The sequence below is a fragment of the Nocardia uniformis NBRC 13702 genome (genome assembly GCF_001613345.1).
Classification (GTDB): Bacteria; Actinomycetota; Actinomycetes; order Mycobacteriales; family Mycobacteriaceae; genus Nocardia; species Nocardia uniformis.
On record NZ_BDCE01000008.1, the window covers coordinates 1 to 115,343 of the forward strand.

Consider the following 115,343-nt stretch of genomic DNA (forward strand, 5'->3'; position numbering starts at 1 on the left):
CCCAGAACAGACAAAGAGGGCATATCGAAGCAGGCCGATCGGTCAGGGGGACATGGTGGCGGGGGGTTACTCGGCCGATGCCGCCACCAGGTCCCCCTGACCGATCGGTCTTTGTCTCTTCGTTGTGAAGTCTCGAGGACGTGACAACGGTCCGTCGCCAGGCTGGAATGGAAGATCACGGCACCAAACCGGGGGACTCAGGTCGGGGACGGCAGGCGACGGCACCACACTGCCTTCGTCTTTTGCTTGACTCGGCCGAACCCCGCTGGAACCGCCACGCCCGCACCTGACTTGGCTACGTAGGGCACGCTGACAGCACTCAGTCCCCACCGGCGCGTCAGACTATTCCCCGCACGTCCCACACCCACACCCCATTGACCTTCTGTCCCTGGAATCCGAGCAGCTGGTTGACGGTATTACGCAGCACCCCACTGTTATCGGTGGGCGGCAGCACCAGCACATCGGCATGCCAGTACCGCAGGTCGGTCAGGGCCTGGGCGCGGGTGGCGTCGTCGATGGCCGGAAACCTGTTCGACTTCTGGGCTTTCATCAGCAGACTGGCCGTGGGGCGAATCTCGGGGCCGTAGCGGCCCTTCTTGTCGGTGCCGGTGGGTCCGACGAAATATCCGCCCGCGAGCGCGAAGCTGAAGTCGGCGTCGGCCTGCCAGAGCAGCGGGCGAGCACCCGCTGGAATGGGTGGGGGGACGATGACCACGGAACCGTTTGAGACGTACTGATGTACGGTCCCGTCGGCGAAGAAGGCGGGGGTGGGCGAGCGCTGCACCACCGGCAGGATCGTCGGAGTGAGGGGTACCAGCGCGAGTACGAGGGCACCGAACCAGGCGAGCGGACGCCAGTCGGAGGCCGATTCACGCCAAAAATCCAGTGCCCGTTGCGAAGCCAGCGTCAAGATGACCGCGATGGCCGGTACGGCGGCCATGGTGAATCGCGATTCCAGTACCGAATTCAGCAGCGGTACGTGCTCGAACCACTTCCACGGCAGCGCGAAACCGGTGTCGCCGCGCCCGAACATGAGCGAGGGCCCCAGCGACAGCAGCGTGAAGGAGACGATCACCGCACACACCGCCCGCACCGCGAGCTCGCGCCACAGCAGCACTGCGGTCACGGTGACCAGCAACAGGAGCGGCCACCCGAAGTAGGAGTTCTCCTCGGTCGGATTGATGGCCACATTCTGGCCGGGCGAAATCATGCCGCCCAATGACTCCGACGGGAATTGCGCCAGGGCTTTGAGATCATTGCCCATGGGTCCGTGGTCGATCATCCGATAGGACTGCGGTCCGAAGAACTGCCACCACAGTGGAACTCCGGTGAGCACCACCGTGATCAGCGCGGCCAGTCCCACGGCCGGGGCGATCCCGCGCAGTACCCGGAGTCCGATGCGCGGCCGGTGCAGGTAGTACACCAGCCCGAACAGTCCGAAGGACAGCGCGAAGATGAGCAGCGGCTCCTCGCCGAGTGCGATTTGCATCGTCACCAGCAGGCCGAGGGTGACCGCGTCCCGAATCCGGCGGCCGAACGGTCGTGGCCCACCCTCGTTTTCGGCGCGTCGCGCCATACGCAGAATCTGCCCCGCGATCAGCGGCAGCAGTAGCAGCACCACGAAATTCGGGTGTGCGTTGGCGTGCGAGATCATGGCGGGCGCGAACCCGCAGAACAGACCACCCACCGCCGCAGCGAGTTTCGATTCCACCAGGTAGCGCGAGAACAGCCAGTACCAGGCGAATGCGGTACCGAACAGGCCGAGGGTGAGCACCAGGACGAAGGTGACCGTCGGCCCGAACAGCAGCGTAATGGGGGTGAGCGGCACACCGACGCCGAACATGGCGGTATTGGCCATCATGTTCACGCCGTCGGGGAAGTTCTGCAGATTGGTGCCGAGCGGGTTCCGCAGGTTCGCGACATTGTGCGCGGTGACCGCGAAGAACCACTCCCACATGGTCTGGTCCTGACCGCTCTTGATCAGGTACCCGTCCCGGGGATGGCGCCACTGCCCGGAGAGTACGAGCACGGCCAGTGCCAGATAGCCGGTAGCGATGGCAAGGTCGGCGCGCGCGAGTCGAATTCTTCGCGCGAACCGCTGGGGGCGAGATAGCCGAGCTCCGGTCGTCTCGGGTGCGGTCCGTTCCAATACTGCGACGGCCGACCCGGTTTGGTCCGTCCGGTCGGTTTCCCACCCCTGGTTCAACTGCATACTCCTCTTACTGGCACAACAGCCGATCACGCTACCGGGTTCGACTGAGATTGCGCTGGGAGTGGGGTAGTTATCCACAGAAAACGGGACTAATCCACAGGTTTCAGACCAAATCTGTGTATAAGTGACCTTTGTCTCGAGCTTTTATGGAGGCTCGGGTTTGCCTCAGGCGCGAGACAACTCAGGCGCTGATCACAACCAGCGTGAACGGTCCGATATCGGTGATTCGAAAGCGCGGATCCTCGAATAGCGCCTTCGCGAACGACACCTGATACCGCTTCACATTTGGGTCGTTCGGATACACATCCTCGGCCAACCGCAGCGTGTAGCCGTCACCCGCCTGCCGGAACAGGAAGGCGTCAGGGGCACGCCACGGGCAGTCCCGCAGGGCCGCCACGAGTTCGTCCGGGGTCTCCAGCGTGCTCCACCGCTTGATCTCCGCCGCCCGCGCCGAGAAGTCCGCGAGCGGATTGGCGTAGTGCGAAGTCAGCGCCTGGAATCCGAAGTACGGGTAGATGGACAGGAAGCTCATATCGGCGGTCAGCACCACCGATTCGGCTCGCGCCCGCCCGGTCTGCTCGAGCAGTTCCGCGTCGATTTCCCGGTAGTAGGACACCGCCGACGGCGGGCGCTTATCGGCGCGTACGCCATCGCCGTCGGTATCGGTGTACGCCGTGGTGATCTCCGGTGCGAGCACGTCGGGAATGTGCTGGCTGAAGGCGACCGCGCCGATGACGGCGACCGCGGCGACTACCGGCTTGAACCGTTGCGGTTCGTTCACGATCTGATAGACCGCTCGTGCACCTTCGACGAATCCGAAGGCCCCGGCCGCCGCCAGCAGCACCCGGAGCACCGGCTCCAGCCGGAACGACAGCAGTGTGCTCCCCGCTGCCGTCACCAGCATGGACAGCAGGCACCACAGGTAGATCGCCAGCACGCCGACCGCCAATGCCTGTGCCCGGCGCGAACTCCCGACCCGCAGCACCAGCCAGATGACACCGATGAGGCAGAAACCGCCGAGCAGCGAGAATTCCATCATCGGCAAGGGCAACCGCGACCCGGCCTCCGGCAGATAGTGCAGCGCGGTGCCCGAACTCGCGGTCTTCCCCTGCAGCGCCTCCAAGAAGTACGGTCCCCACACCGTGAGCGCCAGCACCCCGGCGATTGCCCCGATCATGATCAGCCGCAACATAATCGGCCACACCAGGCGCCAATGGGTCGGTATCTCGGCCTTCGTGCGGCGTTGTACGTGCATTGCCGAGTGCCGGGCACGCAGTGTGAGACCGGCGGCAGCCAGTGCCATCAGGCCCACCGCGAATGCGGCGACCAGGAAGTACAGCGTGTAGAACGTGGCCATGATGCCGAGGAACAGCCCGGTGCCGATCACCGCGCCCCATCCGCCCGCAGTGGTCGGACCACCCGTCGTCGACTCGGCCGGACGGTACAGCGCACCCCACGCCAGTACCAGCACCGGCGGCAACAGCACGACGAGGACCGAGCTGTACGCCTCGGGAGCGGCATAGGCAATGGTCACGGCGGTCGTCGCCGCCGTCACCGCGACAGCCCAATCCGCCCGAATCAGCTTGGACCACAATACCAATGCCACGGCAGCGGCGACGGCGAGCGACACAATGGCCCACGGCTTGAACGCTGCCCACCCATCGAGTCCGAGCAGGTTCGCGAATCGTCCGCCCAACCAGAACCAGCCACCCGGGTAGTACGGCGGCAGGTCGATGTAATTCATATCCCGCAGTGCCGCACCATCGGTCAGCCGCGTCAGATACTGCGTCCGAAACTCCTGGTCCACCGACAGCCCGAACAAATAGAGCTTGGTAGCGGCGAGCGGCATCCCCAACGTCACCGTCACGAATGTCGAAATCCCGGCCCAGGACAGCACTTTCGCCACCCACGGCCACTTGTTCACCCGCAGTAACCAGATCGCCCCCACCAGCATGGCGAGCGCGACCACCTGCCCCACGGTCGTCAGTGACCGAGTCACATTGGAGGAGTTGAACGCCGGCCACTCCACCAGCGCGAACGCGAACAGCCCGATCCCCGCGACAACGACAGCGACGACCGCTGCCAATACCGCGTCCCCGAGCGCGTTTCCGGCCTGCCGTACCAGCACCGTCCCCCGCCCGCTCGAATCCTGCCCGCTCATTCGCATTCCGCCTCCGGGTTCGTGGTCAGCTCACCGCTGCGTAAGCCTAACGAGCAACCCTCGGCGGACACGTATCAGCCGGTATCCGGCCGCGCTGGATTTCAATGCATGACACGAATCGTCGTACCGTCGATACGATCATGAGTAGGATTCACATATGAGGACCACGGAGAAACTCACGGTCACAGTCTCGAAGCCCGTCGCTGGTGCCGCCCGTGCAGAGGCTGAGCGCAGCGGTGAAACGCTGTCCGCGCTGACGAATGCGGCGTTGCGCGAGTATTTGATTCGCCGCGCGATCGCAGATGAGCCGGATACCGACCCGGAATGGCTAGAGGCTGCGGCCCGGACGCTGGTTGAGGACGAGGCTGGCCGGTGAGGCGCGGCCAGCTGTGGCGGGTCTTGGTCCTCGGCCGCGTTGAGCGGACAGTCCTGATTGTCGGGCATGACGCCGTCACCGAGTCCCGCGTTGACATCTTGTGTGTGCAGGTGCAGGACACCGCTGGCAAAGAGTCACTTCTCGCTGTGCGTATGACGGGAGCGATTTCGGGGTTTGCCCGCGCCGTCACAGTGGCACCGATACCGAAGTCGAGCTTCGTGGAGCAGCTCGGTGTGCTCGACACCGCGACCATGGACCAGGTCGACACCGCCCTGCGCGCCACGCTCGATCTGTAGGAGTGGTATGTCTCAACAGCTGCAGGACCGCCTGGATCGTGAGATGTGGGAGCGGTCGAAAGTAGTCGACGCCATGCTCAGCGGTCCAGACGTGCTGACAAAACTGCCGCGCCTTCGAGTAAAGGTGCGGCAGTTCTCGGTTCACGGGGCCGAGTTAACGCCGGAGAACTTCCTCGGATGTGGAAGCGAAATCGGGCGCGGCCTCGACTGAGCCGGTGAAGGAAAGGCTGCGCCCAGTGAACGCCCGCTCGGCCTCCTTGTCGACCAAGTGGCCGTGGCTGGCGACCAAGCGTAGGACGATAGGCCGAAGGTCGCGCTGCTCTTCGTCGGTCAGCAGACCGACGAGTTCGCTCAGGGCCATATTGTCGAACGCAGCCGTCACGGTCCTCAGAATACCGTTCGTAGGCCGGTATACACCGGCCTACGAACCGGTGCACTCAGATGGGCAGCTTGCGGAAGATGGCGCGCGGCACGTGGCGCAGCACCATCATCACGTAGCGCCAGCCCGGCGCCCAGGCGATTTCCTTGCCCTTGGCGGAAGCCGCCACCGCGAGGGCGGCGATATCTTCCTTGTTCACGGTCAGCGGTGCTTCCTTGACGTGTGCGGACATCCGGGTGCGCACCTGGCCGGGGCGAATCACCGTGACGCGCGGGCCGTGCGGGCGCAGTGCCTCGCCGAGACCCAGGTAGAAGCCGTCCAGGCCGGCCTTGGTGGAGCCGTAGACGAAGTTGGAGCGGCGCACGCGCTCACCGGCGACCGAGGACATGGCGATGATCCGGCCGTAGCCCTGCGCCTTCATCTTGTCGCCGACCAGCACGCCCACCGAGACGGCGGCGGTGAAGTTGAGTTCGGCGGCGATCACGGCCTTGCGCTGGTCCTGCCACAGTTCCTCGGGGTCGCCGAGCATGCCGAAGGCGACAATGGCGACATCCACATCGCCGCGCGCCCACGCCTGGTCGATGACCTTGGGGTGGCTGTCCATCTCGAGGGCGTCGAAGTCGATGACCTCCACCTCGGAGGCACCGGCGGCCTTCATCTCCGTCACCGCGCTCTCGCGCAGCGGATCACCCGGAAGGGTCGCCAGGATAATGCGGGCGGGCCCCTTCTTCAGGTACTCCGAGCAGATCGCCAGACCGATCTCGGAGCTGCCGCCCAGCAGCAGAATGGTCTGCGGATTCCCGACCGCATTGATCACTGAAGCTCCAGCCTTCTCGCCATATCGGACATGAAAACGCCTGTGGGATCGACATTTCGACGGACCTTGATCCAGTCGTCGATCCGGGGATACATCTTGTGGAAGGTTTCCGCGGTGGTCCGCGAATCCTTACCGGTGTAGAGCCGTCCGCCGAACTCCAGGACGCGACGGTCGAGATCGGTGACGAACTCGTTGAGCCCCGCCTTGATCGGGAAGTCCACGCAGATGTTCCAGCCCGGCATCGGGAAGCTCAGCGGAGCCTGGTTACCCGCCCCGAACAGCTTGAAAACGTTGAGGAACGAATAGAACCCGGACCGCTGAATATCGACAATGATGCGCTTGAACTCGTCGACCGATTCCGGCGGGACCACGAACTGGTACTGCAGGAAGCCATTGGATCCGTAGCCGCGGTTCCACTCGCCCAGCATGTCGAGCGGGTGGTAGAACTGCGTCAGATTCTGGACCTTGCCCCGGTAGGTGCCCGACTTGCGGTACCAGACCTCACCGATCGGCCCGAAGGTGTACTTGTTGGCCAGCCCGTTCGGGAACACATCCGGCAGCGTGAAGAAGGTCTTGCCGTTGAACCGCAACGGATCCTTCTGCAGCTTGGTCGGCAGCTGATCGAGCTTGGCCAGATTGCCGCGGGAGATGGCGGCGCGACCCAGCTTCGGTTCCGGGCTGATGGCGTCGAACCAGGCCGAGCTGTACTCGTACTTGTCCTCGGACCCGTCGCTGTGGAAGGCGATGGTGTCGTCGAGCGTCGGGGTGACGTCACCGTCGGCAATGAAGTACGCCGTCTCGGTGGGCGTCATCTCGATGGTGGCGCGCAGGATGATGCCGGTCAGACCGCAGCCACCCACGGTCGCCCAGAACAGCTTCGCGTTCTTCCTGGGCGTGATGTGCTGTACGGTGCCGTCGGCGGTGAGCAGCTCCATCGACCGCACATGGTTGCCGAAACTGCCCGCGCTGTGGTGGTTCTTACCGTGGATATCGGAGCCGATGGCTCCGCCGATGGTGACCTGCCGGGTACCCGGCAGCACCGGAACCCACAGCCCGAACGGCAGGGCGGCCTTCATCAGCTGATCCAGATTCACGCCACCGTCGACGTCGACCAGGCGGGTCGCGGCGTCGATGCGGTGAATCTTGTTCAGCGCGGTCATATCTACGACCAGGCCGCCCGCGTTCTGCGCGTTATCGCCGTAGGAGCGACCGAGCCCGCGGGCGATAACGCCGCGGCGCAGGTGTGCCGGTTTGGACTCGTTGTCCTCCGCGACCATGGCGACCGCTTTCGCGATCAACTCCGGATCGCCGGTGGAGAGGACTTCGGAGGTTGTCGCTGCGGTGCGACCCCAACCCGTCAGCCTCCGGGTCTGCGTCGGCAGTGCGGACGCTCCCTCGGTCACCGAGTTCGCCTCGGTATCGGCCGTGGTGGTGGTCTGAGCTTTCGTGGACATCGGCATAGAGGCTACAGGCATAACCGGGCATCGGCTGGTGGCGTTCGCTGTGCGCGGCATTACGCTCGTGCGTTGTGACCGCGGAACCGCACCTGCCCCTGCCGCCCGAGCTGCCCCTGGTCGACGAGCCGGGCGGTACGGATGTCGACCTGAAGACCCAGATCATTCGGTTCGGGCTGACCGGCGGATTCTCCGCCGTGGTCGACTTCGGTATCTATGTCCTGCTCATGGGCGTGCTCGGCGTGCAGCGCGATATCGCCAAGGCGATCAGCTTTATCGCGGGCACCACCACCGCGTACCTGATCAACCGCCGCTGGACCTTCCAGGCTCCGCCGAGCAATAAGCGCTTCGTGGCGGTGCTGGCCCTGTACGCGGTGACCTTCACCGCCCAGGTCGGTATGAACGCCCTGCTGCTCGGGGTATTGCTGCCCAATATGGAGTTCGATGTGTTCGGGCGCACACTCGAAGGTGCCGTGCTGGTGGCCTTCGTGATCGCCCAGGGCATCGCCACGGTGATCAACTTCGTCGTCCAGCGGGTAGTGATCTTCAAGATTCACTGACCGGACGGTTCAGGTCAGAGTTCAGGGCGCTGCCCTGCGAGTGGCCGAAGCCGCGCTTCGTAGTTAGGGGTTCGGGGGCGAAGCCCCTGAGACCCCCGAGAGTCGGGCCAACTCAGTACTCGACGAGCGCCCGGGCTTCCGCTTTGGCGTGGAAGTAGTCCCCGCCCTTGGCGCGGACATTGTCCGTCCCCCACTGCCGGGGTTCGCGCGATGCGGGTATCAGGTGCGGTATGTGCTTGCGGCAGTGGATATACGCCTCTTCGACATCCACGACGACCCAGCGTTCGATGGTGCGTCCACGCTCGTCCTCGGGTAGCTCCTGCGAACAGCGGCGCAGGACGGCGTCGTCGACTATGCGGGCGGTGCCGTTGATATGCAGTCCGATGAGGTCGCGTACGAAGTCGATCATGAGGATGCCGATATGCGGATTCTCGAGGATATTCCCGAGGCTTGCCATCACGCCGTTCCCGCGCAGTTCGGGGTAGGCGAGAGTGTGCTCGTCGATAACGTGGAGGAAGCCGGGACGGCCCGCGCGGAAGGTGGAATCGCATTCGCCGTGCTTATCGGAGGTCGCGATGAAGGCCATATCCATCCGGCCGATGAATTCGATCATGTGCGCATTGAGACGCTGCAGAACTTGATCTTCATAGAAGCGTTCTGCTCGGTCCTCGGTACCGTAGCGTTCCTGCAGTTCCCGTTCGCCGTCGCTGCCGTTTCTGATACCGGGCATTATGCGCCCCCTCTGGTAGCTGGAGTCCGGATGGGAGAGGCTCGGCCGCGAACTTCGGCCATCCGAAATCCTATACGGTTTAACTATTTTGGTGTGGCGAATGGATGAACCGGCTCATTGTCCCTGGTGGGGGATTGGTTGACTGATGCCGGTCAAACCTTCCCGTGCGAGGGTCCTCCCAGCTGAAACTTCTGACAAGGGACCTTTGTCGCTTAGCTGTGGGTGTGCTGATCACAGGTGCTGTATGTACCGATGCGAGTTACACTGCGCGCGCAGGGATTTCGCAATCCTGATTTGTCCTTTTTGCATAGTTATGTCCGACTTATTGGGTGTCATCCCCCTTGCATCAGACCGGAAGGTCAGTTTGCTTTGCGTTCCAACGCAATTCGATCGAGCACGATCACCGACCCCCGGCCCAATCGCACCACACCCTGATCCTCGAGTTCGCGGAGCACCTTATTGGCGGTTGCTCGCGTCGTACCCGCCATGGACGCCAGCTCCTCCTGGGTGAGCCGGATATGGGACAGCCGCCCCGCATCGCCGTACACCCGCGCCAAGTGCGCCAGCCGCCGCAGCACCCGCGTTTCCACCGGCAGGTACAGCGCCTCCAGCACCGACGCGGACAGCCGCCGCACCTGCGCCGCCAGCGTGCTGGTGAGGAAGCGTTCCACCTGTGGATGATCTGTGCGGAGTCGCTCCAGCCGATCCCTGCTGAGCGTGAGGGTTTCGGCGTCGGTGACGGCGACAATGGTGGCGGTGCGGCGCGCGTCCGGACTCAGCAGCGCCTGCTCTCCGAATACGTCGCCCGGACCGAGAATGGTCAGGGTGGCGGTATGCCCCAGGGGTGTGGTGACGCGGACGATCAGCCGCCCGCTGGTGATCAGGTACAGACAATCGCCGGGATCGCCCTCGTGGCAGACGATGTCGCGGCGCCGGAATTTGCGTGGGATACAGGCGGCGATCAGCTCCCGCCGTTCACCCGGCGCGAGACCGTCGAGCAGTTCGAATTCCATCTGACCTCATCTGTCCTGTGGCACCGGCGGATCAGCGCAGCGCCTCGAGTTCGTACACGGTGACCGGATCCCGTTTGCCTTTGATATCGAAGGCCCCTCGATCCCGCCCCACGGCCCGATCGCCCAGCCGGGTCCTGGTCAGCGGCCCCACCACCACCGTTCCCGGCTCGGCCAGCGACTCCAGTCGGGCCGCCAGATTCGTGGTGTCGCCAATGGCCGTGAAATTGCGCATCTGGGCCGCACCCACATTGCCGACCACGGCGGGCCCGGTATTCACGCCCACCCGAAACATCGGCCAGTCATCGCGATGCGCGATATCCACCCGATCCCGCACACCCTGGACCGCCCGCTGGAGCGCCAATCCCGCCCGCGCGGCCCGGAGTACATGATCGGGTTGCCGCACAGGCGCATTGAAGATCGCCATGACCGCGTCCCCGACGAACTGCACCACGGTCCCGCCCTGCGCCAGGATCTCCGGCACGATTACCCCGTAGTAGGTGTTCAGCATGCGCATGACCTGCTCCGGCCCCACCCGCTCCGCGAACGGTGTGAACCCCCGCAGATCCGCCATCAGCACACTGACCTCATGAATCTCGCCGCCCAACCCGGCCTGGGAGGGATCGGCAATGAGCGCGGTGGCCACCGCCGGCGACATATAGGACCGGAACAGCCCATCCAACTGCTGGTAGAGCCGGGCATTCTCCAGGACCGTCGAAGTCTGCGCCGCGAACGACCGCGCCACCGCCTCCTCGCCGGCCCCGAGCGCCACCGCAGGTCGGACAGCGGGACCCGGACCGGTAGGCGGCCCCCCGAAACCTGATGCGGTCCCAGGCCTTTCGCCCCCGGCGACACCGAAACCCGGCACCGGGCCGGCTTGCCCGGACACCCCGCCGTGCCCTGACGCACGCGCGGGCGTGCCCGAACCGCTACTGCGGGGCGGCGGCGCTGCCTGGCTCGAGCCCGCTGCTGGACCGGGTGCGGTTGGTGGTTGTGCGCTGGTGGCAGGGGTTGTCGGTGGCGGCACGGTCCGTCCGGCTGCTGGACCGGGTGCGGTTGGTGGTTGTGCGCTGGTGGCAGGGGTTACCGGTGGCGGCACGGTCCGTCCCGCTGCTGGACCTGGCGTGGTCGGCAGGTATGCGCTGGTGGCAGGAGCTATCGGTGGCGGCCCGGTCGGTGGAACGGGCGGTGCCGGTGTGCCGGGGGTGGGTGTGGGTCGCCAGGCGAATCCCATTCGCTCGCGCTGGATCGGGGGGATCGGCTGGGCGAGAGCGAGCGGGGCGGCCGGGAGGCCGGGGTCGGCGGAAGGAGGGGTACTCGGCGGTGCGGGGCTGGGGGAGGGCGGGGAGCTCTGCCGTGCGGGCTCCGGGATGGGGGCGGAAGCTGCTGCGGTGCGGGTGAGTTCGAGGACTCCGGCTCGGAAACCCTTGACCAGCAACGGGAAGGTGACGGCAGCGGGGTTCGGCGGGTGCCCGTCTTCGAAGTGGAGGCGACCCTGGCGGAGGACACCGATGCGGACAATGTCGCGGTCGAAGGCTGCGGCCGCGAGACGTTGGATTTCGGCCAGGAGTTCGCGTTCACCGCGAATGACGCTGGCGCGTTCGCCCACCGCGACGAGCGCGCCGAGGCGGCGGACCTGTTCGCGCTCGTTGCCGAGGGCCTGGGCGCTCTGCTGGAGGACCGCTAGCTGGCGTTCGGTGAGCCCGAAGCGGCGGGCGAGTTCCTGGCCGACGGACCCCAGCGGTTCGGCGGCATCGACGCCGCCGCTGGCGCGCCGGTCCATGGCGGCGACCATTTCCTCGAGGGCGTGGGCATAGTCGCGGTGAATGGCGGCGACGGTGCTGCGCAGCGTGACGCTGTCGAATAGGCCCCGGGTGGAGCCCTCCCGCCGGAAGGAACGGTGCGCGCTGATGGCGATGAGCGCGAAGGCCACGCCCAGCAGCACATGCCACTCCCACCAGGACACCCGCCAGCTGCGTCCGAAGCCCACCGCGAACAGGGCCTCGGCCAGCAGTACGAAGGCGGTCAGCACACTCAGCAGCACTGTCCCGCGCTGGCGGAAATACAGGTAGGCGTACCGCGCGGCAGCCGCCAGATAGCAGGCCGCGCCGACGAAGGTCGCCGCCACCAGCGGCCCCTGCACCTCGGCGGGATCGGGGACGGCGTCGAACGGTGGCACCCGGGTCAGCGAGAGCAGTGCCCAGATCGCCATCAGTGTGATCGGCAGCGCGGCAAGCACTTCCGTATACCGATGGGCGCGCGCGGTCGGTCCGTACTCCACCGCCGAGGCCAGCGCGGCCAGCCCGCCCAGCACCAATCCGACCGGCACCGCGGCCGTGAATCCCACATTCGGGGTGGATAGAATGATGCCGGGCGTGGCCAGCGCGTGCAGTCCCAGGAATCCCGAATTCAGTTGGAATACCAGCGAAACCAGGATGAGTCGCATATCCCGGTGATTGCGGGCGGCGCGCAGCAGCAGTACCGCCAGCGCCAGCGACACCGCGGCCGCACCCAGAATCAGCCAGAAGTGCACCCCGTGATGCTGGAATTCGTGATCCAGCCGCGGCTGGGCGATGAGCACCCACAAACCCGCGATGGGCAGGCTGACATGCGTCAGCCACAGCAGTATGCGAACCGGAGACATGCGCGCACCGGATTCACGCGGGGGTGAGCGTTACCGGTACACCGTTGAACACGGCATTGCCGGAGGGCGCGTCGATCAGTGAATCATCGGTCAGCACATTGGCATTCACTCCGGCATGCTCCTTGGCCACGGTCTGTGTGCTGTCACCGTGCCCCCAGCCGTGCGGCAGGCTCACCACCCCCGGCATGATCTCCTCGGTCGGTTCGAGCGGCACCGTCAGCGATCCGGCCGCCGACTTCACCACCGCGAACCCGTTCAATCCGAGCCGCTCCACATCCTGGGGATGAATGTGCAGCGTGCAGCGATTCGACCCGCCGACCAGCGTGGCCACATTGTGCATCCAGCTGTTGTTCGACCGCAGTTGCCGCCGTCCGATCAACACCATCTCCGGTGCGGCATCGGGCAACCGCCCCCGCAAGCGCTCCACATCGTCGAGCAACTGTTGGGGTGCGAGCTCCACCTTCTTCGACGCGGTGCGCAGTGCCCCGGGCAGTCGGGGCCGTAGCGCGCCCAGGTCGATGCCGTGTGGATTGTCCAGCAGCACTTGCAGGTTCAGGTTGCCGCGCCACTCGGTCGGTGCGCCGGTTGCCTCGGCGACGTCCGCTACCGGTATGGCGGGCCGGTCCGCCGACCCACCGCCGAGCTCTCCGCCGTCGCTGGATTCGGCACCGCCGACCGGGTCTGCGCCGGATGCTTCGGAGTCACTCCGGCCGTGCCCGTTACTGTTCCATTCACCGTAGGGGCCCAGGCGCAGCATCATGTCGATCCGCTGTTCGGTGGTGTCGGCACCGATCAGCTCCAACCGCCGCTCCAGTAGTCCGGCCTTCTGCAGGGTGCCCGTGATTACCAGCTCATCCACCGCCTCGAGGGCGCTGCTGCCCTCCGGTGCCTGCTGTCCGCTGACCGCCATGGCCAGGCGCGCGAGGATTTCCGCCTCCGCGGGGCGGCCGTCCGGTGCGATGAGCGGCGGTGAGTAGCGGGCGTAATTGCGGACCGCGAAGTTGAGGAGCGCGAAATCGTAGTGCGGGGATTGCAGAATGCGCGGCGGCGGCAGGATGACATCCGCGTGCCGGGTGGTCTCGTTGAGGTAGCGGTCCACACTCACCATGAATTCCAGTCCGGCGAACGCGGTATCGAGGCGCGCGCCACTGGGCGCGGACAGCACCGGATTACCGGCCACCGTCACCATGGCGCGAATCTGCCCCGCACCGGGGGTATTGATCTCATCGGCGAGGGTGGCCACCGGGAATTCGCCCATGGCCTCGGGCAGTTCGCGCACCCGACTGCTCCAACGACCGGTGCGGAACGGTCGGGACCGGACGATTCCCAGCGCCGCCCCATTGGCGAACATGGCCCCGCCGGGTGAATCCAGATTTCCGGTGAGCGCGTTGACGACATCCACCAGCCACTGCGTAATGGTGCCGAATTCGGCGGTGCAGGTACCGATTCGGGCGTACACGGCGGCGGTCGGCGCATTCGCCACCTCGCGCGCGAGCCGCACGATGGTCGCCGCGGGCACCCCGGTGCGCCCGGCCACCACGGCAGGCGTGAAATCGGCTGCGGCCGAACGGAGTTCGTCCAGACCCTCGACCGCTACGCGAATATCGGTGAGTTCCTCCGCGAACAGCGTGTGCACAATCCCGAACAGCAGGTAGGGATCACTGCCGGGGCGAATGAACAGATGTTCGTCCGCCAGCTTCGCCGTGCGGGTACGGCGTGGATCCACCACCACGAGTCGCCCGCCGCGCTTACGCAGCGCCTTCAGTCGCCCCGGGAAATCCGGTGCGGTGCACAGCGATCCATTCGATTCCAGTGGATTCGCGCCCAGCATGAGCAGATAGTCGGTGCGATCGAGATCCGGTACCGGCACGGTCAGTGGATCGCCGAACATGAGTCCGCTGGCCACCTGTTTGGGCATCTGGTCGGCGGTGGAGGCCGAGTAGAAGTTGCGAGTCGCCACCGCCCGCAGCAGCACCGGCACATACAGCGCTCCGGCCACCGTGTGCGCGTTGGGATTTCCCAGATACACACCCAGCGACTGATTCCCGTGCGCCTTCGCGATCGCCGGAATCCGTTCCCCGATGAGCGCGAAGGCCGCATCCCAGGTCGCGGTTCGCCACTGCCCGGTCTCGCGGTCGCGAATCATCGGCTCGGTCAACTGATCCGGGTCCTCGTCCAAATGCCCGAGGCTCGCGCCCTTCGGACAGACGAATCCCCGGCTGAACGGATCGGCGTGGTCGCCGCGTACGGCCGTAACGTGGTCGTTCGCATCGAGGCTGATTTCGAGTCCGCACACCGCCTCACAGAGTGGGCAGGTGCGCAGCAGTGTTCGGGCGCTGTCCGTGACGGGGCTCATACCTCATCATCGCCCCCAACACCGCCAGGCGAAAGCTCCCCCGCCTCCCCGAGACTTCAGCGCCCGGCTGAAAGCCGTGGACCGTCGTGTACGCGTGCCTGCGGTTGAGAGCCGAGCCGATTCTGGCCGTACCCGATGAGTTACCCCGATCCTTACGAGATCAGTCGTCGCGTTGGATTCCCTGGAGAGTGGCACCTTGTGTCGGGACGCCGACACTTGGAAGGTGTGCGCGGCGACAGACTCGTGCGCCCATCGCGCTCAGGCTGTTCCCATGCGGTATCTGGAACGAACTCGAGCCCTCGACGCACTGCGCGCCGCCTGCGACGACGTAGCCGCGGGCACCGGGACGGTGGTCGAAGTGACCATCGCGGGTGAAACCGGTCTGTTCGTGCGGACCGCCCCCGACCCCGGCCCCCTCCGCCGCCACACCCTGCGCACCCACCCCGCCGGTCTGACTCCCCGCCAACAGGATGTCCTGGAACTCGTCGGCGCGGGCCTCACCAACCCCGAAATAGCGGCCCACCTGGTCCTCTCCGTCCGCACGGTAGACCACCACGTCTCGTCGATCCTCAACAAACTGGGCGTCCCCAACCGCCGCGCCGCCCGAGCCGCCGCCCTCCACCACCAAACCCCCACCCGAACCACTCCCGAACAACACAGCCCCTACGTAACGCAGCGCGCCCGCCCCACCCTGCAACGCCAACACAGCAACAGCACGCCCCCCGCGCCTGCTTCCTACACCCCGCCTGACCCCCACCCCCAGCACGTCCTGCATCACCGCACGCCCTTTCATCGCTGAAGGGCACTTGCTCGCTTCACCGACAACCCGTGAACAAGGCTCTGATCAGCGCGCAGCGCGTCTGGAATCCAACGCAACGGCTGATCTCGTGAGAATCGGGGTAACTCGCCGGGTACGTCCAAAATAGGCTCGGCACCCAACCGCCGGCACGCGTGCATGACGGCCAACGGCTCTCAGCCGTGCGCTGAAGTCTCGGGGAGGCGGGGGAGTCTCGGGGAGGCGGGGGAGCTTTTCCACACGCGAAAACCGCGGGTGCCGGGGTTGCACCCGCGGTTCGCGGATATTTCAGAGCTGGCTAGAGCCGATTTTTCAGGAGGCGATACGCGCGACCTGGGGCTTGCGACCGGATACGGCGGCGCGGACGGCGGCGGCAATGGCCACCACCGGCGGGGTCCAGCGCGCCTCGTGGGGCGCGATGCTCCAGGCGGCCGCACCGGCCGCGGAGGCCTGGGTCGGCGGCAGCGGGATGCCCGCGCCATCGGTGTGGATGATGGCACCGGTCTCGCGGAGCGCCTCGACGGCCATGGCCGCCTTGCGCATGCCGGTGACCAGGTGAATTTCACGGCGCTCTTCGCCCGGGACCTCTATAACCGGTCCGGACAGATTGTTGGCGCGGAGGAAGCGACGCACGAAGGCGGCGGTCTCTCCGGTTACCTCGATACCCGACAGATTCTCGTCGGTGATGAGGCAGATGCCGTTGGCCGTTTCGGCGACCGTCCAGCCGCGCTGCTTGTATTCCTGCGCAGTGGCGGCCAGTACTTCGGCCGTGACGGAAGACGAAAACGTCGTACGCACTGGATTCTCCATTCCCCGGTAGATCTAGGTCCTGCTCTGTGCGTGGTATCGCCGATCGGTGTCCGAGGCGTTACAGGTTCGATTTCACGGGTCTTCGTTCGTGACTCCAAAAGAGACAGCTTTTCGTTGTAGGTGGCGCCACTGTGTCTGTGTCGTATAAGTGACATTTGTCCGGCGGTGGTGATAACCAGCGAGAACGCCGAAGCCGCTCGCGCAGTGCCCATCTCGCGCTTGATACGTCTTGAAAAGGGAAGTGTCGGAGAACACAGTGCGCCGCACTGTAGCGCCGGTGTGATTGCGGCCAGACTTGCTGGGGCCGGATCTCCGGCTGGGAGCCGGAAGCCCGGTGGGAGAGGAGAGCTTTCGCCCATGACCGATCAACCGGACGGGGACCGACCCGAACCCGACGAGTTCGAGGCCGAATCACGGTGGGTGTCCTTCAAGGATTCGGCGGTGCGGCGCATGTCGAAGCACATCGCCGAAGACGACGCGGATCAGCCGCCGGTCGAACCCTTCACCAGCCCAAGCGCGTTCGGTTCCTGGAGCATCGACGCCGCGCGCAGCCTCGTCGATCTGCAGTTTCGGCGCACCGCCACCCGCACCCTGCTGCCGCTGGCCTATCTATTGGGTCTGGCGGGCGCCGTCGCCATTCCGATCGCCAGTACGGTTCTGCTGTTGCGGTCGTCGCTGTGGATGGGTGTCGTCTTCGCGGTGGTGTTCGCGATACCGCTGGGCCTCACCATTGCGGCCGTGGTGCGCCTGCTGCTGGAATTCCTGGTCAATGCCTCCCGGCTGGCGAGCCGGGTGGAGCACATCGCGGTCCTCGCCGACGATCTTTTCCAGGCGCTGTCGGATGTGGCCGAACCGGTCAACCAGCTCTCGGAGGATATGCGCGCGGTGCAGTTCTGGCGCTTCCGAAAGCGCAACGCCCGCAAGTAGTTTCACGCAGAAAGGCCCCACCTTATCGGTCCGCCGGTCCGCTGCGTCCATGGATTGCCGAGAACAGCTGTGCAACAATGCGACCGCATACTGTTAGGGGGACGGATGGCACTACCACAGGGGATTACCGGTTCGACCATGCCGCGACGGCAGCTCGGACGTCAGTTACGTGACCTGCGCAATCGCGCGCGGATGACGACGCGGGTGGCAGCACAGCGGTTGGAGTGGTCCGAGGCCAAGATCTGGCGCATCGAGACCGGGCAGACATCGCTGCGCAGCCTGGACGTAGAAGCCATGTGTCGCATCTACGGGGCCCCCGAGGACGCCATCGCGCCGCTCACCGCCCTGGCCCGGGAAACCAAGGCACGCGGCTGGTGGACCGAATACAGCGATGTGATCGATGAGGGGTACGAGGTCTACATCGGTCTCGAGGAGGCCGCCGCCCGGCTCACCACCTATGAGAACGAGCTGATACCGGGGCTGCTGCAGACCGAGGACTATATGCGCGCGGTACTCGCGGGGGCGTATCCGGGCATTACCGCCGAGCAGATGGACCGTCGGGTGCGCGTGCGCGCCGCCCGCCAGGAACTGCTGACCCGGCCGAATTCACCGCTACAGCTGGATGTGGTGATCTCCGAGGCGGTGCTGTGGCATCGCATCGGTGGCGACGCCGTCACCGCCGGACAGCTGGATCGGCTGCACCGGTTGAGCGAACTCGCGAATGTGCGCCTGCGCATGGTTCCGGCCGACTGTGGATACCACCACGGCATGGATGCCGGCCGGTTCGTCCTACTCGAATTCCCCGCCACCGCGGATGACATTCCGGAACCTCCGGTGGTGTACGTGGAATCGCTCACCGGCTCGTCCTATCTGGATAAAGACCATGATGTGGAGCGATACCGGGAAGCGTTCAAGGCCGTCACCTCGGTCACCGTCGACGCGCTCCCGATGATCGAGAACATCCGCGCCGTCGTCTGACACCTGTCCACACAGTGTGCGTGTACATGGCGGTATCGGCTATTGCACCGGGCAAGTGACCCGGGTTACATTCGGTGCTAGCAGGGTGCTTGCAACTGCGAGCGGTCTCCCTGCGGAGTGAGCCAGACAAAGGAGTCTGACCATGCCAGGTGCGAGCACCGGTGAATCCCTAGAGGGCATGTCCAGCGGGCAGATGCTCGTGGATGACCGCTTTACCGCGGTCGCCGCGAAGTTCTTCTCGATCTTCCGTCGTCCCAGGGCGGGAGGTGGCGCTCTCGCGGTCTACCTCGACGGCGAGCCGGTGCTCGACATCTGGGCGGGGTGGGCCGATACCGATCGACGGTGGCGGGCCGACACCATGGCGCTGTCGTACTCCACCAGCAAGGGCGTGGCCGCGACGGTCATCAACCGGCTGGCCGATCGCGGTGTCCTGGACTACGACACCCCCGTCGCCGAGTACTGGTCGGAATTCGCCGCCAATGGCAAAGCCGACATCACCTTGCGCGATGTCCTGCGCCACCGCGCCGGATTGCAGCGCATGCGCGATCTGCTCGATGATCCGGAGGATCTGCTCGACCATGACAAGGTCGCGGCGGCCTTGGCTGAAGCGGCTCCAGATCCGATGCGGCACAGGGCCTCCGGCTATCACGGTCTGAACTTCGGCACCCTGGTGGCGGAGATCGCACAGCGCGCGACCGGCCGCTCCTTCACCGATCTGGTCCGCACCGAACTCGCGGAACCGCTCGGCGACAACGACTTCTGGTTCGGTGTGCCCGAAAACCAGCGCTACCGCATCGCGCGCCTGTCCCCACGCCTGAGTGTCGGCAAGGTGCCGTTCGATCGCCTGGTCGGATTCGGATCCCGCTTGCGGGCACTGGATTCGGCGCGCAGCGCCATCTACGACGGCTGGGTCGATATGTCGGTCGGCGATAAGCCCTACGACGCCATGATGCCCGGCTGGAACGGCACCTTCACCGCGCGAGCCCTCGGGAAGATGTACGGCGCACTGGCCAATGACGGCATGCTCGCCAACCGCCGCCTGCTACGCCCCGAAACCACGAACCTCATCGCGCAAATGCCCCCGAACAGCCGCTACGATTATGTCCTCGGCGGCCCACCGCATTTCAATCTGGGGTATCACCGCGCCATAGTAGGAGCCACCCTCACTCGAAAGGCCTTCGGCCACTTCGGCATCGGCGGCTCCGGCGGCATCGCCATCCCAGGCCAGCGCGTCGGTATCGGCTTCGTCACCAATCGCCTCGGCTACCCCGCGATGACCCTGGGCGATACGCGCCTGCCGTTCCTGGCGGCCATGATCCAGCGCGCGGCTCGTGCGGCGCGTGTCGAATCCGCGCCGACGTCGCTGCCCAGGGCGGCAGCGAGCTGAGTTCGGGGTCATCGCTCGTCGCACCGCGTATCGCGGGCTTCGCCCCTCGTCGTCCCGGCATGGTTTTGGCCGGGACCCACCACTGATCAGACGTGCATTCCGGCCGAGGGCACGCCGGAATGACGGGATGAGTGGCCGGATGACGGGCGGCAGCGGTTAGTTCAGTTCTCCCGCTTCAGCTTTCGCCACCCACCCGCGCGATTGTTCGCGATGATCTGTCGGAACATGGCGAGAAGGGCCGGGGCGTTGAGAGTTTCGCCCTCTTCGACCGCCACGGTGCGGGCGGTCTTGTTGTCGTGCCCCGCGGTAATGATGCCCTCTGGGTCGGGGACGATCGCGCCGTCGTATAGGAAGACGTTGACGTGCGTTTTCGCGGCCAAGAGCGCGCAGATATTGCCGTCCAGAACAAAATATGGCTGCACCGTGCGTTTGATCGTCTCGACGACCTCGGGATCGGCCTCGTGCACCAGATCGCGCACCTGATGGCAGATGGCCTGCTGCCATGCGGGCAGGGCGTCGATGTAGGTGTCGACGCGTGGATCCGTCACATACGACATCTGTGCAGCGTATGGCAGATGTCGAGAGATGAACGCGATTCAGCGCAGGGACTGCTCCAGCACTTCACGGTGCGTCGGCGCGGCGGCGCTGTGTAGTTCGCGACCCTTATCGGTGAGGCAGACGAAGATCGCGCGGCGGTCTTCGGTGCACAGGGTGCGATTGACCAGGCCGTCCTTTTCCAGGCGCGCGACGGCGCGGGAGAGGGCGCTCTGGCTCAGATAGATATCGACGGCGAGATCGCTCATCTTGTACTTCTCGGCACCGGCGTCCACGAGCCGGTCGAGGGTTTCGAATTCGCTGAGCCCGATGTGGTGACGACCCTGCAGCTCCTTTTCCAGGGCGCACGAGGTGGTCGCGTGCCGGGTCAGCAGATCGCGCCATTCGCTTACCAGCCCGGTGATTTCGGGCCGGTCGACAGGCGCTGTCGGCTTCGGCATGGGGTCATCTTAGCGGCCGAGTGTAAGCTATGCAAACGCATTTAATGTTTGGACAACTAATGCGTGCGCATGTACTGTCTCCACTCATGACGACAACGGCAACGAAAACGGCTGCGGCACCAGCCGACTCGAGTGGCTGGACGCTCCGGCTCTGGGGAATGTTGATCACCCTGTGTATCGTGCTGTTCCTCGACGGACTCGACGTGTCGATGATCGGCGTCGCGTTGCCGTCCATCGGAACCGAACTGGACCTCGAAACCTCCACCCTGCAGTGGCTGGTCAGTGGTTACGTGCTCGGCTACGGCGGCCTGCTGCTGCTGGGCGGACGCACCGCGGACCTGCTCGGTCGTCGCAAGGTGTTCCTGATCGCGCTGGCCGTCTTCGCACTCGCCTCGTTGGCGGGCGCACTGGTCAGCTCCGGGCCCCTCCTTATTCTTACCCGCTTCATCAAGGGCCTGGCCGCCGCCTTCACCGCGCCGACCGGTCTGTCCATCATCACCACCAATTTCGCGGAAGGCCCGGCCCGTAATAAGGCGCTCTCCATCTACACCGTGTTCGGTGCGGGTGGTTACTCCATGGGTCTGCTGTTCGGCGGCCTCATGACCGGCCTCGGCTGGCGCTGGACCTTCCTACTGCCGGTGCCCGTCGCCATTGCCGCGCTGATCGCCGCCGTTTACCTGCTGCCCAAGGACAAGCCCGCCGAAGAGGGCGGGCACGACATCCTCGGCGCGGTGCTCTCCACCACCGCCATGCTGCTGCTGGTCTACACCGTGGTCACGGCTCCCGAGGTCGGCTGGCTTTCGGTGCGCACCCTCGGCTCATTCGCGGTGGCAATCGCGCTGTTCGTCGGATTCATCGCGGTCGAGAAGAAGATCAGGTACCCGCTGGTCCGCCTCGGCATCCTGAAGAAGCCCACCCTGGTTCGAGCCAGTATCGCGATTATCGCGCTCGGTGGCTCCTACTTCAGCTGGCAGTTCATCACCACCCTGTACCTGCAGGACACCCTGGGTTGGTCACCGCTGAAGCTTTCCATGGCCCTGCTGCCGGTGGGCCTGCTGGTCGTCGCCTCCGCCTTCGTCTCGGACAAGCTGGTCGATCGCTTCGGCACCGGCCCGATCATCACCATCACCATTATCGTGATGGCCATCGGCTACCTGCTGTACCTGCGCATCGACACCGCGCCGGACTACCTGACGGTCCTGCTGCCCGCCGTGCTCCTGATCGGCGTCGGCTGGGTCGGCTTCCCGGCCATCAATATCCAGGCCACCAGCGGTATCGACGATGACGAACAAGGTTTGGCCGCAGGCGTTCTCCAGACCTCCATGCAGGTCGGCGCGGCCATCGTGCTGGCCGTGACCACCGCCATCATCACCTCCGGGGTGCACACCTCCGACGCGAATCCCGCCGAGGTCCTGGACAACTACCGCCCCGGTCTGGAGTTCGCCGCCGGAGTGGCGATCGTCGGAGCCCTGGTCGCCCTCTCGGCCTACCTGCCGAAGCGGCGCAAGGGTCGCGAGGACCGCGAACCCGCCCCGAATGCCGAATTGGAGCTGGTCGGCTAGCCCGACCATCGGTTCGGCAAGGGCATCCCTCACCCGACCCGGGCCGACGAAGCTGGGGCGCACCGCATACACGGTGCGCCCCAGCGCTTTTCGTGTACCCTCCGTCATTCCGGCGTGAGTTCCGCCGAACGCTTGGCGACTCAGCGAGTGCGGTTCAGATCCGCCAACAGTGGCGCGGCCGCGTCCTTGGGGGAGCGGTTGAAGGTCAGCGGCCGACCGTCGCGGCCGACCGTTGGCCACTCGATACCGATGGCCGGATCGAAAGCGTCTATCTCACCGTCGAATTCGGGTGTGTACTCCAGTGAGCAGAGGTAGGTGACGGTGGAACCGTCCTCGAGCGAGAGCAGTGCGTGTCCCAGGCCCTCGGAGAGATAGACCGAGCGGCGGTTCTCGTCGTCGATCACCACGGCGTCCCACCGGCCGAAGGTCGGTGAGGTGGGGCGTAGGTCCACCACGACGTCCAGGAACGCACCGCGTACGCAGGTCACGTATTTGGCCTGGCCGGGCGGGTTCTGGGTGTAGTGGATGCCGCGCAGTACCCCGGCGGCCGAGGTGGAGACGTTCACCTGCCGCAGGTCGAAGGGGCGGCCCACCGCCTTCTCGAACTCCGACGCCTTGAACGACTCGAGGAATACCCCGCGGTCGTCACCGAACTGGCGCGGGGTGAATTCCCACGCGCCGGGTACGGACAGCTCTCTGATCTCCACGCTCACCGATCTTGTTCCATTGCGCCCGGTCCCTGTTCCATCGTGCCCTGCTCCCATTCCCGGCCGTGCTCCAACAGGTTGAGCAGGTAGGTTCCGTAACCCGAGCGCACCAGGGGACGGGCCAGGGCGGAAAGCTGGTCGCCGCTGATGAACCCCTTGCGCCACGCCACCTCTTCCGGGACGCCGATCTTGAGGCCCTGCCGTTCCTCGATGGTCCGCACGTAATTGGCGGCATCGAGCAGCGAATCGAAGGTGCCGGTATCGAGCCAGGCGGTGCCGCGGGTGAGGACCTCCACCCGGAGGCGGCCCTGATCGAGGTAGGTGCGATTGATATCGGTGATCTCGTACTCGCCGCGCGCCGACGGCTTCAGGTCGCGGGCGATCTCGATGACATCGTTGTCGTAGAAGTACAGGCCGGGGATGGCGTAGTTGGAGCGCGGCCGCTCGGGTTTCTCCTCGATGGAAATGGCCTTGCCGTGGGCGAATTCCACCACGCCGTACGCGGTCGGATCGGAGACGCGGTAGGCGAACACCGCACCGCCGTCGAGTCCCTCGAAGCGGTTCAGCCGGGTGCCCAGGCCCTCTCCGTGGAAGATGTTGTCGCCCAGTACCAATGCCACCGAGTCGGTACCGATGTGGTCCGCGCCCAGTATGAATGCCCGGGCCAGCCCATCCGGTTCCGGTTGCACCATATAGGAAATGGACAGTCCGAATTGGCTGCCGTCGCCGAGTAGCCGTGTGAAGGCGTCGCTGTCCTCGGGTGTGGTGATGACCAGGATGTCCCGGATGCCCGCCAGCATGAGGGTGGACAGCGGGTAGTACACCATCGGCTTGTCGTATACCGGGACCAGCTGTTTGCTCACCCCGCGCGTGATCGGGTGCAGCCTCGAACCAGTGCCGCCCGCCAAGATGATTCCGCGCATGTCACAGCAGTCTGCCAGTTCGGTCCCGGACGGGAGCGGGGAGGTTCCGAACCGATGGCGAATCGATCACGCCGCGTTTGCCGGTGATCCATTTCGTGCATAAGTGTTGTGTACGTCACGTTCTCATGGTGTTCTGAAACGACGCTATGTGAGATGTCAGCGCCGACTCTCGCGCGCCGGGTGCCCCGTGTGGTTCAGCTGAGCCGTTCGGCCAACTCCGTCGAACGGCTCGGCGCGCCCGACAATGAGGTAGGTGCGCGATGGCAACGACCGCCAAAGACGTCGCTGGAGTGGTCAATCCGAACGGCAGCAGTGTGCACGCACACGCCCTGGCAGCGGCCTGCCGCACCATGATCCGCCCGCTCGGCGGCCTGGTACCCGTCAATGCCCTGACCATTCCAGTGGCCGCCACCGTGATCAACGGACTGGCCAAGCTGCGCCCGCAGCCACGCGGCGTGGAGCGGGAGCAGGTGCGGCTCAAGGGATTCCGTATGGAGATTGTGCGCCCGGCCGGAGCCCGCAGCGCGCTGCGCGACGGCGTGGTCATGTATATGCACGGCGGCGGCTTCTTCCTCTGCGGTCTCGATACACACCGGCCGGTCGTCGCCAGCCTGGCGCGGCGCACCGGAATGCCGGTGGTGAGCATCGAATACCGGCAGCTGCCCGCCACCGATATCGCCGGATCGGTCGATGACTGCCTCACCGCCTACCGCTGGCTGCTGGACCACGGCGTCGATGCCGCCAAGATTGTCTTCGCCGGTGATTCCGCGGGCGGCTATATGGCCTTCGCGACCGCGTTGCGCGCCCGGGACGTCGGATTACCGGTACCCGCCGGACTGGTCGGCCTGTGTCCGGCACTGGATTTGGATTGCGCCGAGAAGCGCGCCCATCCGAATCTGCACAAGGATCCGCTGATTCCCCTCGCAGCGCTGGAATCGGTGGTGCGCATCGGGGCGGCGGTCAATGGTCGGCTCGATCCACAGCTCTCGCCGGTGAACAACACCCTGGCCGGATTGCCCCCGGCGCTGCTCATCGCCGCCGAGGACGAAGTGCTCCGCCGCGACAGCGAGGTGATGGCGCAGCGGCTGGCCGCGGCGGGCGTCCCGGCCACCCTGGAAATCTGGCGTGGTCAGGTGCATGCCTTCATGGCCATCTTCCCGAGCATGCCGGAGAGCCGGGTGGCACTGGCACACGTGGCCCAATTCGTTCGCGCCCGAGTCGAATCCGAGCAGATCGCGCGCATCGCGTGAGGTAGGCGTCCCACACCGCGTAATGCCCTGGTGCACAGCGAGATGTGGTGAAAAGGTGAACCCCCGCCGGGAGTATCCGGGCGGGGGTTCATCCGTGGTGCCTGTTGCCGATTACTTGGCCGGCGGCACGAACGGGGAGTTGATGATGCCGAAGTAGTTGACGATCTCGACGACGGCCACCGGAGCGGTGATCAGGATGGTGCCGGCGATACCGATGAGGCTCGCACCCGCGGCGGCGCCGAGGAGGCAGCCGATGATCGGACCGGAGCCGCCACCCAGGGCGACGGGAAGAGTGACGGCAGCGCCGGCCACAATGCCGATACCGCAGCCGACAACGCCACCGAGCACGGTGGTGGTCAGACCCGCCAGCGTGGCGGCCATGCCGATATTGTCCTTCATGCGCGAGTAGGCGGCCTTCTCCCGCTCGTACTCGTTCTTGAACGCGGCCTGGTCCTCGAACGGCAGGGCGACCGGCTTGTAGACGGCCTGGTCCATATTGAACTGCGGGGTCAGGGTGGCGGAGTTGCCACTGATGTCCGCGGCGATCGGGAAGACGAAGTCGTCCACCTGGGCCTGCAGCGGCGCGCTGGCCATGGTGGTGCCATCGGTCGTCTTGAACAGGAGGGCATTGCCCTCGACGGCCAGCGAGCCCAGGTCGGAGGTCAGCTTCACGCTCTCCTCGCTGAACTCGTAGGAGATGTTGAGCGGCGCGGGGCCGGCCGGGGCGGCGGGCTCGGCATTGACAGTGCCGGCGGTGACGCCCAGGGCAGCGATCAGCAGCGCCGAAGTGGCGGCGAATTTCCTCATCAGCATTGTGTTCAAACCTCATCAAGAGCTCGGGGGGACAAGGGAATAGAAGTCGCGCCCAGCTAACGAGCGGTGAACCTGCCGTGACCGTTCATTCAATTTCTGTTCACCACAGCGACTTGCGGGTTTGTGGGGATATGGAAACACCCTGGTTATCGCCCCCTTTTTTGATGGTTCCGAGTGGAACCGCCGAGATTGTGCGGTATGTTTGTGGCGAAGGTCACAGCATTCTGTGATGTTTATACGGGAACCGAAGCACGAAATTCTGCGTTGGCGGCAAAATCGCGACATTCCCGGTAGGCGCGTGACAATCATGCAAATCGGCGTTTCCGGCGGGTATCCGATTGCGCGCAGGCAATATCGGCTCGCTGTGCTGATCCGGTTACCTGGCACCCACCTCGCGCGGCTGGGTCGGTAGGGTTGGTTCGTGCGATTGCTCGTAACCGGTGGCGCCGGTTTCATTGGCGCGAACTTCGTTCACCAGACCGTGGCCGTGCGGCCCGACGTGCACGTCACCGTGCTCGACAAACTCACCTATGCGGGGAATCGGGCATCTCTCGACCCGATCGTCGACCGTATCGAGTTCGTGCACGGCGATATCGCCGATACCGCGCTGGTGGATCGGCTCGTCGGCGGTGTGGACGCGGTGGTGCATTTCGCCGCCGAATCCCACAATGACAATTCCCTCGCCGACCCCTGGCCGTTCGTGCAGACCAATATTGTCGGCACCTATTCCCTGCTGCAGGCGGTGCGCCACCACGAAGTGCGCTACCACCACATCTCCACCGACGAGGTGTACGGCGACCTGGACCTCGACGACGGCAGATTCAGCGAGCACACCGCCTACAACCCGTCCAGCCCCTATTCGGCGAGCAAAGCCTCCAGCGACATGCTGGTCCGCGCCTGGGTGCGCTCCTTCGGCGTCCGCGCCACCCTGTCCAACTGCTCCAATAACTACGGCCCCTACCAGCACGTAGAGAAATTCATCCCGCGTCAGATCACCAATCTCATCGACGGCATCCGCCCCCGCCTCTACGGCACCGGACATCAGGTGCGCGACTGGATTCACGTCGACGACCACAACAGCGCGGTATGGAAAATCCTGGAGCGCGGGCGAATCGGGCAGACATATCTGATCGGCGCCGACGGCGAACGCGACAATAAATCGGTTATCGGACTGATCCTGGAATCCTTCGGCCGCCCCGCCGACGACTACGACCACGTCACCGACCGTCCCGGCCACGACCTCCGCTACGCCATCGACTCCACCCTGCTGCGTACCGAACTCGGCTGGGAACCGAAATATCCCGATTTCCGCGAGGGACTCGCGGCGACCATCGGGTGGTACCGCGAGAACGAATCCTGGTGGCGGCCGCAGAAAGCCGCGACGGAGAACGCGTACTCCGCTGCTGGTGAGAAGGTCCTGTAAGTTCCGCTAGCGTTATCAGCGAATGCCGGTCATCCCGGCGTGAGCGGCGCATCCCTGTCATCCCGGAGTGCTCTTGGCCGGGATCTACACCTCTCCAGACGGTATGGATCCCAGCCAAAAGCGTGCCGGAATGACGAGGGGCTCAGCCCCAGACGATGCTGCAGTACTTCGCGGCTGCCGCGATGAGGGCGAAAACCGTTGCCGACACAATCACGATGGCCGGCCCCCGCGACGGCGTGCGTCCCTCGGAATCGGTGAGGCGCAGTGGCATCCAGCGCAGCACCACCGCCATTGCGGCAATCGCGAGCGGTACGAAGTATCGACCCTGCACACCATCGATAATGTAGTAGTCCACCGGCGTGAATGACATGTACAGCGTCACGTAGATCATGGCGACGCTGGCGAGAACCGTCAGCGCCACGACAACGGTACGCAGCGTAAACGCGGCGGGCATCCGGTCCGCGATACCGACGCTCACCGCGAAGGCGAGCAGGCAGGCCAGAATCGTAATGGCCGGAACATCGATATAGGCGAAGCCGAGTTCACCGAAGAACTGCGTGAACCAGCGCTGGTCGCGCAGCCAGACACTGTCGCCGAACACACTCAGGAAATGCAACGGATCGCCGAGGATTCCCTTCAGCTGATCGTCCGGACGCACCTCGCCCCACTGCGCCGGCGGGCGCATCAGGCCCATTCCCTCGGTGGTCGGCGCGGCGATCTTCATCCATACCGCGAACGCACCCGCACCGACCGCCGCGACCACCCACGGGATGGCGCGCAGCGGACCGCGCAAACCATAGCGCTGCGCTGGGATCAGCACGGTCAGCATGGCGAGCAGGACATAGGTCGGCTTGCTCACCGGCAGCAGGACGGTGGCGGTAAGGGCCGCAATGGTTTCCGGGCGGGTCAGTCGATCACCCAGGAACAGGCCCTTCACCAGCAGTGCGGACACCAGGATGGCCAGCGCGTTGGTCATGGTGTCGGCGGTAATGGTTCCGGCCTGGAAGACGGCGATCGGCAGCACCGCCACCGTGAACGCCAGCCACTGCACCCGATGTCCGCGCAGCGCGCGCAGCGCGAAGCCGACAACCGACAGGTAGGCCAGCAGACCCGACAGCCGGGTCACCGTATTCATCGCGCCGACACTGAGATCGAGTGCCTCGGACAGTCGAATGCCCAGCGCCGCGGGTACATACGGGACGGGGGAGTAGGCGGCGGTATTGGTGAACCAGACCTGTCTGGTCGTCTCGGTCATCGGGGCCGCACCGAGCCGCTGGTAGGCGTCACGATCGGCCACCATGGGGTCGGGTTCTTGCGGATTGTGGTTGTAATCGTCGAAGGCGTAGCTCATCAGCGCGTCGACGCTGCTGGGCACGGCGCCGCCGTACGCCACGCCACGGGTATCGGGAATCTGCTCCGGCAGGAACCCGCCGTGCGCCACCTGATAGGCCCGGCCGAACTGGGTGATTTCGTCGTGGCCCCAGAACGGCGGCGTCACCACCGCGAATACCGCGCCGAAGACACCGGCCACCACGACGAAGGCCAAAGCCGCAGCGCCGAAGCGCCGTTCGATGGTTTCGAGTACGCCGCGCACTCCGGTCGGCCCGGGCTCGGAACCGGCGGCCTCGATCTTGGTCGACGTGGCGCGGTCTTCGGTGGAATCGGCCTTGTGGAGCAGGTCGGTCGCCGCCTCGGCGCTCGGTGCCGCCTCATCGGTCGCGGCGGGAGGACGTCTCACTTCATCCCAGATCGGGGTATCGGTAGTCGGCTGGGCGGATTCCACCGCGTCATTCTCCGATGCGGAGGGCTGCTCCCCGGGTGTCGCCGCGCTGTTTATATCTGGTTCGGTGCGCGAGGTCATCGGCTGGTACCGCCGGAACGCTCGTGCTCACGCTCCTCCGCGCCGACCGCCGAGTACCGCAGGTACACCAGCCGTGACGCCTCGTGCCGGGAGCGACGAATACCGTCCAGGATCAAACCCGCTGTCCAAGCGAGTGATCCGAGCAGCAGCAGCGTGAGACCCAGGAACAGCGTGGGGAACCGCGGCACCTCGTGGATCTGATAGAACTCGACAACTATCGGCACGATCAGAATCACCGACAGCAACCAGGCCAGGGTGCCGAACAGGCCGTAGAACGCGACAGGTCGCTCATGCCGGGCCAGGCCGAAAATGAGCCGCAGAATCTTGAAACCGTCGTGGTAGGTGCGCAATTTGGATTCGCTGCCCGCCGGACGATCGCGGAAGCCGACCGGCACCGCCGTCTGCGGTACCCGCAGATGCTGGCAATGCACCGTCAGCTCGGTTTCGATCTCGAATTCCCGCGATACCGCGGGGAAGCTCTTCACGAAGCGCCGCGAGAACACCCGGTAGCCGCTGAGCATGTCCTCGACGTTCTCGCCGAACACCTTTCCGACCACGCCATTGAGCACCCGGTTACCGGTTTCGTGTCCGGCGCGATAGGCGGACTCGCCCTCGATCTCCCGGCGTACCCCAAGCACGTGGTCGTACGGGCCGTCGATCAGCGTCTTGATCATCGTCGGCGCGGCGGACGCGTCGTAGGTGTCGTCGCCGTCGACCATCAAATAGATATCGGCCTCGATATCGGCGAAGGCGCGGCGCACCACATTGCCCTTGCCCTTGCGGTATTCGCTGCGAACGATCGCACCGGCCGCTCGCGCGCACTCCGCGGTCGCATCGGTGCTCAGGTTGTCGTAGACGTATACGACTATGCCCGGCACGGCGGTTTTGAGGTCGGTGACGACCTTCGCCACCGCTGCCTCTTCGTTGTGGCACGGCACGATGGCGGCAATACGAAGCTCGGTGGGGTCCACCCGGTCAATCCTCTGATCGGAAGGCGAATAACGACACGGGGAGGTTACAGGGACCGGGCCCCGACGTGCCCGCTCACCCTCTCATCCCCTGTACATACCCGCATCGCGGTGCCCCATACCCCGCGTGTCGCCTTCGACTCGCCGCAAAATGATCAGCGGTAGGCCCCACCTACCGCCAGCAGATCCATCGTGCTCACCGCGCGATTACGCCCCCCGCCGTCGTCGCCACGTCGCCCCCGCTGTCGCGCCCCGCTCTGGTCACTCCATCGCCCCGCCGTCGTCGCCCTCGCCTTCGTCATTCCGGCGTGCTTTGCCCTCGTCATTCCGGCGTGCTTTGGCCGGAATCCATCACGAGCAGCGGCGCGACCGGCTCGCTGCGGTAGCGTCGGGCCGGTGTCAACGAGTGAGTCCACCGCGGTGACCGAGCCGTCGCCCGATTCCCTGACCGGTAAGGCACTCGGGCTGCTGCGTAAGGGTGGCGCGTTCCTGGCGGTCGGTGCGATCGGATTCCTCGTCGACGCGGGCACCTACAACCTGCTGGTGTTCTGGGGCGGCGAGGGCCCGATGTTCCACGCGCCGCTGGTTGCCAAGATCATCGCCATCTCGGTGGCCACCGTGGTCACCTACTTCGGCAACAAATGGTGGACGTATTCCGATCACGAAGGCGGTGCCGGTGCTCGCCACATTCTCATCTACGCACTTCTCAATGTGGTCGCCATCGGCCTGCAATTGGGCTGTCTCGGCTTCTCCCGGTACGTCCTGGGACTGGACAGTCCGTTGGCGGACAACATCTCCGGAACGCTCATCGGTCAGGCGGTCGCGATGGGCTTCCGATTCTGGGCCTACGGAAAGTTTGTCTTCACCGGCCCGCGCGACGACGCCCGCTGAACCGGGTTCGCGGTGCCGCGGCGTGAACGCATTGATAGTCTCGGCCCCGCCGAGCGCGAGCGTGGCTGTGCCTACTTCAAGAGCGCGTCCACGACAATTGTGTGAGCCGGTGTCTGTGCTTATTCGAGCGATATCGAGGGATTCATGGTGGACCAGTCGGGTGGGCAGGCAGTGACCGAAATCAGTGATCGGGAGAATGCCGCGGCCCCCGCGGCGCTGCGCGCAGAGCACGCCGCGCCCGAGCGTTTGGTGCTGGCGCGCGGACTATTCACCGGCCCGGCGCCGCGGATCAGCGATGAGCTGTATGCCGTGGTGAAGGGCGGCAAGGCGCATCGGGAACGATTCACGCTGCGCCTGGACAAGGGCGCGACCGCGCACACCAATACCTACTTCGGCCGGTTCGCCGCCAGCTACTGGCAGCGCTGGACCACCGTCACCGCGGTCGAGGCCGCGCTGACGCTCGAGGTGTCGGGTAAGACCAATGTGCGATTGGCCGCCTCCGATATCGCCGGGCACCGCCGCGTGGTCGCCACGGCCGTGACCAGCGACAGCGGACGTATTGTGCTGAGCGCGGCCCTGGATATGTTCGTCGACGGCGGCGCGATGTGGCTGGAGGTCGACGCGGTCGGCAGCGAGGTCGTGATCAGCGACCTGGAATGGACCGCGCCCGCACCCGATCAACTGCGTCCGGTCGCCATTGCCATCTGCACCTTCAACCGGGCCCAGGACTGCGCGCACACCGTGGCCGCGCTGGCGTCGGATCCGACCGTACTCGAGACCATCGCCGCCGTGTACGTCGTCGATCAGGGCACCGATCTGGTGCAGGATCAGCCGCTCTTCCAGCAGACCCAGCCAGAGCTGGGCGAGAAGCTGCGCTACATTCGGCAGCCGAATCTCGGTGGGGCGGGCGGTTTCACGCGCGGGCTCTATGAGGTATCGGCCGCCAATGAGCACGCCGACGTCATCCTCATGGACGACGACATCCTGTGCGAGCCGGAAACGGTGCTGCGGCTCAACGCCTTCGCGAATATGACCGTGGAGCCGACGCTGGTCGGCGCGCAGATGCTGTTCCTCTACAACCCCGACTTCCTCAATGTCGGCGCGGAGGAGACCAATCTGGGCATGCTGCGGCACGGCCAGAAGGTGGCGAAGGCGTTGCGCAACACCAGCATGCTGAAGAAGCATCAGGAGCGCCGCGTGGACGCCGGGTACAACGCCTGGTGGACCTGTCTCATCCCCGCCGAGGTGGTGGCCCGCATCGGGCTGCCGGTGCCGATCTTCTTCCAGTGGGATGACGTCGAATACGGTTTGCGCGCACGGGAAAACGGCTTCGTCACTGTCACCCTGCCGAATGCGGCCGTCTGGCACGCCGACTTCTACTGGAAGGACTTCGACGACTGGGCGCGCTACTTCTCCTCGCGGAACTCGCTCATCGTTTCGTCGCTCCACACCGGACTGGATCCGAAAGCCGTTACCCGCCAACTCCTCCGGGAGATCGGCGAATACCTGGTCGGCATGCAGTACGGCCTGGCCCACACCACGTTGCAGGGCGTCGAGGACTTCCTGAAGGGTCCCGAAGGTCTCCGCGACGGCGGCCAGGCGGCTCTCGCCGCCGCCCGCGCCAGTCGCGGTGACTACCCGGAAACGGTGAAGCATCCCGCCGCCACGGCCCCGGTCCCGAACGCGGACATGAGTATCCGCCGCGCCGGCGGCGAACCCAGCCGCCCGCTGCTCATCCTCGCCAAGCGCGCCATTACCCAGTGGACCGGCCGCACCCAGCGCGGCCTGGTCAGTGTCACCCGGGAAGACGCTCACTGGTGGCATATCTCCCTCTTCGACCACGTGGTGGTCACCGACGCCTCCCAATCCGGCGTCCGAATCCGCCAGCGCGACAAGGCCACCGCCCGCCGCCTCCTGCTACGAGCGATCCGAACCCTCCGCCGACTCCGCCGCGAACTGCCAGACCTGCAGCGCCGCTACCGCGCCGCCATGCCGGAACTCACCAGCCGCGAGAACTGGGAACGCCTGTACGGCATCGACTCCAAGTAGTCCCGACCCGAACCACGAAGTGGCCGTGCCTGATCGGGCACGGCCACCTTTGTCTGCCGGAGCATCCCCGTCATTCCGGTCGAAGCACGCCGGGATGACGAGGGGCGTCGTGGCTACAGCGGTGTGGCGAGGAGGGTGCGGGTGGCGGCCGAGAGGTCGGTTTCGAGCCAGGTGGGGAGGGTTTCCTCGTGGGCGTGGCGGCGTAGGGCGGCGTAGGGGAGGTCGACTATGGCGCGGGCTACCGCATCTGTTTCCCGCGGGCCGTCGGCGCCGTAGATGCTGCGGGCCAAGCGTTGCAGATGTTCGATCAGTGGAGCGTTCATGGTGGCGAGGCGGTCGCGGAAGTCGGTGTCGGGCGCGCCGTCCAGGAGGTCGCTCGGGCGGAGGTTGAGGAGCAGGCGCGCGTCGTCGAGGGATTCGCGGCCGAAGGCTATGGACGCTGCGGCCATGGCCACGGCGGCCTCGATGGGGTCCGCTTCGGTGGCTGCCTCGAGGACCCGGGATTGGAAGCGTTCCAGGGCGCGGATCCAGGCTGCGGTCAGTACGCCGTTTCTATTGCCGAAGCGGTGGTAGAGCGTGCCCACGGGCGCGCCGCTGGCCTCGGCGATGGCGGCGACCGAGGCCGCGCGGGGGCCATCGCGCAGGACCAGGGTGCGGGCTGCGTCGAGGATCACGTCGGTCGCGTGCTTCCGGGGAGGGGCCATTAACCAGTACAGTCCTTCTATATGGAGCGTCTGCCCTATATCGATCAGCATTCCAGACTAGTCCCCGCCGATCGCGCACATACCTGGGCGGCCCTGTTGCGATCGCCGAGCGGGAATCCCGACGATCTCAGCACACTGCCGCACGGATTCGAGCTAGACGAGGCCGATCCACCACAACGTTTAGCACTCAGCGGCGAGAATCGTTTCACCCGCTTCGCCGTCACCTTCGTCCTCGACGAGGTGGACGCGCACCACACCCGGCTCACCGCCGACAGCAGTGCCGAATTCCACGGGCTGGTGGGAAAGATCTACCGCGCCTTGGTCATCGGCAGCGGGGGGCACGGACTCGCCGTGCGCTACATGCTGCGCCGCATCGCGGCGGAAGCAGTCAGGAGAGCGGCATGACTCCCGGACAGGTATGGGGCGCGACACCGGCCGAACTGGACGCGCAACTGCCTTGTGACAGTATGCTTTCCGGCACCGTCACGGTATGCGACCGGTCGATCGCGGTGCAGGCCGAACCGTGGCTGGTATTCGCCTGGCTGTGTCAGCTGCGCGCCACTCCGTACAGCTACGACCGCATCCGAAATCTCGGCCGCCCGAGCCCGAGCGACCGAGATCCCGCGCTCTCCGAACTGGCTGTGGGACAAGAGTTCATGGGCGCGTTCGAACTCGTCGATTTCACCCCGGACGAGCACATCACCTTGCTGGCTCGACCCCGGGTAGCCGTCACGTACGCGGTGCACCGACACGAGCTTCCCGGTGCGAACGCCCCGGTATCGACCCGCCTGCACGTACGTGTCCGCTTCGCCGGGCCGCGAGTGATCGTGATTCCGGTCGTTTTCGGCGATTTCATCATGATGCGCAAACAGCTGCTCACCCTGAAGGAGCTGGCCGAACGCGAGGCGCGAGTGGTGGTCTGATCGCTCGGCACGAGGGGTGCCGAGCGATCGGAGGAGCCATTCTCAGCCGAAGGACCCGCTCGGCGCCGGGGCGGGCGGATTGTTATCCACCACGGCGCTCTGGTGGATGACTCCGGTCGGACGGGTGGGGACGACATCTCCGGGCTCCCAGACCGGTGGCTGGCTCTCGTACTTGCCGTCAGGCCCCAGCTTGGGCGGCTGATGCTCCCAAGAGCCCGACTCGTGCCGCGGCGAGCAGGTCGTCGACACCGTCACCCTGGCGCGGGGCGGGACGTATGTCGTGACGTCGTGCCAGGTCGTGGCCACTCCGGATCCGCCACACCCCACAGTGGATTTCACGCGGTAGGTGTCGTCGGTATCGTTGCTGCACTCGAACCCGAATTCCTCGCACGAAACACCCGGTGCGAGCTCCTGCGCGAAAGCCTGCGGCGCTGCCACTGTGACGGCACCCGCGGCCAGCGCGGCGAGACCGAATCCGGCGACAATTCGTCGCTGTCCCATATGAATCCTCTTCTCTCGAATCGAAAGTTGGTTCCCAGAAGATCTATCGGACAAATCGGATATCAGTTACACAGTGGCACACCGTGTTCCGGGTTACTGGTGGTGGAAACACCCTGCCTATACGTGGTGGCCGCACCCTCGGTCAATCAGGGAAACCCCCCATTCGGATTGCCGGCCGAATGGGGGGAATCGGGGTGTGTGCGAGGTTCTGGACTCTCAGAGGAACAGATCGGTGGTGAGCGGACCGTCGCCCGGCACCACCCGGTACTTGTCCAGGTCGGTGATCCCATGCGCGGCGAGCACTTCGTCGTCGAGGAAGAAATTGCCGGTGGTGTCCTTGGCGGGAGAGGTGAGCACCAGGTAAGCCGCATCCGCGTAGATGTCCGGAGTGCGCGAGGTGGAAATCATCTGCTCACCGCCCAGTAGATTCTTCACCGCAGCGGTGGCAATGGTGGTGCGCGGCCACAGCGAATTCACGCCGACCCCGTACTTGCGCAGTTCCTCGGCCAAACCCAGTGTGGTGAGCGACATTCCGTACTTGGCAATGGTGTAGCCCAGCGCCGTACCCGCCCATTTCGGATCCAGGTTGAGCGGCGGCGACAGCGTGAGAATATGCGGATTGCGCCCGGCCTGTGCCGAATCCTTCAGCGCCGGAATGCTCATTTTGGAGAGCAGGAAGCTGCCGCGGCAGTTGATGTCCTGCATGAGGTCGTACTTCTTCATCGACAGCGCCTCGGTCGGCGACAGGTCGATGGCGGAGGCATTGTTCACCACCATGTCGATACCGCCGAACCGTTCGACGGTCTGCCGCACCGCCTCGGCCACCGCTTCGTCGTCGCGCACATCGCCGACGAACTTCAGCGCCTGCCCACCGGCCTGCTCCAACTCCGCCGCAGCGGTGTGAATGGTGCCGGGCAGCTTCGGGTGCGGTGTATCGGTTTTGGCGATGAGGGTGATATTCGCCCCGTCCGCCGCCGCTCGCCGGGCAATCTCCAGCCCGATTCCGCGGCTACCACCCGACATGATCATGGTCTTGCCCGCTAGCGGCTTCGCAGCTTCCGTCATGGGTCCCACTCCTATTCGTCTGCCTTCGCCCCGCTACCGATCATCCGCGCGTCTGCGCGCGAAGGGGGTGAAAACCTGCCGAATCGGACACTAAGCCACAGTCGGGCGCTATGCAACTAGGTGCATAGCAACTAGTTGCATATGTCACCACGGAGCACGCCGGAATGACGGGCTCGGCTCGAGGCGATGACGGGCTTGCCCCGAGCCGAGCTCGCTGGTGCGCCTACCTAGCGCGGCCGTGACCCGCGCTCGCGGTACATGCGGCGCTGCTGTTTGGCGATTCCGCGCCACTGCCGCTCACGCTCCGCCCGCAGGCGGCTGTCACTGCGCGCCGCCATCCACTCGTTCTCACGGTGCAGCTTGCGGTAGCTGTCGAGTCGGCGCTGGGACAGTTCACCGGATTCGATCGCCGCCCGTACCGCGCATCCCGGTTCGCTCTCGTGCGCGCAATCGGCGAAACGGCAGGCGCTGGCGAAGGATTCGAGATCGCTGAAGGTGCGACCGATACCCGTGGATGCCTCCCACAGACCGACGGACCGCAGGCCGGGCGTATCGATCAGCGTTCCGCCGCCGGGCAGCGGGCGCAGTTCCCGATGCACCGTGGTGTGCCGTCCGCGCTTGTCGCCCTCGCGAACGGCATTGGTGGCGAACACTTCCGAGCCGAGCAGTGCGTTGGCGAGCGTGGACTTGCCGGCGCCGGACGGACCGATCAAGGCCACCGTGCCATCCAGCACGGCCGCGAGCACATCCATTCCGACGCCACTGGACGCGCTGGCGGCAAGTACGGTCGCACCGGGCGCGGCCACACGCACCGACTCGAGCGGAATATCCTCCGCCAGATCGGCTTTCGTCAGCACGACCACCGGCTGCGCCCCGGATTCCCAGGCCAGCGCGAGCAATCGCTCGATCCGCCCGAGATCCACATCGCCGTCGGCGGCGGTGCACACCAGCACGGTGTCCACATTCGCGGCGAGTACCTGATTCGCCGCTTTCGCATGGGAATCCGAATGCCCCGACACCGCGGCCCGCACAATGGCGGTCCGGCGCGGCAGCAGCTTGCGCACCATTCGTTCGGAGTCGATGGCTACCCAGTCACCTGTGCACAAACCGCTGATCTCGGAATCGGAGCGGGGGGTGCGTGCGCGAATGACCGCCACGTGCCCGCTCTCTCGTTCCGAGGCGGCGGGAATCAGGGTGGCGACATCACATTCGCTGCGCTCCATGCGAATGACGCGGGCGGGAATGAGCGAATTATCAAGCAGGGGAAGGTATTCGGCGGCGAGCGCCGAAGTCCAGCCGTAAGGGAAGAGAAGGTCGAGGTCGACCAGCGACATTGGAAGAGTCCTTTGTAGGGCGCTGAGCCCTTCTCAGGACTGCCCTTCTCCGGACTCAGCGCAGGAAATTCGAGGTGGATACGCGCGGGGCGACCAAGCGCCGGGGCACGACAATCCGCACTGTCGTCTTCACGTCTCCACCTCCCATCTCTCCCGAGGCGGTCGCAGCGCGACCGCAAGCCGAATGGAACGGCACCACCTTCTCAGGTCTGCTGAACCGCCGCAACTGATTTTCCGACTGCCGCCTACGAGAGGCGTACTCACCTCACGCCGGGATGACGGGGGCAGTCACTTCACGCCGGTGACGAGGGGCGCACTCACCTCGCGCCGGGTGACGAGGGCAGGCCTACGGCTGTGGCTTGTGGAACTGCTCGCGGCGGCCCAGGCGCTGCAATCGCAGCCATTCCAGCAGTCCTGCCGGATCCTTCTGCTGCACCAGGAAGAACCAGCCGAAGCGGGCTACCTCCTGCGGCAACAGCTTCCGCATACCCGGCTGCGACATCAGGTAGCCGCGATTGCGGTAGGTGAAGTAGCGCTTCACCGGATCGTCGGGGTACTGGGTGTGCATGCGCCCACCGAGGATCGGCTTGAACTCCTCGGAGCCATTGGGGTGCAGGTAGGCCGTTTGCAGGCAGGTGCCGAACGGCAGTCCGGAGCGCACCAGACGGCGGTGCACCTCCACCTCGTCCCCCCGGACGAACAACCGCAGGTCCGGAACACCGATGGTGTCCACCGCTTCCGCGGAGACCAGCGCGCCATTGAAGAGCGACGCGATACCGGGCAGGAAATCCTCATCGCCGAGTTCGGAGCGCAGGCGCCGCCACACCAGCCCCCGCCGCAGCGGGAAGGCCAGCCGGTCGGGCTCGTCGATATCGGCGACCACCGGCGATACCTCGACGAGATTGTGCTTCTTGGCGCATTCGAACAGCGTCCCGAGCACTTCCGGACCTTCGGGGCGGCCGTCGTCATCGGCCAGCCACACCCAGTCCGCGCCCATGGTCAGCGCGTGCAGAATGCCGAGTGCGAACCCGCCCGCGCCACCGAGATTGTGCTCGGAACCGACATAGGTGGTTTCGATGGGCTGGTCGCGCACCAGTTCGCCGACGTCGGCCTCATTGGCGTTGTCCACCACGATCAGATGATCGACCGGACGGGTCTGCGAGCACAGCACCTTCAGCGATTCGGCGAGCATTTCGCGGCGCTTGTGCGTGACGACCACCGCGATGATCCGGGCGCCGTCGTAGATCGGCGAGGGCTGCTCACTCATGCGGGGTTTCGCTCCATCTCACGTTCGCGTTCCAGCTCCCGCAGCACATGCGCCACGTGATCACCGGCATCCGGACCCTCGTAGGCCCGCACCACCTCTTCGATTCCGCCGTGCATGCGCACTTGACCGTGGTCGATCCACATCGCGGAATCGCAGAGCTGCGCCAGGAATTCATTCGAATGACTGGCGAATACCAGGATGCCCGAACGAGATACAAGTTCTTGGAGGCGCACCCGCGCCTTCTTCATGAATTCCGCGTCGACCGCGCCGATACCCTCGTCCAGCAGCAGGATTTCGGGGTCGATGGAGGTGACCACACCCATGGCCAGCCGCACCCGCATACCGGTGGAGTAGGTGCGCAGTGGCATCTCCAAATAGTCACCCAGCTCGGTGAATTCGGCGATCTCATCGATTTTGGCGAGCATCTGCTTGCGGGTCTGCCCGAGGAACAGGCCGCGGATGATGATGTTCTCGTAGCCGGAGATCTCCGGATCCATGCCGACACCGAGGTCGAACACCGGCGCGACGCGACCGCGGATGCGCGCGGTGCCGCGACTCGGTTCGTAGATCCCCGAAAGTAGCCGCAGCAGTGTCGATTTGCCCGCGCCATTGTGGCCGACGAGGCCGACCTTATCGCCCTCCCTGAGCGATAGCGTGATATCGCGCAGCGCCTCGACCACGACCACATCGGACTGATTGCGTCCGATCGCGCCGCCCGCCTTGCCCAGAAACGCCTTTTTCAGCGATCGCGACTTGGCGTCGAAGATCGGAAACTCCACCCACGCGTTCTGGGTTTCGATACTCACATGGTCGGTCATATCGCCTTCACACCCAGTACGGGACGCGGGAACGGTATTGCTTCATAGCCAGTATGGCCACTATCCAGCCCACCACGGTGATGGCCAGGACGATCACCCAGCTGCGCAGGACGATCGGCTCGCCCAGCAGGGGCGCGCGCACGATCTCCAGGTAGTGGTAGGTCGGCACCAGTTCGACCAGCTTGGCCCGGTCGCTCACGGTCCCGCCCTGATCGTGCAGTGCCTTCGTGGTCCACATCACCGGAGTCAGCACGAACAGCATGAGCGTCATGCTGCCCAGAATCGGCGCGATATCGCGGTAGCGGGTGCTGAATATGCCGAAGAAGATGGTCACCCACATGGCATTGAGGAAGAGCAGCAGGATGGCCGGAACCGCGAGGAATACCGTCCAGTTCAGGTCCTTCCACACGCTGAAGGCCAATAGCATCACCACGTAGATGGCCAGGTTGTGGGCGAAGAACAGGAATTGCCGCCACACCAGGCGATACACATGCACGCTCAGCGCCGACGGCAGCTGTTTGATCAGCCCCTCATTGGCGACGAAGACATCGGAGCCCTCGAGGATGCTCGCCGAGATAATGCCCCAGACGATCAGGCCGACCGTCACATACGGCAGATACTCGTGCAGCGGCTGATTGAACAGCGTCGAGTACAGGACGCCCATGGCCACGGCCTGCAAGCCGGTGGCAATGGTGATCCAGAACGGACCGAGCACCGAACGCCGGTAGCGCTGCTTGATGTCCTGCCAGCCGAGGGAAAGCCACAGCTCACGCTGCGAGAATCCCTGCCGGAAGTCTTTGAAAGCGCGTTGGAACGACTGGGAATCCGACACTAGCGCCACCGGCGCGTCATCTGCGCGCGCCTCGGTGGTCGCCTCGGTGGTCGCCGAGTCGGTAGGGGCAGCTGCTGGCACAGCACCCGACTGTAGCTTCCCCGCCTCCCCGAGTCTTTAGCGCCCGGCTGAGAGCCGTCGACCGTCGTGCACGCGTGCTCACGGTCGTGTGCCGAGCCGATTTCGGGTGCACTCCCCCGCCTCCCTGAGACTTCGGCGCGCGGCTGAATGCCGTTGAGCGTCGTGCATGCGTGCCTGCGGTTGAAAGCCGAGCCGATTTCGGGCGTACCCCTGGAGTTACCTCGACCGTTGCGAAATCAGTCGACACGTCCCATCCGTCCTCATACTCGCAGTCTTCGAGGCCTATAGAGGTATTCGCCGCCATCGGGGCGTGCTGGAGTGCATCCTCTCGACATCGGGGCGTGCTGGAGTGCACCCCTCGTCATTCCGGAATGCTTTTGTCCGGAATCCACCGATGATGAGTTCGGGCACCCCGGTTTGTGGATCCCGGCCAACAGCACGCCGGGATGACGGGTGCGGTCCGGGATGACAGGGGTGCCGTCCAGTCGGTAGGCAGGGGGCAAGCCCTATGCCGGAATTGCGAAGTGTCGCAGTCTCAGAGGTATTGCCCGCCGCCGGTGGCTCCACCGTGCTGGCCACCCTGGCGCGGGTCGAGGGAGGTGCCGGGTGGGAGTTGGCGCATTTGCTCGAGTTGGGCGCGGGCCGCCATCTGCTGGGCGAACAGTGCGGTCTGGATGCCGTGGAACAGACCCTCCAGCCAACCGACCAGCTGCGCCTGCGCGATGCGCAGTTCCGCATCGGAGGGGATGGTTTCGTCACTGAACGGCAGCGCGAGGCGCTCGAGTTCTTCGCGCAGGTCCGGAGCCAGACCCTGTTCGAGTTCCCGGATGGAGGTGCGGTGGATCTCGACCAGTCGCGAGCGGCTGGCATCGTCGAGCGGAGCGTGGCGGACCTCTTCGAGGAGCTGCTTGATCATGGTGCCGATGCGCATAACCTTCGCGGGCTGCTCGACCATATCGGCCAGCGACTCTTCCTTTTCGCCTGAATCGTCGGAATCGTCGGGATTGTCGTCGCCCAGCACCTGACCGGTGAGCTCTTCATCGCCCGATGAACCCACTTGCGCGGCCGCCGGAATGATCAAAGGTCGGCCCTCGGGTCCTATCACAACGATGGAATCCGGTGTCCGGTCCGATTGCGTCATGATCCCTATCCTGCCGTCTCCCGCCGGATCGCGCTAAGGCACCCGCCGCGTGGCAGAACAGACCAACACGGTTACACACGCTTGGCAACTGCCTTTAGAGTGGCCTGCATGACTTACGACGTCGCAAGGGTGCGGGGCCTCATACCGTCCCTGGGCGACGGCTGGAGCCACTTCGACCCGCAAGCTGGCATGTTGGTACCCGATTCGGTATCGCGGGCCGTATCAACAGGTTTCCGGACCTCCGCCTTCAATCACACCAATCGGCACGGCGCGGCCAAGCGCAGCGCCGCCATTCTCGAGGCCGCCCGGGAGGCGGTCGCGGATCTGGTGGGCGGTGATCCGGCGGGAGTGGTGCTGGGTCCGGATCGAGCGGTGCTGCTGGCGTGGTTGGCCGAGTCGCTGAGTTCCCGGCTGGGTCTGGGTACCGGGATCGTGCTGTCGCGTCTGGACGACGAGGCCAATGTCGCGCCGTGGCTGCGGATCGCGAATCGCTATGGCGCACATGTGCGCTGGGCGGAAGTGGAAATCGAGACCTGCGAAATGCCCGCCTGGCAGTTCGAGGAGTTGATCGGCCCCACCGCCCGGCTCGTCGCCTTGACCGCGGCGTCCCCGATCGTTGGTTCGGCGCCGTCGGTGCGGGTGGCCGCGGACCGGGTGCACGAGGTCGGCGGGCTACTCGTCGCGGATTGCTTCGGCGCGGCCCCGTACGCGCTCATCGATATCGACGAACTCAATGCCGATGTGGTCGCCTTGAGCGCACCCGCCTGGGGCGGACCGCAGATCGGCGCGCTGGTCTTCCGCGATCCGGCGTTCCTGGATCGCATTCCGTCCATGTCGCTCAACCCGTATGCGAAAGGCGCGGAACGCCTGGAGGTCGGGCACCACCAGTACGCACTGCTGGCGGGTCTCACCACCTCCATCGACTACCTCGCCAGCCTCGACGAACGCGCCACCGGCACCCGGCGCGAACGCCTGGAAATGTCGATCACCTCCCTGCAGGACTACCACGACCAGCTCTTCGAGCACCTCATGGAAACCCTCGACACCATCCCGAACCTCACCGTGATCGGCCGCGCCTCCACCCGCATCCCCACGGTGTCCTTCACCATCGCGGGCATGCAGGCCGAAAAGGTCTCGGCGAAGCTGGCCGACGCCCGCATCGGCACCCTCTCCGGATCCCACGGCGGCAGCCGCCTCCTCGACGCCCTCGGCGTCAATGACGAAGGCGGCGCGGTAACCATCGGCCTCGCCCCGTACACAACCAAGTTCGAGATCGACCAGCTGGGCCGCGCCCTCACCACAATCGACAGTTAGGGGAGGCCCAACTCTCGGGGCTCTCAGGGGCTTTGCCCCCGAACCCCACGGGGCAGGTTGTCGGGTGTGCCGGACTTCCGACGAGGGCTGGGTATCGCTGACCTCGAGAATCCGGCGCGACCACCGGGGGTTGGGGAGGCCCAACTCTCGGGGCTCTCAGCGGCTTCGCCCCCGAACCTCGAAGGGCGTAGCCGTCGGGCCGCGCCTCCCGAAGCCATGAAGGTCAAGTGCGGCAGTCCTGCCGCGCAGGCTGCGGCGGCAGAGTCGTCGGCCGTGCCGGACCTCAACCCACGAGGGCTAGCTGCCGCGGACCTCGAGGATCACCTTGCCGACGGTTTCGGAGGAGTCCAGGAGGCGGTGAGCCTCGGCCGCGTTCGTTATCGGTAGTTCCGCGTGGACTATCGGGGCTACGGTGCCGTCGGCGATGAGGGGCCAGAGGCGGCGCTGGAGTTCGGTAATGATCTCCGCCTTGGAGCCGCGGCCGGTGGTGGGGCGGCGGCGCAGGTTGGTGGCGTGGATGGTGCCGCGTTTGGCCAGTAGTGCGGCCAGATTCAATTCGGCGCGGATTCCGCCCTGCATACCGATCACCACGAGTCGGCCGTCCTCAGCGAGGGCGTCGACATTGCGGGTGAGATAGGACGCGCCCATATTGTCGAAAATGATGTCCGCACCGGAACTTTCGGCTCGCAGCGCCTCCACGAAATCCTGCTCGCGGTAATTGATCAGAATGCTCGCGCCCAATTCCGCGCAGCGCTCCAGTTTCGCCGCCGACCCGGCGGTCACCGCCACCCGAGCCCCCAGCTGTACCGCCACCTGAATGGCATGGGTGCCGATCCCGCTACCGCCCCCGTGAATCAGTAACAGCTGCCCGGCATGGAGTCCGGCGGTCATCACCAGATTCGACCAGACCGTCGCCGCCACCTCCGGGAGTGCCGCTGCCACAGCCAAATCCAATCCCTCCGGGACCGGTAGAACCTGGGTGGCGGGGACCACTACCCGCTCGGCATAGCCGCCGCCCGACAGCAGCGCACACACCCGATCCCCGGGTTTCCGATCCCGCACCCCGGCACCGACGTCCGCGATCACCCCGGAGCATTCCAGCCCCAGGACCTCGCTGGCCCCGGGCGGCGGCGGATACATCCCCTGCCGCTGTAGCAGATCCGCGCGGTTGACCCCCGCGGCCACCACGTCGATCAGCACCTCGCCCGGTCCGGGCGCGGGCAGGTCGGGAACCTCGGCCCACTTCATGACCTCGGGGGCACCGAATCCATCCAGAGTTACCGCATACATGTCAGCGAGCGTACGACGCCCACGAATCCGGGCACCGGGGAAATGAGTTCCCGCACCCCCGCCACGACTACCGAGCCGTGATTCCCAAGCGGAGCTGTGGTTGTGCACAGCATCCTGTCAGCTTTGGTGATCAAGCTGGAGGGCATGACACTCATGGCAGCACTGGTCGTATTCACACTCCTGCTGGCAATGGCCGTATCGGCTCCGTTGGCCGGTACCTCCTCGCGCGCACTGGTGCGGGTGCGCCGCCGTTGATCTTGTGGCGGCGGACCTGGGATTTCGCAATGTTTTCCGACGGCGGCCCGTGGTGTGGTTCAAACCGCTAGCGTTCCGAGAATGAGCAGTTTCGTCGATTTCCAGAACGAGATCTATCTGCAGGGCCTCGCCGGTTCCGTCCCCGCGCTACCGATGACCGCGGCCGGACTCGAAGCACGCGCCCGCGAAGTACTGGAACCGGCGGCCTACGCATATGTGGCGGGCAGCGCGTCGGCGGAACGCACCGCCGCCGCCAATCTCGCCGCCTTCGAGAAATACCGACTGCTACCGCGCATGCTGCGCGGCACCTCGGGCCCCGACGCTCGCGACCTGTCGGTGGAGGTGCTCGGCACCCGCCTCGCCGCACCGGTACTGACCGCGCCGATCGGCGTCCTCGGCCTCTTGCACGAGCGCGGCGAGACGGTGGTCGCCGACGTGACCCGGGAACTCGGCATCGGCATGGTGCTGTCCACCGCCGCGTCCTCCACCATCGAGGAGGCGGGCGCGCAGGCGGGTGACTGGTGGTACCAGCTGTACTGGCCCAACGATATGGAATTGGCCCGCTCCTTCGTGGAACGTGCCGAAAAGTCCGGAGCCAAGGCCATTGTCGTCACCGTCGACACCCCGTCACTGGGTTGGCGGCCCCGCGATCTGGAATTCGGGCACCTGCCATTCCTTCACGGCAAGGGCATTGCCAACTATCTGTCCGATCCGGTGTTCCGCGCCAAACTCGCCACCCCGCCCGAGGAGAGCGAGGACGCCATGCGGATGGCTGTCCTGACCTGGGCTGGTCTATTCGGCAATCACGGCCTGCGCGCCGCCGATATCGGCAAACTGCGGGAGTGGACCGAACTGCCGATCGCGGTGAAGGGCGTACTGCACCCCGACGATGCCCGCCAGTGTGTCGCCGCCGGAGCCGATGCGGTGATCGTCAGCAATCACGGCGGCCGTCAGGTGGACGGCTCGGTCGCCGCCCTCGACGCCCTGCCCACCATTGTCGCCACCGTCGGCGACCGCGCCGATGTGCTGTTCGACTCCGGCGTCCGCACCGGTTCCGACATCATGATCGCGCTGTCCCTCGGGGCCAAGGCGGTGCTCTACGGCCGCCCCTGGGCCTACGGCCTCGGTATCGCGGGCCGGGACGGCGTACGCCACGCCCTGCGCACACTGCTCGCGGATTTCGATGCGGCCATGGGACTTTCGGGCTGCTCCAACGTCGCCGACCTGTCCCGCGCCTTCATCTCCACCTTCCGCTGACACCACGCGCGCAGCCACCGGACTCGCCCGCACCGGCTGAACCCGAAAACAGCGTTCCCGGCCGACTCTGCATGGCGGGCCGCTACCGAGCTCGAATACGTACTGTCGCCCACCCTCTCGTCATTCCGGCATGCTTTTGGCCGGAATCCACCTCTGATCAGTTGAGGATCCCGGCCAACGCAACGCCGGACGACGGGGCCGGCGACATCGTACGGAGCACCTCGGTAACGTCTTCGACCTGGTGAACCACGCCCCGGCACAGCACTCCGACTGGGTCCGTCGCGGCCATCGGTTACGATCGTTCCCCTGGAAGCGTGGCAGAGCGGCCGAATGCACTCGCCTTGAAAGCGAGCGTCGTGAGAACGACCGGGGGTTCAAATCCCTCCGCTTCCGCCATCTGACGTAGCGGCGGACACCGGTTTTCGAGCCGGTGTCCGTCTCTCGTCGGGACCAGCGGTCAACAGTGAGGTTTTTCGTGCGCGGCGTAGTCGGAATGGTTGTTTCGGTGCTGGCGTTGCACATCCTCGGGTGGGGCACCCTGCTGTTCGTCGTGGTGCCCGGGCACCACGCGGTGCAGGGTGCGGTCTTCGGCGTCGGGCTCGGCCTGACCGCGTACATGCTGGGCATGCGGCACGCCTTCGATGCCGACCACATCGCCGCCATCGACAACACCACGCGCAAACTCGTCGCCGAGAACGGCCGCGATAAGACCCACACCGTCGGATTCTGGTTCGCGCTCGGCCACTCCAGCGTCGTCTTCGTCATGGTGGCGCTGCTCGCCCTCGGCGTGCGGGCGCTGGCGCCGAAGCTGGCGGATGAGGATTCCGCGCTGCAGCAGTGGGCCGGTATCTGGGGTACCAGCGTCTCCGGCACCTTCCTCATTGCCATCGGTCTGCTCAATCTCGCGTCCCTGATCGGTATTTGGCGGGTTTTCCGGCGGATGCGCGGCGGCGAGCTCGACGAAGCCCAACTGGAGCGCGAGCTCGACAACCGCGGCCTCCTCAACCGGGTCCTGCGGCCGGTCATGCGGCTGGTGCGCAAGCCGTGGCATATGTACCCGGTGGGCGTGCTGTTCGGTTTCGGCTTCGACACCGTCACCGAGATCGGCCTGCTGGTGATCGCCGGTGGCGCGGCCGCGACCGGACTGCCCTGGTACGCGATTCTCGTTCTGCCCGTGCTGTTCTCGGCCGGTATGGCGCTGTTCGACGCGCTCGACGGTTCCTTTATGAGCTACGCCTACGACTGGGCGTTCGCCCGGCCGGTCCGCAAGATCTACTACAACCTGGTCATTACCGGCCTGTCGGTGGCGGTGGCGCTGCTCATCGGCGGCCAGGAGATCATCTCCATATTCGTCGAAAAACTCGACCTCACTACCGGATTCGTGGCCTGGATCGGCAATCTGGACCTCGGCGACCTGGGCTTCATCATTGTCGGCCTATTCGTGATCACCTGGGCGATCGCGGTCGCGGTGTGGCGGTTCACGGGTGTGGAGCGCCGCTGGGAAAGCAGCCTCGTCGCCGACTGAGTCGTGAACGGCGGTGCCGGGCGTCCGCGTCCGCGCCGAACACCGATCGGTCGGGTTGTGTGGGGTTTCACCGCGCGCCGTCGGCCTGGTCGCCAGCTCCGAGCGTGATCGTCTGGCAGGATATTCGACGTGGTCAGACGCCCGCGGCGTCGCCTCGTCGGCGCCTTAGCCAGCGCCGCACTGATACTCGGTGCGGCGGCACTCGCCCCTCCCACTATGGCCGAACCGCCCGTGAATTCCGGTTCCGCCGAGAGCAATCCGCCGCTCGCGCCCCCGATCGTCCCCACCACGGGACCGGCCGCCATCGAACGCGTCGAACCGATCAACGACCGCTTCTCGACGGTATTCGTGCAATCGCCGGCCATGGGCCGCACCGTGCCCGTCCAGGTGCTGCTGCCCGCCCACCCCAACGGCCCCCGGCCCACCGTCTACATGCTCGACGGTCGCAGCGCCGCCGACCATGTCAACAACTGGACCGCGGAGGGCGGCGCGCTCGAATTCTTCGCCGATAAGAACGTGAACGTGGTCTTCACCCTCGGCGGACCGGCCAGCTACTACACCGACTGGCAGCGCACCGACCCCCTGCTCGGCCACAACCGCTGGGAAACCTTCCTCACCCGGGAACTCCCACCCCTCATCGACGCCCGCTTCGACGGCAACGGCCGCAATGGCATTCAGGGCGTCTCCATGGGCGCTGAGGCCGCCATGATGCTGGCGGTCCGCAATCGGGGCCTCTACTCCGCCATAGCGGCCCACAGCGGCTGCTACGCAATAAGTTCCGAGTACGGCCAAGCGCAGGCGCGCACGGTGGTCAGCACCTACGGCGGCGACCCCGACAATATGTTCGGCGAAGAGGGCGATCCGCAGTGGGCCGCCCACGATGTCTACATGCACGCGGATGCCCTGCGCGGCACCAGAATCTACCTCTCCGCGGGCCTGGGCCTCCCCGGTCTGCACGACCTCCCCACCAATCACGAGGCCGCCGCCAACACCGTTCTCTTCGGCGGCCCCCTGGAAGCCGGCGCCTACGCCTGCACCCTCCAGTTCATCGATCGCCTCAGCCAGGTGGGCATCCCCGCCACCATCAACCTCCGCCCCACCGGCACCCACTCCTGGCCGTACTGGGCCGACGAACTCCCACGGGCCTGGCCCACCCTGGCCGCCGGACTCGGCATCGACTGACCGCTCCCACACGAACGAAACAGCCCCGCATCGTATGATGCGGGGCTGTTGCTGTGCGCCCGAAGGGATTCGAACCCCTAACCTCTTGATCCGTAGTCAAGTGCTCTATCCGTTGAGCTACGGGCGCAGGATTATTCATTTGTAGCCCCCGGCGAACCGGGGTTGGCGGAGGCGAGAGGATTTGAACCTCCGGTCCCCGTGAAGGGACAACTCATTAGCAGTGAGTCCCATTCGGCCGCTCTGGCACGCCTCCTGGTTGCCTTCTTTCGAGGGCGCCGGTCCTTTCGAACCGCCGGGGCAAAAGATTACACACCGCGCGACCAACAAGCAAAACGGCTGGTCACGGGCGCGTTAGCGAAGGTGGCTGTCGAACCAGTCGAAGATTCTGGTCTGCGCGTCGATCACCGAATCGTCGTCGATCGTTGCCGGATCGAAACCGGGGTGATCGGGGCGGTGATGCAAACCCGGATAGGTGACGACGAGGGTTGCCACCGCGGCGCAGGCGGCGGCATCGCGCAACCGCTCGATCTGTTCGACCGGGGTGATCGGATCGTCCGCGCCGTAGAGGCCGAGCCACGGCGCTTGCAGTTTGGGTGCGGCGTGGACCAGGGCGTCGGCCCGCGGGGTGAGCGGGTCGTCGATACCGGGGGCCGCGATACTCACGGCCGCACCGATTGCCCGATTCGTCGCCACCAGCAGGGCGGCGGTCCCGGCCGAGTCGAAACCGAGCACACCGACGCAGTCGGGGAAGACCCCGCGCTGGGTCAGCCATTCGAAACAGGCGTCGAAGTCGGCGAAAAGGTCCGCGCCGAACACCTTCTCGGGGGAGGACCCGTTATCGCGATGGAACAGGTCCGGTGCCACGACCGTCCAGCCGTCGGCGGCCAGGGACCGCATCAACTCCAGCAATGGGTCGGTGAATTCGCGTGATTCGTGTAGCACCACGATGCCGCCTCGCGCGTGATCATCTGGTTCGATCACGGTGAGGGGCACCCCGGCGGTGTCGTGAACAGGGGCTAGATCTCGGTAAACGCCCGACATAAAGCCAGAGTAGTGAAGCTAGGTAAAGTTCCGGATAAATCATGCGCGCGAGTAGATAATCCGCAGATTTTTCGGTGCCGGTCGGTTTCCGGGCAACCCTGGCGACACCACCGAGCATCCGCATCGGCGTCCCACATAGGGTGGAGAGGTGAGCGCGTACATTCGCCCGGACCTCGACGCCATCCCGGCCTACATCGCCGGTCGCAGCCTGCCCGGCGTGGTGAAACTGGCCAGTAATGAGACCACCTTCCCGCCGCTGCCGTCCGTTGCCAAGGCCATTGCCGAGGCCGCCGAATCGGTCAACCGGTACCCCGATATCACCGCGAGTGAATTGCGCGCCGCCATTGCCGAATTCCACGGCGTCGAGATCGAGAACGTGGCGGCGGGCTGCGGCAGTGTCGCGCTGTGCCAGGAGATCGTGCAGATCACCTGCGGCCAGCCCACCGACGAGGTGCTGTTCGCATGGCGCTCGTTCGAGGCGTACCCGATCGTCACCCGCGTCGCCGGAGCCCACGCCGTCCAGGTGCCGCTCGACAGCGAATTCGCGCACGACCTCGACGCACTCGCCGCCGCCATCACCCCGAATACGCGAGTGGTGTTCGTCTGCAACCCGAACAACCCGACCGGCACCGCGCACGGCCGCGCCGAGATCACCCGCTTCCTCGACACCGTCCCCGAGAATGTGCTGATCGTGCTGGACGAGGCGTACTACGAGTACCTGCGCTTCCCGGCCGACGAACACCCCAATGGTGTGGAACTGGGCCGCAACCGCCCGAATGTGCTTGTGCTGCGCACCTTCTCGAAGGCCTACGGCCTCGCGGGCCTGCGCGTCGGCTACGCCATCGGCGACCCGGCCGTCATTACCGCCCTCATGAAGGTCCGTATCCCCTTCAGCCTCAACCGCCTGGCCCAGACCGCCGCCATTGCCTCCCTCCAGGCCCGCCATGAGCTCCTGGAACGTACGAATGCCGTTGTCGCCGAACGCGACCGCATGCGCGCGGCACTCGAGGCCGTCGGCTACCGGGTCGCCGACAGCCACGCCAACTTCCTCTGGCTTCCTCTCGGTGACCGCAGCGCCGAATACGGCGAAGCCAGCGCCGATGCCGGAGTTCTCATCCGGCCCTACGGCACCGACGGCGTCCGCATCACCGCGGGTGACCCGCATGAGAACGACCTGTTCCTGCGTTTTGCCACTGATCGGGCGACCGTGGGCCGTTTTCTGGGGTGAGGGCGGACCCGGCCTGACCGTGCACTTTTCGCCCGCTGCGGCGCGAATGCCGCGGATTCGGTCGGGAAGTGCACGATTTGGCCGAGGTCGAGGGCTCGCACGCCCCGGAATGACGAGCATGGGTCCGTCGGCCTCGGGAGGCCGGTTTCAACACCCTCACAAGGGGTGTCCAGTACAGCTCGAGTCAACCGCGCCACGCCGGAATCGTTGCGGGACAGAGGTTTCACTTCCAGGCTGAGAGCTCCGGCAGCTCCCCCGTGAGGTCCGACCCGTCGGAGCGGCCGATGAGCCAGGTGGCCAAGGCGGCGGTGGTGCCGGAAATCGTTGTGGTGGAGGCGGATCCGATGGTGGCGGTGAAGTCGGTATCGGTGGCCGTCACGGTGTAGCCCGGGGCATCGAGGTCGGCGGTGCGAATGCGGTCGGCCACCGACTCCGACAGCAGCCGGTTTGCGAATGCGGCCGGCCAGTCGGCGGGGGAGTAGTCGAGGGCCAGGTCCACATGGTGGACCTCCACCTCCAGCAGGCGCATCCACAGGATGCGGGTGGCGGGGATTTCCACGCCCTGCCGGTTGCGCACCGAGGTGGCCCAGCGTTCCTCCGGCATCACTCGGGCCAGGTCCAGCCAGCGGTCGGCGGAGGCGCGGAGGTCTTCGAGTTGATCGCGGAGCGGGCGGGGAGCCCCCGCCTCGATATCGGCCTCACGCAGGTACATGCTCGCGTACTGCGGGGTTTCGATCCCGGTGCGCGCCCACAGCAGCAGATTGACCAGGCTGTCGGCATTGCGGGACAGATGCGCGAGGACGTGGCCTCGGGTCCAGCCGGGCAGCAGCGACGGCTCCACGAGACCGGCGTCGCGCAGGGCGGTGACGGTATCGAGCAGGCGATCGGTCGCGGTGGCGACAGTGTCGAGCTGGGTGTGGATTTCGGTGAATTCCGGTGCGTCGCTGGTCACAAGAGCCGACCCTACCGATGGCCCAAGTTACTCGCCGGGTCGTTCGTCCGTCCCGCCCGCTCGGCGACCGCGACCTGCACGCCCAGCGCCACCAGCCACAGCGACATGGCAGTCACCTGAATGCGCTGCGCGATGCCGAGACCGTAATCGCCGGACAGATTGTCGGCGATCAGCATCCACGCCGTCACCACCGAACCGATGATGAGTATCCACAGCCCGCTGTGCCGCAGGATCGGCCAGCGCCGGTACTTGAATGCCGCCACCGTGAACGCCATCATGGCGATGAAAATCGAGAACACCGCCAACGAGCTGGTCAGCGCGTGCAACTGGTGTAGCTGCGGAAACAATCCGGAATCGGTGGCCGACTCCGGCTGCAACGGAGCCTGGGCATCCGCGATGGTCGCCGCCCCGAAGCAGGCCAGGGCAACCCACCCGACAGTGGAATACCGCCGCCGCGCGAACAGCAGCAGCCCCCCGATTCCGGCCACCACCAGCAGCGCCCCCGACACGGTGTCACCCGTGGTGAATACCCACCCGTACGGCGCACCGGGCTCGTCCAGCTGACTCAGAAAGGAATTGGTCGGATCGATTTCCAACGGCAGCACGAACTCCAACAGCCACGACGAGTAGCAGATCCCGGCAACCACGATCAGGACCGCGACCGCCCCCCGGAGAATGCGGCGATATCGCGATGCGGCCACCTGGTTCGCGACCCGCTCGTGCTCCGATGGCGTCATTGCCGTACTCGCTTTCGCCGCTGTCCCGCTCGCTCTCCTTGCCGAAAATCGCGACATCGGGCCGATCGCAGTCGCGACACGTGGCTCGCCGACGGCCACTGCCTCAGAGATATGGGCAGAACTGGTCGGGTGGTTGCCGCTGCCATTGTCGCCCATGCGCCGTGCCCCGCCCACGCACCGCGCGGGAGCTGTTCGCGCTGAGCCTGGTGCCGAAGTACCGCATGTTGGATGGCGAACCGTCTCATTCCGGCGTGCTTCTCGGCCGGTCACCCTGTGTGGCACGCACTTTCGGGTCTGGATTCCGGCCACAAGCACGCCGGAAGGGCGAGGGAGTTCGGTGTAGAACTTCTGACCAGGCGCTCAGGCCCGCCCCAACGCTTTCAGTACAAGGTCCGCGGCCACCTCGGCACTCTCGTGCTCCCAGACCCGCACCACGGTCCACCCCTCGGCTACCAGCCGCGCGTCGGTATCCCGATCCCGCGCCACATTCCCCGCCAACTTCTCCGCCCACCACTGCGCATTGTTCTTGGGATCAGTGGCATGTACCGGGCACCGATGCCAGAAACACCCATCCACATACACCGCCACCCTGCGCCTCGGAAAAACGATGTCCGCGCGCCGCCGCTGCCCTTTCAGTGGCGCCCGATCCACGAAGAACCGCGCTCCCCGCCGATGCAACTCCCGCCGCAGCGCCACCTCCGGTTTGGTCCCCACCCGCCGCTGTCGCGCCATTCGCGCACTCGTCGCGGCGTCCGTCCCCGGCCGCCCGGTTGCCCGCCGATCCACCACCTCGCCGGTCCGATCGCCTCGACCCATACGCCCTCCCGTCTCGCCACACCATCCTCCGCGCGGACGCCACCGTCCGCAGGGATTACCTGCTGCCGAGACCCGAGGGCGACCCGTTCGCTGGAATTTCCAGCGCCTCCTCGCCGAGGAGACATCCGGTGATCAACCTCGCGGGAGGCCCATCCTGCGTCTCGAATCCCCATTCAGCGTTGTCTACCGATGTTGAAGGTGTGGTGTCGGTGTACGCCCCGTCACCCCGGCATGCCAAAGACACGCCGGAATGACGATGTGGCCAAGCGGCATCGCGACAACACTCTCAGTAGCACCCCGCAGCAGATGCCCGGTGAATTCGGTGGCCGATCGCGTACTTGCCGATCGGCGGGCAACCGTCAGGCGGCTTCGCCGCGCCAGCCGCCCATACGGTCGAGGTGGTTTTCGACATCCTCGAGGAATCCCGGCGGAAAGCGGAGGGTGCCCATGCGGGTGCGGCGGAGGAAGCCGGCGGTGGCGCGGGCGGAGAGGAGTCGGGAGTCGTCGAGGAACCAGCGCAGGTCCTCGTACGGGGTGTGGACGGGCCAGGTGGATACCGGAACCCGGTGGACGACACCGGCATGACCCCAGGCGGCGGTGGGCCAGCGGTGGCCGGGATCCAGGGGGTCCCCGGGGATGGCCTCGGCGGCGGGGGCGGCGAGTTGATCGCCCACCCAGGACGCCATGCGGACGGCCACCGCATTGCCGACGAGCTTCCAGCGGTGGCCTTTTCGCACACCGGGGACGTCGAGGGCCGGGGTGGTCCAGTCGCGGTCGAAGCCCTGTAGGCGTTCCACATCGGTGATGCCGGGGGTGACGATTTCGCCGGAGGGCAGGCGGATGGCGGGTGGGCTCGCAATGCCGAGGGCCGAGCCGCCTTTCAATGTCGGCACCGCGTTCACCGCCCAGCCGAGGCCGCGGGTGCCCTCGGTCCAGTAGAACCCGCAGGGATCGTGGTCGGGGTCGCCGACGACGCGTTCCCCGGCATCGCTGCCGAACAGCACCGGGCGGGGGTCCTCGGTGCGCGAGGCCAGCATCAGCACCCGTTCGCGGCGCTGCGGCAATCCGAAGGCCCGCGCATCCACCACCCGGTATGCCCACAGGTAGCCGAGCTCCTCCAGCGCGGTGGTGATGTGCCGCATGGCCGCCCCGCCACCGAGTTGCAGCATGAACGGCACGTTCTCCATCAACAGCCAGCGCGGGCCGCGTTTTCGTCGCACCAGCCGGAACACCTCGTCCACCAAACCCGAACGCGCACCGGTGATTCCGGCGGTCCGCCCGGCCTGCGACAGGTCCTGGCAGGGGAATCCGGCCGCCACCAGCTCGGTGCCCGACGGCAGCGACCGCAGCCGTTTCACGTCGGAATGCACTGGCACGTCCGGAAAATGCGCACGCAGCACGGCTTGGGCGCCGACGTCGATTTCGCACAGCAGCTCACTGCGCCAACCGTGCGCGGCGAGCCCGAGTTCCAGTCCGCCGATACCGGCGAACAGACCCACCATCCGCGCGCCCGCCACAGCTTTCCTTCCCCTCGAGTCCGATGTGCCGGTCAGAACGTTACTCGAGTCGTGGCGACCCGAGGTGATCACCGCCCAGACCGGGGACCGCCCCGGCCGGACCCGCTCGAGAACTCGCCGTCGGAACTCGAATTCGGGTGCCGTGTGTTCGCCGGAGTGAAACATCGCCGACGTACGGTAGAGACGTGACGACCGACAACGGCAGCGAGGATATGAAACCGGCGGGCGCACGGTGGCCCTCGATCCTCACCTGGCGCGCACCCAACGGCTCCCGCATGGAGTCGGTACGGGTGGTGCTCAATGGCAATCGGATTCGCGCGGCGGGCCGCATCATCGCCGGCGCGACCGAGGAGCACCCGGCCTTCAGCGCCTCCTACGATCTGTCCACCGATGAGAACGGCGTCACCAAGCGACTGTCCCTGCGCAGCACCATCGCCGCCGGGGAGCGGCACGCCTCCATCGCCCGCGATGAGGAGAACTACTGGCTCATCGACGCGGGCACCACGCATGTGCGCTCCACCTTCGGCGGCGCCCTCGATGTGGATGTGGTGCTGAGCCCCTTCTTCAATACGCTGCCGATTCGCCGCTACGGTCTCGCCCACGCCTCCGAGGACATTCAGGTCCCGGTCGTCTACGTCCGCCTCCCCGACCTCCTGGTCCAGGAGGCCAGCGTCACCTACAGCAGCGGCGCGGACGGTATCCACGTCCTGTCCCCGGTCTCCAGCGCCACGGTCACCGTCGATGCCGACGGGTTCCTGCTCGACTATCCGGACCTGGCCGAACGCATCTGAGGCGAGCAGGTCCGTGGATCCGAACGGAACGCACCGACACCGCGCCGTCGACACCGGGCCATCGACGTTCGTCATTCCGGCGTGCTTTTGGCCGGAATCCACCCGCGCCCGCATCGACACCCGTGGATCCCGGCCAAAAACACGCCGGGATGACGGATGGGCGCAGGTTGGGATGACGGGTCTGCCGCTACCGGGGGCGCTGTGTCGGTCCGGCCCGGGCGGCCTCCGCAGCCGCGCTGTCGATCGAGGTCTCAGTCCAGCGACTCGATTACGCCGCCCCGTCGACCGGCCTCGGCCAACTTCGCCAACCATTCCTGATCGCCCGGCCGGAGATCGGTAATGGCCCACCGCCGGAAGGTGTCGTAGTCATTGCGCCCGTCGTGACCGGCCTCGGTCAGCTGGGCGATGGAATCGGTGTCGCGCAGGCTGTCTCGGGCCGCGGTCAGAATGCGCAGGGCATCGTCGAGGACCTCGCCCAGCGCCTCGGCATTGGGTTCGCAGATGGCGCGGACCAATTCGGGGGCGGTGGCGGCGACGCGGGTGCCGTCGCGGAAGGATCCAGCCGCCAGACCCAGGGCCAGTGCACCGCCGCCCGCACCGGTGATGGCGAGGGCCTCGGCCAGAATGTGCGGCAGATGCGAGATGCGCGCGACCGCCCGATCGTGTTCGGCCGACCGCACCGGCACCACCACGGCCCCGCAGTCCAGTGCCAGTCGCGCCACCTGCGTCCACGTCTCGGCGTGCACTCCCGGATCCACACTCACTGCCCACGCCGCACCCTTGAACAGGTCGGGAGTGGTTGCCGCCCATCCCGACTCACTGGTTCCGGCCATGGGGTGCCCGCCCACGAACCGGTCGCCCAGCTCATGCCGGTGCACCGTCTCGGCGACGGGGGCTTTCACGCTGACCACATCGGTGAGCGCGCACCGCGGCGCGAACGTGCGAACATCGGACAGGATCGCGTCGAGAGCGGGCATGGGCACGCCGACCACGATCAACGCGTCGGCGTCCGCGGCCCGCCCCAGCACGGCCGCGATGTCGCTGCGTACATCGAAGCCGTCGTCGCGGGCCGCCCGCGCGCCCGCCTCCGACCGGTTGAATCCCCACACCTCGTACCCGGCAGCCGCGGCGGCGCGCAGTATCGAACCGCCGATCAAGCCCGTTCCGAGGACACAGACAGCTGGTTTCCGATGGCCCGTCATCGCACCAGATTCGCATACGACTTCAACATTTCCCCCGAAGCGGACTACCGTTGCGCGCATGGCAGCACAACGCTCGAGCACGAGGGCGGCGTCGGACGATTACGACGACGACGTAGAAGGGTTCGCAGTGGCGGTTGTCCGCGAAGAGGCCACCTGGAAGGTCACTCCTTTAACTCAGGATGCTCTCACCAGTTTGGCCGCCGCGGAGCGAGAACTGCGCGAGCTGCGAAGTTCCGGCGCGGTCTTCGGGCTGCTCGATATCGATGACGAGTTCTTCATCGTATTGCGGCCCGCGCCGACCGGCAGCCGCATGCTGCTGTCGGACGCCACCGCCGCCATCGACTACGACATCGCCGCCGAGGTGCTGGAGAAGCTGAACGTCGACGTCCCGGATATCGATCCGGACGAACTCGACGATATCGAGCCCTGGGAGGAAGGCGACCTCGGTGTCCTCGCCGACCTCGGCCTCCCCGAACCGGTCCTCTCCGTCATCATCGCCGAAACCGATCTCTACCCCGACGAGCAGCTCGGCATGATCGCGCAGCGCCTCGGCTTCGCCAATGAGTTCTCGGCGGTGCTCGACAAGCTCCCGCGCTGAGCTGTGCGCGGCCGGCCCGGTCAGTACGGCATCGGTGGTCCCCACCCTCGGGTAGGCAGCCGCCGATGACCGACCCCACCCACAATTCCTGGTCGGGCGGCGCTCCGCTGCTGTCCGACGAGGCGATGATCCGCGCCGCCCTCGAGGCGGCCACCGCCGCTGACCCCCGCGATGTACCCGTCGGCGCGGTCGTCTTCGACCCCGAAGGCCGGGAACTGGCCCGCGCCGCCAATGCCCGCGAAGCCCTCGGCGACCCCACCGCCCACGCCGAAGTCCTGGCCCTGCGCGCCGCCGCCCAGGTAGTAGGCGACGGCTGGCGCCTGGAGAACTGCACCCTCGCAGTAACCCTCGAACCCTGCACCATGTGCGCGGGCGCCCTGATCCTCTCCCGAATAGGCCGCCTGGTCTTCGGCGCCTGGGAACCCAAAACCGGCGCCGTCGGCTCCCTCTGGGACGTAGTCCGCGACCGCCGCCTCAACCACCGCCCCGAAGTCCGAGCCGGTGTCCTCGAAAAAGACTGCGCAGCCGTACTGGAATCCTTCTTCCACACCCAGCGCCCATAACGCCCGGTCGAAACCGATTTCAGAATTCGCACCACCGTCCGGTAAAGTCACCGGCGGTGGCGTGTCCGAGCGGCCTAAGGAGCACGCCTCGAAAGCGTGTGAGGGGTAACCCCCCTCCGAGGGTTCAAATCCCTCCGCCACCGCTTATGCCCCTCACCTGTTTCGGCAGGTGAGGGGCTTTTTTGCTGCCCGCAGAAGGTCCTTGGCAGGGTCAGTTGCCGTAGCGGGCAGCCTCTGTGGAGGTATCCAGCTCGGGTGTCCAGCTCGCGGCAGACGATTCGACTGGTTTCTCCTTGATCCACTCGCGCGGCTCGGTCGGCAGGTGCCGCCAGCGCGCCCGCGGATCGGATCCCTGACTCGGTGATTGTTGTGTGGTCATCCGGACGGCTCCCTCCTGCTTCCTTTCGCAACGAGCCCCGCTAGAACTCGCCGACAAACAACGGATATCGGTGGTGGTGATGGAGTGCTTCCTGCGCCGCAGCTCAGCTCACAGCCACAGCCTGGATCAATCCACGATCCAGAGCGCGGTCCATCCACCGTTCCGGCCGAAGTCCTGGCAGTCGTACTGATAGCCATCGACGGCGGCTCGGTCCAGAGTCCAGCTGAGGCACTCCCAGCCCGACGAAAAACCGGAGTGGACGGGGATCTTGGTCTCGGCCGTGGCGACCGCCCCGACTCCCGCTGGGACACCGAGCAGCACAGCCGCCAAAATTCCCAGTATCTTCAACTTCGTAAGCATCGATTCCTCCATACGATGTCGTGCTGACGTCGCTCCCCCCGCGCCGGCGCCGAACACATGAAGCGAGTGATCCGCCCATGCGTGAGGACCCCGGACAGCAGATAAGTCTTTGCCCAGCACGTGTCTGATTCTCTCGGCTGTCCGCTCCCTTGCCAGGAGCCGAACTGCCAGACCCAGTGAAGTCGCCAACGCTGTCTCGGTGAAGTAGATCAGGTCGCCGAACACCCTGAATGCGCTGCTCTCCACCATGATTCGGGTTTTCCGGACCGGACAACAGCCCGCAGGGGAGAGGTCAGGGCCGACCAGTGCAACACGGTTCTCGACACCCGATACGCCCCCTGTCCTGCCGATCATGTTTGACCGCACCGGCGTCGAGATCCGACCGCTCCGCGCCTTCCATCCCGCCCGGCGGACAGGGCAGGGAACCTGCTAATATGTTAGTCACTAACATAGCGCCGATCGTGGAGTCGCGACGGAGGGTCGGTGGGTAAACGTGAACGGACGCATGCTCTCCTGCAGGAGTGCGCGCTGGACCTGTTCGAGCGGCAGGGGTACGAGCAGACCACGGTGGCGCAGATCGCGGCGGCTGCGGGCGTGACGGAGATGACGTTCTTCCGTCATTTCCCGGTCAAGCATCAGGCGTTGTTCGATGACCCGTACGACCCGATGATGGCGGCCGCGGTGGCCGCACAGCCGCGTGAGCTCAGCGCGCTGGCGCGGACCGTGCAGGGTGTCGGCCAGATCGCGGCACGGCTCCCCGAGGTAGAACACGACCTGATGCGTCGACGGATACGGCTCATCGCCCGGACGCCGGCGCTGCGCGGCGCGATGTGGCGCAGCACCGCCGAAACCGAGCGGCTCATCGCCGACCAGCTTGTCGCCGACGGCGCTGATCCCCTCCAGGCCGGCGTCGTTGCCGCCGCAGTGCTCGCCGGGCTGACCTCGGCGCTGTTGTCGTGGGCCGATCAGGAACGCGCGACGCTCGCGGAGACGATCACGGCAGCGCTGGCTGCGTTGGAGGGTTCCTGATGAGTGGAATACGCCTGAGTGGATCAGGGCTGACGCGGGAGTTCGACAGCGGCGTGGGGGTGCACGGTATCGGCCTCGATGTGCAGGCCGGACAGGTGCATGCGCTGGTCGGACTCAACGGCGCGGGCAAGACCACACTGCTGCGTCTGCTGCTGGGAATGCTGCGACCCGACGCGGGTACCGTGCGCATCGACGGCCACGACCTACCGCACCTCGATGCGGCCGGGTGGGCCAGGGTCGGGCATCTTGTCGGTCCGCCGCTGGCGTACCCGGAGCTGACCGTCCGCGCGAACTTGTCCGTGGCGGCCCGCCTGCACGGTGTGCCCTCCCCGCGCATCGACCGGATGGTCGCAGCAGCCCTGTCCGAGTTCGACCTCGACCGCTACGCCGATGTCCGCGCGAGGGTGCTCTCCGAGGGCAATCGTCGCCGCGTCGGGCTGGCCGGCGCGCTGCAGCACAACCCGGACGTGATCGTGCTGGACGAACCGACCAGCACACTGGACCCGGCAGGGGTGATCCTGCTCCGGGAACGGCTGCTGCGCGAGGCTGATCGCGGTGCGGGGATCCTGGTCTCCAGCCACCACCTCGATGAAGTCGCGCGCATCGCCGAACGCATTACCGTGGTCAACCACGGCCGCCTGATCGGCACTCTCGACCCCCACGGGACCGATATCGAACGGGCCTTCTTCGCTCTCGTTCACAACGACGATACGGAGAGAACCCGATGAGCAACCAGCCGTCGCTGCTGGCAGCGGCCACCGTGGTCGAGGCCCGCAAGATCACCGCATCGCGGGTCGTTCACGCTGCCACGATCCTGCTCATCGCGGGCGTTGCTCTGCTCGCGAGCACGCTCCACTTGGCTGCCGGCGCCGGCAACGAGCAAATCCTCGCTCAGCTCGGCCCCTACGCCGAAACGGATGGTTGGGAACGCCTGCTCGGCATCACTGCCCAGATCGTAGCCATCGGCTGCCTGCTCGGCTTCGGGACCGTCGTCAGCTGGTCGGTCGGCCGGGAATTCACGGACGGAACTATCAGTGGGCTGTTCGCCCTGCCCGTGCCACGACCATTCATCGCCGCGGCCAAGCTGATGGTGTTCGCGGTGTGGACGGTGCTGGTGGCGGTGCTGCTCGTCGCGTCGGTCGTCGTTCTCGGAGTGATTACCGGGGCCGGATCGATCGGTTGGCAGACGGCCGGGGGGTTGGCGCGATTGTTCGTCCTGGTGATCCTGACCGGACTGCTGTCCTACCCCGCCGCCTGGGCGGCAACCCTGGGACGCAACCTGTTGCCCGGCATCGCCACCGCGATCGGTATCGGGGTGCTCGCCCAAGTCGCGGTCGTCGCCGGGACCGGAGCATGGTTGCCGGTCGCCGCTCCAGCACTGTGGGCTTCGATGCCGCAGGCGGTCTCGCTTACCCAGCTCGCACTGGTTGCCGTGATCCCGGTCGTCTTCGGCGCGCTCACGCTCAGCACGTGGGCACGCCTGCAACTCGACCGATGATCGTGACGAGATCAACCGTAAGTTACGACCACGTCTTGTCGATAGCTGCGCCGTCGTGCCGCTGGATGCCTCTCGCCCGGCGGACGATTCTGTGTGGTGGGGTGCTCAATCAGGATCGTTCGAGCATCGCTGTGAACTCCTCGGCGTGCGGTCCGCTGATCTCGTACGTGACTGTCGCCGGTTCGGCTGGTCCCACCCCTTCGGGTGTCGGACCCGGTACCCACGTGGTGACATAGTCCCGGAACTCCGGATAGGACAGCGCGACCGTGTCGCCCTGCAGTTCCGATGTCAGCATGTTGCCGTCCGCGTCGCGGCCGATACTTCCTTTCCAGCCGCGTGTGATGCGTGGTTTGCCTTCCCGCGGCCACCAGATCGGAGCGGTTGGGTTGTCGGCGACCAACGCCGCCCAGAGATCTTCAGCGCCAACCCAATTGCGCCCGTTGTCACGGGCGATGCTCGCCGCGAACCGCAGAAGAGACACCATCGATGGCGCGACCCCGCTCACGGTCACCGTGCATTCATCGTGTTCGGATGCCATGAGCCGAGCCTAGGCTTGTCCGCCGAGCCCGACACAGGTAAACGCCAAGGGGGCACCCGCCACAGTGGCCATGTGTGGCCCGTAGGCGGCCATCTCCGGATCGCCCTCCTTCTGCTTTCCCCAGAATCCTCCGATGCATGTGCAGGTAGCTTGGGCGGTGTTGAACGGGTCCAGTTGGAAATCGACCTGCCCGCCACCGGACTCGCAGTCGGCGGGAGTGACAGCCCTGGCGGGACTGGCGGTAAGCACGGCGGTAGCGAATATGGCAGCGACGAATACGAGTACGCGAATTATGTGGTGAGACATCGTGTTTCCATCTCACGGCGAGCGAATTCCGCCAACCGCGCGAACGCGATGGTCGGATCGAGCCCGATATCGAGCAGCGCGGGAATGGGGATATTCCGTGTGTGAAGGAGCATCGCCAACACGATGTGCTCGATTCCGACTTGTTCGGCCCCGCCGGAATCTGCCACGGCGAGAGCATCATCGAGCAGACGCAGTAGCTCGGGCGAGCACACATCACGCCGGGGCTCCGAGGTTGCATCATTGGCGGCTGGTGGCACCGTAGTCATGAGACCCTCCCCGAGTCCGGCACCAATTTTCCTTGCTGGTGTAGGGTTTCGTAGGCGACGCTCTTCGCGACGCACACCCCCACCGAGCACTCGATATGCACCTGCATGGCTCGGTGCGGGTTCTCTTGTGCCCAATATGGATTGGTGCAGCTGAGCATCGCCTGAATGGTCGATGCGTTCGCATCGCCCGGCATCGTCACAATGCTCATCGTCACCACCCCCGTAGCGGGAGGTAGGTGCGTTGCTCGGCTGCTAGCCGCGCCTGTATCTCGGCGACAGTCGGGCCGCTGTGGTGACGGGGCGTGGTGCTGGTTGCAGCGATGGCGGCGAGCATCACTGCGGCGATGAGCATTATGACGAGGAATTCCATTTCCGGTTCCTCCCGGGTCGGCCTCGACGGTCGTGGAGAGCGCCCGGTGCCGGGGGATAACCATTCATTGACCGCGCGGTTGTGGTGCGGCCGATGGTGATGGGAGTCAACTGGTTCCTCCCTGCACCGGGGCTGACTGCTAGTCCACGGCACGCACCACGGTTGCCGGAAGACTCGCAATGAGGGCGTGTGTGTGCACCGGGGGTGTGCACGGAAGCCGATTGATAGCGCGGGTGCCTCCCCCGCTGCCACACTTCCGATATGGGACGCCGCCCGAAGCAACCGAATCGGCAGCTCGACGAGCTGGTCGAGGAGGTCGGTGGGCCACGCAAGGCGTTGGCCCGTCGCGTCGTCGAGCGAGGTCGGGCGGTCGGCATGACGCTCAGTTACGACCACACCTCTGTCGGGCGCTGGCTCGCGGGCGAGCAGCCGCACCCACCAGTACCGGAATTGATCGCGGAGGTGCTCACCGAGCTGCTCGGTCGCAAGGTCACGCCAGCTATGGCAGGCATGACCGCTGGAGCAGACGCTGCCGCGGATATCGGCCTCGAGTTCTCACTCAGCCTGTCCGAGGCAGTCGCCGCAGCTACGACGTTGTGGCGCAGCGACGTCGAACAACGACGGTTTCTGCTGGACACCTCATATGCGGTTGCTGTCTATCCTGCGGCGTCGATGCGCTGGCTCACTCTGCCTGGCCCCGAGCATCCTGCCTCGATTGGATCGTCTCGACGCATAGGCCAGACCGACGTGGACGCGGTGCGAACCATGGCTACTGCGTTCCGAGACCTCGACAACAAGGTCGGCGGTGGCAAAGTTCGATCCACCATCGTCCAATACCTACATAGCTCAGTCGCGCCACTGCTGCGCGGCAGCTACCCCGAACACATCGGCCGTCAATTGTTCGGGTCGACAGCCGAACTCGTGCGCCTGGCGGGCTGGGCCGCCTATGACCAAGAAGACCACGGGCTCGCGCAGCGCTACCTGATCCAAGCGTTGCGGCTTGCCCGCGCCGCGTGCGATGCCGGGCTCAGCGCCGAAATCCTCGCCGCCATGAGCCACCAAGCCACCTATGTTGGGCGTCCCGGTGACGCGATCGATCTCGCCCGCGTGGCCCAGATCGCCGCCCGCGGTGCGCGTCTGGCCGAACTGGAGTCCGAGTGTCACATGGTCGAGGCGCATGGGCACGCAGCGCGCCAAGACCGGGCATCGTGCACGTCGTCGCTGACCGCCGCCGAGCGCGCGTTCGAGCAAGCCGGTTCGGCTCGGCAGCCGGACTGGCTCACCTATTTCGACAGTGCATACATGTCCGCGAAGGTGGCTCACTGTTTCCGTGAACTCGGCGACCATAAGCGCACTGCGCATTTCGCCGCGCAGTCCTTGAACATGTCCGGGGGTTACCAGCGCGGACGCGCCTTCAACTTGACCCTGCTCGCGTCTGCGACTGTGCCCACCGACCCCCGTGAGGCGGTGCGCATCGGACGCGACGCGCTCGATATCGCAGCCGACCTCGCGTCCCGCCGGAGCTTGTCGTACCTGCGCGATCTTCGCTACCGGCTCCAGTCATTCAACGGACTCGGCGAGGTCGCTGAGTTCCGTCAGGAAGTTCTCGAGCTCACAACTCGGCGAGACTGAGCGCCCGATACACGGCGACCACCGTTGCGGCACCGACGATCTCGCCCCGATCGATCATCTTCACGGCCTCGTCGAGCGGAAACCATCGAACGTCTTCCGCCTCATTGATATCCGGGGCGGTATCGGTAAGGTCAGCGCCGCGAGCGAGATAGATCTCTTGCGGGTGATCCAGCGTGCCGATGGCGGGCTGATAGGTGACGACGTGTTCCATGGTCCTCGGCCGCCAACCCGTCTCCTCTTCCACCTCACGCGCTGCCGCTGCCGCGACATCCTCGGCATGGTCGACGTAGCCACCGGGGAGTTCCCACACCCATTTGTCGATGATGAAACGGTGCCGGAACATCAGCAGAACTTCGCGATTGTCGTTGAGCACCAATGTCATCGCGCAGCGAGGCATCGCGGCGACGTACTGGGTGAACTTCACTCCGTCGGGCAGTTCGATATCGACGGTCGAGAGTCGGATGTGACGATTCTCGTCAACCAGCCGCTCCGCATGAATGGTCCACTGGGTGCGCTTCACCCATTCGAGACTACTGATCCGACCATTTCGCCCGGCGTCTATGGCGGAAAGTCCTTGCGCTCGAATGCTCCCCGCTCGGTGGCGGTTCAACTCCCTCCGCCACCGCTTCAAGCCCCTCACCTTGTGCACAGGTGAGGGGCTTTCCTCTGCGACCTATCCCGTGCGCAAGCAGGAGCTTCCGGCATCGAGCCCGGTGCCGACCACATCGACGGTGACATAGGTCGTCGACGTGACCTGGCCGGGGATGCTCTGGATGGCAATGAGGTTCTGGGTGCCGACGTGGTTGGGGGTCCAGCTGGCGGTGACCGTGTTGTTCTCCGGGTGGTGGACGGCGTCGCCGGGGATGCGTTCGCCATTGCCGGGGATGACGCCGCCCGCGACCATGAAGAACACCGAGCCGGGTGGGACGTCCGAATCGACCGTCGCGGTGACGTCGTAACGGCAGCCGGTCAGCAGGCCGTCCGCGCCGGCGGCGACGCTGACCGCGGTCACGCCTGCCTGGGCGGGTGCGCCGACTACGGCGGCGGTGACGGTTATGGCGGCGAAGGCCGCGGCGCTGGCCACGGTTCTCGGGAACGATCTACTCATCGTGCTACCTCCTCGATTGGAACTTCACGATTTCCTCGGTGTTCACGCTGACCCATTCCAGCAGTCCGTGCAACCGCTCCGCTACTTCCATCCCCATGGGGGTGAGTGAGTAGCTGACCTTCGGTGGCGTGGTCGGCTCCACGGTGCGCTCGGTGAGGCCGTAGCTGGTGAAGGTGCGCAGGTTCTGCGAGAGCATCTTCTCGCTGATACCGCCGATCCCGTCGCGCAGGGCATGGAATCGTAGCGGCCCGTCGCGCAGGGACGCCAGGATCAGGACTCCCCAACGGCTGGTCAGCTTGTCGAGGACGGTGCGGGCCGGACAATCGCTGTCGAATACATCACGTCCCTCGGTGGACGATACCCCGTCGGCCTGAAAACCTACTTCCACGCTAGGAGCTTACTTCTGGGTAGGGCCTTACCAGAAGTAAGCCATATTCGTACCGTGGGCTCATGGTGCAACCCAGGAGAGTTCTGGTCATCGGGGCAACCGGTCACGTTGGCGGGCAAGTGGTTTCGCAGCTCGCGAGCAACGGGGTAGCGGTTCGCGCGCTTGCGCGCAAGCCCGATACGGCCGTGATGCCCGCCGGGGTGGAGGTCGTATCCGGTGACCTGACTGTGCCGGACACCCTGACCGGGGCGCTCGATGGCGTGGACGCGGTATTCCTGACCTGGCCGATGCTGGCCCCGGATATCGCGCAGTCGGTGGTGGACCTGATTGCCGAGCAGGCGAATCGCATGGTTCTGCTGTCCTCCGCCGCCGTCCGCGACGACCTCGACGAGCAGGACAATCCGATCGGCCGCGCACACGCGGTCATCGAACGGCCGATCATGGAATCCGGACTGGAATGGACCTTCCTGCGCCCGCACGGTTTCGCGACCAACACCCTGGAGTGGGCGCCGCAGGTGCGCGCGGGCAATGTGGTGCGCGGCGCGTACGGCGCGGCGTCGATGACACTGCTGCACGAGGCCGATATCGCGGCGGTGGCGGTGCGGGCACTGCTCACCGCGGGGCACGTCGGCGCGCGATATGAGCTCACCGGCTCGGAGCCGCTGAGCCGGGTCGAGCAGGTAGCGGCCCTCGGTCAGGCGCTGGGTCGTCCGCTGCGCTGGGAGGAGATCTCGCCGCAGCAGGCCGAACAGCAGATGGATTGGCTCCCAGCCGAATACGCCGATTTTGTACTCGGCGGCCTGGCCATGATGGTCGAAGCGCCCGGCCAACCGACATCGACAATCCACGAGATCACCGGATCACCGGCCCGCACCTATGCGGAATGGGCTGTGGACCACACCGCGGACTTCGCCTGAAAGATCCACGTACGCAGTAGAAATGAGCTCGGCCCCCATCCGATTGGATGGGGGCCGAGGATGCTCAGCTGGCGACTATCAGACGCCCGCTGTTTCCTTTTCCAGCTCCACCGGCGATTCCGCCACCGGCTTGTGCCGCATATCGGCGAGCTTCGAACCCTCCACGTCGATATCGGGGAGGATGCGGTCCAGCCACTTCGGAATCCACCAGGCGTGTGCGCCCATCAGGACCAGCAGGGCGGGAATCACCACCATGCGGACGATGAAGGCGTCGAAGAAGACGCCCGCCGCCAATGCGAAGCCCATGGATTTGGCGACGACATTGTCCTGCAGCATGAACGCGCCGAACACCGAGATCATGATGACGGCGGCCGAGGTCACGACGCGGGCGCCGTGGTGGTAGCCGCTGATCATGGCGTGCTTGGACGATTTCCCGTGTACGAATTCCTCGCGCATCCGGGTCACCAGGAAGACCTGGTAGTCCATGGCCAGACCGAATACCAAGCCGATCAACATGATTGGCAGGAAGCTGACCAGCGGATGCGGCTCGACCAGGCCGAAAAGGCCTTCCTGGAAGATGAGCACCGTCGCGCCGAAGGTGGCCGCCATGGAGAGCAGGAAGCCGAGGGCGGCGGTGAGCGGAACCAGGATGGACCGGAACACCAGCACCAGCAGCAGGAATGCCGCACCGGCCACCAGCGACAGGTAGGGCACGATCTTGCTGAGCAGGGCCGCCGACACATCCGCGTAGATGGCGGTGGTGCCGGTAATGCCGTACTCCATGCCGTACTTGTCCTGGAGTTCGGCTTCGGCCGCGCGGGCCTCCTTCACCAGATCCTTGGTGACCTGGTCATTGGGACCGGCATCGGGGATACCCGTGAAGAGTTCGGCCTGTCCGTCCTCGCTGGGCATGGAGGCGGTCAGGTAGTCCATGCCGGGGTAGTTCGCGAGCCGCTCCCGCAGCTCGGTGACGGCCGCTTCGCGCTGATCCTGCGGCACATTGGTGAGGTCCACCGCCACCATGAGAGCGCCATTGGAGCCTTCGCCGAAGCCCTTGGTCTGCAACTCGTAGGCATCGCGCATGCTGGTGCCCTTGGGGAAGGATTCCCCGCCGGGCAGACCCAGTTCCATACCGGCGGCGGGTGCGGCCAGCAGGCCGAGCAGCACCACACCGGCGGCCAGGGTCAGCGCCGGAGCCCGGCCGATGAGCTTGGCGAACCGCATGCCGTTGGTGACGGCATTGTCGTCTTCGGGATCGTGCTTGGCGACCAGCGGCAGCTTCGGCTTGAACAGGTACTTGCCGAACGCGCCCATCAGCGCGGGCAGCAGGGTGATGGCCACCAGCACCGCGAACGCGGCCGACACGGCACCGAAAATGCCCATGTAGGTGAGGAATCCGACGCCCACCACGCTCAGCGCGGCGAGCGCGATAATGACGGTGAGACCGGCGAAGATCACCGCGGAGCCGGCGGTGCCGACGGCGAGACCAGCGGCCTCCTCCGGCGAATCCGCTTCGCTCAGTTCATGTTTGTAGCGCGACACGATGAACATGGCGTAGTCGATGGACAGTGCCAGGCCGACCATGGACGCCAGAATCGGCGTGAAGGTCGGGATGACCAGCCAGTGCGTACCGAACATAATGACGGAAATGGCTGTGCCCAAACCGATCAGCGCGGTCAGCACCGGTACGAAGGCCGCCACCAGCGCGCCGAACGCGATGGCCATGACGACCAGCGCCACACCGATACCGATCAGCTCGGCCGCGCCGCCCGTTTCGGCTTCCTGGGCGATGGATCCGGTCAGGTACACCTCGAGCCCGGCTTCGCGAGCATCGGCGGCGACCTCGGTCGCCGCTTCGCGATCGGCCACGGTGATATCGGAGAACTTCTCGATCGTGTACTTGACATCGATGGTCGCCACCGAGTCGGCGTCGGTCGTGCTCAGCACATTCAGCGGCGCGCTACTGCAGATGGCCGTGAAATCCGGCTTGCTGCGATCGCCGGTGAGGCAGTTGATATCGGCGGGTTTGCCGACCTCCTTGGTCGCCTCGATCGGATTGACCACTGGCTTGGTGTGGTCGACGATATCGAAGGAGTCCAATTTCTGGACGAAGGCCGCCAGCGCCGCCGCGTTCCGCGGATCGGTGAGCTTCTCACCCTCGGGCGCACCGATGACATAGGTGCCGGTCACCGCATTGGGGTCGAAGGCCGCCGACATGCCGGGGAAGTGCTCGTCGAGGATTTCGGTGGCCCGCTCCGACGGCAGGCCGGGCATGGTGAAGCTGTCCTGGAACGGTTTGGCGATCGCGCCGCCCACACCGCCGAGCAGAATCAGCAGGGTCAACCAGACTGGGATGACGATCCATTTTCTGCGGAAGGCGAACCTTCCCCAGCGGTAGAGGTATACAGACACGAGGGGTCTCCTGGGCGATTGGCTGTTCGTGTACTGGTGTGGGCTACTCGTAGACAGCACTCCCGCGGAGGCCGATGGCTCCCCGCCTCCAGATTGACGCTTCTGCCTACCGTGCGGTAGGTAGACTACCCAGCGGTTAACCGGAGGAACAACCTCCTGTCTGGGTGGCGCTTATCGCAGTATCCGCAGGTAGTGAGAGGATCATCCCATGACCGGCCGAGCAACCCCTGGGACTGTTATCGCAGGTAGAAGCACGAAAGACGCTATTCGTCTAGCGGCGCTGAGGCTGTTTTCGACCAAGGGATTCGAGTTGACGAGTCTCCGCGAGGTCGCCGATGAGGTGGGAATCACAAAGGCCTCGCTCTACTATCACTACGCCTCGAAGCAGGATCTGCTGCTGGCGGTCATCGAACCGGTCTTCGCCGATATGCGCGCCATGGCGGCCGATCTCGAGGGTCTGGAATACAGCCGTGACACCGTCCGCGCGGTGCTCACCCGGCAGCTGCACACCATGCTCGCGCACCGCCATATCGGCGTGATGTTCGTGAAGGACGGCGTCGCCGTCGGCCAGGCCATCGGCGAAAGCTATCTGGACATGATGGCCATGCATCGCAAGCTGTGCTGCTGGCTCGCCGGACCCGACGCCGATGCCGAGGCCATGCTGCGGGCAAGCGCGGCGCTGGAGATCGCCAAGACCGCCCTGCTGTCGCAGGACCTCACCCCGCATGCCGACGAGGCGCTCGTCGAGCGGGTGCTACTGGACGCGGCGCTCACGGTCCTGAACCCGGCGCGCTAGATTTCTCTCCTCTCACCACCGAACTCAGGAGCGCCAGTGCACATCACCGCGAAAGTCGATTACGCGGTGCGGATACTCGTCGAAATCGCGCTGGCCCAATCGAAGTCCGTGAAGGCAGACAGCATCGTCACCGCTCAGGGCATTCCGCCCAAGGTGCTCGAGTCGGTGGTCGCCGAACTGCGCCGGGCCGGACTGGTCACCAGCCGCCGCGGCCCCGAGGGCGGATACCGGCTGGCCCGGCCCGCGACCGATATCAGCGTGGCCGAGGTGATCCGGGCGGTGGAGGGGCCGCTCGCATCGGTGCGCGGCATGCGTCCGGAGGACGTGGTCTATCCGGGCGCGGCCGAGCCCCTGCAGCGGGTGTGGATCGCACTGCGCGTCAATATCCGCTCGGTACTGGAACGGGTCTCGATCGCCGATATCGGCCACGACCTGCTGCCACCGTTCATTGACGACCTGCTGCGCGACCCGGACGCATGGTCGCGCCGGTCCCGCCCGGTGGACCCGGGCCCGCACGGTGAATGGCGAGACCTCGATCACGCATAACACGCAATTGCCGGGGGCGGTCACGGCGCCCAACCGGTAGCCTGCGAGACACCATGTTGCTCAGACTGCTTCGCACTTTCCTGGCCCCCTACCGCTCACAGCTGGCGGGGGTCGTCGTGCTTCAGCTGATCTCGGTGATAGCCATGCTCTATCTGCCGAGCCTCAATGCCGACATCATCGACCATGGCGTGACCAAGGGCAATATCGACTACATCTGGAGTACCGGCCTGTGGATGCTGGCCGTGACCGGTGTGCAGATCCTTGCCCAGGGCACCTCCGTCTACCTGGGTGCGCAGGCCGCCATGAGCGCGGGCCGCGATATGCGCGCGGCGCTGCTGCATCGGGTCAGCACCTTCTCGGCGCGCGAGGTCGGCGTATTCGGCGCACCGTCGCTCATTACCCGAAATACCAATGACGTGCAGCAGGTGCAACTGCTCATTCTGATGAGCGCGACCATTCTGGTGATGGCCCCGATCATGTGCGTGGGCGGCATCTTCATGGCCTTGCGCGAGGATCTGAAACTGTCCTGGCTGCTGCTCATCGCGGTACCCGCCCTGGCCCTGTCGATGGGCTACATCATTACCCGAATGGTGCCGGGCTTTCGGCGCATGCAGGATCGCATCGACGCGGTGAATCGGGTGCTGCGCGAGCAGATCACAGGTATTCGCGTGGTGCGCGCCTTCGTGCGCGAGCGGCAGGAGACCTGGCGCTTCGGCGTCGCCAATTCGGAGCTGACCGAGCAGTCGCTGTATGTCGGCCGCTATATGGCCATGATGTTCCCGCTGGTCATGCTGATCTCCAATGTGACCGCGGTCGGCGTCATCTGGTTCGGCGGACACCATATCGACAACGGCACCATGCAGATCGGCTCGCTCACCGCGATGCTGTCCTACATCATGCAGATTCTGACGGCGGTCATGATGGCGTCGTTCCTGGCCATGATGGCTCCGCGCGCGGCCGTCTCGGCCGAGCGCATCGGGGCGGTGCTGGATACCGAATCATCGGTGCAGCCACCACGATTGCCGCAGCCGTTCGCCGCCGATCCGGGTTCGGTCGATTTCGCCTTCGCCGAATTCAAGTTCCCGGGCGCCGAACAGCCGGTGCTGCGGGCGATTCAGTTCCGGGTGGATCCGGGTACCACCACCGCCGTGGTCGGCGCGACCGGTTCCGGTAAGACCACGCTGATCAATCTGATTCCGCGCCTCATCGATGTCACCGACGGCGCGGTCTACGTGGGCGGCACCGATGTTCGGCACGTCGACCTGGAGGAACTGCGCGGCAATATCGGCCTGGTGCCGCAGAAGGCGTACTTGTTCTCCGGGACGATCGCATCGAATCTGCGCTACGGCAGGCCCGAGGCCACCGATGAGGAACTGTGGCACGCCCTGGAGATAGCGCAGGCCGCGGATTTCGTGCGCGATATGCCACAGGGGCTGGAAAGCCCGGTGGCACAGGGCGGTACGACGGTATCGGGTGGTCAGCGGCAGCGCCTGGCCATTGCTCGCGCCCTGGTGCGCAAACCGCGCATCTACCTCTTCGACGACTGTTTCTCCGCCCTGGACGTATCCACCGATGTGCGTGTGCGCGAGGCCATGAAGCCGGAGACCGCCAATGCGTCGGTAATCATTGTGGCGCAACGAGTTTCCACCATCCGCGAAGCCGATCAGATTGTCGTGCTCGAGGATGGTGCGATGTGCGGACGCGGAACGCACGACCAACTTTTACGTGAGTGCAAGGAGTACCGCGAGATCGTGGAGTCCCAGCTGAGCCCGGAGGAGGCACGATGAGACACAATGGCGAAGCCGCTCATCGGGCCGACGGGGTGCGGGAACTCCCGCAGATTGGAGCTGCCAAGTGAGGCCGGGGGGAGTTACTCCCGGAGCTCCGGACGCGAAGCCGAAGTCATTCGGCCCCTCGCTGAAGCGGCTGATGCGGCGGCTCGCGCCCGAACGTGTCGCTCTCACAGTTATTTTCGTACTCGCGATCGCCTCGGTGGTGCTCAATACCCTCGGCCCGCAGATCCTGGGCAGGGCCACCAACCTGATTTTCGACGGTGTGGTCGGCAAGGAGCTGCCTGCCGGTAGCTCCAAGGATGAACTGGTCGAGCAGGCCCGGGCGAGCGGCAATTCCACCTTCGCCGACATGCTCGCCAATATGCACGTGGTTCCCGGTGTGGGCGTTGACTTCTCGGCGGTCGGCACGGTTCTCACCTGGGTACTCATCCTGTACGTGGGCGCATCGCTGTTCGGTTGGATGGAGGGCTATCTCCTCAACTCGGTGATCAACCGGACGGTCAAGCGGCTGCGCGGCGATATCGAGGCCAAAATCCACAAGCTCCCGCTGAGCTACTTCGACTCCACCCCGCGTGGAGACATGCTCTCCCGGGTCACCAATGATGTCGACAATGTGGCACAGACATTGCAGCAGACCATGAGTCAGCTGCTCATCTCGGTGCTGTCGGTCATCGGCATTCTCTTCATGATGTTCTGGATCTCGCCATTGCTGGCGCTGATCGCACTGCTCACGGTGCCGCTGGCGATTATCGTCACCGCGCTGATCGCCAAGCGCTCCAAACCGCATTTCGTGGATCAGTGGAAATTCACCGGCAAGGTGAACGCACAGGTGGAGGAGGCGTTCACCGGGCACGAGGTGGTGACCGCGTTCGGTCGCAGCCGCGAGGTCGGCGAGGAGTTCGACAAGACCAACGACAAGCTCTACAACGCGTCGTTCAAGGCGCAGTTCATTTCCGGCCTGATCATGCCCGCCATCATGTTCCTCGGAAACCTGAACTACGTGCTCATCGCAGTGGTCGGTGGTTTGCGGGTGGCGTCGGGCAATCTGTCCCTCGGTGAGGTGCAGGCCTTCATTCAGTACTCGCGCGGATTCACCCAGCCGCTCACGCAGATCGGCTCCATGGTCAATCTGTTGCAGTCGGGTGTCGCGTCGGCGGAACGGATCTTCGAGATTCTCGATGCCGAGGAGCAGGTGCCGGATCCGGAGGTGGAGGATGCGCGGCCATTGGATCGCGGCCACGTCGAATTCGACAAGGTGTCCTTCCGCTATGAGGCCGACACCCCGATTATCGACGAACTGTCGCTGGCCGCCGAGCCCGGACATGTGGTGGCCATTGTCGGTCCGACCGGGGCGGGCAAGACCACCCTGGTGAATCTGCTCATGCGCTTCTATGAGCTGGACGCGGGCGCGATCACCATCGACGGCGTCGATATCACCCGCATTACCCGCGATCACCTGCGCGAACGCATCGGCATGGTGTTGCAGGACACCTGGTTGTTCGGCGGCACCATTCGAGAGAACATCGCCTACGGCAATACGAATGCCACCGAGGAACAGATTATCGAGGCGGCCCGCGCCGCCTATGTGGATCGTTTCGTGCACTCGCTGCCGAACGGCTACGACACGGTCATCGATGAGGAGGGCTCCGGCGTCAGCGCGGGCGAGAAGCAGCTCATCACCATCGCCCGCGCCTTCCTGGCCCGCCCGTCCATTCTGATCCTGGACGAGGCCACCAGCTCGGTCGATACCCGCACCGAACTGCTGGTCCAGCACGCGATGGCCGCCCTGCGCCGCGACCGCACCAGTTTCGTGATCGCACACCGTCTTTCGACCATTCGTGACGCCGATCAGATTGTCGTCATGGAAAAGGGCCGGATTGTGGAAATCGGCACCCACGAACAATTGCTGGCCGCCGAGGGTGCGTACTGCCGCCTGTACAACGCGCAGTTCGCCGCCGCCATCACCGACGCGAACGGTGCGGACGAGCCCGGCGAGGATGTGGTGGCGCTCGGGAAGGTGTGAGCCTTCGTCGTTGTGGGGACGGGGGCTCTCGTCATCCCGGCACGGGGGGTGGCGTCGCGCGGCCCGGGTGGTGGCGCGTGCAGCCCTGGCTGGGAAGATATCCGGGTGTCTGCTCCCGAGTCTTTCGCCTTCAAGGTCGGTACCCGCCTCGACGATCGTCATGGTCGATCGGGTGTGATCAGCACGCCGCACGGTGATATCGCCACTCCCGCCTTCATTCCGGTGGGTACCAAGGCGACCGTGAAGGCGGTGCTGCCGGAGGCCATGAAGGAACTCGGTGCGCAGGCCCTGCTGGCCAATGCCTACCACCTGTATCTGCAGCCGGGGTCCGACATTGTGGACGAGGGCGGCGGGCTGTCGAAATTCATGAACTGGCCCGGCCCGACCTTCACCGACAGCGGCGGCTTCCAGGTCATGTCACTCGGCGTCGGGTTCAAGAAGGTACTCGCCATGGAGGCGGTCGGCGTCCAGAACGACGATGTGATCGCCAAGGGTAAGGAGCGCCTCGCCCACGTGGACGAGGACGGCGTCACCTTCCGCTCACACCTGGACGGTTCGAAACACCGCTTCACGCCCGAGGTGTCGATGGGTATCCAGCATCGGTTGGGCGCGGACATCATGTTCGCCTTCGACGAGCTGACCACGCTCATGAATACCCGTGGCTACCAAGAGGAATCCCTCGAACGCACTCGGCGCTGGGCGCAGCGCTGCCTCGACGAACACGAGCGGCTAACCGACGCCCGCACCCACCGGCCGTACCAGGCGCTGTTCGGCGTCATCCAGGGCGCGCAGTATGAAGACCTGCGCCGCAAGGCCTGTCGTGATCTGGAAGCGTTACGCGGTGCCGCCGGAACGGGATTCGATGGTTACGGCATCGGTGGCGCGCTGGAGAAGCACAATCTCGGCACCATTGTCGGCTGGTGCTGTGATGAGCTGCCGGAGACCAAACCGCGCCACATGCTCGGCATCAGTGAGCCGGAGGATGTGTTCGTCGCGGTGGAGAACGGTGCGGATACCTTCGACTGTGTGAACCCGTCCCGGGTGGCGCGCAATGCCGCCATCTATGTGGACGAGGGCCGATTCAATATCAATACCGCGCGGTTCCGCCGCGATTTCACACCCATTGACGAGAACTGCGACTGCTACACCTGCCGGCACTACACCCGCGCCTACCTCCATCACCTGTTCAAGGCGAAGGAAATCCTGGCGGCCACGCTGTGCACGATTCATAACGAGCGTTTCACCGTGCGCCTGGTGGATCGGATTCGGGCAAGTATCGAGCGTGGCGAATTCGACGACTACAAGACCGAATTCATGGGTCAGTGGAAGGGCCGAGTCAAGGCTCCGGGACTCTGAGGATCCCGCCATCCCGGCGTGCGGAATCCCCGCGTCATCCCGGCGTGGAGGATCCCCGTCATTCCGGCGTGCTTTTGGCCGGAATCCACATCTGACCGGAGGTGGATCCTGGCCGAACCCACGCCGGAATGACGAAGGTGAGTGTCAGCTTGCGAGTGCGGGCGCCTGGCTGGGTGCGTAACTGGGTTCCCGCTTCTTCAGGAACCCGATCACCGCGTAGGTGATGGGCAGGACGAGGACCTCGGCGAAGGTCTTCCAGAGGAAGCCGACGATCACGAAGTTGATGAACGCGCCCCACGAGTTGATACCGATGGCGGTGGCGGCAATGGCGCAGAAGATGAGGGTGTCACCGAATTCGCCGACCACGGTCGAACCGATGAGCCGCGCCCACAGGTGCTTCTCCCGGGTCCGCTCCTTGATCATCACCAGCGTCGCCGAGTTCAGCATGGTGCCGACGAGGTATCCGGCGAGGCCGGCCGCGACCAATTGCGGCGTGGTGCCCAGGACGGTGCGGAACGCCTCCTGGTTCTCATAGAACGAGGCCGCTGGCAGGGCGACTGCGATCTTGAACGCGACCACCATCAGCAGCAGGATGCCGAAGCCGTAGTAGATGGCGCGGCGGGCGGCCTTGAAGCCGTATACCTCGGTGAGCACATCGCCGAGGATGTAGGCGAGGGGGAAGAGGAACCACGCGCCGTCGGTGGTGATCGGAAGGATCTCGATCGGCCCGAGCGTCAACTGCTGGTCGGAGAAGAATTGAACACCCTTGGTGGCGCAGATGTTCGAAATGATCAGAACTGCCGTGAACAGGGCCACGACCGGTGTGTAGTAGTTCCCCGCCACCTTCGCGAATGCCGCGTGTTCGGTGGAGGGGCGTCCAGGTTCGGCCGTGTCGGCCGGTAATACATCACTCACGAAGGGAAGAGAATACCCGTCACTCGTCCAGGTGGAATAGTCTGGGCCGATGACGAATCCCGGCGATTCCGACGAGTGGTGGAAGCAATACGGCGGTGAAGGCATCAAGCCGGACAGTGCTTCCAATCCGTCGGTACCGCAACCACCGGCCGCGGGCTATTCTTCCGCACCGCAGTATCAAAACCCGCCGGCGACTCCGCCACCGCAGCAGTATCCGAATTACCCTCCGCAGCAGTCGAATCCGGGATATCCGCAGCCCAACCCGCTGTCACCTCCGGGCTACCCGCAGCCGGACCCGATGTCGGGCTACCCGCAGCCCGATCCGATGTCGAATCCGGGTGCCTCGGCGTATCCGCCCGCACCCGGTTACGGCTATCAGCAGGGTTACCCCGCGCCGCCGGTCACCGGCTATACGCCCTATGGATACGGCCCGCCGCAGGTCGGCACCAATGGCATGGCGATCGCGGCGCTGATCACGTCGTTGCTCGGGTTGGCCTCGGTGTTCTTCTGCATATTCATTCCGATTGTCCCGCTGGTCGGCTTGATCCTGGGAGTCGTCGGACTGAACCAGGTGAAGCAGTCCGGACAAGAGGGCCGCGGGCTCGCCCTGGCCGGTATCTGGGTCGGCGTCGCCGGAATAGTGATCTCGGTCGGGTTCTGGGTGCTGATGGCTATCGGCATTGCCTCCGCCGGCTACTAGCCGACACAGTGTGAACGACAGCGGGTGCGCATCCGGTGAGGATGCGCACCCGCTTCGTATTGCTATGGGCTACTGGGTAATCAGCCCTTGACGACCTGGGAGCCGCCCGCGAACTTATCGTGCCAACCCTGCTTGTTCGGGTCCTGCTCGATGGTGACCGCGATGTAGATCTGCAGGCCGATGGACACGATCCAGCCCAGGCACGGAATGATGCCGGCCAACATGAACAGGTTGCGCTTGGCCGACGTCGCCGGATCCAGCAGGCCGCCGCCGGGGGCGACCACCCGCATGCCGAGCAGCTTCTTGCCGAGGGTCGCGCCCTGCTGGCTCTCCATGAAGACGAAGTAGCCGAACGGCAGTGCCCACATGATCATCGACCAGAGGAAGGCGAGCGTGCCGGAGGCCGAGTTGAGGACCGCATAGATGATGGCGGAGGGGATGCCGATGATCAGGGCGTCGATAATGCGCGCCCCGAGCCGCATCCACAGATCGCCCGGCTGCGCGCCGCCACCCAGGCCCGGAGCGCCGAAACCCTGCTGGCCGTACGGCTGCTGCTGACCGTACGGGTCGGGCTGGCCGTAGGGCTGCTGCTGCCCGAACTGCGGCTGCTGGCCGTAGGGCTGCTGCGGCTGCTGGTTGTAGGGATCGGACTGCCCGTAGGGCTGCTGCTGGCCGTACGGCTGCTGGCCGGGCTCCTGGCCGTAGGGCGGCTGCCCGCCGGCCGGATTCGGCTGCTGTCCGTACGGCTGTCCGCCCTGCGGATACTGATTGGGGTCGTACCCACCGCTTGTCATTGTGTCGCCGTCCTCATTCGATGTGCGTCCAGTGGTCTTTTCGAGTCCGTACGTTACGGACCCGGTGTGGTTGCAACAAGCCGATCCGGGTCGAGTGTCCACGGTTCGCGGACCAGTCGCTCGGGTCGAAACTGCCTGATCAACTCGGCCGCGGTGGTTGCCCGGTAGCCCAGTGAACCCGCCAGCAAACTCATTACCTGCTCAGGCGTTTCGCCCAGGGCGAGGCGGTCGCCCAGTGTTACCGCACCGTCGCGCTTGGCCAATCGCTGTCCGGCGGTATTGAGCACCAGCGGCACATGCGCGTAATGCGGTACCGGCAGGCCGAGCAGGGTGGCCAGATAGGCCTGCCGCGGGGTGGAGGACAGCAGGTCGTCGCCGCGCACCACCTGATCGATGCCCTGATCGGCGTCGTCCACCACGACGGCCAGGTTGTAGGCGGGCATACCGTCGCCGCGCCGCAACACCAGATCGTCGACCGCACCCCGATAGACGCCGTGCAGTTCATCGGTGATCTCGAAATCGCTTACCGCTGACCGCAATCGCAGGGCGGCGGGACGGCCCTCGGCGCGGCGGGTGGCGCGGGCGCCGTCGGTGAGATCGCGGCAGGTGCCCGGGTACGCGCCCATCGGACCGTGTGGTGCGCTGGCCGCCTGCTGGATTTCCCTTCGCGTGCAGAAACATTCGTAGGTGAGCCCGGCCTCGGTGAGCCGGGTGATCGCCGTGTCGTACAGCTCCGATCGCTCGGATTGCCGGACCACCGGCCGATCCCAGTCGAGCCCGATGGCGGTCAGATCCGCCAGTTGCTGTGCGGCGGCGCCGGGCCGGACCCGGTCGAGGTCCTCGATGCGCAGGAGGAATCCGCGTCCGGTGCGGCGCGCGAAGAGCCAGGCGAGCAGCGCGGTGCGGAGATTGCCCAGGTGCAGATCGCCGGAGGGGCTGGGCGCGAACCGGCCATTACCCACGGCACCGTTGGTACGGGCCGAACGCGGCGATGGGGCGATCTGGTCGGTGGACACGTCAGCCGATCGTACCGACCCGGGTCAGTGTTGCGAACCTTGTGTGGCACCGGTCAGCCGGACCCGCAACCGCTCCTCCGGAAGCGGTTCGTCGGTATCGAGGACAGCCAGTAGGCCCGCTGCGTGGGCCATGAGCCCGTCACTGTCGATCCCGTAAGGCGGTGGTCCAAAGGCCGCGAGGCGCTGTACGGCGCGCTCCAGCAGGGTGCGCGCGCCCTTCCGATTGCCACGTTGAATGTGGGTCAGACCAACAGCATATTGTGCTAGTCCCTGCCACAGCATCCTCTCGGCGAACGGCCCCTGTTTCCATGCCGCCTCGAGCACCTCGTGGGCATTGAAGGCGAGTCCGTCATCGAGGAGTTGCTGTGCGTACGCGAGCGTTTCCGCAGGCGGTAGCTCGAGGTCGTCCGGTATGCGCGGTACGCCGATGCTGCCCGGCGGGAGGGGGCGGCCAAATCGGTCCCGGGCACGCGCATTACGTGCGCGCCCGGTCTCATCGCGATCGCGGGCGCTGTCGTCCTGCGGTGATTCGACCATGCCTCCATCATCCCGGACGGTCCGCGCGGCATGCATCGCCCGGTTCGCGGATACACCGACGAATTGAACCCGCAAGAAATATGCGCCCTCCGGAATTGGATATATCGGATCTCTGCAATTATTTGGCAAATAGTTAGCCAGCAAACATTGCCACATGGTCGCTGTTTGAATACGAAAGAATGCGATCTCCTATTGACGAACGGTGCTAGTCTTTAGCGCGGGAACGGCCTCGGGGGCGCATTCCCGTCGTGAAGTGCAGAAAAACGGGTTGCACAATCAGTTGCGCGCTTCTTCGGGCGCGCAACAGGACTCGGCTTTTCGCCGGTCTTCGATGTTACAAGAACGATGCCAGCTAGATCTCATGCGTGACGCAGCAAAGGAGCTAGTACCGTGAAGGTGGATTTGACAGGCGCCTCATGGCGCAAGAGCAAACATAGCGGTCCCAATGGAAACTGTGTGGAAGTAGCGTTTCTGCGGGGTGGCCACGTAGGGGTTCGTGACAGCAAGGACCACGGCGGCGGGCCGATCCTCGCATTCACCCCTGGCGAGTGGGACGCGTTCGTCGCGGGCGTTTCCGAGGGCGAGTTCAGGCGCGCCTGAATGTAGAGAACAGGGGCCCCGAGTCATTGACGACTCGGGGCTTTCGCGTGTTCGGGGCAGCGCGCACGCGGTCAGTGCCGGTGCCCGTTCCCCCTACCTTCTTCCTGGACGCGACGCAGTACCGCGAGCTGTTCGCGCTCTTCTTCGTGTTCGGTACCGGTGTGCAGGTCGCGCTCTTCGGGTGGGTCGGGGCTGAAGAAGCCACCGCTGCCCGGACGTCCGGCAAGGCCGAGTTCATTCAGCTTCCGCGGCACGCGCGCGCCCTGGTACTCCAGCGGAATGGGGTGTCCGTGTTCATCGACCGGCCCGAGCGGCTGGTGCAGTTCGATGTACTCCCCGTGTGGAAGTCGGCGCACCACGCCGGTTTCGATGCCGTGCTCGAGTATCGCGCGGTCGGCGCGTTGCAGGCCGAGGCACAGTCGGTAGGCGATGTAGTAGGCCAGCGGCGGGGCGAGCAGTAGCCCGATGCGGAAGATCCAGGTGGTCGCATTGAGCGAGATATCGAACTGCAGCGCGATGATGTCATTGACGCAGGCCAGGGTGAGCACGATATAGAAGGTCAGCGACATGGCCCCGATGGCGGTGCGGGTGGGGACGTCGCGAGGTCGTTGCAGCAGGTTGTGGTGGACGCGGTCGCCGCTGAGGCGTTTCTCGATCCACGGGTAGGTGATGAGCATGGTGAAGATCAGCGGCATGAGCAGCGCGACGGAGAACGAGCCCGGCACCGTATGGCCGAAGATATAGAGCTCCCAGGCCGGGAACAGGCGCAGGAATCCATCGGTCCACATGAGGTAGAAGTCGGGCTGGGTGCCCGCCGAAACCTGAGATGGGTTGTAGGGCCCCAGGTTCCACACCGGATTGATCTGAAGCAGACCGCCCATAATGGAGAGCACGGCCAGGTTGAAGGCGAAGAACGCGCCCTGGTCCAGGGAGAACACCGGCACGATGCGGGTGCCGACGACATTGTGTTCGGTGCGACCGGGTGCCGGGTACTGGGTGTGCTTCTGGTACCAGACCAGCCCGATATGCGCGACGACCAGCACGATCATTATGCCGGGGAACAGCAGCACATGCGCGATGTAGAGCCGCGGAATGATGATATTGCCCGGGAAGTCCCCGCCGAACATGAGCCAGTGCAGCCAGGTGCCGACAACCGGTGTGCCCATGGTGATTCCGGAGAACGCGGCGCGTAATCCGGTGCCCGAGAGCAGGTCATCGGGCAGCGAGTAACCGAAGAAGCCTTCGAAGGTGGCGAGGATCAGCAGTAGCGAGCCGATCACCCAGTTGGCTTCGCGGGGTTTGCGGAACGCGCCGGTGAAGAAGATGCGGGACAGGTGCACGATCATCGCGGCAACGAAAAGCAATGCGGCCCAGTGGTGTACCTGGCGTACGAACAGTCCGCCGCGCACGTCGAAGGAGATCTCGAGCGTGGATTCGTAGGCTCGGGACATGGTGACGCCGCGTAATGGCTGATAGGAACCGTTGTAGACGACCTCGGTCATGGACGGGTCGAAAAACAGGGTCAGGTACACGCCGGACAGAATCAGGATGATGAAGCTGTACAGCGCGATTTCGCCGAGCAGAAACGACCAGTGAGTCGGAAAAACCTTATTGATGGATCTTTTCAGGAATGCCGCGGCTTGATACCGCTCATCCGCTGCGTTGGCCTGCGCGGCCGCTCGACTAGTGGTTGCCATTGTGCGGTCACCCCGCCCCCAAAGGAGAGTGATAAGGCTTCTACTACAGACGGTAGCACGTGCGCACTTTGTCCGGGGCCGAAATTCATACCCAGACTTTCGCCGATACTGTCAGCGGGTGACCTCGCTCGCGCCGCGGGACGCGACCATGTACTGGCTGTCCACCCGCACCCGCAATGACCTCTTCCTGGTGTACTGCTTCGCGGATACCGGGGTCCCGACCGCGCGGTTACGTGAGACCGTCACCCGTCGCGGCCTTCGCATTCCGGATCTTCGGGTCCGGGTGCGCGACGCCCCTGCGAATCTTGCGTATCCCGGGTGGGTTCCCTGTGCGTTCGCCGAGGATCAATTCCGCGAGCACCGGCTCCCCACTCCCACCTGGTCCGCCGCGACCACCGCCCTGGCCGAACTGCTCGGCACCGGTCTCGACGCGAGCCACCGCCCCTGGCGGCTCCACGTCTTTCGCGGGATCATCGACGCCCCGCTGGCCCCCGCCGAACCGGCCATCGTCGCGGTCCTGCAGGTATCGCACGCCCTGGCCGACGGCCGCCGTGCCGCCGACATCGCCCGCGCCCTCTTCACGGACTCCGGGATCACCGACGAATCGACCGGTGCGGCAGGGTTTTTCGCCGCCGCAGTGAATCGTGTTCTCCCGGTTACCCTGGCGGATCGGCTGAAAACCGCTGTGCCGCTGTGGAACGCGGCCCTCGCGGTACCCACTCTCCCGATGGGTGTGAGCCGCACGGTGATTCGCGGTATCGCCGCCTACCGGGCTCAGCGCGAACTGGCCGATCTCACTGCGGCAGGGCAGCTTCCACCGCCGGGGTCGGGATATGCCCCGAATCCGCTGAACGGTGACGGTGGTGCGCCGCGGCATGCGGTGCGAATGATGGTGCGCGCGGCCGGGAAGACACGCGCACCCGGCTATACCGTCACCATCGTCGTCCTCACCGCGGTATCGCTGGCCGTACAGCGGTACCTCGCCGCGCGAAACGAGCCGGTCGAAGTGCTGGGTGCACAGGTACCCGTGGCGACCTTCGATCGCGCTGCGGGACAGCGCAACAGCTACGGCGACCTCTCGGTCGACCTGGCGGTCGCGGAACCGGATCCCCGACTCCGGGCCGACCGGATCGCCACCGATATGGCTGCCCGCCGAGAGCGTGCACGGCATCCACTGCATGTGGCGCAGGATCGCGTGACCGCCGTCATCCCGGCCCCGATCCTGCGCTGGGATGTGAACGGCTATCCGATAGACGGGCTCCCCGAACGTGTTTCGGGTCACACCGTGGTGTCCAGCGTGCACCGCGGCCCGGCCGACCTGACCTTCGGTGGCGGTGCGGTGCGCTTCACCGCGGGCTTCCCCGCCCTCGGCTCCGTCATGCACCTGACCCACGGGGTGCACGGATTGGGCGATACCGTCACTGTTTCCGTACACGCCGATCCGGCGGTAATCCCCGACCTCGACGAGTACGCGGAGCTGCTGGACGCGGCGCTGGACGAGGTCGTCACGGCGCTGCGCTGATTGGCGACAACGACAAACGCCCCTGACCAGCTGAAAGCCGGTCAGGGGCGTTTGCCATGGCGGAGGATAGGGGATTTGAACCCCTGAGGGCGTTAACCCAACCCGCGTTCCAGGCGAGCGCCATAGGCCACTAGGCGAATCCTCCGCAGAGGAATATACCGGCTGCCCTGGGGGGAAAAGCAAATGGGGCGGTGGGAGCTACTTTTTGGGCAGGGAGTCGAGTGCCTTCTGCACCTGTTCCTTGGCGACCTGGCCCACTTCTTCCTTGCTGGCGGGGGACTGCTCGTCGCGACGGAGCGTGATCGTCACCTTGACCGACACATTGCTGTCGCGGGCGCCGACCGTGTAGGTGAGGTTTTCGATGGAGCTGTAACCGTCGGTCTTCGAGTACCAGTACCCCTCCTCGCCGATGCCGGTCACGTCGCCGAAGGCGATACCGCTGCCGGTGGTCTCGGTGGCACGTTCCTTCCAGGACTTGTAATCGGGATCGGGGGTGCGGTACTTCGTGCTCGGGCCGAGGAACGACACTTCGAGGGCGATGTCGGCATTGGTGTCCAAGCTGTACTTCCCTGGCCCCGGCTCGGTGTAGTCGGCGTCGCATTTGAGCTTGCCGCCGGAATAATCGTTGCCCTGGGTCTCGGAATTCTTCGGCGAGCCCTTGGCGTTCCTCGCCCACTTGGACACCGCGGACGGCGTGATGAGGGTGCAGGCGTTGTTGACGCCATCCATCGTGTACTTGCCCTCGGCGGCGACAGGTTGGTCGATTTCACCGATCTTGATCGGATCGTCGCTGCTGAAGATGGCGACAGCGCCGATGGCGATACCGACGCAGACCACCAGACCGATAATGCCGCCGACAATCACCCCGGTCTTATTGCCCGACGGCGGGCGCGGCGGCTGTGGGTAGCCACCGCCGTACATCGGCTGCACCGGGGCGGGGCCGCTGGCGTACGGGGGCTGCACCGGCGCGGGGCCGCTGGCATAGCCCGGCTGGCCACCGTAGTTCGGCTGCTGCGGAGGGCTCTGCTGCTGCGGAGGTGTGTAACCCACCGCGCCGCCGCCGTAGTTCAACATGGTGGGGTCTGCCGGAACCGGTTGTCCGCCGCCGTAGTTCAGCATGGTGGGGTCTGCCGGAACCGGTTGTCCGCCGCCGTAGTTCAGCATGGTCGGGTCGCCCTGGACCGGCTGGGAGTCCGTCCCGGCGGGCGGGGTCGCCCACCACTGGGCGGTTTCCTGGTGATTGCCCGGATCCTGTGAGCCGCCCGGCGGCGGGTTCGTCCCTGTCACTGCTGTTCCCCTCGGTGTAGAGCGGGCCTCCCCGCAATGTCGCTCAGATCGTAGCGACCCGGCGCGGCGCGGGTCGCGGTGAGCGGCTACACTGGCCGACGGATCCAGCGCGGCGCGCATCCTGTGAACTCCCCCAGGGCCGGAAGGCAGCAAGGGTCAACGGGCTCTGCCGGGTGCGCTGGGTCCCCTTTAATTTCCGGCCGATGTCGCGCTTTCCGGCCATGATCTCTCCCGTATATACCTGCCACGTCGGGGCGAACGCCGAGTAACGTGGGGCGCTGGGTCCGCCACCGCGGATCGAACAATCACCCCCACGCCGTTGGAAAGGCTTCGAGGATGCCCCGGCAAACGCAAATCGGTTTGATGAGCCACGCGGAACTCGTGTCCGAACACGAGACGCAGAATGCGAACTACGCGAAGCTCAAGACCGAGAAGCTCACGCTGGATATCACCCGGGGCAAGCCCTCGCCCGAGCAGTTGGACCTGTCGAAAGACCTGCTGTCCCTGCCGGGCGTCGAAGACTACCGCGACGGCTCGGGTGTCGATGTCCGCAATTACGGTGGTCTGCACGGTCTCCCGGAGCTGCGCGCCATCTTCGGTGAGCTGCTGGGGATTCCGGTGGACAACCTGCTGGCGGGCAATAACGCCAGCCTGGAACTCATGCACGATGTGATCGTGTTCGCCATGCTGCACGGGACGGCGGATTCGCCGCGCCGCTGGGTGGATGAGCCGGTACGCAAGTTCCTGTGTCCCGCGCCCGGATACGACCGGCACTTCGCTATTACCGAGGCGCTCGGGTTCGAGATGATCCCGATTCCGATGGGCCACGCCGGTCCGGATGTACACGCCATCGCGGAGTTGGTGGCCGCCGATCCGACCATCAAGGGCCTGTGGGCGGTGCCGAACTATTCCAACCCGACCGGTGTCACCTTCTCCGAAGAGGTTGTGCGCGAACTGGTTTCGATGCCCACCGCGGCAGCCGATTTCCGTCTCATCTGGGACAACGCCTACGCCGTGCACCCGCTGACCGACACCGCGGATCCGGTACTGGATGTGCTCGGCCTGGCGGCCGCCGCCGGTAATCCCAACCGCCCCCTGGTCTTCGCCTCCACCTCCAAGATCACCTTCGCGGGCGCGGGCGTCAGCTTTATCGGCGCGTCCAAGGCCAACCTGGACTGGTATCTGAAGTACGCGGCCAAGAAGTCCATCGGCCCGGACAAGGTGAACCAGCTGCGCCACGTCCGCTTCTTCGGCGATGCCGACGGAGTGCGCGCGCATATGCAGAAGCACCGCGCCATCCTGGAGCCGAAATTCCAACTGGTACTGCGCATTCTGGAAGACCGCCTCGGCGCGTCCAAGGTCGCGTCCTGGACCGAGCCCAAAGGCGGCTACTTCATCAGCCTCGATGTCCTGGAGGGCACCGCGAGCCGGGTGGTGACGCTCGCGAAGGAGGCCGGTATCGCCCTGACCCCCGCCGGTGCGTCCTTCCCCTACGGAAAAGATCCCGAGGACAAGAACATTCGCATCGCCCCCAGCTTCCCCAAACTGGAGGAACTGGAGAAGGCCATGGACGGCCTGGCCACCTGCGTCCTTTTCGCGGCGACCGAGAAGCTGCTCGCAGCCGGTAAGTAGGACCACACCGAGAGGGGGCGCGCACCGAACGGTGCGCGCCCCCTCTCGTCTTTCTCTGTCTCAGTTCGGCTTGTGCGCCAGGACGGCGAAGATGGTCACCGACAGGTGGATATCGCCGGAGGCGGCACCCGCCTCCAGGTCGGCGACCAATTGATCGCGCTGGCCCTCGGTGATGGCACCGCGGGCCACGGCCATATCGGCGACGCGGGCGACCAGCGCTCCGGCTCCGGCACGCTGATCCTGGATCAGGGCGTGCGAGCCGATATCGTCGACCACGAGTCCGGCCCGGGTCAGCTGTCCGGCGAGTTTGCGACCCGCGAACGGGTTGGTGGTGCTGCTGATCATGGTTTCGATGACCTTGTGCACCACCTGGGGATCGCCGGGGTGGACGATCGCGGTACCCCAGTCGCTGTCCATGATCACCACGCGACCGCCGGGCTTGAGCACGCGGGTGATTTCGCCGACCGCGCGGGCGGGGGCGGTCAGGTGTTGGAAGACCCGCTCGCACAGGGCCACGTCGAAGGTGTCGTTGCCGAACGGCAGCCCGTAGGCGTCGCCGGGCACGAATTTCGCGCTGGATCCGGTCTGGTGCGCACGGCGCTCGGCCGCGGCCAGCAGGGAGGGGTCGGGTTCGACGCCGACGGCGGTGCCGGCGGGCCCGACCCGTTCGGCGAAGGTGAGTATCTCCGAACCGGCGCCGGACCCGATATCGACGGCATTTTCGCCCGGTCGCAGGGCGAGCGCCTCGTGGGCCCAGTGCCGCAGGCTCCGGATACCCGGTAGCGCGGCCCGTAGATCGCGAATATCGACCAGCTGGTCCTGGCCGTCCTTATCGAATCGGTCCGGTGCCAGCCCGGACCCCGTGCCGTTGTGCGGCACGGATGCCGCTGTGTTGAACGCCATAGTGTCAGGCATGTCGCCGACCCTACTCGGCTTCGCCGAGGTCGCACGGCCAGACCTGTGATCTGGGTCACGATCATCCGATTGCGCCGGGTCACGGCCGCAAAGGGGTGGCAGAGGCGGAGTTGTCCACCCGCAGATGCGATGATCGATCCATGGCGACCCGCAAGGTATGTATTGCGCAGGACCCGCAAGCCGACGAGCTGCTCTCGACCGACGATTTCGCATTACTCGTCGGCATGGCGCTCGATCAGCAGTTTCCGATGGAGCATGCGTTCCGCGGCCCGCGGAAGATCGCCGAACGAATGGGCGGCTTCGATATCCACAAGATCGCGGACGCCGATCCCGCGGAATTCGAGGAGCTGGGTGCGACACCACCGGCGATCCACCGCTACGGCCGGTCGATGGCCCGCCGCATACAGGAGTTGGCCCGCTACGTCATCGAGCACTACGACGGCCGCACGTCGGGGCTGTGGACCGATGGAAATCCCGATGGCAAGGAAGTGCTGAAGCGTTTGAAGGCCCTGCCCGGTTTCGGCGACCAGAAGGCCCGAATCTTCCTGGCGCTGTTGGGGAAACAGGAGGGGTTGCAGGCGCAGGGCTGGCGCGAGGCGGCGGGCGCATACGGCGAGCCGGATTCCCGCCGCTCGGTCGCGGATGTGACCGATGCCGAATCCCTGGGCCAGGTACGGGAATTCAAGAAGCAGGCGAAGGCGGCCGCCAAGGCCGAATAGTGCGGTGTCCAGCAATGTCCGGAGTGCCCCGCCTCGTCATTCCGGCGTGCTTTGGCCGGAATCCGCACCGCGCGTAGTGGATCTCGGCCGGAGTATGCCGGAATGAAGAATAGGTCCACCTCCGAGGTATGTGGACACCCCTCCAGTGACCGGACCCGCTCGATCCGGTGGACCGAGCGGGTCGCTCGTATCAGCTGCTGGCGGCGGCCGCGGTGAACGGAGTGGCGGCGGGCCGAACGAGCTGGTGGCCCTCGGGTTTCCACAGTCCGCGCTGCTTCAGGATCGGCAGTACGCCCTCGCCGAACCAGTACGCCTCTTCCACATGTGGATAACCGGAGAGGATGAACTGGCTGATACCGAGGCGCGAGTATTCGATGAGCCGTTGCGCCACCTCTTCGTGGGAGCCGACGAGGGCGGTTCCGGCGCCGCCGCGTACGAGTCCCACGCCCGCCCACAGGTTGGGCGCGATTTCCAGTCGCGAGGTGTCGCCGCCGTGTAGTTCGGACATACGGCGCTGCCCCTCGGATTCGCTGCGGGCCAAACTCGCCTGCACGCGTTCGACATCGGCCGGATCGATCCCGGCGAGCAGACGGTCGGCTTCGGCCCAGGCCGCCTCGGAGGTATCGCGGGTAATAATGTGGATGCGCAGCCCGTAGTCGAGCACGCGGCCGCGGTCCACCGCCAGTCCACGAATCCAGTCGAGCTTCCTGGCAACGGCGAAAAGCGGTTCACCCCAGGTCAGGTAGGTGTCGGCGTGCTCGGCCGCGACCGGTCCGGCCGCCTGCGACGACCCGCCGAAGAAGATCGGCGGCACCGGATCGGGATGGTTGGTCAGCAGCGCGTTCTCAACCCGAATATGTTCGCCCGCAAGGCTGATCGGCTCCCGTGACCGCCACAGCCGACGCACCACATCCAGGAATTCCCCGGTGCGCCGGTAGCGCTGTTCCTTGCCGAGGTGGTCGCCGAAGGCGCGCTGTTCGTGGCTCTCACCGCCGGTGACCACATTGACGAGCAGGCGGCCGTCGGAATGCCGCTGGAATGTTCCGGCCATTTGCGCGGCCAGGGTTGGGCTGATCAGTCCGGGGCGCAGCGCCACCAGGAATTTCAGTGTCCGGGTGGTCTCGACCAGCATGGCGGTGGTGAGCCAGGCATCCTCGCACCACGCACCGGTGGGGGTGAGCACCGATTCGAAGCCGTTCTCCTCCGCGGCCCCGGCGATCTGGTTGAGATAGCGCAGCGAGGCGGGTCGGTCACCCGACATGGCGGTGCCGTGACCACCCGCGACCAGATTGCGGGAGTCACCGTAGGTGGGCAGGAACCAATGGAACGACAATGTCATTCGGGTTATCTCCGTTTCAGGCAATCGGGTAGAGGTCGTTGAAGCGGGTATCGACGAAGTCGGTGATGGTGACGCGCTTCGGGATGAGTCCGGCATCGGCGAAACCGTCGGCCACGCGCTGTTCGGCGGCAATGGTGGTGTCGTCGATCGGGTGGTCGAGATACGGCTCCCGGGAGACCGCGAGCAGTGCGACGTCATAGGGCAGGCCGGTGAGCTGTGCGAAGGTACGCGCCCAGGTCTCGGTATTGCCATTGACCCAGCTGTGTGCGCGCTTGATGCGATCCAGTAGATCGCGCAGGGCGGTCGAAGCGGCGGTACCGCCCAGCGCCTTGTCGCCCGCGACGTAGAAGGCATCGCCTTGCACATAGCCTTTGCCGTCCACCAGGATTCGCGCTTCGGCCTGCTTCTGCGCTTGCGCGGTGAAGGGATCCCAGATGGCCCAGGCGTCGACGCGGCCGGTGGTGAGGGCGGCCAGCGCGTCGGCGGGTTGCAGATACTGCGGTTCGATATCGGCGAAGGTGAGTCCGGCCCCGGTGAGCACGGCGAGCAGATGGTGGTGCGCGGAGCTGCCCTTGGACACCGCGATCTTCTTGCCGCGCAGATCATTCGGTGATCGCAATGGCGAATCCCGGGGCACCACGATGGCCTGGCCGACGGTGCCGACCTGATAGGCCGACACTATTTTGATCTCGGAACCGGCGGCGGCCGCGAAAACCGGTGGGGCATTGCCGACGCCGCCGATATCGACCGCGCCGGCATTGATGGCCTCCAGCATGGGCGGGCCGGAGGTGTACTGCGACCATTCGATCCGGTATGGAATGTCTTTCAGTTCGCCCGCGGCCTCCAGCAGGGCCTGGGTGCCGGTGCCCTTCTGGTCGCCGATACGCAGCGTGACCTTGGACAGGTCCACCGAACCGTCGGCGCGGACGGCACCCTCCCCGGAATCGGCACTGCCGCAGCCGGTTACCAGGGCGGTGGTCAGTGCGAGGGTGGCGGCCAGCAGGCGTCGCGAGATCATGCGGTTCCCTCCGGGGTGACGCCGAGTTCGGCGAGTAGTTCGCGGCGCAGCGCGAGGAATCCGGGGTGGTCGCGATGGCGCGGACGGGGCAGGTCGATGCGGGTTTCGTGCGCGATCCGACCGTCGCCGAGCACGAGCGTGCGGTCGGCCAGGAGCAGGGCCTCGTCCACATCGTGCGTCACCAGCAGCACGCCGGGCCGGTGCCGTATCCACAGTTGCTGAACCAGATTGTGAATAGTGATCCGTGTCAAGGCATCCAGCGCGCTGAATGGTTCGTCGAGGAGTAGCAGATCCGGCTCGCGAACCAGCGCGCGAGCCAGGGAGGCGCGCTGTGCCTCACCGCCGGATAGGGTCAGCGGCCAGGCGTCGGCCCGCTCCACGAGCCCGACCTCCTCCAGCGCGACGCGTGCCGCCCGCCGCGGCTGCGGATGTCGCAGTCCCAGGGTGATATTGGCCAGCACCCGCTTCCACGGCACCAGTCGTGGTTCCTGGAAGGCCACCGCTACCGCACCATCGACGGTCAGCGTGCCGGTGTGGTCGCCGTCGAGTCCGGCGAGTGCGCGCAGCAGCGTGGACTTACCGGAGCCACTGCGTCCGAGCAGTGCCACGAACTCACCGCGCTCGATCTCCAGGTCGATATCGGTGAGCACCTCGCGCTCACCGAAGGTCTTGCCCAGACCGGTGATTCGCGCGACCGGAGCCTGATCGGCCGAAGTCCCGACCACCTCGGCGCGAGTGTCGTTCAGTTCAAGAATCCGCGTCGCCATGCGAGCGCTCTCCTTTCGATCAGCCGGACGGCGGCATCGGTGAGTAGGCCGAGCACGCTGTATACGAGCAGCCCGACCACGATGACGTCGGTGCGAAGGAAGTCGCGGGCGTTATTGATGAGGTAGCCGAGCCCGGCATCGGCATTGACCTGTTCGGCGACAATCAGTGCCAGCCAGGCGACGCCGAGGGACTGCCGCAGCCCGACCAGGGTTTGCGGGAGCGCGCCGGGGAGCACGATATGGCCGAGCAGTGCCGGTTTTCCGAGTTGTTGGACGCGGGCGAGTTCAGCGAGTTTGCCGTCCACACCCCGGATTCCGGCGAAGGTGTTCAGGTACAGCGGGATGGCGACGCCGAAGGCGACGAGCGTGATCTTCGGCAACTCCCCGATCCCGAACCACAGGATGAGCAGCGGAATGAGCCCGTAGAACGGGAGGGTTCGCAGCATCTGCATGGGCGGGTCGACCGCGTATTCGCCGATGCGGCTCAGTCCGGCCAGGACGGCCAGTCCGATACCGGCGATCGCGCCGATGACGAATCCGAGTGCGGCGCGGCGCAGCGATACCGAAATCGCGTCGGTCAGGGTGCCGTCACGCAGCAGTTCGAGGGTGGTGTGGACGACCGTGGTCGGCGCGGCCAACAGCCGTTCGGGGAGTACGCCGGTGGAGCTGGCGAGCTGCCAGGCCGCGAGGAGGACCAGCGGACTGACCAGCCGCAGCCAGGGGCTGGGTAGTGTTGGGGCGGGACGGGTGATGCGGTCGGGTGTCGACCTTGTAGCGAGTGCGGACAACGCGAAACCTCGGTGGATCGGGGATCTGGAGACCGGATCGATGACCTAGCCGATGATCGGCGCCCCGGGCCGCCGGGGCACCGGTTGGAATCGTCCGGATTCTTTCGATCCCCACCCGTGTTTCAGGTGCCGCGAACGGCGAAGAGCCCGCCCGAAGTGGATCGGGCGGGCTCTTCTCGTATCGGCTCAGTCGAAGGAGTTCTCACCGTTCTGAAGGACGATCACCCCCGCTCGCTCGGACGAATGGGTCAGGTTGTCGACCTCTTCAGGACACGCCCCGCGAGGCGGTCGAGGCAAGGGAAAGCAGCGCGCCTCACCATTCGGTGTGAGTATGACCGGGGTCACCGCTGACGGGTGGATGTCGAATAGGACTGGTGGATCAGGCTTTCGGCCTGGGATTGTGCCTGGCGTAGCGGATTCGTCGGATGATAAGTTGACCGACATGTCCGCCAGTCGCCCCGATGCCGCACGAGTCACGTATGTGACCGTCGCGCTGGGTGTGCGGCTGCCGCGACAGCGGGAACTGTGTTGTTCCCGCCGTCGCGCAGCCGAGTTCTGACCCCGAGGTCCCAGTACCGAGGGCTCCTCGCTGCTCCGCCGATTCCCATGTCGACACATCTCGTCAGCCGACGCAGACCGCAGCAAGGACTTCGAAATCGTGTCCAGCCCCGCTACCACGCGACCGCATTCCCCTGTTTCCGCGACCGCGCGCCTGGCTCCGGCGCGTCCGGCCGTACCGCCGGAGCTCCGCGTTGCCGATAATCCGGCCGCAGCCGTCCTGCGCTCGGCCACCCGCGGGCCGATATTCCGCGATATCGCCGCTCAGACCACCGGTTTGAGTATTGCCACCGTGAATCGCCAAGTATCGGCGCTACTTTCGACCGGACTACTGCGAGAGCGCCCTGATCTCACCGCATCCGGTGCGGTCGGCCGCCCGCGTCTGCCGTTCGAGGTGGATACCGACACCTTCATGACCCTCGGTGTGCACATCGGGTTCACCGTCACCCGCATAATCGCCGCTGACCTGTCCGGCCGCATTCTCGGCGGACTGGAGATCGCCACCCCGCAGACCGGTCAGGATGCGGCGCTGACCATTGTGGCGCGCAGCGCCAAGGCATTTCTCGATCGCCTGCCGCGTCGCCGGCCGCTGTGGACCGGCGTGGCGCTCGCGGGTCGGGTCGACGCCGCCGCCGGTGTCGTCGACCATCCCCGCCTCGGTTGGACCGCCGCACCGGTGGCCGCCGTCTTCAGCGCCGTTCTGGACCTGCCGGTTTCGGTCTCCGCCCATGTCGAGGCCATGGCGGCCGCCGAACTGTTGTTGACCCCGCGCGATCCGGACGCCCGGCCCGGCAGCAGCCTCTACATCTACGCCCGCGAAACCGCCGGTGTGGCAGTGACTCTGCACGACCGGGTGCACACCCCCGCCAACGGTCCCGGTTCCATCACCCACCTGCCCACCGGCTCGGAGGTGGAATGCCGCTGCGGCCGTCGCGGCTGCTTGGAAGCCACCATCGGTGAGCGCGAACTACTGTCGCGCGCCGTGCGCCAGGGCATCCTGCCCAAGCCGGAGGCCGCCCGCCGCGCCCGGATCACCGATCTCTATCGCACCGCTGACACCGATGCCGCCGCGCGCGACCTGCTGATCGAACGGGCCGAAATCCTGGGCCGCACCGCCGCCCTGATCCGCGATATGTTCAATCCCGACCGGGTCATTCTCGGCGGTCAGGCCTTCACCGGCTATCGCCCCGGAATCGACCGGGTAGCAGCGGCATTCACGCGGAACACCGAACTGCCGGACGCCGACCTGCGCATCAGCCGCTTCGGCGGCCGGGTGCAGGAATCCGCCGCCGCGGTAACCTCGTTGAGTGTCTTCTACGCGGACCCGATCAGCGCAATCCGACGGGCGATCCGAACCCGTTAGACGTGGGAGCTGAGCGGGTAGACGTGAAAGCTGAGCGGGCGGCGGGAAATACCGCACGTATCCCCCGTCATTCCGGCATGCTTTTGGCCGGAATCCACACTCGAATAGGCACCGCGTGGTGTGGATCTCGGCCAAAAGCACGCCGGGATGACGAGCGGTACGCGCAGCACTTCTGACCAGTCGCTTAGTGCTTACCCGGCGTGAACAGCCCCTCCACGGCCGTAATGAAATACGGGAAGTGACTCGCGAACTGGTAGAGGTTGCGGTCGCGGTCGAAGCCGCCGAACCAGTACAGGCCGGGTTGACCGTCGGAGCCGGGGTTCAGATCGCGGAACGCGCGAATCCAATGGTCGGTGCGGCGCGAGGCCACCGCGAACGGCAGCGCTCGGGAGAAGACCAGTTCCTGATCGGCCGGTGGGATCTGTTCGCGGGCAATGGCGTCCAGACCGCGCTGCATGGCGCGAGCGCGCTCGGTCAGTTCCCGTCCGGCGGTGGTACGGGACGGGAGATAGCGGGGGAGCAGCAGTGCCGCCACGCCGCCGAGGGCAATGGCCACCCCGACCAGCGCGTGGCCGGGGCCGAGGGCCAGCCCGACGGTGGCGATCGCGCCGACCACGATAAGCGCCGCGCCGAGCCAGAATTCGGGCCCGCGCCGTGTCCGGTCCACGAATACGCCCTGCTCGACCGCATCGGCGACCAATGCCTTACGCACCGCGGCCGCGTCCACGCGTCCGCGCAGCTCCGAAATCAGCACCGAATCCGTATCCCCCGGCAGCAGTGCGGAATACACCGCGTGCTCGTGCCGAGTCAGCTGATCGTCGACCGGATGCAGCCGCGAGATGCGCCAGTCGGAATCGTCGATCGCGCTCACCCAGATATAGCGGCGCACGGTCAGGTCCACCACCGTCGCGGCGAGATCGCGGGGATCGACGTGTCCGTCGATCAAAAGCCCGGCCGTACCCGGCAGTACTCCGTCCGGTGAGGTGAACAGTGTCCGATCGCGCTCGCGTACAAGCGGATCGATGACCTCGGTGCCCCGCGGGGTTTCCTGCCGCCGCGCCCACATCACATATCCGGCGGCCGCGGCCAACCCGATCAGCAGGGCCAGGAAGGCCGCCAGCACGGGACCGGTGATCGAAAACGGCCCGGTCGCATTGGCATCCTCGATATCGGCATTCGCCGCTACCGTCCCCGGCGGCACCTGCAGGGTCACATCGATGACGTCCCCCTTGCGCAGATCGGTCTTCTCCAAATGGGCGAAGCCGTCCGGCTCGACCCGAATATCGGCGCAGTCCTCCGGCTTTCCGGGCGGGCCGATACTGCACTCGGTGATGCCCATCCGGAAATCGGGACTGCTCACAGTCGCCTCGATGGACGCCACATCGGTATTGAGCACGCCGGTCCAATGGAACACCTGCGCCCCGGTCGTTTCGCTGACCGTGTTGTGCACCGTGTACTTGAAGGTGGATTCGCCGGGACGGGCCTCGATAGTGAAGCGGTCGTCGCCGATCGTCGTCTCCCCGGCCCCGGTCGACTCCACGTCCGTCACCTGGAAATTGCGTTCCACGCCCGCGCTGATCTGCACCCGCAATGGCAGTACCTGTCGGAACTCCCCGCCCTCGGGCACCACCACCGTCTCGGTGACCCGCAGCAGACCGTCCGACCCGAGACTCACGTCCGCGACGATCCGCACGCCTTCGGACTCGGTCTGAGCGAGAGCGGCCGGGGCGAGTAGGCCCACCAGGGCGAGCAGCGCGAGGACAGCGCCCCCCCGAAAAATCTGCATGGAAAGCTACTCTAGACAGCTTGCTATCCTTCCTCAGCGGCTGTCGGTGATATCGAGGTGACGAGGGGGTTCGGGGGAATGACTCGACCACCGTACGGACAGGGGCCGATTCCGCATGGCGGGCGGGCGGTTCCGCCGCCGCCCGGCCGCAGGCCCGGGCCGCCGCCCGGCCAGCGCCAGGGCTATCCGCCCGCCCCCGGCTATCCACAGCCCGGTCCCGGTTATCAACAGCGTCAAGGCTTTCCGCCGCCGCAGGGCTATCGGCAACCACCCGGTCCGCAGGCCTCCCCGCACGGCATTCCCATGTCACGGCCGCTGCCGCCGGTCGGATACACACCGCCGCAACAGCGTCCGCCCGTGTACCCGTCCACCCCGTACGGGCCGACCAGATATTCGGCCCCACCACCGCGACGTCGTTTCCGCTGGGGTCCGATACTGCTCATTGTCGTAATCCTGGTGACCTTCGCGCTACTGCGCACCGCCGTCCGAACCGGTTTGGACACCCTGGGTTACGGCGATTCGGTGGATACCACCTATGAAACCGATCCGGGCATACTCGGCGTCGCCGAGACCGCGGGCAATCCGCTCGTCACCGACCAGGACGCCACCCTCATCCCGGCGAGCTGCGACTACTCGCCGTGGAGCACCGATGTGGCGACGGCGCGTGCCTTCTTCGACTCCGCGGCGACCTGCCTGGAGGCGGCGTGGAAACCCGTATTCGCCGGTGTGAACCTGTCTTTCGAGCCGCCGAAGATCATGGTTTCGGCGACCACCAGCGGTATCACCACGCTGTGTACCGGCAGCAGCACTAATTTCGCGGCCTTCTACTGTTCCGCCGATAAGACCATCTACATGCCGGTCAGCCAATTGCAGACCGATGTCTTCAAGCAGAACTGGGTCGTCTACCTGTCCGTCTTCGCCCACGAGTACGGCCACCACGTGCAGGCCCAGTCCGGCATCCTCGGCAAGGTGCACGCACAGCGCCGCGAAGCGGGTGCGCGCAGCGATACCGGCCTCGAACTCTCCCGCCGAACCGAATTGCAGGCCAACTGTTTCGACGGTATGTACCTGGCCGCCGCCAATGGCGGCGGCTCCCTCACCTCCAGCCAGATCGGCGTCGCCCGCACCGACGCCTACCACCGCGGCGACGGCCCCGGCGATATGCGCGATCACGGCACCACCGCGAATGGCGGCGCCTGGTTCGAGGTGGGCTTGGACGAGAACCGCACCGCGCAGTGCAATACCTTCACCGCGCCTGCGAGCAAGGTGAACTGACAACTTCGGGCGGTGCCCGTCATGCCGGGATGACGGTGAGGCGCTCAGTGCCCGAGGGGTCCTTCATTGATGCGTCGCACCGCATGTCCGTGCACGCCTTCGGCATACGCCGTCTCGGCGTGCAGCGCGAAGTCGATTCCACCGACCTCGTCCTCGCGGCTGACCCGGAAGCCGATGATCTTGTCGATCACCTTGCCGACCAGGTACGACAGCCCGAATGCCCATGCGGCGACCGCCAGAATGCCCACCGTCTGCTTACCCAGCTGGCCGAGTCCGCCGCCGTAGAACAGGCCCTCCGCACCGTCGGGACCGGTCATCCACTGCGTGGCGAGCAGGCCGATCAGTGCCGTACCGACCACGCCACCGACGAAGTGCACACCCACCACGTCGAGCGAATCGTCATAGCCCGCCTTGAACTTCCAGCCCACCGCGAACGAACACACCATGCCCGCGAGCAAACCGACAATGAGCGCGCCCACCGTATTCACATATCCACAGGACGGCGTGATCGCCACCAGACCGGCCACCACACCCGAGGCCGCGCCGAAGGTGGTCGGGCGTCCGTCGCGCACCTGCTCCACCGCGAGCCAGCCCAGCATGCCGAGACAGCCCGCCACGAGCGTATTCAGGAATACCGCCGCCGCGGTGCCATCGGCCGCCAGGGCCGAACCGGCATTGAAACCGAACCAGCCGAACCACAGCAGCCCCGCGCCCAGGAGTACGAACGGCAGATTGTGCGGGCGCATGGCATCGACCTTGAAGCCGACGCGCGGTCCCAGTACCAGCGCCAACGCGAGCGCCGAAGCGCCCGAGGCGATTTCGACGACCAGACCGCCCGCGTAATCCAACGCGCCGAACTTGGCCAGCCAGCCTTCCGAATTCCATACCCAGTGCGCGATGGGCGCGTACACGACAATCGCCCACACCGGTACGAACACCATCCACGCCGAGAACTTGGCCCGATCGGCGATCGCGCCGCTCACCAGGGCCACGGTCAAAATCGCGAAGGTGAGCTGGAAGGTGACGAACAGCAGGTCCGGAATACCGGTATTCGCCTCCGCATCGGTCACCCGCACCGTCATCGGATCGAAGCCGGATAGTCCGAGGTGGTCGAGATTGCCGATGAGCCCGCCGCCCGCGTCCGCCCCGAACGCCAGGCTGTAACCGATCAGCAGCCATGCCACAGTGACCAGCGGGATGGAGATGAAGCTCATCATCAGCATGTTGAGCACGCCGCTGGAGCGCACCATACCGCCGTAGAAAATCGCCAGACCGGGCGTCATGAGCAGCACCAGAGCGGTGCTGGCCAGCAACCAGGCGGTGGCGGCGGCATCGAGAGTGGGTGGCACGGGGGTAACTCCTTCCACGCGAATCGCGTTTCAAGGAAGTTACCGAAACCTCACGTTTCCGCGTTGTTACGAAGAGGGTCCGTGTGTTACGGAATGTGGACTCGATGTTAAGAAATGCTCACACCGACGCCGGAAGCCGCTTTCTCGGCGGCCGGACGTCGGCTTTTCTTGTTGAGCGCTCGCATACCGCGCGGCCCGGGCAGGGGCAGGCCGTCGTCGCGCAGCACCATCCATTCCGCCGTGGTCAGCCAGCGCTGCTGCGCCCGGGCGTCCGCGGTGTCGTTGAATACCCGGCGGCCACGGTCGTCGCGCAGCTCATGTGCCAGTACCGACCAGCGCGGGGGCCGATCGTGCTCGGCGAACTGATCGCGCAGATAGGCGGTCACCAGTGTGCCGATTACATTCACCGGCCGCAGTGAGACGCGATTTCCGTATTTCACGGAATAGAAACGCCTTCCGGCGCAAAGAGATCCGGGGGAATTGTTGTAGGCGATCCACCCCGCGCGCTGGGCGCGTTCGATCAACCACAGATGTTTGATGGCGGTCGGTGGAATCTCACCGACATGCTCGCGAATAAGCGTAACGACCGGTTCGGCCAGCAGAATATCGCGGCGCGTGGGACCGGTGTTGTGCCTCGTCCAATATTCATCGGTGAGTTTCGCGATCACCCGCCCGAAATCGTCGATACCGCGCTGTGCGCGGCGGCCGAGCTTTTCGATGCGCTCGGCCTCGCGGCGCATGTCGTTCTGCTCGATGAGGGTGCGGATGGCGGGCATGGTCGGCACTTGGCCGCGATGCAGCAGTTCCAGGATGGCTGATGCGGTAGCGGGATCGGCGGCGGCCGTGACCGGCAGCGATGCGCGGTTCAGGTCGAATTCTCGCGGGCTGATGGCTCGGCTCAGCAGATCAGCGGCGGTGCGATTACCGGCGAACTCGGTACCGGAAAGCCAGGCGGCTGCGATGTCGTCGTGCGACGGCACTGGGCGTTTCCTCCGGGAGATTTGGTTGCGCCCCGGTCGGGATGAGGGACCGGCCGGGGACACCAACCTGATGAAGGTTTGGCTACCGAAGTTGCCGAGATCCACGTTAGCCAAGCAATTGCGATCTTGCCCCATCGGTTGACTGGATCGTTATGTCCGCAATGCGGAGTTGAAACCGGGCGCAGGTCTGTAGATGGTGATCTTGCACCTCAGCGTTATCCGGCAAAGATCCGTTCATGGCCGCGCTGAGAATTTGCTGAGTGAACTTCCCGCACCCGGATTCGGTGCGGTGTGGATGAACGGGGCGCTCGGTTCGCACGTGATTCAAATCACGTTTTCCCGCGACTGGAATGGGAGATGCGGGGCCGTGCTGTGCCTCGGTGCGGACAGTCGGAGCGCGGCGGAGGCATGTCGGCCCCAGCCAGTAACCTGTTGGCCGTGGCCTTGTACCGGAAGTACCGACCGGCAACATTCGCTGAAGTGGTGGGGCAGGAGCATGTCACCGAACCACTGAGCACCGCGCTCGACACCGGCCGGATCAGTCATGCGTATCTATTCTCCGGACCGCGCGGATGTGGCAAGACCTCATCGGCGCGCATTCTCGCGCGCTCGCTGAACTGCGTGGAGGGTCCGACCTCCACCCCGTGCGGGGTGTGTTCGTCGTGTGTGGCCCTCGGGCCGGGTGGTCCGGGCAACCTCGACGTGATCGAACTCGACGCCGCGAGCCACGGCGGTGTCGACGACACCCGTGAACTGCGTGACCGCGCGTTCTACGCACCCGCCGAATCCCGCTACCGCGTCTTCATCGTCGACGAGGCGCACATGGTGACCACCGCGGGCTTCAACGCACTGCTGAAGATTGTGGAGGAGCCGCCCGCGCACCTCATCTTCGTCTTCGCCACCACCGAACCGGACAAGGTGCTGCCCACCATCCGGTCGCGCACCCACCACTACCCCTTCCGCCTGCTGCCGCCCGCCACCATGCGCGGACTGCTGGGCAAGATCTGCGATCAGGAAGGCGTGCAGGTCGACGAAGCGGTCTACCCGTTGGTGATTCGCGCGGGCGGTGGCTCGCCCCGTGACAGCCTCAGCGTGCTCGACCAGCTGCTCGCCGGAGCCGGAACCGAGGGTGTCACCTACCCCCGCGTGGTCTCCCTGCTCGGTGTCACCGATATCGCCCTCATCGACGACGCCATCGCGGCCCTCGCCGACGATGACGGCGCGACCCTCTTCGGTGTCATCGACCGCGTGGTCGAATCCGGCCACGACCCCCGCCGCTTCGCCACCGACCTCCTCGAACGCCTCCGCGACCTGATACTCATGCGCGCCGTCCCCGACGCCACCGAACGCGGCCTCGTCGCGGGCCCCGGCGATGTCATCGACCGCATGCGCGATCAGGCCCACCGCATCGGCCCCGCCACCCTCACCCGCTACGCCGAACTCCTGCACGAGGGCCTCGGTGAGATGCGCGGCGCGACGGCCCCCCGCCTCCTCCTCGAGGTGATCGCGGCGCGCATGCTCCTCCCGTCGGCCTCCGATGCCGAATCAGCGGCCCTGCAACGCATTGAACGCATTGAACGCCGCATAGCGGGCGGAGCTATGCCGCCGTCCGCCCCCGCCGGTGGTCAAGCGCCCGCTGGTGGCCGAGCCACCCCCGATGCCGCCCCGGCGGCTCCCGAGACCCGAACCGCCTCCGCCGCCCCGCAATCCGAGGCAGGCGGCGCACCTCGCCGCCGAGGTGCGGAAGCCCTCGCCGCCCTGCGGGCCGAAAAGGCCCCCACTCCCGCCCCGGAGACGAATCAAGCCCCCGCGCAGCCCACCCCGCCGACGCTGAGTAGCGCGGGCCGGAGCGCGGCGACACCGCCCCCGCCCGTCGACGCGCCCCCGAGTGGAGCACAGCGGGCGTCGGCTCCGGACCAGCCCCCTCAGCCCGCCTCCGGGCCGGCAGCAACTACTGCCACCGAGGGCGTGACCCCTTCCGTCGAAGCCGCGACCACTGCGACCGGGGGCGCGACGACTTCGACCGGTGGTGCAGCGACTGTCACGGGGGGAGCGGCGAGCGCGGGCGCGGCGGCCGCTGCAACCGGCACGGCGTTCCGTCCCGCTGAACTCAATCCGGCATCGGTCAATCCGGCAACCACCCAAACCGCCCCGGCTTTCGCGAAAACCACCGCCGAGCCGTCGAACTCCACTGCCGCGCAGCGGCAATCGGCGGCCACGCGTTCCGCCGGTTCCGCCTCCGATTCGGGCTCGGTGGCCTCCACCGCGAATTCCGGTGGTGCGCGGCCTGCAAGCGCAGCGTCCGCGTGCGGTACGGCCACGGTCTCGGAAGGTGATTTCGACAAGGCCCGCGAAACCCTCCTCATGCTGGTCGGCTACGCCAGTGCCCGTGCCGTCACCGAACCCGCGTGGATCGAGAAGCTCACCGCCTGGGCGGGCCGCCTACAGACCCTCACCCCGGACAATGCCGAAGCTATTCGTGCCGTCATGGCCGAGGACGCACCCACCCTGCGTGAGCTGTCGGGTTCCGCTCCGGCGGCCCAGGGCGCTTCGATTGTCGCTCCTGTGGCAGAACATGGTGCGCCACAGGTGGATTCGACGACCGAGGCGCGGTCTGTCGCTAGTCGCGGCGGTGGCGCCGCCGCGCAGCCCGCGCAGTCGTCAACGCCCGATTCCGCAGCGAGCGACTCTGTGGCGCAGCGCGCTTCGTCTACCGCCGCCTCGCCCGTGGCTGCTGGAGACGGCGCGCCGACTACGGCCCCTCGGGGTGATCAAACTGCCGCTATAGCTCTTGTGGCACAGCCGGATTCGGCCGCAGGGACCCCCTCGGCAGCTGCTGAGGTAGCCACCGGTGGTATCCCGGCCGCTGGTGCATCCGCACCCGGGGCGGCGCGGGGTGGCAGCGAGCGAGCATCCACCGCTGCGGCTGGCGTCCCCGCCGTCGAAGGTGAGGCCGGGGCTCCTGCGCAACAGCACTCACCTTCCACCACGGAAGCGGCTACCGAGCCGAGTGCGGGCAATCTCGGCGGCCCGGACGCAACGGCCATCGGCGACAATCCCGTGGCGGCGAACGCGGCCCAGCGGTCCACCGCTGCTGCCTCTCCGGCGCAAACCACAGGCGGTGCGGATGTGACCGCGCTGGAAGCGGTTTCGACCGCAACCGACGCCTCCGGCGGCGCCGCGGAAGCGGATCCGGCACTGCTCGCGGTGGACGCGGATGCTGTAATCGCGGCCGGACGGGTCGTGGCGGAGCCCTCGAATGCCGCCACCGTGGCGGCGGCACGCGCGGTGGATGCCGACACCGGCGCGAAGGCCGCCGATCGCGATGCGGCGCGAGCCGCTGCCGTGGAACTGTCCGAGGCTCCCGATGTGGACGCGGATCGCACCCCGGTCGATGCTGAAGCAGGGTCGGTCGCAGTGCCCGACCCCTCCGGCCAAGGTGCCGAGTCGATGTCGGCTCCGCTCGCCGAGGTGTCGACGGTAACCGATCCAGCCGATGCCGACCTGGATTCGGCGTCGGTCGAGCCGGAAGCGGCAGCGCCGCTGCCCGGTGGGGACGCGGTATTGCAGGAGGTCGAGGCGGCTTGGGCCGATATCAAGGCCAAGTTGCGGGAGTTCGGGCCCGCGCTGCCCGCGCTGCTCACCGCGGCCTCGGTGGCTCGGGTCGAGGGCAACACCATTGTGTTGGCGCATCAGCATGCGGCGTTGGCGCAGCGGTTGTCGGAGCCGAAGAATGTGGAGGCCGTGCGGTCGACCGTGCGAGCGGTGCTGGGCCGCGAACACGAGGTGCGCTGGGAGGTCGGTGGTGCGCCGCAGGCCGGGGGCGGTGGTCGCGGTGGAGCGGCGGGGCCCGCGGGTGGTGAGGGCGGTGCGGCGAAGAAGAAGGCCGCGCCGAAGTTCTCCCGGCCGAGTCAGGCCAAGAGTGCCGCGGCCGTGAGCCCGGATGTCCAGGGGGGTGGCGATAGCGGCGGCTGGGGAACGCCCGCCGCCACCGGGTCGGCGTCCGCGGATTCCCGGGGCGGCGAAAATTCGGGGAGCGGTGCGTCGGCGCCGCCCGAGGACGATATTCCGCTGCCGGACGGCCCGGACCTCCCAGACGATCCGGGCGGCTCGGACTACTCGTCAGTAGGTTATGACGGGGTCCCACCTGCTTCGACAGAGGAAGAAGAGCGGGAGATGTTGGCCGCCGCGGCCCAGCCCGTAGCCCCCGGTGACCGCCGCGACCCGGATGAGGTGGCCTTGGAACTCTTGCGGTCGGAGTTGGGCGCAACTCCGGTAGAGGGTTGACAGCCCCCGTGTGAGGAGCATTAAGTTAACCGGAGTTCGCATTGGGCGGTACTATGATCGGGTGGCCGTGAGTTCCGGTTCGGTGAGGTTCTAAGGTAGGCCCAGGCATACGGGTTACTGGAGCGTCAACAAACCGGTTCGTGAGGCTGTTTGTACAGCGTCAGGACGGTCGGTCGTAAGGCCGATCGGTGAGGGTTACCCGCGGCCGCCCCGCACAACGCGGTGACGGTGCACCTTAAGAGAGGAAAACTCCGATATGACCACAGAGGCCTACATTTACGAGGCCATCCGCACCCCGCGCGGCCGCGGCAAGAAGGGGTCGCTGCATTCGGTCAAGCCGATCGACCTGACCACCGGTCTGGTCCAGGAGCTGCGGAACCGTTACCCGAACCTCGATGAGGATCGGATCTCGGACATCATCCTCGGTGTGGTTTCCCCCGTTGGTGACCAGGGCGCCGATATCGCGCGCACCACCGTGCTCACCGCCGGCCTGCCCGACACCGTCGGCGGCTTCCAGCTCAACCGCTTCTGCGCCTCCGGCCTCGAGGCCGTGAACCTGGCCGCTCAGAAGGTGCGCTCCGGCTTCGACGACCTGGTCATCGCCGGTGGCGTCGAATCCATGTCGCGCGTGCCGATGGGTTCCGACGGCGGCGCCATGTTCATGGACCCGGCCACCGCCTACCCGAACTACATTGTTCCGCAGGGCATTTCGGCCGACCTGATCGCCACCATCGAGGGCTTCTCCCGCGACGATGTCGACGCCTACGCCGTGCGCTCGCAGGAGCTGGCCGCCAACGCCTGGAAGAACGGCTACTTCGCCAACTCCGTCGTCCCGGTCCAGGACCTCAACGGCCTGACCGTGCTGGACAACGACGAGCACATGCGCCCCGGCACCACCGCCGCCGACCTCGGCAAGCTGAACCCGGCCTTCGCCGGCATCGGTGACATGGGTGGCTTCGACGCCGTCGCCATGCAGCGCTACACCTACGTGGAGAGCATCAACCACGTGCACCACGGCGGCAACAGCTCCGGCATCGTCGATGGCGCCGCGCTCGTGCTGGTCGGCAGCGAGGATGCCGGTAAGGCTTCCGGTCTGACCGCCCGCGCCCGCATTGTCGCGACCGCCACCTCCGGCGCCGACGCCACCATCATGCTCACCGGTCCGACCCCGGCCGCCGAGAAGGCCCTCGCGAAGGCCGGTCTGAAGCGTGAGGACATCGATCTCTACGAGATCAACGAGGCCTTCGCCTCCGTCGTTCTGAAGTTCCAGAAGGATCTGAAGATCCCGGACGAGAAGCTGAACGTCAATGGTGGCGCCATTGCCATGGGCCACCCGCTGGGTGCCACCGGCGCCATGATCACCGGCACCATGGTCGACGAGCTGCACCGCCGCAACGCGCGGTACGCGCTGGTCACCCTCTGCATCGGCGGCGGCATGGGTGTCGCCACCATCATCGAGCGCGTCTAAACGCCCACCGACTTATTTTCAGGAGAACGAAACACAATGACTGAGAACATGATCGGCTGGGAAAAGGACGCCGATAACATCGTCGTGCTGACCATGGACGACCCCAATCAGGGTGCGAACACCATGAACCAGCTCTACAAGGACTCGATGCGGGCCACCGTCGACCGCCTGGTCGCCGAGAAGGACGACATCGCCGGCGTCGTCATCACCTCCGCGAAGAAGACCTTCTTCGCCGGTGGCGACCTCAAGAACATGATGCAGACGACCAAGGCCGACGCCGCGGGCATCATGGAGGAACTCACCTTCATCAAGAGCGACCTGCGTCGTCTCGAGCAGCTCGGCAAGCCGGTCGTCGCGGCCATCAACGGCGCGGCCCTCGGTGGCGGCCTGGAGATCTGTCTGGCCACCCACTACCGTATTGCCGCCGACGTCAAGGGCGTGCAGCTGGGCCTGCCCGAGGTTTCCCTCGGCCTGCTCCCGGCCGGTGGCGGCGTCACCCGCGTCACCCGCATGCTGGGTATCGCCAACGGCCTGATGGGTGTCCTGCTGCAGGGCAACAAGTTCAACCCGACCAAGGCCAAGGCCACCGGCCTGATCAACGAGGTCGTCGGTTCCGTCGAGGAACTCGTCCCCGCCGCCAAGGCGTGGATCAAGGCCAACTCGGACAAGGGCGTACAGCCCTGGGACGTCAAGGGCTACAAGATCCCGGGCGGCACCCCGACCACCCCGGCGCTCGCCGCCAACCTCCCGGCCTTCCCGGCCAACCTGCGCAAGCAGCTCAAGGGCCAGAACATGCCCGCCCCGCAGGCCATCATGGCCGCCGCGGTCGAGGGTGCGCAGGTCGATTTCGACAACGCGTCGCTGATCGAGTCGCGCTACTTCGTCTCGCTGCTGACCGGCCCGGTCGCGAAGAACATGATCCAGGCGTTCTTCTTCGACCTGCAGTCGATCAATAACGGTGGTTCGCGTCCCAAGGACGTGCCCAAGCGTGAGATCAAGAAGATCGGCGTCGTCGGCGCGGGCATGATGGGCGCGGGTATCGCCTACGTCTCCGCCAAGGCCGGTTACGAGGTCGTGCTCAAGGACGTCACCATCGAGGCGGCCGAGCGCGGCAAGAACTACTCCGAGAAGATCGAGGAGAAGGCGCTCTCGCGTGGCAAGACCACCGAGGAGAAGTCCAAGGCGCTGCTGGCTCGTATCACCCCGTCCGCCGATCCGGCCGATTTCGCCGGCGTGGACTTCGTGATCGAGGCCGTCTTCGAGAAGCCCGAGCTCAAGAACGCGGTCTTCCAGGAGATCGAGGACATCGTCGACGCCGACGCCCTGCTGGGCTCGAACACCTCGACCCTGCCGATCACCCTGCTCGCCAATGGTGTGAAGCGGTCCGAGGACTTCATCGGTATCCACTTCTTCTCCCCGGTGGACAAGATGCCGCTGGTCGAGATCATTCGTGGCGAGAAGACCTCGGACGAGGCCCTCGCCCGCGTGTACGACTACACCCTCGCCATTCGCAAGACCCCGATCGTGGTCAACGACAGCCGCGGCTTCTTCACCTCTCGCGTCATCGGCACGTTCATCAACGAGGCCATCATGATGCTCGAGGAGAACATCGATCCGGCGACCATCGAGCAGGCCGGTCTGCAGGCGGGCTACCCGGCCGCGCCGCTGAAGCTGAGCGATGAGCTCAACTTCGAGACCATGAACAAGATCTTCAAGGAGACCCTCGCGGCCGCCGAGAAGGAAGGCAAGGAAATCTCCGCCGCCTCCCTCGCCTCGGGTCGCATCATCGACACGATGATCGACAAGTTCGACCGCAAGGGCAAGGCCGCCGGCGCCGGCTTCTACAACTACGTAGACGGCAAGACCGCCGGCATCTGGGAGGGTCTGCGCGAGACCTTCGGTTCCAAGCGTGAACTGCCCGAGGGCGTGACGCTGCAGGACCTGAAGGATCGCATGCTCTTCATCGAGGCCATCGAGACCCAGAAGTGCTTCGACGAGGGTGTGCTGACCACCACCGCCGACGCGAACATCGGCTCGATCTTCGGTATCGGTTACCCGGCCTGGACCGGTGGCGTGCACCAGTTCATCGTCGGCTACCCGGGTGGCCGCGAGGGCTTCGTGGCTCGCGCCGATGAGCTGGCCGCCAAGTTCGGCGACCGCTTCCAGGTTCCCGCCTCGCTGCGCAAGTAGTCCCCTTGCGGGCGCATTTGCGCCACTGACGCGGTGTGAACCGCGTCAGCACGGGTGAATACACGGCCCGGATCACGATTTTCGTGGTCCGGGCCGTGCCGTGTACCGGGGATGGGAGATCCGAACCGGCCGCTCGGCAATATCGGCCTGGCGAATTGTCCACACGCCCTATCGGGCCGCGCTACGTTTGAAATATGCGCGGGTAGAACGCAGGACTAGCCCGTACGTTTTGTATGCGCTCGTTCCGAGTTCGAGGTGGTCGGATGAATCCAGATTCACGCCCGGAACAGGTCCGGGCGGATACAGCTCGAGCCGACTCGGCCACGCAGGGCTACCTTCCGGTCGGCATTGTCGATGAGCTCGAGGCCATGGGACTCCTCGAAGCCGAGGAAATCGGCCGAGGCGGATTCGGCGTGGTGTACCGCTGTACCCAGCGGGCGCTCGATCGTGTCGTCGCGGTGAAGGTGCTGTCCTCGGAGATCGACGAGGAGAGCCGGGAACGGTTCCTGCGCGAAGAACAGGCCATGGGCCGACTGTCCGGACATCCGAACATTGTCGATATCCTGCAGGTCGATGTGACGCCCAGCGGGCAGCCGTTCATTGTGATGCCGTACGCGACACATGGTTCGCTGGAGCGCCTGGTACGCGAACACGGCCCACTGAGCTGGTCGGATTCGGTGCGGGTCGGCGTGAAACTGGCGGGGGCCATCGAGACCGCGCACCGCGCCCATGTACTGCACCGCGATGTGAAACCGGCCAATGTACTGCTCAGCCGCTACGGGGAACCGCAGCTCACCGATTTCGGAATCGCCCGCATCCCCGGTGGGTTCCGCACGTCGACCAGCCTGATCACCGGGTCGCCCGCCTTTACCGCGCCCGAGGTGCTCAAGGGCGATGAGGCGACGGTGCGGTCCGATGTATACGGTCTCGGATCCACGATGTTCGCATTGCTGACCGGTCATGCCGCCTATGAACGACAGGTGGGGGAGAAGATCGTCTCCCAGTTCCTGCGCATCACCGGTGAGCCGCTACCCGATCTGCGCGAGCACGAGATTCCGGCGGATGTGGCGGCCGCGATCGAGACGGCCATGGCGACCGATCCGCGAGATCGGCCCGCCAGTGCCGTGGAATTCGGGGAACTGCTGCGATCGGTGCAGTCTCAGCACGGGCAGCTGCCCGATGAGATGGCGCTACTGGAAGGGGGTGCGCCCGAACCGGGCGGGGATACCGATTCGGCTGCCACCGGGACGTTTTCGTCGATCCGCACCGGAACCGTGGTGACATCGCCGCGCAATCGGTCGATCAGCTTCAGCCCGCAGACCGGGACACTGGCCCCGGGAACGACCATCTCGTCGGGGTCGACGCCGTCCGGCACCACCAGTACCCTGCCGCCCACCGCCGTCACCAAATTCCGACCACCCACCCCGGCTCGGGAGCCGATTCCGCGGCCCAGGCTTCTGGAGCCGTTGCGGACGGCGGGACAGCGCCGGTTGGCGGTTATTCACGCCCCGGCGGGATTCGGTAAGAGCACCCTCGCGGTCCAGTGGTGCGCCGAGCTCACCGATCGCGGGGTAGCGGTGGCCTGGATCGGTATCGACAGCGACGACGACAATGAGGTGTGGCTGCTCGCGCACATGATCGCGGCCATTCGGAAGGTGCGGCCGGAGATCGGGGCGGGGCTGGAGCAGGTCCTCGAGGAGCGGCCCGCCGACGCGGTGCCGTTCGCGATATCCACCCTCATCGACGAGGTGCATGCCAGCGGGTCGACGGTCGTTGTGGTGGTGGACGATTGGCATCGCATTACCGATGCCGGCGCCCACCGGGTGATGGACGCGCTGCTCGACAATGGCTGCCACCATTTGCGTTTCGTCATCACCAGCCGGGAACGGTCCGGTCTGCCGCTGAGCCGGATGCAGGTGGCCGACGAGCTGGTGGAAATCGGATCGTCGATGATGCGGCTGACCGAGGCCGAGACCCAGCAGATTCTGTTCGACCGCGCCGCCTGCGACCTGAACGCCCGGCAGGTGGAACAGATCCACACCGCCACCGACGGTTGGCCCGCCGCCATTCAGCTGGTCTGTTTGACGCTGCGCGGCGAGCCGGAACCGGATCAGCTGATCTCCCGACTTTCCGGGGATAGCAAGGCGATTCGGGAGTATCTCGCCGAGAACGTGCTCGAGTCGCTGCAGCCGCGTATGTTCGAATTCCTCAGCGCGGTGGCCGTTGCGGAACGGGTGAACGTCTCGCTGGCCGCCGCGCTCACCGACGATCCGAATGCGGCGCAGCTGTTGGAACAGGCCGAGGAACGGGAACTGTTCCTCCATCGCGACGATAGCGATCCGGACTGGTTGCGGATGCAGCCCATGTTCGCCGAGCACCTGCGGGCGCGTTTGGACAGAACTCGGCCCGGTGAGCGAAAGGTACTGCACCGCAAGGCCGCACGCTGGTTCGCCGAACATCAGTTGATCCGGCAGTCGGTCGATCACGCCCTGGCGGCGACCGATCTGAAGCTGGCCGTCGAACTGATCGAGAACGGCGGTATGGATCTGATCGATAAGTCCAGGCTGGCCACGCTCTTCGGGACGGTATCGAAACTGCCGGTGCAGCAGGTGACTTCGCGATCGAAGTTGCTGATGACCCTGGCCCGCGCGAATGTGAATCTGCAGCAGTCCGGTGCGGCGCGCACCGCGCTCGGTCGACTGTCGAGTATGTTGGCCCGGTCGGCACCCGACGATACCGAAGCGGTGCGACAGCGGTGCCAGGCAGCGGTTTTGGCGGCTGCCGACCAGGTGGCGCGCGACCGCACCGAAGGGGTGCTGGAACGAATTACCGACTGCCTGCAATTGGCCGATGACCTTCCGGCGTGGACGGTATCCACCGCGGCGAATCTGGCCTCCTTCGTGCGGCTGTGTGAATTCGATTTCGACGGTGCGCGCGAAATGCAGGAGTGGGCCGGGACCTATCACGCCCGATCGGCCGATCCGCTGGGCGCGGTCTTCGGGCTGTGCGGGCAGGGCGCGGCTGCCTATGAGCAGCTCGATATCCCGGCCGCCACAAAGGCTTTCGAACTGGCGTGGCAGACCGCCCGTGATCGTTCCGGCCCGCGTTCCCATGCCGTGCGGGTGGCGGCGGCGCTACTCGGTGAGATCACCTACCGGCGCGGAGATCTGGAGGCCGCCGAACGGCTGCTCGACCAGAGCCATGAGCTGGTGGCCCGGATCGGTCCGGTCGACTTCCTCATCACCACCTTCGTCATCGGCGCACGGGTGAAGGCGGTGCGCGGCGACCTGGAAACCGCCGCGACAAGATTGGACGAGGGCGCACGCATCGCGGGCGAACGCAAACTCACCCGCCTGGCCGCCCATATTCGCGCCGAGCGCCTGCACCTGGGACTGCCGCCCGACCAGATCACCGCCGGGCTGGTCACCGAACCGATGGTCCGGCCGCTGCGCCACGTCACCGGCACGGCGGCCCTCACCGCGGAGGCGGAGGAGATCGCCACCATCCGGGTCCTGCTGGCCCGTCACTACCGCGGTTCCGACGCCTACGCCTACGCGGACGATATCGCCCCGCTCGGCACCGATGACACCGCCGTCAAGCGCGCCCGCGCCCTGCACGGTCGGATTCGCGAACAACACCGCCCCCGAGCGGAATTGGACGCCGCCCTGCTGCTCGCCGAATGCCTGTCCGCCTCCGGCTGGCTGGGCGAGTCCATCAGTATCCTCACGCCCGTGGTGATCAAATGCGCCGAATTGAACTGGCCGCGCCCACTACTGGACTCGGGCCCGGGTGTCCTGGGCATACTCCGCACCCTGCGCCACGAAATGCCGCTGGGTACAGGGGGATACGAAGCCCCGGAGTTGCCCAGGCAATTCCTGGATTCCCTGCTGTGAACGGGGAAGAGACGGCACTATCGGGTCGACCTACGGCTCCCACCAGGGGCGAAGCGGTACGGTCCACTCCTGGTTCGTACCGAGCTTGACGCCCAGGACCTGGTGCAGCTGCACCACATTGCGTTCGAAGCCGAGCTGACAGCCCGCCATGTACAGGCCCCACACCTTGGCGGTGCCCAGGCCGACCTCCGCGACCGCGGCGTCCCAGTTCTTCACCAGGTTGTCGCACCATTCGGCGAGAGTGAGGGCGTAGTGGCGGCGGAGGTTCTCCTCGTGCAGCACCTCCAGGCCCACATTCTGGATATCGGAGATGATGCGGCCGGAGCCGATGAGTTCACCGTCCGGGAAGACGTAGCGGTCGATGAAATCGCCCGCCTTGGTGCTGCGGGTGTTGTCGGGGCGGGTAATCGAGTGATTGAGGAATAGGCCGCCATCGCGCAGTTTGGACTGGATGTAGCCGAAGTACGCCGGGTAGTTGGCCACCCCGATGTGTTCGGTGAGGCCGATGGAGGAAACGGCGTCGAATTCGCCCTCGGGTACATCGCGGTAGTCGGAGTGGCGCACCTCGGCCAGATCCGACAGGCCGTCCTCGGCGATCTTGCGCTGCGCCCACTCGGCCTGTTCGGCCGATAGCGTCGCGCCGATCACCTGGACGCCGCGCTTGGCGGCGTAGCGCACCATGCCGCCCCAGCCGCAGCCGATATCGAGTAGGCGGTCACCGGGCTGCAGCCGCAGCTTGTCGAACACGAGCCGGTACTTGTTCTCCTGCGCCTGCTCGAGCGTCTGGTTCTCATCGGCGTACACCGCGCAGGTGTAGGTCATTGAGGGGCCGAGTACGTACTCGTAGAAGGTATTCGAGACGTCGTAGTGGTGGTGAATGGCCTCGGCATCGCGAGTCTTGGAGTGTCGCAGGCCTTCCAGCGCGATACGACGCCAGCGCGGCATGGCCTCCTGGGGCGGCGGTGTTACCGGCTTCATCAGCTCCCAGCCGAGCGAGCGGGCGATGACCACCAGCTCCAGGGCCGTCGGCCGACGAAACTTCATGTTCTGCATGGCCTTCAGCAGTTCATACGGATCGCCGGGATGGATGCCGTCCGCCACCATGTCACCGGCGATATAGGCGCGGGCCATGCCGAGATCGCCGGGGGCCGTGGCGACATAGTTGACGCCGCGCGGATTCTTGATCTCCAGGCCGAACGGTGACTCGTCGGGTCCGGTCTTACTGCCGTCATAGGCGGTGAACCGGATGGGCATCTCGCCCTCGATCAGCGTTTCGAAGATCTCCGCGATCGTATGTTTGGCTCCGAGTTCCGCAATGACATCGGAACGGTCCTTGAATGTCGTCACTTGCGTTGCACCGCCTTCGAATACAGGTCCAGTAGTCGCCGCTGGGGGTCGTATCGCTGCTTGAGCTCGGTGTAGGTATCGCCGCCGTACAGGGCCGCAAACTCATCGGGGCCGTAGTAGGCGTCCGAGTAGAGCGATTTGTGACCGTCGAGTTCGGATACCTGGTGTTCGATGGCGCGGTTGGCCGCGCCCTCCTGCTGCCCCGGAGTAGTCGGTACGGCCGACCAGAAGCCCACATTCACGTACGTGCGCTCCGGCTCCAGCGGGTACAGCGGCCACGGCCGCCTGCCCTGTTCCCGTTCGGTCTCACGCAATCGCAAGGGGCACAGCCAGATCGGTTCGATCGGAATTTCCCGCAGGAACCAGTCCAGGAAGTCCGCGGTGCGTTCGATGGGCACCTCGATGTCCTGCACCACCCGCTCGCGCGGCGGATTGCCCTTACGGGCCTCGAGCTTGTCGCCGATATCGAACTTGTGGTCGAGCGCGATCAACTTCCAGTAGAAACTGCTGCGCCGGTAGCGTTTCGGCCAGAATCGACGGATCTTCGGGTTCTGCGTGCCGAAGGCGCGTGAGCACCAGAACCAGTCCGTATCCCATCGCCACAGGTAGTCACCGATGGTGAGGCGGTCGCGCTTGGGTTCCGGTGCGTCGTGCCGAATGGACCGGTAGAAGATATCCATGCCGGTGTAGTCGCTGACCGGCCCGGGCTCATCGGTTTGTCGTCCCAGGGTCAGGTAGCTCTCGTCGGCGGTGAACACCACACCATCGAGGTAGTCGACGCGTTCCCCGGCGTGGGCGCGGTCCGCGATGATCTGCTCCATGGTGGCCTCGAGCTCCCGGAGATCATGGAATCGCAAGTGCCGCAATGCCACATAGGGCAGCACCGGTTCCAGTTCGATCTTCAGGCGGGTCGAGTAGCCGAGCGTGCCGTACGAATTCGGGAAGCCCCGGAACAAGTCGGCATGCTCATTGTCCGGGGTGGCGGTAATGATGTCGCCCGCCCCGGTGAGTATGTCGATCTCCAGTACCGATTCGTGTGGCAGACCATTGCGGAATGCGGTGGACTCGATTCCGAGCCCCGTGACCGCTCCGCCCAGCGTGATGGTCTTGAGCTGCGGCACCACCATGGGAGCCAGTCCGTACGGCAGGGTCGTGGCCACCAGATCCTCATAGGTGGTCATACCCGCCACATCCGCGGTCCTGGCCTGCGCGTCCACCGCGATGACCTGCGTCAACCCGGAAACATCCAGTCCCGCCGCCGTGTTCTCGGCCCGTTTCCGGAACAGGTTGGAGGTCTTCTTGGCCAATCGCACGGTGGCATCCCGGGGTATCGCCCGGTACGACGCCAGCAGCCGATCGACCCCGGCCCGATGCACTGCGAAACCTGATTCCTGAGCGGCCGGTGTGCGGCCGGCCTTCCCCAACAGACTCACTGCCACACTGAGGACGCTATCGCGGACCGCCCGACTCGGCCAGCAAGATGACACCGGCGGGGCGGTTTTTCACGAACTGTTTGCATACGCATCTACGCCCGCTACCTGGCAGCTTCGCCAATATTCCCGTTCCGGACCGTGATAATAGTTACCATAGCTAACGGCTTGGTGGTGGGCTTGTCGGAGCTCCCTCCGTCGTGCCGACATGCTTTGTCGGCATCCACCACTGCGGCAAGGTGGATTCCGGCCACAGGCACGCCGGAATGACGAAGGTGCGGTTCGGTCCCAGTAGAGATGCGGTTACCGCGCGTGCGATCGATCAGTGGGGGTTTGCCCTGCGGCGGGTGGCCCTGGGGCTGCCCCGGATAGCGCTGGGGCGCGGCCGGATACCCATTCGGCTGGCCCGTCGGCGGCGGAGCCGGGTAGTGCGGGGCCGGAGGGTAATTCGGGGCGTAACCGAATTGGCCGGGCCCGCCGTTGCCCGGCTGCGGGAACGTGCACGGAGACGATGGTGAGTATTACGCGGCGGATACCCACGGCGATCCCCCTGGCATAACCCGGTAGAGCAGATGAAACCAGCCACGCTGGAACGCGGCGTAGCATAACCGGGCGGCAAGTGGGCCGGGAATCAGTTAGGAGCTCATGGTGGGACAGGTCAGCGCGTCCAGCTCGATCGTGGTGGCGGCCGATCCGAAACGGACGCTGGATGCGATCGCGGACTATGAGGCGGTGCGTCCGCGCATCCTCTCCTCGCACTACCACGATTACAAGGTGGTCGAGGGCGGTAAGGGTGCCGGCACCGTGGCGGAGTGGACGCTCCAGGCCACCGAGAAGCGGTCCCGCAATGTGCGCGCGACCATCTCCGTGTCGGATTCCATGGTGACGGAGCGTGATTCGAACTCCTCCATGGTCACCACCTGGACGGTAACCCCGTCCGGTGCCGGTTCGCTCGTCACCGTGCGCACCAGCTGGAAGGGTGCCGGCGGCATCGGTGGCATCTTCGAGGGCATCTTCGCCCCCCTCGGCCTGAAGAAGATCCAGGCCGAGGTCCTCGGGAACCTCGAGCGCGAACTGGCGTAGCGCGAAGGTGGACCGGCCCATTGAATTCGGGCCGGCCCACCCGGCTAGCCGACGGGCCAGCAGATCTCGGTGCGATAGTCGGCGGGCTCGGCATCGCCGGGC

General features: G+C 65.8%; 104 protein-coding genes, 5 tRNA genes, 1 other RNA gene and 1 pseudogene (1 of these 111 running past the window's edge). 48 read left to right on the forward strand and 63 right to left on the reverse strand.

Annotated elements, in window-relative coordinates:
• Positions 1–337 precede the first annotated feature (337 nt).
• Entirely contained in the window at positions 338–2,212 is a 1,875-nt protein-coding gene (locus NU1_RS02095) for a glycosyltransferase family protein (RefSeq protein ID WP_067516786.1), read from the reverse strand.
• 181 nt (positions 2,213–2,393) lie between these two features.
• Positions 2,394–4,379, reverse strand: coding sequence for a galactan 5-O-arabinofuranosyltransferase (locus tag NU1_RS02100; RefSeq protein ID WP_084520901.1), 1,986 nt, complete (start codon positions 4,377–4,379; stop codon positions 2,394–2,396).
• A 151-nt stretch (positions 4,380–4,530) separates the two neighbouring features.
• Here NU1_RS02100 and NU1_RS02105 point away from each other — a divergent pair, with 151 nt between their 5' ends.
• A complete protein-coding gene (locus tag NU1_RS02105) occupies positions 4,531–4,749 on the forward strand; it encodes a hypothetical protein (RefSeq protein ID WP_067516788.1) in 219 nt (72 codons plus the stop codon).
• Positions 4,746–5,045, forward strand: coding sequence for a type II toxin-antitoxin system PemK/MazF family toxin (locus NU1_RS44105; protein ID WP_067516790.1), 300 nt, complete (start codon positions 4,746–4,748; stop codon positions 5,043–5,045). Before NU1_RS02105 ends, NU1_RS44105 begins: the two co-directional genes overlap by 4 nt.
• A gap of 154 nt (positions 5,046–5,199) precedes the next feature.
• Here the strand turns inward: NU1_RS44105 and NU1_RS02115 are convergent, their stop codons facing one another.
• The 3 genes from NU1_RS02115 to dprE1 are packed head-to-tail and all read right to left on the reverse strand — an operon-like array spanning position 5,200 to position 7,695.
• Positions 5,200–5,427, reverse strand: coding sequence for a hypothetical protein (locus tag NU1_RS02115; protein WP_084520902.1), 228 nt, complete (start codon positions 5,425–5,427; stop codon positions 5,200–5,202).
• Positions 5,428–5,482: 55 nt separating this feature from the next.
• Positions 5,483–6,241, reverse strand: coding sequence for a decaprenylphospho-beta-D-erythro-pentofuranosid-2-ulose 2-reductase (dprE2, locus tag NU1_RS02120; protein ID WP_067516795.1), 759 nt, complete (start codon positions 6,239–6,241; stop codon positions 5,483–5,485).
• The gene (dprE1, locus tag NU1_RS02125) at positions 6,238–7,695 is read right to left on the reverse strand and encodes a decaprenylphosphoryl-beta-D-ribose oxidase (RefSeq protein ID WP_084520922.1); all 1,458 of its coding nucleotides are present in this window, start codon (positions 7,693–7,695) and stop codon (positions 6,238–6,240) included. Before dprE1 ends, dprE2 begins: the two co-directional genes overlap by 4 nt.
• A gap of 74 nt (positions 7,696–7,769) precedes the next feature.
• Here dprE1 and NU1_RS02130 point away from each other — a divergent pair, with 74 nt between their 5' ends.
• On the forward strand, positions 7,770–8,255 hold the full coding sequence (locus NU1_RS02130) for a GtrA family protein (RefSeq protein ID WP_084520903.1): 486 nt from the start codon (positions 7,770–7,772) through the stop codon (positions 8,253–8,255).
• Between the two features lie 112 nt (positions 8,256–8,367).
• On the opposite strand, the gene NU1_RS02135 is transcribed toward NU1_RS02130, so the two are convergent.
• The 4 genes from NU1_RS02135 to NU1_RS02150 all read right to left on the reverse strand — a co-directional run bounded on the left by NU1_RS02135 (position 8,368) and on the right by NU1_RS02150 (position 14,995).
• Positions 8,368–8,985, reverse strand: coding sequence for a pyridoxamine 5'-phosphate oxidase family protein (locus tag NU1_RS02135; protein WP_067516797.1), 618 nt, complete (start codon positions 8,983–8,985; stop codon positions 8,368–8,370).
• A gap of 359 nt (positions 8,986–9,344) precedes the next feature.
• Positions 9,345–9,998, reverse strand: a complete 654-nt coding sequence (locus NU1_RS02140) for a Crp/Fnr family transcriptional regulator (RefSeq protein WP_067516799.1) — start codon at positions 9,996–9,998, stop codon at positions 9,345–9,347.
• 31 nt (positions 9,999–10,029) lie between these two features.
• Complete coding sequence (locus NU1_RS02145; protein WP_067516801.1) at positions 10,030–12,639, reverse strand: adenylate/guanylate cyclase domain-containing protein; 2,610 nt, start codon at positions 12,637–12,639, stop codon at positions 10,030–10,032.
• 13 nt (positions 12,640–12,652) lie between these two features.
• Positions 12,653–14,995, reverse strand: coding sequence for a molybdopterin-dependent oxidoreductase (locus tag NU1_RS02150; RefSeq protein WP_084520904.1), 2,343 nt, complete (start codon positions 14,993–14,995; stop codon positions 12,653–12,655).
• Between the two features lie 271 nt (positions 14,996–15,266).
• Here NU1_RS02150 and NU1_RS39950 point away from each other — a divergent pair, with 271 nt between their 5' ends.
• Positions 15,267–15,794 (forward strand): LuxR C-terminal-related transcriptional regulator, encoded by a 528-nt coding sequence (locus NU1_RS39950; RefSeq protein WP_084520905.1) that lies wholly within the window; start codon positions 15,267–15,269, stop codon positions 15,792–15,794.
• A gap of 309 nt (positions 15,795–16,103) precedes the next feature.
• On the opposite strand, the gene NU1_RS02160 is transcribed toward NU1_RS39950, so the two are convergent.
• A complete protein-coding gene (locus NU1_RS02160) occupies positions 16,104–16,589 on the reverse strand; it encodes a hypothetical protein (RefSeq protein ID WP_067516963.1) in 486 nt (161 codons plus the stop codon).
• 369 nt (positions 16,590–16,958) lie between these two features.
• Between NU1_RS02160 and NU1_RS02165 the strand changes: the two genes are divergently transcribed.
• The 3 genes from NU1_RS02165 to NU1_RS02175 all read left to right on the forward strand — a co-directional run bounded on the left by NU1_RS02165 (position 16,959) and on the right by NU1_RS02175 (position 19,893).
• A complete protein-coding gene (locus NU1_RS02165) occupies positions 16,959–17,528 on the forward strand; it encodes a DUF4282 domain-containing protein (RefSeq protein WP_067516805.1) in 570 nt (189 codons plus the stop codon).
• Between the two features lie 105 nt (positions 17,529–17,633).
• Positions 17,634–18,506 carry a helix-turn-helix domain-containing protein gene (locus NU1_RS02170; protein ID WP_067516807.1) on the forward strand — a complete coding sequence of 291 codons (873 nt, stop codon included), beginning with the start codon at positions 17,634–17,636 and terminating at the stop codon, positions 18,504–18,506.
• Positions 18,507–18,648: 142 nt separating this feature from the next.
• Positions 18,649–19,893: a serine hydrolase domain-containing protein gene (locus NU1_RS02175; RefSeq protein ID WP_067516810.1), complete on the forward strand. Its 1,245-nt coding sequence runs from the start codon at positions 18,649–18,651 to the stop codon at positions 19,891–19,893.
• 161 nt (positions 19,894–20,054) lie between these two features.
• Here NU1_RS02175 and NU1_RS02180 read toward each other — a convergent pair whose 3' ends face one another.
• Positions 20,055–20,450: a DUF1801 domain-containing protein gene (locus tag NU1_RS02180; RefSeq protein ID WP_067516812.1), complete on the reverse strand. Its 396-nt coding sequence runs from the start codon at positions 20,448–20,450 to the stop codon at positions 20,055–20,057.
• Positions 20,451–20,489: 39 nt separating this feature from the next.
• Positions 20,490–20,888 carry a MarR family transcriptional regulator gene (locus NU1_RS02185; RefSeq protein ID WP_067516814.1) on the reverse strand — a complete coding sequence of 133 codons (399 nt, stop codon included), beginning with the start codon at positions 20,886–20,888 and terminating at the stop codon, positions 20,490–20,492.
• A gap of 86 nt (positions 20,889–20,974) precedes the next feature.
• On the opposite strand from NU1_RS02185, the gene NU1_RS02190 reads away from it, so the two are divergent.
• Positions 20,975–22,450, forward strand: a complete 1,476-nt coding sequence (locus NU1_RS02190; protein WP_067516816.1) for an MFS transporter — start codon at positions 20,975–20,977, stop codon at positions 22,448–22,450.
• Positions 22,451–22,590: 140 nt separating this feature from the next.
• Here the strand turns inward: NU1_RS02190 and NU1_RS02195 are convergent, their stop codons facing one another.
• Positions 22,591–23,157, reverse strand: a complete 567-nt coding sequence (locus NU1_RS02195; RefSeq protein ID WP_067516818.1) for a dTDP-4-dehydrorhamnose 3,5-epimerase family protein — start codon at positions 23,155–23,157, stop codon at positions 22,591–22,593.
• 2 nt (positions 23,158–23,159) lie between these two features.
• Entirely contained in the window at positions 23,160–24,080 is a 921-nt protein-coding gene (rfbA, locus tag NU1_RS02200; protein ID WP_067516820.1) for a glucose-1-phosphate thymidylyltransferase RfbA, read from the reverse strand.
• A 260-nt stretch (positions 24,081–24,340) separates the two neighbouring features.
• On the opposite strand from rfbA, the gene NU1_RS02205 reads away from it, so the two are divergent.
• A complete protein-coding gene (locus NU1_RS02205; protein WP_067516822.1) occupies positions 24,341–25,330 on the forward strand; it encodes an alpha/beta hydrolase in 990 nt (329 codons plus the stop codon).
• 111 nt (positions 25,331–25,441) lie between these two features.
• On the opposite strand, the gene NU1_RS02210 is transcribed toward NU1_RS02205, so the two are convergent.
• Entirely contained in the window at positions 25,442–26,143 is a 702-nt protein-coding gene (locus tag NU1_RS02210; protein ID WP_067516824.1) for a DUF8020 domain-containing protein, read from the reverse strand.
• A gap of 421 nt (positions 26,144–26,564) precedes the next feature.
• On the opposite strand from NU1_RS02210, the gene rfbB reads away from it, so the two are divergent.
• The gene (gene rfbB, locus NU1_RS02215) at positions 26,565–27,566 is read left to right on the forward strand and encodes a dTDP-glucose 4,6-dehydratase (RefSeq protein ID WP_067516825.1); all 1,002 of its coding nucleotides are present in this window, start codon (positions 26,565–26,567) and stop codon (positions 27,564–27,566) included.
• 142 nt (positions 27,567–27,708) lie between these two features.
• On the opposite strand, the gene NU1_RS02220 is transcribed toward rfbB, so the two are convergent.
• A complete protein-coding gene (locus tag NU1_RS02220) occupies positions 27,709–29,427 on the reverse strand; it encodes a DUF2142 domain-containing protein (protein ID WP_084520907.1) in 1,719 nt (572 codons plus the stop codon).
• Positions 29,424–30,398, reverse strand: coding sequence for a glycosyltransferase (locus NU1_RS02225; protein ID WP_067516827.1), 975 nt, complete (start codon positions 30,396–30,398; stop codon positions 29,424–29,426). Before NU1_RS02225 ends, NU1_RS02220 begins: the two co-directional genes overlap by 4 nt.
• Positions 30,399–30,791: 393 nt before the next feature.
• Between NU1_RS02225 and NU1_RS02230 the strand changes: the two genes are divergently transcribed.
• Positions 30,792–31,286 carry a GtrA family protein gene (locus NU1_RS02230; RefSeq protein ID WP_245719911.1) on the forward strand — a complete coding sequence of 165 codons (495 nt, stop codon included), beginning with the start codon at positions 30,792–30,794 and terminating at the stop codon, positions 31,284–31,286.
• 144 nt (positions 31,287–31,430) lie between these two features.
• Positions 31,431–33,335, forward strand: coding sequence for a glycosyltransferase (locus tag NU1_RS02235; protein WP_067516831.1), 1,905 nt, complete (start codon positions 31,431–31,433; stop codon positions 33,333–33,335).
• A 113-nt stretch (positions 33,336–33,448) separates the two neighbouring features.
• Here NU1_RS02235 and NU1_RS02240 read toward each other — a convergent pair whose 3' ends face one another.
• Positions 33,449–34,039: a TetR/AcrR family transcriptional regulator gene (locus NU1_RS02240; protein ID WP_067516833.1), complete on the reverse strand. Its 591-nt coding sequence runs from the start codon at positions 34,037–34,039 to the stop codon at positions 33,449–33,451.
• A gap of 21 nt (positions 34,040–34,060) precedes the next feature.
• On the opposite strand from NU1_RS02240, the gene NU1_RS02245 reads away from it, so the two are divergent.
• Together NU1_RS02245 and NU1_RS02250 are read left to right on the forward strand one after the other, a co-directional pair.
• Positions 34,061–34,444: a hypothetical protein gene (locus tag NU1_RS02245; RefSeq protein ID WP_067516835.1), complete on the forward strand. Its 384-nt coding sequence runs from the start codon at positions 34,061–34,063 to the stop codon at positions 34,442–34,444.
• Positions 34,441–34,962, forward strand: a complete 522-nt coding sequence (locus tag NU1_RS02250) for a hypothetical protein (protein ID WP_067516837.1) — start codon at positions 34,441–34,443, stop codon at positions 34,960–34,962. Before NU1_RS02245 ends, NU1_RS02250 begins: the two co-directional genes overlap by 4 nt.
• Positions 34,963–35,004: 42 nt before the next feature.
• On the opposite strand, the gene NU1_RS02255 is transcribed toward NU1_RS02250, so the two are convergent.
• From NU1_RS02255 to NU1_RS02285, 7 genes are all read right to left on the reverse strand, one after another.
• The gene (locus NU1_RS02255) at positions 35,005–35,463 is read right to left on the reverse strand and encodes a hypothetical protein (protein ID WP_067516839.1); all 459 of its coding nucleotides are present in this window, start codon (positions 35,461–35,463) and stop codon (positions 35,005–35,007) included.
• A 216-nt stretch (positions 35,464–35,679) separates the two neighbouring features.
• Positions 35,680–36,528: an SDR family oxidoreductase gene (locus tag NU1_RS02260; RefSeq protein WP_067516968.1), complete on the reverse strand. Its 849-nt coding sequence runs from the start codon at positions 36,526–36,528 to the stop codon at positions 35,680–35,682.
• 227 nt (positions 36,529–36,755) lie between these two features.
• Positions 36,756–37,856 (reverse strand): ribosome small subunit-dependent GTPase A, encoded by a 1,101-nt coding sequence (rsgA, locus tag NU1_RS02265; RefSeq protein ID WP_245719918.1) that lies wholly within the window; start codon positions 37,854–37,856, stop codon positions 36,756–36,758.
• Positions 37,857–38,208: 352 nt separating this feature from the next.
• Positions 38,209–39,129 (reverse strand): galactofuranosyltransferase GlfT1, encoded by a 921-nt coding sequence (gene glfT1, locus NU1_RS02270; RefSeq protein ID WP_067516843.1) that lies wholly within the window; start codon positions 39,127–39,129, stop codon positions 38,209–38,211.
• Complete coding sequence (gene wzt, locus NU1_RS02275; RefSeq protein WP_067516845.1) at positions 39,126–39,947, reverse strand: galactan export ABC transporter ATP-binding subunit Wzt/RfbE; 822 nt, start codon at positions 39,945–39,947, stop codon at positions 39,126–39,128. The genes glfT1 and wzt overlap by 4 nt, the downstream gene beginning before the upstream one ends.
• Positions 39,948–39,954: 7 nt before the next feature.
• Complete coding sequence (gene wzm / locus NU1_RS02280; protein ID WP_067516970.1) at positions 39,955–40,788, reverse strand: galactan export ABC transporter permease subunit Wzm/RfbD; 834 nt, start codon at positions 40,786–40,788, stop codon at positions 39,955–39,957.
• 607 nt (positions 40,789–41,395) lie between these two features.
• A complete protein-coding gene (locus NU1_RS02285; protein WP_067516847.1) occupies positions 41,396–42,001 on the reverse strand; it encodes a bacterial proteasome activator family protein in 606 nt (201 codons plus the stop codon).
• 108 nt (positions 42,002–42,109) lie between these two features.
• Between NU1_RS02285 and NU1_RS02290 the strand changes: the two genes are divergently transcribed.
• Positions 42,110–43,315, forward strand: coding sequence for a cysteine desulfurase-like protein (locus tag NU1_RS02290; protein WP_067516972.1), 1,206 nt, complete (start codon positions 42,110–42,112; stop codon positions 43,313–43,315).
• A gap of 297 nt (positions 43,316–43,612) precedes the next feature.
• Here NU1_RS02290 and NU1_RS02295 read toward each other — a convergent pair whose 3' ends face one another.
• Positions 43,613–44,605 (reverse strand): NAD(P)H-quinone oxidoreductase, encoded by a 993-nt coding sequence (locus NU1_RS02295; protein ID WP_067516849.1) that lies wholly within the window; start codon positions 44,603–44,605, stop codon positions 43,613–43,615.
• A gap of 123 nt (positions 44,606–44,728) precedes the next feature.
• On the opposite strand from NU1_RS02295, the gene NU1_RS43725 reads away from it, so the two are divergent.
• The 5 genes from NU1_RS43725 (at position 44,729) to NU1_RS02315 (ending at position 48,824) form a co-directional block, all read left to right on the forward strand.
• Positions 44,729–44,860 (forward strand): hypothetical protein, encoded by a 132-nt coding sequence (locus NU1_RS43725; protein ID WP_281221083.1) that lies wholly within the window; start codon positions 44,729–44,731, stop codon positions 44,858–44,860.
• A gap of 81 nt (positions 44,861–44,941) precedes the next feature.
• Positions 44,942–46,117 carry a lactate 2-monooxygenase gene (locus NU1_RS02300; protein ID WP_067516851.1) on the forward strand — a complete coding sequence of 392 codons (1,176 nt, stop codon included), beginning with the start codon at positions 44,942–44,944 and terminating at the stop codon, positions 46,115–46,117.
• Positions 46,118–46,425: 308 nt separating this feature from the next.
• Positions 46,426–46,513 (forward strand) — tRNA-Ser (locus NU1_RS02305).
• A gap of 97 nt (positions 46,514–46,610) precedes the next feature.
• The gene (nicT, locus tag NU1_RS02310) at positions 46,611–47,642 is read left to right on the forward strand and encodes a Nickel transporter NicT (protein WP_067516853.1); all 1,032 of its coding nucleotides are present in this window, start codon (positions 46,611–46,613) and stop codon (positions 47,640–47,642) included.
• 216 nt (positions 47,643–47,858) lie between these two features.
• Positions 47,859–48,824, forward strand: a complete 966-nt coding sequence (locus tag NU1_RS02315; RefSeq protein WP_084520908.1) for an alpha/beta hydrolase — start codon at positions 47,859–47,861, stop codon at positions 48,822–48,824.
• Between the two features lie 54 nt (positions 48,825–48,878).
• Here the strand turns inward: NU1_RS02315 and NU1_RS02320 are convergent.
• The 3 genes from NU1_RS02320 to NU1_RS02330 all read right to left on the reverse strand — a co-directional run bounded on the left by NU1_RS02320 (position 48,879) and on the right by NU1_RS02330 (position 49,865).
• Positions 48,879–48,951, reverse strand: a tRNA-Arg gene (locus tag NU1_RS02320).
• Between the two features lie 36 nt (positions 48,952–48,987).
• Positions 48,988–49,077: transfer RNA gene (locus NU1_RS02325), tRNA-Ser, on the reverse strand.
• Between the two features lie 98 nt (positions 49,078–49,175).
• The gene (locus NU1_RS02330) at positions 49,176–49,865 is read right to left on the reverse strand and encodes a dienelactone hydrolase family protein (RefSeq protein WP_067516857.1); all 690 of its coding nucleotides are present in this window, start codon (positions 49,863–49,865) and stop codon (positions 49,176–49,178) included.
• Positions 49,866–50,013: 148 nt separating this feature from the next.
• On the opposite strand from NU1_RS02330, the gene hisC reads away from it, so the two are divergent.
• The gene (gene hisC, locus NU1_RS02335; protein ID WP_067516859.1) at positions 50,014–51,093 is read left to right on the forward strand and encodes a histidinol-phosphate transaminase; all 1,080 of its coding nucleotides are present in this window, start codon (positions 50,014–50,016) and stop codon (positions 51,091–51,093) included.
• A gap of 223 nt (positions 51,094–51,316) precedes the next feature.
• On the opposite strand, the gene NU1_RS02340 is transcribed toward hisC, so the two are convergent.
• The 4 genes from NU1_RS02340 to NU1_RS02355 form a co-directional block, all read right to left on the reverse strand.
• Positions 51,317–52,045: a maleylpyruvate isomerase family mycothiol-dependent enzyme gene (locus tag NU1_RS02340; RefSeq protein WP_084520909.1), complete on the reverse strand. Its 729-nt coding sequence runs from the start codon at positions 52,043–52,045 to the stop codon at positions 51,317–51,319.
• 11 nt (positions 52,046–52,056) lie between these two features.
• Positions 52,057–52,782, reverse strand: a complete 726-nt coding sequence (locus NU1_RS02345) for a DUF998 domain-containing protein (protein WP_084520910.1) — start codon at positions 52,780–52,782, stop codon at positions 52,057–52,059.
• Between the two features lie 360 nt (positions 52,783–53,142).
• Positions 53,143–53,598, reverse strand: a complete 456-nt coding sequence (locus NU1_RS02350) for a very short patch repair endonuclease (RefSeq protein ID WP_067516861.1) — start codon at positions 53,596–53,598, stop codon at positions 53,143–53,145.
• A 359-nt stretch (positions 53,599–53,957) separates the two neighbouring features.
• Positions 53,958–55,100, reverse strand: coding sequence for a DNA cytosine methyltransferase (locus NU1_RS02355; protein ID WP_067516863.1), 1,143 nt, complete (start codon positions 55,098–55,100; stop codon positions 53,958–53,960).
• A gap of 227 nt (positions 55,101–55,327) precedes the next feature.
• On the opposite strand from NU1_RS02355, the gene NU1_RS02360 reads away from it, so the two are divergent.
• Entirely contained in the window at positions 55,328–55,906 is a 579-nt protein-coding gene (locus tag NU1_RS02360) for a putative glycolipid-binding domain-containing protein (RefSeq protein WP_084520924.1), read from the forward strand.
• A gap of 251 nt (positions 55,907–56,157) precedes the next feature.
• Here NU1_RS02360 and NU1_RS02365 read toward each other — a convergent pair whose 3' ends face one another.
• A complete protein-coding gene (locus tag NU1_RS02365; RefSeq protein WP_067516865.1) occupies positions 56,158–57,108 on the reverse strand; it encodes a prephenate dehydrogenase in 951 nt (316 codons plus the stop codon).
• A gap of 58 nt (positions 57,109–57,166) precedes the next feature.
• On the opposite strand from NU1_RS02365, the gene NU1_RS02370 reads away from it, so the two are divergent.
• The 3 genes from NU1_RS02370 (at position 57,167) to NU1_RS02380 (ending at position 58,412) form a co-directional block, all read left to right on the forward strand.
• Entirely contained in the window at positions 57,167–57,706 is a 540-nt protein-coding gene (locus NU1_RS02370) for a tRNA adenosine deaminase-associated protein (protein WP_067516867.1), read from the forward strand.
• Between the two features lie 65 nt (positions 57,707–57,771).
• The gene (locus tag NU1_RS02375; protein WP_067516869.1) at positions 57,772–58,269 is read left to right on the forward strand and encodes a nucleoside deaminase; all 498 of its coding nucleotides are present in this window, start codon (positions 57,772–57,774) and stop codon (positions 58,267–58,269) included.
• A gap of 55 nt (positions 58,270–58,324) precedes the next feature.
• Positions 58,325–58,412 (forward strand) — tRNA-Ser (locus tag NU1_RS02380).
• A 68-nt stretch (positions 58,413–58,480) separates the two neighbouring features.
• Here the strand turns inward: NU1_RS02380 and NU1_RS41070 are convergent.
• Both NU1_RS41070 and NU1_RS41075 read right to left on the reverse strand, forming a co-directional pair.
• Positions 58,481–58,648, reverse strand: a complete 168-nt coding sequence (locus NU1_RS41070) for a hypothetical protein (RefSeq protein WP_157551945.1) — start codon at positions 58,646–58,648, stop codon at positions 58,481–58,483.
• Positions 58,649–58,774: 126 nt separating this feature from the next.
• Positions 58,775–59,008 carry a hypothetical protein gene (locus NU1_RS41075; protein WP_157551946.1) on the reverse strand — a complete coding sequence of 78 codons (234 nt, stop codon included), beginning with the start codon at positions 59,006–59,008 and terminating at the stop codon, positions 58,775–58,777.
• A gap of 483 nt (positions 59,009–59,491) precedes the next feature.
• Between NU1_RS41075 and NU1_RS02390 the strand changes: the two genes are divergently transcribed.
• The 3 genes from NU1_RS02390 to NU1_RS02400 are packed head-to-tail and all read left to right on the forward strand — an operon-like array spanning position 59,492 to position 61,535.
• Positions 59,492–60,037, forward strand: a complete 546-nt coding sequence (locus NU1_RS02390) for a TetR/AcrR family transcriptional regulator (RefSeq protein ID WP_067516873.1) — start codon at positions 59,492–59,494, stop codon at positions 60,035–60,037.
• Positions 60,037–60,765: an ABC transporter ATP-binding protein gene (locus NU1_RS02395; RefSeq protein WP_067516875.1), complete on the forward strand. Its 729-nt coding sequence runs from the start codon at positions 60,037–60,039 to the stop codon at positions 60,763–60,765. Before NU1_RS02390 ends, NU1_RS02395 begins: the two co-directional genes overlap by 1 nt.
• Positions 60,762–61,535, forward strand: a complete 774-nt coding sequence (locus NU1_RS02400) for an ABC transporter permease (RefSeq protein ID WP_084520912.1) — start codon at positions 60,762–60,764, stop codon at positions 61,533–61,535. Before NU1_RS02395 ends, NU1_RS02400 begins: the two co-directional genes overlap by 4 nt.
• 109 nt (positions 61,536–61,644) lie before the next feature.
• Here NU1_RS02400 and NU1_RS02405 read toward each other — a convergent pair whose 3' ends face one another.
• The 5 genes from NU1_RS02405 to NU1_RS41080 are packed head-to-tail and all read right to left on the reverse strand — an operon-like array spanning position 61,645 to position 63,015.
• Positions 61,645–62,073, reverse strand: a complete 429-nt coding sequence (locus NU1_RS02405) for a hypothetical protein (protein ID WP_067516877.1) — start codon at positions 62,071–62,073, stop codon at positions 61,645–61,647.
• A 9-nt stretch (positions 62,074–62,082) separates the two neighbouring features.
• The gene (locus NU1_RS02410) at positions 62,083–62,379 is read right to left on the reverse strand and encodes a hypothetical protein (protein WP_067516878.1); all 297 of its coding nucleotides are present in this window, start codon (positions 62,377–62,379) and stop codon (positions 62,083–62,085) included.
• Positions 62,364–62,645: a hypothetical protein gene (locus tag NU1_RS02415; RefSeq protein WP_157551947.1), complete on the reverse strand. Its 282-nt coding sequence runs from the start codon at positions 62,643–62,645 to the stop codon at positions 62,364–62,366. The genes NU1_RS02410 and NU1_RS02415 overlap by 16 nt, the downstream gene beginning before the upstream one ends.
• Complete coding sequence (locus NU1_RS02420) at positions 62,642–62,854, reverse strand: hypothetical protein (RefSeq protein WP_157551948.1); 213 nt, start codon at positions 62,852–62,854, stop codon at positions 62,642–62,644. The genes NU1_RS02415 and NU1_RS02420 overlap by 4 nt, the downstream gene beginning before the upstream one ends.
• A 2-nt stretch (positions 62,855–62,856) precedes the next feature.
• Positions 62,857–63,015 (reverse strand): hypothetical protein, encoded by a 159-nt coding sequence (locus NU1_RS41080; RefSeq protein ID WP_157551949.1) that lies wholly within the window; start codon positions 63,013–63,015, stop codon positions 62,857–62,859.
• Positions 63,016–63,276: 261 nt separating this feature from the next.
• On the opposite strand from NU1_RS41080, the gene NU1_RS02425 reads away from it, so the two are divergent.
• Complete coding sequence (locus NU1_RS02425; RefSeq protein ID WP_067516885.1) at positions 63,277–64,647, forward strand: NsdA family TPR-like regulatory protein; 1,371 nt, start codon at positions 63,277–63,279, stop codon at positions 64,645–64,647.
• Here NU1_RS02425 and NU1_RS02430 read toward each other — a convergent pair.
• The 3 genes from NU1_RS02430 to NU1_RS02440 all read right to left on the reverse strand — a co-directional run bounded on the left by NU1_RS02430 (position 64,628) and on the right by NU1_RS02440 (position 66,143).
• Positions 64,628–65,167, reverse strand: coding sequence for an NUDIX domain-containing protein (locus tag NU1_RS02430; RefSeq protein WP_067516886.1), 540 nt, complete (start codon positions 65,165–65,167; stop codon positions 64,628–64,630). The two genes, NU1_RS02425 and NU1_RS02430, sit on opposite strands and share 20 nt — an antisense overlap.
• A gap of 153 nt (positions 65,168–65,320) precedes the next feature.
• Positions 65,321–65,755, reverse strand: a complete 435-nt coding sequence (locus NU1_RS02435; RefSeq protein ID WP_157551950.1) for a hypothetical protein — start codon at positions 65,753–65,755, stop codon at positions 65,321–65,323.
• Positions 65,756–65,759: 4 nt separating this feature from the next.
• Entirely contained in the window at positions 65,760–66,143 is a 384-nt protein-coding gene (locus tag NU1_RS02440; protein WP_067516890.1) for a winged helix-turn-helix transcriptional regulator, read from the reverse strand.
• A 62-nt stretch (positions 66,144–66,205) separates the two neighbouring features.
• Here NU1_RS02440 and NU1_RS02445 point away from each other — a divergent pair, with 62 nt between their 5' ends.
• The gene (locus tag NU1_RS02445) at positions 66,206–67,060 is read left to right on the forward strand and encodes an SDR family oxidoreductase (RefSeq protein WP_067516892.1); all 855 of its coding nucleotides are present in this window, start codon (positions 66,206–66,208) and stop codon (positions 67,058–67,060) included.
• A 78-nt stretch (positions 67,061–67,138) separates the two neighbouring features.
• Here the strand turns inward: NU1_RS02445 and NU1_RS02450 are convergent, their stop codons facing one another.
• Entirely contained in the window at positions 67,139–69,472 is a 2,334-nt protein-coding gene (locus tag NU1_RS02450) for an MMPL family transporter (RefSeq protein ID WP_067516894.1), read from the reverse strand.
• A gap of 208 nt (positions 69,473–69,680) precedes the next feature.
• On the opposite strand from NU1_RS02450, the gene NU1_RS02455 reads away from it, so the two are divergent.
• The 5 genes from NU1_RS02455 (at position 69,681) to tgt (ending at position 75,986) form a co-directional block, all read left to right on the forward strand.
• Positions 69,681–70,268 carry a TetR/AcrR family transcriptional regulator gene (locus NU1_RS02455; protein ID WP_067516896.1) on the forward strand — a complete coding sequence of 196 codons (588 nt, stop codon included), beginning with the start codon at positions 69,681–69,683 and terminating at the stop codon, positions 70,266–70,268.
• 36 nt (positions 70,269–70,304) lie between these two features.
• Positions 70,305–70,814 (forward strand): RrF2 family transcriptional regulator, encoded by a 510-nt coding sequence (locus NU1_RS02460; RefSeq protein WP_067516898.1) that lies wholly within the window; start codon positions 70,305–70,307, stop codon positions 70,812–70,814.
• A 53-nt stretch (positions 70,815–70,867) separates the two neighbouring features.
• Complete coding sequence (locus NU1_RS02465) at positions 70,868–72,601, forward strand: ABC transporter ATP-binding protein (RefSeq protein WP_067516900.1); 1,734 nt, start codon at positions 70,868–70,870, stop codon at positions 72,599–72,601.
• Positions 72,602–72,668: 67 nt separating this feature from the next.
• On the forward strand, positions 72,669–74,630 hold the full coding sequence (locus NU1_RS02470) for an ABC transporter ATP-binding protein (RefSeq protein WP_067516901.1): 1,962 nt from the start codon (positions 72,669–72,671) through the stop codon (positions 74,628–74,630).
• Positions 74,631–74,735: 105 nt separating this feature from the next.
• Positions 74,736–75,986, forward strand: coding sequence for a tRNA guanosine(34) transglycosylase Tgt (gene tgt, locus NU1_RS02475; protein ID WP_067516982.1), 1,251 nt, complete (start codon positions 74,736–74,738; stop codon positions 75,984–75,986).
• A gap of 144 nt (positions 75,987–76,130) precedes the next feature.
• Here tgt and NU1_RS02480 read toward each other — a convergent pair whose 3' ends face one another.
• A complete protein-coding gene (locus NU1_RS02480; protein ID WP_067516903.1) occupies positions 76,131–76,901 on the reverse strand; it encodes a queuosine precursor transporter in 771 nt (256 codons plus the stop codon).
• A 49-nt stretch (positions 76,902–76,950) separates the two neighbouring features.
• Here NU1_RS02480 and NU1_RS02485 point away from each other — a divergent pair, with 49 nt between their 5' ends.
• Positions 76,951–77,601 carry a DUF4190 domain-containing protein gene (locus NU1_RS02485; protein ID WP_067516905.1) on the forward strand — a complete coding sequence of 217 codons (651 nt, stop codon included), beginning with the start codon at positions 76,951–76,953 and terminating at the stop codon, positions 77,599–77,601.
• Between the two features lie 80 nt (positions 77,602–77,681).
• On the opposite strand, the gene NU1_RS02490 is transcribed toward NU1_RS02485, so the two are convergent.
• The 3 genes from NU1_RS02490 to NU1_RS02500 all read right to left on the reverse strand — a co-directional run bounded on the left by NU1_RS02490 (position 77,682) and on the right by NU1_RS02500 (position 79,948).
• A complete protein-coding gene (locus NU1_RS02490; protein ID WP_067516907.1) occupies positions 77,682–78,395 on the reverse strand; it encodes an RDD family protein in 714 nt (237 codons plus the stop codon).
• 53 nt (positions 78,396–78,448) lie between these two features.
• The gene (gene gluQRS / locus NU1_RS02495; protein WP_067516986.1) at positions 78,449–79,357 is read right to left on the reverse strand and encodes a tRNA glutamyl-Q(34) synthetase GluQRS; all 909 of its coding nucleotides are present in this window, start codon (positions 79,355–79,357) and stop codon (positions 78,449–78,451) included.
• 78 nt (positions 79,358–79,435) lie between these two features.
• On the reverse strand, positions 79,436–79,948 hold the full coding sequence (locus NU1_RS02500) for a DUF309 domain-containing protein (RefSeq protein WP_067516984.1): 513 nt from the start codon (positions 79,946–79,948) through the stop codon (positions 79,436–79,438).
• Between the two features lie 390 nt (positions 79,949–80,338).
• Here NU1_RS02500 and NU1_RS39955 point away from each other — a divergent pair, with 390 nt between their 5' ends.
• Positions 80,339–80,548: a DUF397 domain-containing protein gene (locus tag NU1_RS39955; protein ID WP_084520914.1), complete on the forward strand. Its 210-nt coding sequence runs from the start codon at positions 80,339–80,341 to the stop codon at positions 80,546–80,548.
• Between the two features lie 71 nt (positions 80,549–80,619).
• Here NU1_RS39955 and qcrB read toward each other — a convergent pair whose 3' ends face one another.
• Complete coding sequence (qcrB, locus tag NU1_RS02505) at positions 80,620–82,245, reverse strand: cytochrome bc1 complex cytochrome b subunit (protein ID WP_067516909.1); 1,626 nt, start codon at positions 82,243–82,245, stop codon at positions 80,620–80,622.
• 118 nt (positions 82,246–82,363) lie between these two features.
• Here qcrB and NU1_RS02510 point away from each other — a divergent pair, with 118 nt between their 5' ends.
• Entirely contained in the window at positions 82,364–83,767 is a 1,404-nt protein-coding gene (locus NU1_RS02510) for a WS/DGAT domain-containing protein (protein WP_084520915.1), read from the forward strand.
• Positions 83,768–83,824: 57 nt separating this feature from the next.
• Here NU1_RS02510 and NU1_RS02515 read toward each other — a convergent pair.
• A tRNA-Ser gene (locus NU1_RS02515) sits at positions 83,825–83,912 on the reverse strand.
• 53 nt (positions 83,913–83,965) lie between these two features.
• Entirely contained in the window at positions 83,966–85,054 is a 1,089-nt protein-coding gene (locus NU1_RS02520) for a hypothetical protein (protein WP_067516910.1), read from the reverse strand.
• A 97-nt stretch (positions 85,055–85,151) separates the two neighbouring features.
• On the opposite strand from NU1_RS02520, the gene ffs reads away from it, so the two are divergent.
• Positions 85,152–85,246: signal recognition particle sRNA small type (gene ffs / locus NU1_RS02525), an RNA gene on the forward strand.
• Positions 85,247–85,390: 144 nt separating this feature from the next.
• Positions 85,391–86,686, forward strand: coding sequence for an aspartate aminotransferase type Ic (locus NU1_RS02530; protein ID WP_067516912.1), 1,296 nt, complete (start codon positions 85,391–85,393; stop codon positions 86,684–86,686).
• Between the two features lie 60 nt (positions 86,687–86,746).
• Here NU1_RS02530 and NU1_RS02535 read toward each other — a convergent pair whose 3' ends face one another.
• Positions 86,747–87,589 (reverse strand): methyltransferase domain-containing protein, encoded by an 843-nt coding sequence (locus tag NU1_RS02535; RefSeq protein WP_084520916.1) that lies wholly within the window; start codon positions 87,587–87,589, stop codon positions 86,747–86,749.
• Positions 87,590–87,741: 152 nt separating this feature from the next.
• Between NU1_RS02535 and NU1_RS02540 the strand changes: the two genes are divergently transcribed.
• A complete protein-coding gene (locus NU1_RS02540) occupies positions 87,742–88,320 on the forward strand; it encodes an HhH-GPD-type base excision DNA repair protein (RefSeq protein WP_067516914.1) in 579 nt (192 codons plus the stop codon).
• A 190-nt stretch (positions 88,321–88,510) separates the two neighbouring features.
• Here the strand turns inward: NU1_RS02540 and NU1_RS02545 are convergent, their stop codons facing one another.
• The 4 genes from NU1_RS02545 to NU1_RS02560 are packed head-to-tail and all read right to left on the reverse strand — an operon-like array spanning position 88,511 to position 92,232.
• Complete coding sequence (locus tag NU1_RS02545) at positions 88,511–89,659, reverse strand: LLM class flavin-dependent oxidoreductase (protein WP_067516916.1); 1,149 nt, start codon at positions 89,657–89,659, stop codon at positions 88,511–88,513.
• 16 nt (positions 89,660–89,675) lie between these two features.
• Positions 89,676–90,677, reverse strand: coding sequence for an ABC transporter substrate-binding protein (locus tag NU1_RS02550; RefSeq protein WP_170264289.1), 1,002 nt, complete (start codon positions 90,675–90,677; stop codon positions 89,676–89,678).
• On the reverse strand, positions 90,674–91,444 hold the full coding sequence (locus NU1_RS02555; protein ID WP_084520917.1) for an ABC transporter ATP-binding protein: 771 nt from the start codon (positions 91,442–91,444) through the stop codon (positions 90,674–90,676). Before NU1_RS02555 ends, NU1_RS02550 begins: the two co-directional genes overlap by 4 nt.
• Positions 91,420–92,232, reverse strand: coding sequence for an ABC transporter permease (locus NU1_RS02560; RefSeq protein WP_084520918.1), 813 nt, complete (start codon positions 92,230–92,232; stop codon positions 91,420–91,422). Before NU1_RS02560 ends, NU1_RS02555 begins: the two co-directional genes overlap by 25 nt.
• A 658-nt stretch (positions 92,233–92,890) precedes the next feature.
• Here NU1_RS02560 and NU1_RS02565 point away from each other — a divergent pair.
• Positions 92,891–94,153: an ROK family protein gene (locus NU1_RS02565; protein ID WP_067516918.1), complete on the forward strand. Its 1,263-nt coding sequence runs from the start codon at positions 92,891–92,893 to the stop codon at positions 94,151–94,153.
• Positions 94,154–94,337: 184 nt separating this feature from the next.
• Here the strand turns inward: NU1_RS02565 and NU1_RS02570 are convergent, their stop codons facing one another.
• The gene (locus NU1_RS02570) at positions 94,338–95,939 is read right to left on the reverse strand and encodes a DUF2207 family protein (RefSeq protein WP_067516920.1); all 1,602 of its coding nucleotides are present in this window, start codon (positions 95,937–95,939) and stop codon (positions 94,338–94,340) included.
• Positions 95,940–96,017: 78 nt separating this feature from the next.
• Here NU1_RS02570 and NU1_RS02575 point away from each other — a divergent pair, with 78 nt between their 5' ends.
• The gene (locus tag NU1_RS02575; RefSeq protein ID WP_245719914.1) at positions 96,018–97,214 is read left to right on the forward strand and encodes a neutral zinc metallopeptidase; all 1,197 of its coding nucleotides are present in this window, start codon (positions 96,018–96,020) and stop codon (positions 97,212–97,214) included.
• A 44-nt stretch (positions 97,215–97,258) separates the two neighbouring features.
• On the opposite strand, the gene NU1_RS02580 is transcribed toward NU1_RS02575, so the two are convergent.
• Together NU1_RS02580 and NU1_RS02585 are read right to left on the reverse strand one after the other, a co-directional pair.
• Entirely contained in the window at positions 97,259–98,563 is a 1,305-nt protein-coding gene (locus NU1_RS02580; RefSeq protein ID WP_067516922.1) for an ammonium transporter, read from the reverse strand.
• Between the two features lie 107 nt (positions 98,564–98,670).
• Positions 98,671–99,543, reverse strand: a complete 873-nt coding sequence (locus NU1_RS02585; RefSeq protein WP_067516924.1) for a hypothetical protein — start codon at positions 99,541–99,543, stop codon at positions 98,671–98,673.
• Positions 99,544–99,981: 438 nt separating this feature from the next.
• On the opposite strand from NU1_RS02585, the pseudogene NU1_RS44455 reads away from it, so the two are divergent.
• From NU1_RS44455 to NU1_RS02605, 4 genes and pseudogenes are all read left to right on the forward strand, one after another.
• Positions 99,982–101,550: pseudogene (locus NU1_RS44455) on the forward strand (DNA polymerase III subunit gamma and tau); the annotation flags it as partial.
• Positions 101,551–104,086: 2,536 nt separating this feature from the next.
• Positions 104,087–105,298, forward strand: coding sequence for an acetyl-CoA C-acetyltransferase (locus NU1_RS02595; RefSeq protein ID WP_067516926.1), 1,212 nt, complete (start codon positions 104,087–104,089; stop codon positions 105,296–105,298).
• Positions 105,299–105,334: 36 nt separating this feature from the next.
• On the forward strand, positions 105,335–107,488 hold the full coding sequence (locus NU1_RS02600) for a 3-hydroxyacyl-CoA dehydrogenase NAD-binding domain-containing protein (protein ID WP_067516928.1): 2,154 nt from the start codon (positions 105,335–105,337) through the stop codon (positions 107,486–107,488).
• A gap of 263 nt (positions 107,489–107,751) precedes the next feature.
• A complete protein-coding gene (locus NU1_RS02605) occupies positions 107,752–111,381 on the forward strand; it encodes a serine/threonine-protein kinase (protein ID WP_067516930.1) in 3,630 nt (1,209 codons plus the stop codon).
• Positions 111,382–111,411: 30 nt separating this feature from the next.
• On the opposite strand, the gene NU1_RS02610 is transcribed toward NU1_RS02605, so the two are convergent.
• Both NU1_RS02610 and NU1_RS02615 read right to left on the reverse strand, forming a co-directional pair.
• Positions 111,412–112,728: a class I SAM-dependent methyltransferase gene (locus tag NU1_RS02610; RefSeq protein ID WP_067516932.1), complete on the reverse strand. Its 1,317-nt coding sequence runs from the start codon at positions 112,726–112,728 to the stop codon at positions 111,412–111,414.
• Positions 112,725–114,161, reverse strand: coding sequence for an FAD-binding oxidoreductase (locus NU1_RS02615; RefSeq protein ID WP_067516935.1), 1,437 nt, complete (start codon positions 114,159–114,161; stop codon positions 112,725–112,727). The genes NU1_RS02610 and NU1_RS02615 overlap by 4 nt, the downstream gene beginning before the upstream one ends.
• A gap of 645 nt (positions 114,162–114,806) precedes the next feature.
• Between NU1_RS02615 and NU1_RS02620 the strand changes: the two genes are divergently transcribed.
• Entirely contained in the window at positions 114,807–115,241 is a 435-nt protein-coding gene (locus NU1_RS02620) for an SRPBCC family protein (RefSeq protein WP_067517000.1), read from the forward strand.
• Between the two features lie 44 nt (positions 115,242–115,285).
• Here the strand turns inward: NU1_RS02620 and NU1_RS02625 are convergent, their stop codons facing one another.
• Positions 115,286–115,343 carry the 3' portion of a MerR family transcriptional regulator gene (locus NU1_RS02625; RefSeq protein WP_067516937.1) on the reverse strand. The gene runs 749 nt beyond the window's last position, so only the last 58 of its 807 coding nucleotides appear in the window; its start codon lies beyond the right edge, outside the window; the stop codon is at positions 115,286–115,288.

Coding starts and splice junctions, on each gene's coding strand:
- NU1_RS02095 (WP_067516786.1), bottom strand. CDS start 2,212: ATGCAGTTGAACCAGGGGTGGGAAACCGACCGGACGGACCAAACCGGG.
- NU1_RS02100 (WP_084520901.1), bottom strand. CDS start 4,379: ATGCGAATGAGCGGGCAGGATTCGAGCGGGCGGGGGACGGTGCTGGTA.
- NU1_RS02105 (WP_067516788.1), top strand. CDS start 4,531: ATGAGGACCACGGAGAAACTCACGGTCACAGTCTCGAAGCCCGTCGCT.
- dprE1 (WP_084520922.1), bottom strand. CDS start 7,695: ATGTCCACGAAAGCTCAGACCACCACCACGGCCGATACCGAGGCGAAC.
- NU1_RS02135 (WP_067516797.1), bottom strand. CDS start 8,985: ATGCCCGGTATCAGAAACGGCAGCGACGGCGAACGGGAACTGCAGGAA.
- NU1_RS02140 (WP_067516799.1), bottom strand. CDS start 9,998: ATGGAATTCGAACTGCTCGACGGTCTCGCGCCGGGTGAACGGCGGGAG.
- NU1_RS02145 (WP_067516801.1), bottom strand. CDS start 12,639: ATGTCTCCGGTTCGCATACTGCTGTGGCTGACGCATGTCAGCCTGCCC.
- NU1_RS02150 (WP_084520904.1), bottom strand. CDS start 14,995: ATGAGCCCCGTCACGGACAGCGCCCGAACACTGCTGCGCACCTGCCCA.
- NU1_RS39950 (WP_084520905.1), top strand. CDS start 15,267: ATGCGGTATCTGGAACGAACTCGAGCCCTCGACGCACTGCGCGCCGCC.
- NU1_RS02165 (WP_067516805.1), top strand. CDS start 16,959: ATGACCGATCAACCGGACGGGGACCGACCCGAACCCGACGAGTTCGAG.
- NU1_RS02170 (WP_067516807.1), top strand. CDS start 17,634: ATGGCACTACCACAGGGGATTACCGGTTCGACCATGCCGCGACGGCAG.
- NU1_RS02175 (WP_067516810.1), top strand. CDS start 18,649: ATGCCAGGTGCGAGCACCGGTGAATCCCTAGAGGGCATGTCCAGCGGG.
- NU1_RS02180 (WP_067516812.1), bottom strand. CDS start 20,450: ATGTCGTATGTGACGGATCCACGCGTCGACACCTACATCGACGCCCTG.
- NU1_RS02185 (WP_067516814.1), bottom strand. CDS start 20,888: ATGCCGAAGCCGACAGCGCCTGTCGACCGGCCCGAAATCACCGGGCTG.
- NU1_RS02190 (WP_067516816.1), top strand. CDS start 20,975: ATGACGACAACGGCAACGAAAACGGCTGCGGCACCAGCCGACTCGAGT.
- rfbA (WP_067516820.1), bottom strand. CDS start 24,080: ATGCGCGGAATCATCTTGGCGGGCGGCACTGGTTCGAGGCTGCACCCG.
- NU1_RS02205 (WP_067516822.1), top strand. CDS start 24,341: ATGGCAACGACCGCCAAAGACGTCGCTGGAGTGGTCAATCCGAACGGC.
- NU1_RS02210 (WP_067516824.1), bottom strand. CDS start 26,143: ATGCTGATGAGGAAATTCGCCGCCACTTCGGCGCTGCTGATCGCTGCC.
- NU1_RS02220 (WP_084520907.1), bottom strand. CDS start 29,427: ATGACCTCGCGCACCGAACCAGATATAAACAGCGCGGCGACACCCGGG.
- NU1_RS02235 (WP_067516831.1), top strand. CDS start 31,431: ATGGTGGACCAGTCGGGTGGGCAGGCAGTGACCGAAATCAGTGATCGG.
- NU1_RS02240 (WP_067516833.1), bottom strand. CDS start 34,039: ATGGCCCCTCCCCGGAAGCACGCGACCGACGTGATCCTCGACGCAGCC.
- NU1_RS02245 (WP_067516835.1), top strand. CDS start 34,061: ATGGAGCGTCTGCCCTATATCGATCAGCATTCCAGACTAGTCCCCGCC.
- NU1_RS02250 (WP_067516837.1), top strand. CDS start 34,441: ATGACTCCCGGACAGGTATGGGGCGCGACACCGGCCGAACTGGACGCG.
- NU1_RS02255 (WP_067516839.1), bottom strand. CDS start 35,463: ATGGGACAGCGACGAATTGTCGCCGGATTCGGTCTCGCCGCGCTGGCC.
- NU1_RS02260 (WP_067516968.1), bottom strand. CDS start 36,528: ATGACGGAAGCTGCGAAGCCGCTAGCGGGCAAGACCATGATCATGTCG.
- glfT1 (WP_067516843.1), bottom strand. CDS start 39,129: ATGAGTGAGCAGCCCTCGCCGATCTACGACGGCGCCCGGATCATCGCG.
- wzt (WP_067516845.1), bottom strand. CDS start 39,947: ATGACCGACCATGTGAGTATCGAAACCCAGAACGCGTGGGTGGAGTTT.
- NU1_RS02285 (WP_067516847.1), bottom strand. CDS start 42,001: ATGACGCAATCGGACCGGACACCGGATTCCATCGTTGTGATAGGACCC.
- NU1_RS02290 (WP_067516972.1), top strand. CDS start 42,110: ATGACTTACGACGTCGCAAGGGTGCGGGGCCTCATACCGTCCCTGGGC.
- NU1_RS02295 (WP_067516849.1), bottom strand. CDS start 44,605: ATGTATGCGGTAACTCTGGATGGATTCGGTGCCCCCGAGGTCATGAAG.
- NU1_RS02300 (WP_067516851.1), top strand. CDS start 44,942: ATGAGCAGTTTCGTCGATTTCCAGAACGAGATCTATCTGCAGGGCCTC.
- nicT (WP_067516853.1), top strand. CDS start 46,611: ATGGTTGTTTCGGTGCTGGCGTTGCACATCCTCGGGTGGGGCACCCTG.
- NU1_RS02315 (WP_084520908.1), top strand. CDS start 47,859: ATGGCCGAACCGCCCGTGAATTCCGGTTCCGCCGAGAGCAATCCGCCG.
- NU1_RS02330 (WP_067516857.1), bottom strand. CDS start 49,865: ATGTCGGGCGTTTACCGAGATCTAGCCCCTGTTCACGACACCGCCGGG.
- NU1_RS02345 (WP_084520910.1), bottom strand. CDS start 52,782: ATGACGCCATCGGAGCACGAGCGGGTCGCGAACCAGGTGGCCGCATCG.
- NU1_RS02350 (WP_067516861.1), bottom strand. CDS start 53,598: ATGGGTCGAGGCGATCGGACCGGCGAGGTGGTGGATCGGCGGGCAACC.
- NU1_RS02355 (WP_067516863.1), bottom strand. CDS start 55,100: ATGGTGGGTCTGTTCGCCGGTATCGGCGGACTGGAACTCGGGCTCGCC.
- NU1_RS02360 (WP_084520924.1), top strand. CDS start 55,328: ATGAAACCGGCGGGCGCACGGTGGCCCTCGATCCTCACCTGGCGCGCA.
- NU1_RS02365 (WP_067516865.1), bottom strand. CDS start 57,108: ATGACGGGCCATCGGAAACCAGCTGTCTGTGTCCTCGGAACGGGCTTG.
- NU1_RS02370 (WP_067516867.1), top strand. CDS start 57,167: ATGGCAGCACAACGCTCGAGCACGAGGGCGGCGTCGGACGATTACGAC.
- NU1_RS02375 (WP_067516869.1), top strand. CDS start 57,772: ATGACCGACCCCACCCACAATTCCTGGTCGGGCGGCGCTCCGCTGCTG.
- NU1_RS41070 (WP_157551945.1), bottom strand. CDS start 58,648: ATGACCACACAACAATCACCGAGTCAGGGATCCGATCCGCGGGCGCGC.
- NU1_RS41075 (WP_157551946.1), bottom strand. CDS start 59,008: ATGCTTACGAAGTTGAAGATACTGGGAATTTTGGCGGCTGTGCTGCTC.
- NU1_RS02395 (WP_067516875.1), top strand. CDS start 60,037: ATGAGTGGAATACGCCTGAGTGGATCAGGGCTGACGCGGGAGTTCGAC.
- NU1_RS02400 (WP_084520912.1), top strand. CDS start 60,762: ATGAGCAACCAGCCGTCGCTGCTGGCAGCGGCCACCGTGGTCGAGGCC.
- NU1_RS02405 (WP_067516877.1), bottom strand. CDS start 62,073: ATGGCATCCGAACACGATGAATGCACGGTGACCGTGAGCGGGGTCGCG.
- NU1_RS02410 (WP_067516878.1), bottom strand. CDS start 62,379: ATGTCTCACCACATAATTCGCGTACTCGTATTCGTCGCTGCCATATTC.
- NU1_RS02415 (WP_157551947.1), bottom strand. CDS start 62,645: ATGACTACGGTGCCACCAGCCGCCAATGATGCAACCTCGGAGCCCCGG.
- NU1_RS02420 (WP_157551948.1), bottom strand. CDS start 62,854: ATGAGCATTGTGACGATGCCGGGCGATGCGAACGCATCGACCATTCAG.
- NU1_RS41080 (WP_157551949.1), bottom strand. CDS start 63,015: ATGGAATTCCTCGTCATAATGCTCATCGCCGCAGTGATGCTCGCCGCC.
- NU1_RS02425 (WP_067516885.1), top strand. CDS start 63,277: ATGGGACGCCGCCCGAAGCAACCGAATCGGCAGCTCGACGAGCTGGTC.
- NU1_RS02435 (WP_157551950.1), bottom strand. CDS start 65,755: ATGAGTAGATCGTTCCCGAGAACCGTGGCCAGCGCCGCGGCCTTCGCC.
- NU1_RS02445 (WP_067516892.1), top strand. CDS start 66,206: ATGGTGCAACCCAGGAGAGTTCTGGTCATCGGGGCAACCGGTCACGTT.
- NU1_RS02455 (WP_067516896.1), top strand. CDS start 69,681: ATGACCGGCCGAGCAACCCCTGGGACTGTTATCGCAGGTAGAAGCACG.
- NU1_RS02465 (WP_067516900.1), top strand. CDS start 70,868: ATGTTGCTCAGACTGCTTCGCACTTTCCTGGCCCCCTACCGCTCACAG.
- NU1_RS02485 (WP_067516905.1), top strand. CDS start 76,951: ATGACGAATCCCGGCGATTCCGACGAGTGGTGGAAGCAATACGGCGGT.
- NU1_RS02490 (WP_067516907.1), bottom strand. CDS start 78,395: ATGACAAGCGGTGGGTACGACCCCAATCAGTATCCGCAGGGCGGACAG.
- NU1_RS02500 (WP_067516984.1), bottom strand. CDS start 79,948: ATGGTCGAATCACCGCAGGACGACAGCGCCCGCGATCGCGATGAGACC.
- qcrB (WP_067516909.1), bottom strand. CDS start 82,245: ATGGCAACCACTAGTCGAGCGGCCGCGCAGGCCAACGCAGCGGATGAG.
- NU1_RS02530 (WP_067516912.1), top strand. CDS start 85,391: ATGCCCCGGCAAACGCAAATCGGTTTGATGAGCCACGCGGAACTCGTG.
- NU1_RS02535 (WP_084520916.1), bottom strand. CDS start 87,589: ATGGCGTTCAACACAGCGGCATCCGTGCCGCACAACGGCACGGGGTCC.
- NU1_RS02540 (WP_067516914.1), top strand. CDS start 87,742: ATGGCGACCCGCAAGGTATGTATTGCGCAGGACCCGCAAGCCGACGAG.
- NU1_RS02545 (WP_067516916.1), bottom strand. CDS start 89,659: ATGACATTGTCGTTCCATTGGTTCCTGCCCACCTACGGTGACTCCCGC.
- NU1_RS02550 (WP_170264289.1), bottom strand. CDS start 90,677: ATGATCTCGCGACGCCTGCTGGCCGCCACCCTCGCACTGACCACCGCC.
- NU1_RS02555 (WP_084520917.1), bottom strand. CDS start 91,444: ATGGCGACGCGGATTCTTGAACTGAACGACACTCGCGCCGAGGTGGTC.
- NU1_RS02570 (WP_067516920.1), bottom strand. CDS start 95,939: ATGCAGATTTTTCGGGGGGGCGCTGTCCTCGCGCTGCTCGCCCTGGTG.
- NU1_RS02575 (WP_245719914.1), top strand. CDS start 96,018: ATGACTCGACCACCGTACGGACAGGGGCCGATTCCGCATGGCGGGCGG.
- NU1_RS02595 (WP_067516926.1), top strand. CDS start 104,087: ATGACCACAGAGGCCTACATTTACGAGGCCATCCGCACCCCGCGCGGC.
- NU1_RS02600 (WP_067516928.1), top strand. CDS start 105,335: ATGACTGAGAACATGATCGGCTGGGAAAAGGACGCCGATAACATCGTC.
- NU1_RS02605 (WP_067516930.1), top strand. CDS start 107,752: ATGAATCCAGATTCACGCCCGGAACAGGTCCGGGCGGATACAGCTCGA.